Source organism: Brachybacterium sp. GPGPB12, assembly GCF_038396325.1.
GTDB classification, from domain to species: domain Bacteria; phylum Actinomycetota; class Actinomycetes; order Actinomycetales; family Dermabacteraceae; genus Brachybacterium; species Brachybacterium conglomeratum.
In genome coordinates, this window is record NZ_CP149573.1 from 3,763,689 (window position 1) to 3,875,140 (window position 111,452).

99 protein-coding genes, 1 tRNA gene, 35 pseudogenes and 1 other annotated feature (2 of these 136 cut by a window edge) are annotated in these 111,452 nt (G+C 72.1%); of the genes and pseudogenes, 74 read left to right on the forward strand and 61 right to left on the reverse strand.

Translation table 11 applies throughout. From position 1 onward, the window contains the following. Positions 1 to 882 carry the 3' portion of a tryptophan--tRNA ligase gene (gene trpS / locus WKH84_RS21890; protein ID WP_341855101.1) on the forward strand. Its footprint begins 213 nt before the window's first position, so 882 of the gene's 1,095 nt are visible here — the last part of the coding sequence; its start codon lies beyond the left edge, outside the window; its stop codon occupies positions 880 to 882. Positions 883 to 980: 98 nt separating this feature from the next. Here the strand turns inward: trpS and WKH84_RS21895 are convergent, their stop codons facing one another. After that, on the reverse strand, positions 981 to 1,451 hold the full coding sequence (locus tag WKH84_RS21895) for a hypothetical protein (protein ID WP_341855102.1): 471 nt from the start codon (positions 1,449 to 1,451) through the stop codon (positions 981 to 983). Continuing rightward, entirely contained in the window at positions 1,448 to 2,518 is a 1,071-nt protein-coding gene (locus tag WKH84_RS21900; protein ID WP_341855103.1) for a DUF5129 domain-containing protein, read from the reverse strand. The genes WKH84_RS21895 and WKH84_RS21900 overlap by 4 nt, the downstream gene beginning before the upstream one ends. 240 nt (positions 2,519 to 2,758) lie before the next feature. On the opposite strand from WKH84_RS21900, the gene cysK reads away from it, so the two are divergent. Further along, a complete protein-coding gene (gene cysK, locus WKH84_RS21905) occupies positions 2,759 to 3,688 on the forward strand; it encodes a cysteine synthase A (protein ID WP_341855104.1) in 930 nt (309 codons plus the stop codon). Positions 3,689 to 3,699: 11 nt separating this feature from the next. Beyond that, entirely contained in the window at positions 3,700 to 4,281 is a 582-nt protein-coding gene (epsC, locus tag WKH84_RS21910; protein ID WP_341855105.1) for a serine O-acetyltransferase EpsC, read from the forward strand. 67 nt (positions 4,282 to 4,348) lie between these two features. Here epsC and WKH84_RS21915 read toward each other — a convergent pair whose 3' ends face one another. The 3 genes and pseudogenes from WKH84_RS21915 to WKH84_RS21925 form a co-directional block, all read right to left on the reverse strand. Continuing rightward, positions 4,349 to 4,852, reverse strand: a complete 504-nt coding sequence (locus WKH84_RS21915) for a Sir2 family NAD-dependent protein deacetylase (protein WP_341855106.1) — start codon at positions 4,850 to 4,852, stop codon at positions 4,349 to 4,351. Between the two features lie 268 nt (positions 4,853 to 5,120). Next, a complete protein-coding gene (locus WKH84_RS21920; RefSeq protein ID WP_341857006.1) occupies positions 5,121 to 5,477 on the reverse strand; it encodes an aldo/keto reductase in 357 nt (118 codons plus the stop codon). Positions 5,478 to 5,559: 82 nt separating this feature from the next. Beyond that, positions 5,560 to 6,075, reverse strand: a pseudogene (locus tag WKH84_RS21925) (aldo/keto reductase); the annotation flags it as partial. Here WKH84_RS21925 and WKH84_RS21930 point away from each other — a divergent pair. Both WKH84_RS21930 and WKH84_RS21935 read left to right on the forward strand, forming a co-directional pair. After that, a pseudogene (locus WKH84_RS21930) lies at positions 5,974 to 6,327 on the forward strand (arginine deiminase family protein); the annotation flags it as partial. The pseudogenes WKH84_RS21925 and WKH84_RS21930 sit on opposite strands and share 102 nt — an antisense overlap. A 295-nt stretch (positions 6,328 to 6,622) precedes the next feature. Further along, entirely contained in the window at positions 6,623 to 7,336 is a 714-nt protein-coding gene (locus WKH84_RS21935) for an arginine deiminase family protein (RefSeq protein WP_341855107.1), read from the forward strand. Here the strand turns inward: WKH84_RS21935 and WKH84_RS21940 are convergent. Next, complete coding sequence (locus WKH84_RS21940) at positions 7,231 to 7,938, reverse strand: GNAT family N-acetyltransferase (protein ID WP_341855108.1); 708 nt, start codon at positions 7,936 to 7,938, stop codon at positions 7,231 to 7,233. The two genes, WKH84_RS21935 and WKH84_RS21940, sit on opposite strands and share 106 nt — an antisense overlap. A 217-nt stretch (positions 7,939 to 8,155) precedes the next feature. Here WKH84_RS21940 and gcvT point away from each other — a divergent pair, with 217 nt between their 5' ends. From gcvT to WKH84_RS21980, 8 genes and pseudogenes are all read left to right on the forward strand, one after another. Beyond that, positions 8,156 to 9,289, forward strand: coding sequence for a glycine cleavage system aminomethyltransferase GcvT (gene gcvT / locus WKH84_RS21945; protein ID WP_308740505.1), 1,134 nt, complete (start codon positions 8,156 to 8,158; stop codon positions 9,287 to 9,289). A 43-nt stretch (positions 9,290 to 9,332) separates the two neighbouring features. Then, positions 9,333 to 9,704 (forward strand): glycine cleavage system protein GcvH, encoded by a 372-nt coding sequence (gene gcvH, locus WKH84_RS21950; protein WP_341855109.1) that lies wholly within the window; start codon positions 9,333 to 9,335, stop codon positions 9,702 to 9,704. A gap of 86 nt (positions 9,705 to 9,790) precedes the next feature. Continuing rightward, positions 9,791 to 12,726: pseudogene (gene gcvP, locus WKH84_RS21955) on the forward strand (aminomethyl-transferring glycine dehydrogenase). A 120-nt stretch (positions 12,727 to 12,846) separates the two neighbouring features. Beyond that, a pseudogene (locus tag WKH84_RS21960) lies at positions 12,847 to 14,059 on the forward strand (cobalamin-independent methionine synthase II family protein). 154 nt (positions 14,060 to 14,213) lie between these two features. Next, positions 14,214 to 15,355: pseudogene (locus WKH84_RS21965) on the forward strand (glycosyltransferase family 1 protein). 114 nt (positions 15,356 to 15,469) lie between these two features. Beyond that, complete coding sequence (locus tag WKH84_RS21970) at positions 15,470 to 16,213, forward strand: gamma-glutamyl-gamma-aminobutyrate hydrolase family protein (RefSeq protein ID WP_341855110.1); 744 nt, start codon at positions 15,470 to 15,472, stop codon at positions 16,211 to 16,213. A gap of 89 nt (positions 16,214 to 16,302) precedes the next feature. Next, complete coding sequence (locus tag WKH84_RS21975) at positions 16,303 to 16,542, forward strand: hypothetical protein (protein WP_308740511.1); 240 nt, start codon at positions 16,303 to 16,305, stop codon at positions 16,540 to 16,542. Positions 16,543 to 16,696: 154 nt separating this feature from the next. Next, positions 16,697 to 17,245: an MFS transporter gene (locus WKH84_RS21980; RefSeq protein WP_341855111.1), complete on the forward strand. Its 549-nt coding sequence runs from the start codon at positions 16,697 to 16,699 to the stop codon at positions 17,243 to 17,245. A 28-nt stretch (positions 17,246 to 17,273) separates the two neighbouring features. Here the strand turns inward: WKH84_RS21980 and WKH84_RS21985 are convergent, their stop codons facing one another. The 3 genes and pseudogenes from WKH84_RS21985 to WKH84_RS21995 form a co-directional block, all read right to left on the reverse strand. Next, positions 17,274 to 17,873, reverse strand: coding sequence for a hypothetical protein (locus tag WKH84_RS21985; RefSeq protein WP_341855112.1), 600 nt, complete (start codon positions 17,871 to 17,873; stop codon positions 17,274 to 17,276). 172 nt (positions 17,874 to 18,045) lie between these two features. Further along, positions 18,046 to 18,682: pseudogene (locus tag WKH84_RS21990) on the reverse strand (L-threonylcarbamoyladenylate synthase). Positions 18,683 to 18,773: 91 nt separating this feature from the next. Further along, positions 18,774 to 19,139: a DUF952 domain-containing protein gene (locus WKH84_RS21995; protein ID WP_010551005.1), complete on the reverse strand. Its 366-nt coding sequence runs from the start codon at positions 19,137 to 19,139 to the stop codon at positions 18,774 to 18,776. 24 nt (positions 19,140 to 19,163) lie between these two features. On the opposite strand from WKH84_RS21995, the gene WKH84_RS22000 reads away from it, so the two are divergent. The 6 genes and pseudogenes from WKH84_RS22000 to WKH84_RS22025 all read left to right on the forward strand — a co-directional run bounded on the left by WKH84_RS22000 (position 19,164) and on the right by WKH84_RS22025 (position 21,992). Next, positions 19,164 to 19,493 (forward strand): GNAT family N-acetyltransferase, encoded by a 330-nt coding sequence (locus WKH84_RS22000; RefSeq protein WP_263311545.1) that lies wholly within the window; start codon positions 19,164 to 19,166, stop codon positions 19,491 to 19,493. 5 nt (positions 19,494 to 19,498) lie between these two features. Beyond that, positions 19,499 to 19,753 (forward strand): annotated as a pseudogene (locus WKH84_RS22005) (low molecular weight phosphotyrosine protein phosphatase); the annotation flags it as partial. A gap of 83 nt (positions 19,754 to 19,836) precedes the next feature. After that, positions 19,837 to 20,013: a hypothetical protein gene (locus WKH84_RS22010; RefSeq protein ID WP_341855113.1), complete on the forward strand. Its 177-nt coding sequence runs from the start codon at positions 19,837 to 19,839 to the stop codon at positions 20,011 to 20,013. Beyond that, positions 20,010 to 21,233, forward strand: a complete 1,224-nt coding sequence (locus WKH84_RS22015; protein WP_341855114.1) for an amidase family protein — start codon at positions 20,010 to 20,012, stop codon at positions 21,231 to 21,233. Before WKH84_RS22010 ends, WKH84_RS22015 begins: the two co-directional genes overlap by 4 nt. After that, positions 21,205 to 21,555, forward strand: a complete 351-nt coding sequence (locus WKH84_RS22020; protein WP_341855115.1) for a hypothetical protein — start codon at positions 21,205 to 21,207, stop codon at positions 21,553 to 21,555. Before WKH84_RS22015 ends, WKH84_RS22020 begins: the two co-directional genes overlap by 29 nt. Beyond that, positions 21,552 to 21,992 (forward strand): RNA-binding S4 domain-containing protein, encoded by a 441-nt coding sequence (locus WKH84_RS22025; RefSeq protein WP_341855116.1) that lies wholly within the window; start codon positions 21,552 to 21,554, stop codon positions 21,990 to 21,992. Before WKH84_RS22020 ends, WKH84_RS22025 begins: the two co-directional genes overlap by 4 nt. Before the next feature lie 90 nt (positions 21,993 to 22,082). Here the strand turns inward: WKH84_RS22025 and WKH84_RS22030 are convergent, their stop codons facing one another. Next, positions 22,083 to 22,964, reverse strand: coding sequence for a PrsW family intramembrane metalloprotease (locus tag WKH84_RS22030; protein WP_341857007.1), 882 nt, complete (start codon positions 22,962 to 22,964; stop codon positions 22,083 to 22,085). Beyond that, a complete protein-coding gene (locus WKH84_RS22035; protein ID WP_341855117.1) occupies positions 22,876 to 23,481 on the reverse strand; it encodes a hypothetical protein in 606 nt (201 codons plus the stop codon). Before WKH84_RS22035 ends, WKH84_RS22030 begins: the two co-directional genes overlap by 89 nt. 287 nt (positions 23,482 to 23,768) lie before the next feature. Between WKH84_RS22035 and WKH84_RS22040 the strand changes: the two are divergent. Beyond that, positions 23,769 to 26,427: pseudogene (locus WKH84_RS22040) on the forward strand (AAA family ATPase). A 487-nt stretch (positions 26,428 to 26,914) separates the two neighbouring features. Here WKH84_RS22040 and WKH84_RS22045 read toward each other — a convergent pair. From WKH84_RS22045 to panD, 5 genes and pseudogenes are all read right to left on the reverse strand, one after another. Then, complete coding sequence (locus tag WKH84_RS22045) at positions 26,915 to 27,697, reverse strand: hypothetical protein (protein ID WP_341855118.1); 783 nt, start codon at positions 27,695 to 27,697, stop codon at positions 26,915 to 26,917. A 199-nt stretch (positions 27,698 to 27,896) separates the two neighbouring features. Beyond that, a pseudogene (leuS, locus tag WKH84_RS22050) lies at positions 27,897 to 30,853 on the reverse strand (leucine--tRNA ligase). Positions 30,854 to 31,074: 221 nt separating this feature from the next. Continuing rightward, a complete protein-coding gene (locus WKH84_RS22055) occupies positions 31,075 to 31,512 on the reverse strand; it encodes an AEC family transporter (protein WP_341855119.1) in 438 nt (145 codons plus the stop codon). After that, a complete protein-coding gene (locus WKH84_RS22060) occupies positions 31,491 to 31,856 on the reverse strand; it encodes a hypothetical protein (RefSeq protein WP_341855120.1) in 366 nt (121 codons plus the stop codon). Before WKH84_RS22060 ends, WKH84_RS22055 begins: the two co-directional genes overlap by 22 nt. Positions 31,857 to 32,192: 336 nt before the next feature. Continuing rightward, positions 32,193 to 32,619: pseudogene (gene panD / locus WKH84_RS22065) on the reverse strand (aspartate 1-decarboxylase). A gap of 120 nt (positions 32,620 to 32,739) precedes the next feature. On the opposite strand from panD, the pseudogene WKH84_RS22070 reads away from it, so the two are divergent. The 3 pseudogenes from WKH84_RS22070 to WKH84_RS22080 all read left to right on the forward strand — a co-directional run. Beyond that, a pseudogene (locus WKH84_RS22070) lies at positions 32,740 to 33,243 on the forward strand (DEAD/DEAH box helicase); the annotation flags it as partial. 266 nt (positions 33,244 to 33,509) lie between these two features. Beyond that, a pseudogene (locus WKH84_RS22075) lies at positions 33,510 to 33,668 on the forward strand (helicase-related protein); the annotation flags it as partial. A 766-nt stretch (positions 33,669 to 34,434) separates the two neighbouring features. Then, positions 34,435 to 35,829 (forward strand): annotated as a pseudogene (locus tag WKH84_RS22080) (L-serine ammonia-lyase). Here the strand turns inward: WKH84_RS22080 and WKH84_RS22085 are convergent. The 5 genes and pseudogenes from WKH84_RS22085 to WKH84_RS22105 form a co-directional block, all read right to left on the reverse strand. Then, on the reverse strand, positions 35,810 to 36,094 hold the full coding sequence (locus WKH84_RS22085) for a hypothetical protein (RefSeq protein WP_341855121.1): 285 nt from the start codon (positions 36,092 to 36,094) through the stop codon (positions 35,810 to 35,812). The pseudogene WKH84_RS22080 and the gene WKH84_RS22085 overlap by 20 nt on opposite strands. A gap of 394 nt (positions 36,095 to 36,488) precedes the next feature. After that, complete coding sequence (locus WKH84_RS22090; protein WP_341857053.1) at positions 36,489 to 36,833, reverse strand: hypothetical protein; 345 nt, start codon at positions 36,831 to 36,833, stop codon at positions 36,489 to 36,491. Between the two features lie 287 nt (positions 36,834 to 37,120). Further along, complete coding sequence (locus tag WKH84_RS22095; protein ID WP_341857054.1) at positions 37,121 to 37,411, reverse strand: hypothetical protein; 291 nt, start codon at positions 37,409 to 37,411, stop codon at positions 37,121 to 37,123. Positions 37,412 to 37,491: 80 nt separating this feature from the next. Continuing rightward, positions 37,492 to 37,968 (reverse strand): annotated as a pseudogene (locus tag WKH84_RS22100) (SDR family oxidoreductase); the annotation flags it as partial. Positions 37,969 to 37,987: 19 nt separating this feature from the next. Next, positions 37,988 to 39,091, reverse strand: coding sequence for an NADH:flavin oxidoreductase/NADH oxidase (locus tag WKH84_RS22105; protein WP_341857008.1), 1,104 nt, complete (start codon positions 39,089 to 39,091; stop codon positions 37,988 to 37,990). 139 nt (positions 39,092 to 39,230) lie between these two features. Here WKH84_RS22105 and WKH84_RS22110 point away from each other — a divergent pair. Both WKH84_RS22110 and WKH84_RS22115 read left to right on the forward strand, forming a co-directional pair. Beyond that, positions 39,231 to 40,756 (forward strand): annotated as a pseudogene (locus WKH84_RS22110) (AMP-binding protein). Then, a complete protein-coding gene (locus tag WKH84_RS22115; RefSeq protein ID WP_341855122.1) occupies positions 40,659 to 41,207 on the forward strand; it encodes a hypothetical protein in 549 nt (182 codons plus the stop codon). The pseudogene WKH84_RS22110 and the gene WKH84_RS22115 overlap by 98 nt, the downstream one beginning before the upstream one ends. Before the next feature lie 22 nt (positions 41,208 to 41,229). Here WKH84_RS22115 and WKH84_RS22120 read toward each other — a convergent pair whose 3' ends face one another. The 3 genes from WKH84_RS22120 to WKH84_RS22130 all read right to left on the reverse strand — a co-directional run bounded on the left by WKH84_RS22120 (position 41,230) and on the right by WKH84_RS22130 (position 44,273). Further along, a complete protein-coding gene (locus WKH84_RS22120) occupies positions 41,230 to 42,015 on the reverse strand; it encodes a hypothetical protein (protein WP_341855123.1) in 786 nt (261 codons plus the stop codon). Between the two features lie 5 nt (positions 42,016 to 42,020). Next, a complete protein-coding gene (locus tag WKH84_RS22125; RefSeq protein ID WP_341855124.1) occupies positions 42,021 to 42,797 on the reverse strand; it encodes a response regulator transcription factor in 777 nt (258 codons plus the stop codon). A 93-nt stretch (positions 42,798 to 42,890) separates the two neighbouring features. Further along, on the reverse strand, positions 42,891 to 44,273 hold the full coding sequence (locus WKH84_RS22130) for a histidine kinase (protein ID WP_341855125.1): 1,383 nt from the start codon (positions 44,271 to 44,273) through the stop codon (positions 42,891 to 42,893). A 162-nt stretch (positions 44,274 to 44,435) separates the two neighbouring features. Here WKH84_RS22130 and WKH84_RS22135 point away from each other — a divergent pair, with 162 nt between their 5' ends. The 5 genes from WKH84_RS22135 to rlmB all read left to right on the forward strand — a co-directional run bounded on the left by WKH84_RS22135 (position 44,436) and on the right by rlmB (position 48,692). Further along, complete coding sequence (locus WKH84_RS22135) at positions 44,436 to 44,771, forward strand: hypothetical protein (protein ID WP_341855126.1); 336 nt, start codon at positions 44,436 to 44,438, stop codon at positions 44,769 to 44,771. Next, the gene (locus WKH84_RS22140; protein WP_341855127.1) at positions 44,672 to 45,622 is read left to right on the forward strand and encodes a substrate-binding domain-containing protein; all 951 of its coding nucleotides are present in this window, start codon (positions 44,672 to 44,674) and stop codon (positions 45,620 to 45,622) included. The genes WKH84_RS22135 and WKH84_RS22140 overlap by 100 nt, the downstream gene beginning before the upstream one ends. A 72-nt stretch (positions 45,623 to 45,694) precedes the next feature. After that, positions 45,695 to 46,177 carry a phage holin family protein gene (locus tag WKH84_RS22145; protein ID WP_341855128.1) on the forward strand — a complete coding sequence of 161 codons (483 nt, stop codon included), beginning with the start codon at positions 45,695 to 45,697 and terminating at the stop codon, positions 46,175 to 46,177. Between the two features lie 85 nt (positions 46,178 to 46,262). Then, the gene (cysS, locus tag WKH84_RS22150; protein WP_341855129.1) at positions 46,263 to 47,708 is read left to right on the forward strand and encodes a cysteine--tRNA ligase; all 1,446 of its coding nucleotides are present in this window, start codon (positions 46,263 to 46,265) and stop codon (positions 47,706 to 47,708) included. A gap of 21 nt (positions 47,709 to 47,729) precedes the next feature. Further along, positions 47,730 to 48,692 carry a 23S rRNA (guanosine(2251)-2'-O)-methyltransferase RlmB gene (rlmB, locus tag WKH84_RS22155; RefSeq protein ID WP_341855130.1) on the forward strand — a complete coding sequence of 321 codons (963 nt, stop codon included), beginning with the start codon at positions 47,730 to 47,732 and terminating at the stop codon, positions 48,690 to 48,692. A gap of 98 nt (positions 48,693 to 48,790) precedes the next feature. Here the strand turns inward: rlmB and WKH84_RS22160 are convergent, their stop codons facing one another. The 4 genes and pseudogenes from WKH84_RS22160 to ugpC form a co-directional block, all read right to left on the reverse strand. Beyond that, complete coding sequence (locus WKH84_RS22160) at positions 48,791 to 49,009, reverse strand: hypothetical protein (protein WP_341855131.1); 219 nt, start codon at positions 49,007 to 49,009, stop codon at positions 48,791 to 48,793. Then, positions 49,009 to 49,479, reverse strand: a complete 471-nt coding sequence (locus WKH84_RS22165; RefSeq protein WP_341855132.1) for a hypothetical protein — start codon at positions 49,477 to 49,479, stop codon at positions 49,009 to 49,011. The genes WKH84_RS22160 and WKH84_RS22165 overlap by 1 nt, the downstream gene beginning before the upstream one ends. 28 nt (positions 49,480 to 49,507) lie before the next feature. After that, a pseudogene (locus WKH84_RS22170) lies at positions 49,508 to 50,749 on the reverse strand (DUF4032 domain-containing protein). A gap of 281 nt (positions 50,750 to 51,030) precedes the next feature. Beyond that, positions 51,031 to 52,115: pseudogene (gene ugpC, locus WKH84_RS22175) on the reverse strand (sn-glycerol-3-phosphate ABC transporter ATP-binding protein UgpC). A 327-nt stretch (positions 52,116 to 52,442) separates the two neighbouring features. On the opposite strand from ugpC, the pseudogene WKH84_RS22180 reads away from it, so the two are divergent. The 3 genes and pseudogenes from WKH84_RS22180 to WKH84_RS22190 all read left to right on the forward strand — a co-directional run. Then, positions 52,443 to 52,580 (forward strand): annotated as a pseudogene (locus tag WKH84_RS22180) (peptide deformylase); the annotation flags it as partial. Between the two features lie 113 nt (positions 52,581 to 52,693). Continuing rightward, a complete protein-coding gene (locus WKH84_RS22185; RefSeq protein WP_341857009.1) occupies positions 52,694 to 53,059 on the forward strand; it encodes a peptide deformylase in 366 nt (121 codons plus the stop codon). 596 nt (positions 53,060 to 53,655) lie between these two features. Next, positions 53,656 to 54,006 (forward strand): hypothetical protein, encoded by a 351-nt coding sequence (locus WKH84_RS22190; protein WP_341855133.1) that lies wholly within the window; start codon positions 53,656 to 53,658, stop codon positions 54,004 to 54,006. A gap of 106 nt (positions 54,007 to 54,112) precedes the next feature. Here WKH84_RS22190 and WKH84_RS22195 read toward each other — a convergent pair whose 3' ends face one another. Continuing rightward, positions 54,113 to 54,625, reverse strand: coding sequence for an inorganic diphosphatase (locus tag WKH84_RS22195; protein ID WP_341855134.1), 513 nt, complete (start codon positions 54,623 to 54,625; stop codon positions 54,113 to 54,115). Between the two features lie 117 nt (positions 54,626 to 54,742). On the opposite strand from WKH84_RS22195, the gene WKH84_RS22200 reads away from it, so the two are divergent. The 16 genes and pseudogenes from WKH84_RS22200 to WKH84_RS22275 all read left to right on the forward strand — a co-directional run bounded on the left by WKH84_RS22200 (position 54,743) and on the right by WKH84_RS22275 (position 69,293). Beyond that, positions 54,743 to 55,150 (forward strand): D-alanyl-D-alanine carboxypeptidase, encoded by a 408-nt coding sequence (locus WKH84_RS22200; RefSeq protein WP_341855135.1) that lies wholly within the window; start codon positions 54,743 to 54,745, stop codon positions 55,148 to 55,150. A 1-nt stretch (position 55,151) separates the two neighbouring features. Then, positions 55,152 to 56,129 (forward strand): D-alanyl-D-alanine carboxypeptidase, encoded by a 978-nt coding sequence (locus WKH84_RS22205; RefSeq protein WP_341855136.1) that lies wholly within the window; start codon positions 55,152 to 55,154, stop codon positions 56,127 to 56,129. Positions 56,130 to 56,156: 27 nt separating this feature from the next. Further along, positions 56,157 to 56,879 carry a tRNA lysidine(34) synthetase TilS gene (tilS, locus tag WKH84_RS22210; RefSeq protein WP_341855137.1) on the forward strand — a complete coding sequence of 241 codons (723 nt, stop codon included), beginning with the start codon at positions 56,157 to 56,159 and terminating at the stop codon, positions 56,877 to 56,879. 415 nt (positions 56,880 to 57,294) lie between these two features. After that, complete coding sequence (hpt, locus tag WKH84_RS22215) at positions 57,295 to 57,825, forward strand: hypoxanthine phosphoribosyltransferase (RefSeq protein ID WP_341855138.1); 531 nt, start codon at positions 57,295 to 57,297, stop codon at positions 57,823 to 57,825. Between the two features lie 106 nt (positions 57,826 to 57,931). Further along, positions 57,932 to 59,971, forward strand: a pseudogene (gene ftsH, locus WKH84_RS22220) (ATP-dependent zinc metalloprotease FtsH). Position 59,972: 1 nt separating this feature from the next. After that, positions 59,973 to 60,540, forward strand: a pseudogene (gene folE / locus WKH84_RS22225) (GTP cyclohydrolase I FolE). A gap of 70 nt (positions 60,541 to 60,610) precedes the next feature. Further along, a pseudogene (locus tag WKH84_RS22230) lies at positions 60,611 to 61,012 on the forward strand (dihydropteroate synthase); the annotation flags it as partial. 107 nt (positions 61,013 to 61,119) lie between these two features. Next, the gene (locus WKH84_RS22235; RefSeq protein ID WP_341857010.1) at positions 61,120 to 61,653 is read left to right on the forward strand and encodes a dihydropteroate synthase; all 534 of its coding nucleotides are present in this window, start codon (positions 61,120 to 61,122) and stop codon (positions 61,651 to 61,653) included. Next, a pseudogene (locus WKH84_RS22240) lies at positions 61,563 to 61,802 on the forward strand (dihydroneopterin aldolase); the annotation flags it as partial. The gene WKH84_RS22235 and the pseudogene WKH84_RS22240, both read left to right, overlap by 91 nt. Then, positions 61,788 to 62,909 (forward strand): 2-amino-4-hydroxy-6-hydroxymethyldihydropteridine diphosphokinase, encoded by a 1,122-nt coding sequence (folK, locus tag WKH84_RS22245; protein ID WP_341857011.1) that lies wholly within the window; start codon positions 61,788 to 61,790, stop codon positions 62,907 to 62,909. The pseudogene WKH84_RS22240 and the gene folK, both read left to right, overlap by 15 nt. A gap of 192 nt (positions 62,910 to 63,101) precedes the next feature. Next, on the forward strand, positions 63,102 to 63,632 hold the full coding sequence (locus WKH84_RS22250) for a PH domain-containing protein (protein WP_341855139.1): 531 nt from the start codon (positions 63,102 to 63,104) through the stop codon (positions 63,630 to 63,632). Continuing rightward, complete coding sequence (locus tag WKH84_RS22255; RefSeq protein ID WP_341855140.1) at positions 63,629 to 65,317, forward strand: PH domain-containing protein; 1,689 nt, start codon at positions 63,629 to 63,631, stop codon at positions 65,315 to 65,317. Before WKH84_RS22250 ends, WKH84_RS22255 begins: the two co-directional genes overlap by 4 nt. Beyond that, positions 65,223 to 66,215 carry a DUF2520 domain-containing protein gene (locus tag WKH84_RS22260; RefSeq protein ID WP_341855141.1) on the forward strand — a complete coding sequence of 331 codons (993 nt, stop codon included), beginning with the start codon at positions 65,223 to 65,225 and terminating at the stop codon, positions 66,213 to 66,215. The genes WKH84_RS22255 and WKH84_RS22260 overlap by 95 nt, the downstream gene beginning before the upstream one ends. A gap of 14 nt (positions 66,216 to 66,229) precedes the next feature. After that, positions 66,230 to 67,084, forward strand: coding sequence for a pantoate--beta-alanine ligase (gene panC / locus WKH84_RS22265; protein ID WP_341855142.1), 855 nt, complete (start codon positions 66,230 to 66,232; stop codon positions 67,082 to 67,084). A gap of 69 nt (positions 67,085 to 67,153) precedes the next feature. Further along, positions 67,154 to 68,634 (forward strand): annotated as a pseudogene (gene lysS / locus WKH84_RS22270) (lysine--tRNA ligase). A 326-nt stretch (positions 68,635 to 68,960) separates the two neighbouring features. Next, positions 68,961 to 69,293, forward strand: a complete 333-nt coding sequence (locus WKH84_RS22275; protein ID WP_263311297.1) for an Lsr2 family protein — start codon at positions 68,961 to 68,963, stop codon at positions 69,291 to 69,293. A gap of 141 nt (positions 69,294 to 69,434) precedes the next feature. On the opposite strand, the gene WKH84_RS22280 is transcribed toward WKH84_RS22275, so the two are convergent. From WKH84_RS22280 to mqo, 9 genes and pseudogenes are all read right to left on the reverse strand, one after another. Beyond that, positions 69,435 to 69,971 (reverse strand): hypothetical protein, encoded by a 537-nt coding sequence (locus tag WKH84_RS22280; RefSeq protein ID WP_341857012.1) that lies wholly within the window; start codon positions 69,969 to 69,971, stop codon positions 69,435 to 69,437. Beyond that, positions 69,944 to 70,417 carry a hypothetical protein gene (locus WKH84_RS22285; RefSeq protein WP_341855143.1) on the reverse strand — a complete coding sequence of 158 codons (474 nt, stop codon included), beginning with the start codon at positions 70,415 to 70,417 and terminating at the stop codon, positions 69,944 to 69,946. Before WKH84_RS22285 ends, WKH84_RS22280 begins: the two co-directional genes overlap by 28 nt. Then, positions 70,414 to 70,779, reverse strand: coding sequence for an LUD domain-containing protein (locus tag WKH84_RS22290; RefSeq protein ID WP_341855144.1), 366 nt, complete (start codon positions 70,777 to 70,779; stop codon positions 70,414 to 70,416). Before WKH84_RS22290 ends, WKH84_RS22285 begins: the two co-directional genes overlap by 4 nt. 11 nt (positions 70,780 to 70,790) lie before the next feature. Further along, positions 70,791 to 71,228, reverse strand: coding sequence for a hypothetical protein (locus WKH84_RS22295; protein WP_341855145.1), 438 nt, complete (start codon positions 71,226 to 71,228; stop codon positions 70,791 to 70,793). A gap of 39 nt (positions 71,229 to 71,267) precedes the next feature. Beyond that, on the reverse strand, positions 71,268 to 72,290 hold the full coding sequence (locus WKH84_RS22300; protein WP_341855146.1) for an LUD domain-containing protein: 1,023 nt from the start codon (positions 72,288 to 72,290) through the stop codon (positions 71,268 to 71,270). Positions 72,291 to 72,349: 59 nt separating this feature from the next. Further along, a pseudogene (locus WKH84_RS22305) lies at positions 72,350 to 72,859 on the reverse strand (LUD domain-containing protein); the annotation flags it as partial. Then, positions 72,856 to 73,023 (reverse strand): hypothetical protein, encoded by a 168-nt coding sequence (locus WKH84_RS22310; RefSeq protein ID WP_341855147.1) that lies wholly within the window; start codon positions 73,021 to 73,023, stop codon positions 72,856 to 72,858. The gene WKH84_RS22310 and the pseudogene WKH84_RS22305, both read right to left, overlap by 4 nt. Further along, positions 73,020 to 73,805 (reverse strand): annotated as a pseudogene (locus tag WKH84_RS22315) ((Fe-S)-binding protein). The gene WKH84_RS22310 and the pseudogene WKH84_RS22315 overlap by 4 nt, the downstream one beginning before the upstream one ends. Positions 73,806 to 73,866: 61 nt before the next feature. Then, a pseudogene (mqo, locus tag WKH84_RS22320) lies at positions 73,867 to 75,347 on the reverse strand (malate dehydrogenase (quinone)). Between the two features lie 175 nt (positions 75,348 to 75,522). On the opposite strand from mqo, the gene WKH84_RS22325 reads away from it, so the two are divergent. The 4 genes from WKH84_RS22325 (at position 75,523) to WKH84_RS22340 (ending at position 80,115) form a co-directional block, all read left to right on the forward strand. Further along, complete coding sequence (locus WKH84_RS22325) at positions 75,523 to 75,816, forward strand: alpha-L-fucosidase (RefSeq protein ID WP_341855148.1); 294 nt, start codon at positions 75,523 to 75,525, stop codon at positions 75,814 to 75,816. 195 nt (positions 75,817 to 76,011) lie between these two features. After that, positions 76,012 to 78,600, forward strand: coding sequence for an ATP-dependent Clp protease ATP-binding subunit (locus WKH84_RS22330; RefSeq protein WP_341855149.1), 2,589 nt, complete (start codon positions 76,012 to 76,014; stop codon positions 78,598 to 78,600). Positions 78,601 to 78,772: 172 nt separating this feature from the next. Next, positions 78,773 to 79,597 carry a VTT domain-containing protein gene (locus tag WKH84_RS22335; protein WP_341855150.1) on the forward strand — a complete coding sequence of 275 codons (825 nt, stop codon included), beginning with the start codon at positions 78,773 to 78,775 and terminating at the stop codon, positions 79,595 to 79,597. After that, positions 79,594 to 80,115, forward strand: coding sequence for an amino-acid N-acetyltransferase (locus tag WKH84_RS22340; RefSeq protein ID WP_341855151.1), 522 nt, complete (start codon positions 79,594 to 79,596; stop codon positions 80,113 to 80,115). Before WKH84_RS22335 ends, WKH84_RS22340 begins: the two co-directional genes overlap by 4 nt. Positions 80,116 to 80,152: 37 nt before the next feature. On the opposite strand, the pseudogene WKH84_RS22345 reads toward WKH84_RS22340, so the two are convergent. From WKH84_RS22345 to WKH84_RS22365, 5 genes and pseudogenes are all read right to left on the reverse strand, one after another. Then, a pseudogene (locus WKH84_RS22345) lies at positions 80,153 to 81,052 on the reverse strand (A/G-specific adenine glycosylase). A 278-nt stretch (positions 81,053 to 81,330) separates the two neighbouring features. Beyond that, positions 81,331 to 81,753 carry a large conductance mechanosensitive channel protein MscL gene (mscL, locus tag WKH84_RS22350; RefSeq protein ID WP_341855152.1) on the reverse strand — a complete coding sequence of 141 codons (423 nt, stop codon included), beginning with the start codon at positions 81,751 to 81,753 and terminating at the stop codon, positions 81,331 to 81,333. 61 nt (positions 81,754 to 81,814) lie between these two features. Beyond that, entirely contained in the window at positions 81,815 to 82,447 is a 633-nt protein-coding gene (locus WKH84_RS22355; protein WP_341855153.1) for an SAF domain-containing protein, read from the reverse strand. Between the two features lie 80 nt (positions 82,448 to 82,527). Further along, complete coding sequence (locus tag WKH84_RS22360) at positions 82,528 to 82,863, reverse strand: FmdB family zinc ribbon protein (RefSeq protein ID WP_341855154.1); 336 nt, start codon at positions 82,861 to 82,863, stop codon at positions 82,528 to 82,530. Between the two features lie 72 nt (positions 82,864 to 82,935). Further along, positions 82,936 to 83,523 carry a 5-formyltetrahydrofolate cyclo-ligase gene (locus WKH84_RS22365; protein ID WP_341855155.1) on the reverse strand — a complete coding sequence of 196 codons (588 nt, stop codon included), beginning with the start codon at positions 83,521 to 83,523 and terminating at the stop codon, positions 82,936 to 82,938. A 258-nt stretch (positions 83,524 to 83,781) separates the two neighbouring features. Between WKH84_RS22365 and WKH84_RS22370 the strand changes: the two genes are divergently transcribed. The 10 genes and pseudogenes from WKH84_RS22370 (at position 83,782) to WKH84_RS22415 (ending at position 89,642) form a co-directional block, all read left to right on the forward strand. Further along, positions 83,782 to 84,459 carry a GNAT family protein gene (locus WKH84_RS22370; RefSeq protein ID WP_341855156.1) on the forward strand — a complete coding sequence of 226 codons (678 nt, stop codon included), beginning with the start codon at positions 83,782 to 83,784 and terminating at the stop codon, positions 84,457 to 84,459. Between the two features lie 55 nt (positions 84,460 to 84,514). Next, the gene (locus WKH84_RS22375; RefSeq protein ID WP_341855157.1) at positions 84,515 to 85,411 is read left to right on the forward strand and encodes a hypothetical protein; all 897 of its coding nucleotides are present in this window, start codon (positions 84,515 to 84,517) and stop codon (positions 85,409 to 85,411) included. A 10-nt stretch (positions 85,412 to 85,421) separates the two neighbouring features. Continuing rightward, positions 85,422 to 86,624 carry an alanine racemase gene (locus tag WKH84_RS22380; protein WP_341855158.1) on the forward strand — a complete coding sequence of 401 codons (1,203 nt, stop codon included), beginning with the start codon at positions 85,422 to 85,424 and terminating at the stop codon, positions 86,622 to 86,624. Positions 86,625 to 86,672: 48 nt separating this feature from the next. After that, positions 86,673 to 87,617, forward strand: a pseudogene (locus WKH84_RS22385) (FAD-binding protein); the annotation flags it as partial. An 8-nt stretch (positions 87,618 to 87,625) separates the two neighbouring features. Further along, positions 87,626 to 87,748: pseudogene (locus tag WKH84_RS22390) on the forward strand (hypothetical protein); the annotation flags it as partial. A 91-nt stretch (positions 87,749 to 87,839) separates the two neighbouring features. Continuing rightward, complete coding sequence (locus WKH84_RS22395) at positions 87,840 to 88,028, forward strand: D-arabinono-1,4-lactone oxidase (RefSeq protein WP_341857013.1); 189 nt, start codon at positions 87,840 to 87,842, stop codon at positions 88,026 to 88,028. 96 nt (positions 88,029 to 88,124) lie between these two features. Further along, a complete protein-coding gene (locus tag WKH84_RS22400; protein WP_341855159.1) occupies positions 88,125 to 88,985 on the forward strand; it encodes an inositol monophosphatase in 861 nt (286 codons plus the stop codon). 91 nt (positions 88,986 to 89,076) lie between these two features. Then, positions 89,077 to 89,149, forward strand: a tRNA-Ala gene (locus WKH84_RS22405). Between the two features lie 22 nt (positions 89,150 to 89,171). Further along, positions 89,172 to 89,330, forward strand: a complete 159-nt coding sequence (locus WKH84_RS22410; RefSeq protein ID WP_247424396.1) for a hypothetical protein — start codon at positions 89,172 to 89,174, stop codon at positions 89,328 to 89,330. A gap of 141 nt (positions 89,331 to 89,471) precedes the next feature. Then, a complete protein-coding gene (locus WKH84_RS22415; protein ID WP_341855160.1) occupies positions 89,472 to 89,642 on the forward strand; it encodes a hypothetical protein in 171 nt (56 codons plus the stop codon). Positions 89,643 to 89,657: 15 nt separating this feature from the next. Here the strand turns inward: WKH84_RS22415 and WKH84_RS22420 are convergent. From WKH84_RS22420 to WKH84_RS22450, 7 genes and pseudogenes are all read right to left on the reverse strand, one after another. Beyond that, positions 89,658 to 90,926, reverse strand: a pseudogene (locus WKH84_RS22420) (IS3 family transposase). Continuing rightward, positions 90,521 to 90,649 (reverse strand) — a sequence feature (AL1L pseudoknot). (Overlaps the previous pseudogene by 129 nt.) 144 nt (positions 90,927 to 91,070) lie before the next feature. Further along, positions 91,071 to 91,341: pseudogene (locus tag WKH84_RS22425) on the reverse strand (YHS domain-containing protein). A gap of 36 nt (positions 91,342 to 91,377) precedes the next feature. Continuing rightward, positions 91,378 to 93,711 (reverse strand): annotated as a pseudogene (locus WKH84_RS22430) (heavy metal translocating P-type ATPase). Then, on the reverse strand, positions 93,695 to 94,675 hold the full coding sequence (locus WKH84_RS22435; protein ID WP_341855161.1) for a heavy-metal-associated domain-containing protein: 981 nt from the start codon (positions 94,673 to 94,675) through the stop codon (positions 93,695 to 93,697). The pseudogene WKH84_RS22430 and the gene WKH84_RS22435 overlap by 17 nt, the downstream one beginning before the upstream one ends. Before the next feature lies 1 nt (position 94,676). Next, a complete protein-coding gene (locus WKH84_RS22440) occupies positions 94,677 to 94,889 on the reverse strand; it encodes a heavy-metal-associated domain-containing protein (RefSeq protein ID WP_341855162.1) in 213 nt (70 codons plus the stop codon). Positions 94,890 to 94,936: 47 nt separating this feature from the next. Then, positions 94,937 to 95,650 carry an MFS transporter gene (locus tag WKH84_RS22445; protein ID WP_341855163.1) on the reverse strand — a complete coding sequence of 238 codons (714 nt, stop codon included), beginning with the start codon at positions 95,648 to 95,650 and terminating at the stop codon, positions 94,937 to 94,939. 126 nt (positions 95,651 to 95,776) lie between these two features. Then, complete coding sequence (locus tag WKH84_RS22450) at positions 95,777 to 96,313, reverse strand: MFS transporter (RefSeq protein ID WP_341855164.1); 537 nt, start codon at positions 96,311 to 96,313, stop codon at positions 95,777 to 95,779. A gap of 329 nt (positions 96,314 to 96,642) precedes the next feature. Here WKH84_RS22450 and WKH84_RS22455 point away from each other — a divergent pair, with 329 nt between their 5' ends. Genes WKH84_RS22455 through WKH84_RS22465 form a run of 3 tightly spaced genes read left to right on the forward strand, consistent with a single transcriptional unit; the run spans position 96,643 to position 98,433 of the window. Beyond that, the gene (locus tag WKH84_RS22455) at positions 96,643 to 97,074 is read left to right on the forward strand and encodes a helix-turn-helix domain-containing protein (protein WP_341855165.1); all 432 of its coding nucleotides are present in this window, start codon (positions 96,643 to 96,645) and stop codon (positions 97,072 to 97,074) included. A gap of 7 nt (positions 97,075 to 97,081) precedes the next feature. Beyond that, positions 97,082 to 97,300 (forward strand): hypothetical protein, encoded by a 219-nt coding sequence (locus tag WKH84_RS22460; RefSeq protein ID WP_341855166.1) that lies wholly within the window; start codon positions 97,082 to 97,084, stop codon positions 97,298 to 97,300. Then, on the forward strand, positions 97,300 to 98,433 hold the full coding sequence (locus WKH84_RS22465) for an FAD-dependent oxidoreductase (RefSeq protein ID WP_341855167.1): 1,134 nt from the start codon (positions 97,300 to 97,302) through the stop codon (positions 98,431 to 98,433). The genes WKH84_RS22460 and WKH84_RS22465 overlap by 1 nt, the downstream gene beginning before the upstream one ends. A 94-nt stretch (positions 98,434 to 98,527) precedes the next feature. Here WKH84_RS22465 and WKH84_RS22470 read toward each other — a convergent pair whose 3' ends face one another. Further along, a complete protein-coding gene (locus WKH84_RS22470; RefSeq protein WP_341855168.1) occupies positions 98,528 to 99,097 on the reverse strand; it encodes an MFS transporter in 570 nt (189 codons plus the stop codon). Positions 99,098 to 99,269: 172 nt separating this feature from the next. After that, a pseudogene (locus WKH84_RS22475) lies at positions 99,270 to 99,854 on the reverse strand (MFS transporter); the annotation flags it as partial. 173 nt (positions 99,855 to 100,027) lie between these two features. Here WKH84_RS22475 and WKH84_RS22480 point away from each other — a divergent pair. The 3 genes from WKH84_RS22480 (at position 100,028) to WKH84_RS22490 (ending at position 101,901) form a co-directional block, all read left to right on the forward strand. After that, positions 100,028 to 100,498, forward strand: a complete 471-nt coding sequence (locus WKH84_RS22480) for a DUF6153 family protein (RefSeq protein WP_341855169.1) — start codon at positions 100,028 to 100,030, stop codon at positions 100,496 to 100,498. Between the two features lie 107 nt (positions 100,499 to 100,605). Next, complete coding sequence (locus WKH84_RS22485) at positions 100,606 to 101,208, forward strand: DUF305 domain-containing protein (protein ID WP_341855170.1); 603 nt, start codon at positions 100,606 to 100,608, stop codon at positions 101,206 to 101,208. 72 nt (positions 101,209 to 101,280) lie between these two features. Then, positions 101,281 to 101,901, forward strand: coding sequence for a CueP family metal-binding protein (locus WKH84_RS22490; protein WP_247424469.1), 621 nt, complete (start codon positions 101,281 to 101,283; stop codon positions 101,899 to 101,901). Positions 101,902 to 102,216: 315 nt separating this feature from the next. Here WKH84_RS22490 and WKH84_RS22495 read toward each other — a convergent pair whose 3' ends face one another. The 7 genes and pseudogenes from WKH84_RS22495 to WKH84_RS22525 form a co-directional block, all read right to left on the reverse strand. After that, complete coding sequence (locus tag WKH84_RS22495) at positions 102,217 to 102,717, reverse strand: hypothetical protein (protein WP_341857055.1); 501 nt, start codon at positions 102,715 to 102,717, stop codon at positions 102,217 to 102,219. Between the two features lie 85 nt (positions 102,718 to 102,802). Further along, positions 102,803 to 102,907 (reverse strand): annotated as a pseudogene (locus WKH84_RS22500) (hypothetical protein); the annotation flags it as partial. Positions 102,908 to 102,956: 49 nt separating this feature from the next. Continuing rightward, a pseudogene (locus WKH84_RS22505) lies at positions 102,957 to 103,142 on the reverse strand (DNA cytosine methyltransferase); the annotation flags it as partial. A gap of 433 nt (positions 103,143 to 103,575) precedes the next feature. Then, positions 103,576 to 103,773, reverse strand: coding sequence for a helix-turn-helix domain-containing protein (locus WKH84_RS22510; protein WP_341857014.1), 198 nt, complete (start codon positions 103,771 to 103,773; stop codon positions 103,576 to 103,578). Positions 103,774 to 103,785: 12 nt separating this feature from the next. After that, positions 103,786 to 104,445, reverse strand: coding sequence for an AraC family transcriptional regulator (locus tag WKH84_RS22515; protein ID WP_341855171.1), 660 nt, complete (start codon positions 104,443 to 104,445; stop codon positions 103,786 to 103,788). Positions 104,446 to 104,540: 95 nt separating this feature from the next. Continuing rightward, positions 104,541 to 104,948, reverse strand: coding sequence for a Rid family hydrolase (locus tag WKH84_RS22520; RefSeq protein WP_341855172.1), 408 nt, complete (start codon positions 104,946 to 104,948; stop codon positions 104,541 to 104,543). Between the two features lie 71 nt (positions 104,949 to 105,019). Next, a protein-coding gene (locus WKH84_RS22525) for an IS5 family transposase (protein WP_341855173.1) occupies positions 105,020 to 105,908 on the reverse strand; the annotation gives its coding sequence in 2 pieces (ribosomal slippage) (positions 105,020 to 105,544 and positions 105,546 to 105,908; 888 coding nt in all). A gap of 69 nt (positions 105,909 to 105,977) precedes the next feature. Between WKH84_RS22525 and WKH84_RS22530 the strand changes: the two genes are divergently transcribed. The 3 genes from WKH84_RS22530 (at position 105,978) to WKH84_RS22540 (ending at position 108,030) form a co-directional block, all read left to right on the forward strand. Next, positions 105,978 to 106,304 carry a recombinase family protein gene (locus WKH84_RS22530; protein ID WP_341855174.1) on the forward strand — a complete coding sequence of 109 codons (327 nt, stop codon included), beginning with the start codon at positions 105,978 to 105,980 and terminating at the stop codon, positions 106,302 to 106,304. Between the two features lie 212 nt (positions 106,305 to 106,516). Continuing rightward, complete coding sequence (locus WKH84_RS22535; protein WP_341855175.1) at positions 106,517 to 107,701, forward strand: hypothetical protein; 1,185 nt, start codon at positions 106,517 to 106,519, stop codon at positions 107,699 to 107,701. Next, on the forward strand, positions 107,701 to 108,030 hold the full coding sequence (locus WKH84_RS22540) for a hypothetical protein (RefSeq protein ID WP_341855176.1): 330 nt from the start codon (positions 107,701 to 107,703) through the stop codon (positions 108,028 to 108,030). The genes WKH84_RS22535 and WKH84_RS22540 overlap by 1 nt, the downstream gene beginning before the upstream one ends. A 917-nt stretch (positions 108,031 to 108,947) precedes the next feature. Here WKH84_RS22540 and WKH84_RS22545 read toward each other — a convergent pair. Then, positions 108,948 to 109,256 carry a hypothetical protein gene (locus WKH84_RS22545; RefSeq protein WP_341855177.1) on the reverse strand — a complete coding sequence of 103 codons (309 nt, stop codon included), beginning with the start codon at positions 109,254 to 109,256 and terminating at the stop codon, positions 108,948 to 108,950. 451 nt (positions 109,257 to 109,707) lie between these two features. Beyond that, entirely contained in the window at positions 109,708 to 110,058 is a 351-nt protein-coding gene (locus WKH84_RS22550; RefSeq protein WP_341855178.1) for a hypothetical protein, read from the reverse strand. A gap of 80 nt (positions 110,059 to 110,138) precedes the next feature. Here WKH84_RS22550 and WKH84_RS22555 point away from each other — a divergent pair, with 80 nt between their 5' ends. Further along, positions 110,139 to 110,483, forward strand: coding sequence for an alpha/beta hydrolase (locus WKH84_RS22555; RefSeq protein ID WP_341855179.1), 345 nt, complete (start codon positions 110,139 to 110,141; stop codon positions 110,481 to 110,483). 360 nt (positions 110,484 to 110,843) lie between these two features. Next, a protein-coding gene (locus tag WKH84_RS22560) for an alpha/beta fold hydrolase (RefSeq protein ID WP_341855180.1) crosses the window boundary here: on the forward strand, positions 110,844 to 111,452 show its 5' portion. 393 nt of this gene lie beyond the right edge of the window; the window shows 609 of its 1,002 coding nt (coding positions 1-609); it begins with the start codon at positions 110,844 to 110,846; its stop codon lies off the right edge, out of view.

The window sequence follows — 111,452 nt, forward strand, 5'->3', positions numbered from 1 at the left end:
ACCTGGGTGATCGTCGCCGACTACCAGGTGATCACCGACCGCGAGATCCTCGGCGACATCCAGGGCTCCGTGCGCGAGCCGCTCACCGACTACCTCGCCGTCGGCATCGACCCCGAGCGCGCCACGATCTTCACCCACTCGGCGGTGCCCGCCCTGAACCAGCTCATGCCGCCGTTCCTCTCGCTGGTCACCCAGCCGGAGCTGGAGCGGAACCCCACCGTCAAGGCCGAGCTGGCCGCCGCCGGGAAGTCCGCGATGGGCGGGCTCATGCTCACCTATCCCGTGCACCAGGCCGCGGACATCCTCTTCTGCCACGGCAACCTCGTGCCCGTCGGCAAGGACCAGCCGCCCCACATCGAGCAGACCCGCGTCATCGCCCGGCGCTTCAACGAGCGCTATGCGGGCGGCGAGGAGTACTTCCCCGAGCCCGATGCGCCGCTCTCCGAGTCGCCGACGATCCTGGGGCTGGACGGCGAGAACAAGATGAGCAAGTCGCTGGGCAACACCGTCATGTCGCGGATGGGCGAGGCCGAGACGATCAAGAAGATCAAGAAGGCCAAGACCGACGCCGACCGGCAGATCACCTACGACCCCGAGAACCGCCCCGAGGTCGCGAACCTGCTCACGATCGCCGCGCAGTCCACCGGCCGCACCCCCGAGGACATCGCCGAGGAGATCGGCGACCGCGGCGCGGGGACCCTGAAGATCTTCACCGCCGAGGCCCTGAACGCCCACCTCGCCCCGCCGCGCGCCCGCCGCGCCGAGCTCGAGCAGGATCCCGGTTACCTGATGCAGGTGTCGCGCGCCGGCAACGAGCGCGCGAACGCCGCGGCCGACGAGACCCTCCAGCGCGTGCGCGAGTTCATGGGGATGGTCTACTGACCGCTCCTGCCCAGGGACGGGCCCGTGACCTGCGCAGGCGGGCCACGGGCCCGTCCTCGTCCGCGGCCCGCGCCCGGGCGGGCGCGCCCGGTGCCGGCTCAGAAACGGCTCGAGCCGCCCGCCCCGGAGAACCCGCCGCCGGAGTAGCCCGTCACGCCGCCGCCTCCCGAGGAGGGCGAGCGGTGCGTCTCGAGCGCGGAGCCGGACTCCTGGTGCCAGCTCGAATACCACAGCACGGGGCTGAGTCGCCAGAGGCCCGGTGACGTCCCGGGGGCCAGCGCGTGACGTCGGGCGCGCAGGGAGCGGTACTCCCCGCCGTCCGCGTCCTCGAAGGCGTCGCGCAAGACCTCGCGCTCGTCATCGTCCTCGGCGAGCACGTCGATGCGGTGCTCGGCAAGCTCCTCGACCGCGGCCGAGAGCTCCCGGGTGAGGGTGTCGAGCTCCTCGAGGGCCGAGTCGGGATCGATCGCGTCGTCCTCGAGTCGAGCGGTGAGCCGATCCAGCTCGCGGGCGATCCCGTCGCCGAGCGTCAGCAGACGGTCCGCGGATGCCTGCTCGGCAGTGCTCATCTCCCCGCGGTCCTCCTCGACCTCCCCGAGGGCGGCGAGGAGTCGCGCAGCGGTTCGAGCTCCCGGTCCCAGACTGCTCGCCATTCCCCGCTGCGATGGAGCAGATCGGCGGCGGCGAGGATGTCGTCGTCGGCGTCGTCGAGCCGTTCCACCACGCGCTCGAAGTCCGCGGCCGTCGCCCGCTCGCGGCCGCGCAGGCCCCACGCCCAGCGGCGCTTGGCAGGCTCTGGGAGGGCGGCGCGGAGCCGGGCCGCCTCCTCGAGGTCCTGGGAGAACCGCACGTGGGCGAGAACCGCGACCTGCGCGTAGGCGGAGTGCTCGGGCAGAGTGCGCGCCGCGGCGTCGGTGATCGCGCGCTTGGTCAGGACGTCCCGGTGTCGAGGCAGGGCACGATCCACCCGGCGCCGTGCTGCGAGACGCGGCCCGAGGGTCGAGACCGCCGCGACGACGGCTCCGACCACGACGGCCGCCGCGGCGACGAGCGCGGCGGGATGACGCCACCAGGGACGGTGCAGGAGTGAGGCGTACTTCTTCGCACCCGCCTCGAGCGATCCGTCCCAGTCCGCGTCCCGGGCGGGATCGCGCATCGCGTCCTGGACCGCCTCGAAGTCGCTGTCCGAGAGCTTCACGTCCTCGCCGGCATAGGAGCCCAGGAAGCGGTTGTTCGGATCCAGGGCGAGGATCACCGTCCCGTCGGCCCAGTGCGAGCCGTCGGCGGAGAGCAGCGAGGGGTCGGAGCCGCGGGCGTGGTCGAGCACCGCGTCGTTCAGCGCCCTGTCGTCCGCCGGGTCCAGGCCGTGCTCGGTGACGTCCAGGACGAGCACGACCAGGCGCACCTCGGTGCGGAAGTCGATCTCCGCGAGGCGGTGCTCGAGGATCTCCGGGTCCACGGAGCGGGTGGTGTCGGTGACCTCGACGGAGGCCGGCGGCTCGGCACGCGCGGGTGCGGTGGCGAGCGCCGCCGGCAGGAGGACGGCCAGGAGCGCGAGCAGCAGCAGGACGGTCCTCGAGGGACGGCGGGTGCGGGGTGCGCCGAGAGCGGCGGAGGACGGACGCGACGTGGACATGGGGCGACCGTAACGGCTCGACCGGCGGGAAGGGGGACGACCTCCGTCGGTGTCGGGCCCTCCTCCCGTCGACCTGCGGAAGAACCCTGGGAGTCTCCGCGGCCGCTCCCGTCAGCCGCTCCCGTCGGCGTCCCGTGGGTCGCCCGTCGAACTCCCGAACCCTTCACGCCCCGCCCCGTTATGATCGACGCAAGAAACCCTTGGCCCCGCACCGTGCGGGGCCCGACGAGGAGGTACCGCATGCCCGTCTACGAGAACGTCTCCGATCTGGTGGGTCGCACCCCGCTGGTGAAGCTCAACCGCCTGGGCGACGACGTACGCGCGACCGTCCTGGCCAAGCTCGAGTTCTACAACCCCGCCAACTCCGTCAAGGACCGCATCGGCGTGGCCATGATCGATGCCGCGGAGAAGTCCGGCGAGCTGAAGCCCGGCGGGACCATCGTCGAGGCGACCTCCGGCAACACCGGCATCGCGCTGGCCATGATCGGAGGCTCCCGCGGCTACAAGGTCGTCCTCACCATGCCCGAGTCGATGTCCAAGGAGCGGCGGATGTCGCTGCGCGCCTACGGCGCCGAGCTGGTCCTCACCGAGGCCGCCAAGGGCATGAAGGGCGCGGTCGAGAAGGCCGAGGAGATCGCGGCGGAGACCGGCGCCGTGCAGGTCAAGCAGTTCGACAACCCCGCGAACCTCGACATCCACCGCCGCACCACCGCCGAGGAGATCTGGGCGGACACCGAGGGCGAGGTCGACGCGGTCGTCGCCGGCATCGGCACCGGCGGCACCATCTCCGGCATCGGCCAGGTGCTCAAGGAGCGCAAGGGCGAGGTGAAGGTCTTCGCCGTCGAGCCCGAGGAGTCCGCGATCCTCAACGGCGGCCAGCCCGGCCCCCACAAGATCCAGGGCATCGGCGCGAACTTCGTGCCCTCGATCCTGGACCGCGAGGTCTACGACGAGGTGCTCGACATCGACGCCGAGACCGCGATGGAGCGGGCCCGCTCCGTGGCCCGCGGCGAGGGCCTGCTGGTGGGCATCTCCTCCGGCGCCGCGATCGAGGCCGCCGCCCGCGTCGGCGCCCGCGAGGAGTTCGCCGGGAAGACCATCGTGGTGATCGTGCCCTCCTTCGGCGAGCGTTACCTCTCCACGCCGCTGTTCGCGCAGTACGCGGACTGAGGAAGGACGCCATGGCCGCCCTGGACCGGGTGATGGGCGTCGTCGCGAGCGTCCGGGAGGACCTCGCGGCGGCGCACCGCCGCGACCCTGCGGCGACCGACGACCTCGCGATCCTGCTGACCTCCCCGGGGCCGCACGCGATCTGGACCCACCGCGTGGCGCATCGGCTCTGGGCGCGCGGTGCGAAGTCGCCCGCCCTCGTCCTCGCCCAGGGCTCGCGCTCGGTGACCGGCATCGAGATCCATCCCGGCGCCATGATCGGCCGGCGCTTCTTCATCGACCACGGCATGGGCGTCGTGATCGGCGAGACCGCCGAGGTGGGCGACGACGTGATGCTCTACCACGGCGTGACCCTGGGCGGCCGGTCGATGGAGCGGGTCAAGCGCCATCCCACGGTCGGCGACGGCGTGGTGATCGGGGCCGGTGCCCGGGTGCTCGGCCCGATCACCCTCGGCGAGGGCTCCCAGGTCGGGGCCAACGCCGTGGTCGTCAAGGACGTCCCGGCCCGGGCGACCGCCGTCGGCATCCCGGCGACGATCCGCCCCGAGGCCGCGCATCCCGAGGAGCACACCGACCCGGCGATCTGGATCTGATCCGGAGCCGACGACCCGCGGGGCCCCTGGCCTCGCGGGTCGCGCGCGCCCGCCGGGACCGCTGCGCTCAGGCGCCGAAGGGATCGAGGAACGAGGTCCCGCCGACGCGGTGGAGGCGACGCTCCCAGGCGGGCAAAGACCTCGTGCGCGTCCTCGGCCAGGACGTGGTCGAACAGCTCCGAGGAGCCGTGCGGAGGAGCGATGTCCACCAGCACCGTCGTCGCCCCGTGCTCCCGGGCCAGCGGCGCGAGCCGCGCCGCGGGGAAGACGACCCCGCTGGTGCCGACGACGACGAGGAGATCCGCACGCGCGCGAGGCGCATGGCGAGCTCGAGCGCGCGGAGGGCAGCCGCTCGTCGAAGAGCACCACGTCCGGGCGGGTCGGCTCCCCGCGCGCGGGCAGTGACCGGGCACGCCGTGGTCCTCGGGGAGGATCCCTCGCCCGGTGCGAGCACCGCCCGCCAGTCGCAGCGCCGCCCCAGGCACACCGCGTGCAGGGCGGCGCCGTGGAGCTCGGCGACGACCTCGCTGCCCGCGGCCTGGTGCGGCCCGTCGACGTTCTGGGTGATCACCGGTGCACCGAGGCGGGCGATCGCCCGGTGCCCCGGAGTGGGGCCGTGCGCGAGCGCGATCGAGGCCATCCGCCCCCACACGGCCCACAGCGCGGCAGGGAGCCCGGCGGCAGCGAGGCGTGCATCGCCTGCTCGGTCTCCGGCTCGAGGGCCCACAGGCCCTCCGGGCCGCGGAAGGTGCCCAGTCCCGTGCGGGCGCTGAGCCCGGAGCCCGTGAGGAAGACGACCTCACGGTGCTCCGGTCCCGGGACGAAGGGAGCGGCCGTGCTCACCACTCCTCGTGCTCGCGGGAGTCCCAGGCGGCGTCCTCCCCGAGGTCGAGGGTGGCCAGCAGCGCACGGTCCTCGTCGTCCAGGGAGATCCCCTCGAGCGTCGCGTTGGTGCGCTGACGGGTCGGGTCCTGCGACTTCGGGATCACGACGATGTCCTGGTCCGCAGCCCAGCGCAGCGAGATCTGCGAGGTGCTCACGCCGTGCTTCTCGGCGACGCGGCGCGGCGCGAACTGCTCGCCGAGGCCCTCGCGGCCGCCGAGCGGGCCCCAGGCCTGGGTGACGATGCCGTGCTCGCGATGGAAGGCGACGGCTTCCCGCCGCCGCAGGGCGGGGGAGAGCTGGATCTGGTTCACCTCGGGCGCGACGCCGGTCTCGTCGATCAGCGCGCTGCAGCCGCTCGGGGCGGAAGTTCGAGACGCCGATGTGCTGGGTCAGGCCCTGCTCCTTCAGCTCGACGAGGGTGCGCCAGGTGTCCAGGGCGAGGCCCCGCGACGGGTTCGGCCAGTGGATGAGGGTCAGGGCCACGCGGGGCAGGCCCAGGCGGCGCAGCGAGCCGAGCAGGCCCTCGCGGGCCTCCTCCCGGCCCTGGTCGCCGCCGGCGATCTTGGTGGTGATCAGCGCCTCGTCGGGGTCCAGGCCGCTGTCGCGCAGACCCTGGCCGACGGCGGCCTCGTTGCCGTACTGGGCGGCGGTGTCGACGAGCCGGTAGCCGGCGCGCGGCGCCGCCGCGACCGCGTCGGCGCCGCCGGTGCCCTTCATGCCGGAGGTGCCGAAGCCGATCAGCGGGAAGACGGTGCCGTCGGCGAGGGCGGTGGTGGGGATGGACAGCTCGGACACGGATCCTCCTGGATGACGGTAGCGGGTGCTCCCAGCGTATCGATCATCCCGCCCCGGTGCTCTGCTAGCGTCCGGCAGGACGAGGACGTCGACCCGCGAGGAGAGCGCAAGCATGAGCGGCACCGGCACGGCCCCGACCCCGGAGGCGGCCCCCGCCGCGGGCGTACACGGGGTGCACGACGAGATCTCGCCGCGCGCACCGTCCTCGTCCACCGGCCCGGCCGCGAGCTCGAGCGTCTCACCCCGGACACCCGCGAGGAGCCGCTCTTCGACGAGGTGCTGTGGCGGGACCGCGCCGAGGCTCAGCACGACGAGTTCACCCGCCTCCTGGGCGGCCAGGGGGTCGAGGTCCTCCAGCCGCGGGACCTGCTCGTCGACATCCTGCGGGACGTGGGGCCGCGGGAGCACCTGCTCGCCCGCGCCCTCGACCCCGCCGTGCTCGGCGACATCGCCGTCCAGGACCTGCGCGGAGGGCTCGCCGACCTCGACGCCGAGGCGCTCGCGGACGTGCTGATCGGCGGGATCACCGTCGGCGAGCTGAGGACGCTCGGGGCGGAGCCGCGCTCGATCGCGCGCCGCAGCGGGTGGGGGAGGAGCACCTCGTGCTCGACCCGCGCCCAACCACCTGTTCACCCGCGACACCTCCGCCTGGATCGGCGACGTGGTCTCGGTCGGCGCCATGCGACGCTCGGCCCGGCGACGGGAGAGCCTCCACCTGGAGATGGTCTACCGCCACCATCCGCGCTTCGCCCGGCCCGGCGGTCCGCGGCGCCTGCTCGGCCGCGACGGCGCCGGGGCGGCGAGCGTCGAGGGAGGCGACGTGATGATGCTGTCCCCGCGCACGGTCGCGATCGGGATGTCGGAGCGCACCAGCGCCGTCGGCGTCGAGCGCCTCGCCGCCGCCCTCCTCGCCGACGACGCGGTGGACCGGGTGATCGCGATCGCGCCGCCCCACCGCCGCGCGATGATGCACCTGGACACCGTCACGACCGTCGTCGACGAGGAGTCGATGCTCCGCTTCGGCCCCCTGCCGGCGCTGGAGACCTTCGAGATCGAGCGGCTCGGCGACCGGCTGGTCTCCCGGGCGCGGTCGGCCGACGAGATGGACGCCGTGCTCGCCCGCGGGCTCGGGGTCCCCTCCCTGCGGGTGCTCACCCCTCCGCTGGACGCCTACGCCGCCGCGCGCGAGCAGTGGGACGACGGGTGCAACGTGCTCGCCCTCGCACCGGGCAGGGTCATCGCCTACGAGCGGGCCGCGGCGACCAACGACTACCTCCGCGCCCAGGGTGTGGAGGTGCTCGAGTTCGCGGGCGACGAGCTGGGGCGCGGTCGGGGCGGTCCGCGCCGCATGAGTCGCCCCGTCGCACGCGGCTGAGCGTCGCCGTCGCTGAGCGCGGCGCCCTCAGCGGCGCGTCGGGGGCGGCGGGTCCTCCGCGGTCTGCAGGGTCGTCTCCTGGGCGGGCGGCGGCTCGCGCAGCGAGCGCTCCAGCAGCGAGCCGCTGGGTGCCGAACTCCTCGAGCCCCTTGCGCACCGTGAACCCGAGCTTGCGCAAGAGGGCGACGCCGCGCTTGTTGCGGGTCTGGCTGATCGCGATGACGACCTCGTCCGCGAGCTCGCGGCGCGCCCAGTCCAGCGGCCGCGATGCAGGACTCCGCGGCGTAGCCCAGACCGGTCCATTCGGGCAGCAGCGCGTAGGACAGCTCCAGCTCCCCGCGGTCGTAGTCCAGCGTGATCGAGCCGATCATCGTGTCGTCCTCGGCCAGGGCGAGCACCCAGCGCCCCCAGGTGATGCCCAGCGGGGAGAGCTCGAGCGCCTGGCGGGAGGCGTAGTCCACGGCGCCGCCGAGGTACTCGCGGGTGACCGGGTCGGTCATCAGCCGGATCAGCGCGGTGCGGTCGGCGTCGCCCGGCGGCCGGATCACGAGTCGGGGACTGCGGATCCGGACGGGCCACTCGGCGGTGCCTTCCTTCGTCACGACCACCACGGTACAAGCACCGGGCCGGTCGCGCCCGTCGGGGTCCGCGTCTCCGTGGCGACGGGGTGCGACGAGGACCGCGAGGCGTGTCCGGGTTCGGTATGGTGACTCTGCGGCACATCGGTGTGCCGCCGAGCGTCGGTGCCCGGTCCCGCACCGGGCCTCGCGAGTCGGTCGTGACGAACATTCACGCAGTCCCCGGACGAGTAGGAGCACCATGGTCGACCAGGACCTTCGCAGCACGGCACTGGAGGCGGTCCACGAGTCGCTCGGAGCGACGTTCACGGATTTCGCGGGATGGCGGATGCCGGTCCGATACGACTCGGACCTCGCCGAGCACAGGGCGGTGCGCGAGAGCGCAGGCCTCTTCGACCTCAGCCACATGGGCGAGATCCACCTGCGCGGGCCGCAGGCGGGCGAGGCCCTCGACCACGCCATGGCCGGCAAGCTCTCCGCCGTGGCCGTCGGCCGGGCGAAGTACACCCTGCTCCTGACGGAGCAGGGCGGGGTGATCGACGACGTGATCGTCTACCGGCTCGCCGAGGACCACTTCCTCGTCGTCGCCAACGCCTCCAATGCCGTCGTCGACGCCGAGGAGATCCGTGCCCGCGTCGCGGGCTTCGACGTCGAGGTCGACGACGCCTCGGACCGCACCTCCCTGATCGCGGTGCAGGGCCCCGCCAGTGAGCAGATCCTGCTGGACCTGCTGGACGCCGAGGACTCCGGCGTCGAGGGCGTCACCGCCGAGGACATCACCTCGATGAAGTACTACCGCTTCGCCGAGGGCACCTACCGCGGCGGCGACCTGCTCGTGGCCCGCACCGGCTACACCGGCGAGGACGGCTTCGAGCTGTACGTCGGCGACGACTCCGCCGAGGAGCTCTGGAAGGCCCTCACCGCCGTCGGCGGGGACCGGATCGTGCCCTGCGGCCTCGCCTGCCGCGACACCCTCCGCCTCGAGGCCGGCATGCCGCTGTACGGCAACGAGCTGAGCCGGGACCTGCTGCCCGCCCAGGCTGGCATGGGCCGCGTCGTCGCGCTCTCCTCCAAGGGCGACTTCGTCGGCCGGGAAGCCACCGAGGCGGCGCAGACCGAGGGACTGCCCGTCCTGGTGGGCCTCGCGGCCGAGGGCCGCCGGGCCGCCCGCGCCGGCTCCGCCGTCCGCGACGGGGAGGGGAACGAGATCGGCGCCGTCACCTCCGGCGTGCTCTCGCCGACCCTCGGCCATCCCATCGCGCTGGCCTACATCGACCCCTCCCACCGCGAGGTCGGCACCGAGCTGGTGGTCGACGTGCGTGGCAAGGACCTGCCGGTCCGCGTCGTCGAGACGCCCTTCTACCGCCGCGGCTGAGCGGCTCCGAGTTCCCCGACCGTCCCCAGGAAGGACCACAGCAATGTCCGCAGAACTCCTCTACAGCAAGGACCACGAGTGGGTCCGCGTCGAGTCCGACGGCGTCGCCGTCATCGGCGTGACCGACTTCGCCGCCGAGCGGCTCGGCGACGTCGTCTACGTCGACCTGCCCGAGGTCGGTTCCGAGATCACCTCCGGCACCGAGATGGGCGAGATCGAGTCGACCAAGTCCGTCTCCGATCTCTTCTCGCCGATCAGCGGCACCGTCTCCGAGACCAATCAGGCCGTCGTCGACGAGCCCGAGCTCGTGAACTCCTCACCCTTCGAGGAGGGATGGCTGATCAAGGCCACCTTCGAGGCGTCGCCCGACGACCTGCTCAGCGCCGAGGAGTACAAGGCCCTCACCCAGTCCTGAGCATGCAGGGGCGGCCCGGCGCCGGGCCGCCCCGCGCCCAGGCCACGACCCCGCACCTCCACGTAGAACCCCAGGGACACGCCTTCATGACCGCAACGCCTGCGCTCGATCACGACTCCTTCGTCCGCCGCCACGTCGGCACCGACCCCGGCGCCCAGCGCCACATGCTCGAGGTCCTGGGCTACGAGTCCCTGGACGAGATCTTCGCGGGCCGCGGTGCCCTCCACGATCCTGCTGGACGAGGAGGCGCTCGACGCGACCTCCGTCCCCGACGGGATCACCGAGCCCGCCGCGCTCGAAGAGCTCCGCGCCCTCGCGGACCGCAACACCGTGCACCGCTCCCTGATCGGCCTCGGCTACCACGGCACCCACACCCCCGCCGTCATCCAGCGCAATGTGCTGGAGAACCCCGCCTGGTACACCGCCTACACCCCGTACCAGCCCGAGATCTCGCAGGGCCGACTCGAGGCGCCGCTGACCTTCCAGACCATGGTCTGCGACCTCACCGGGATGGACGTCTCGGGCGCCTCCACCCTCGACGAGGCGACCTCCGCGGCGGAGGCGCTGATGCTCGCCCGCCGCACCGCCAAGCGCAACGGGAACGTCTTCCTCGTCGACGCCGACGCGCGCCGGCCACCAAGGCGGTGCTCGCAGGGCCGCGCCGACGGGCTCGGCATCGAGTCGCGCGAGGTCGACTTCCGCACGGGCGGCGCCCCCGAGGGCGACTACTTCGGCGCCCTGATCCAGTACCCCGGCGCCTCCGGCCGCATCTGGGACCCGCGCGACGTCATCGCCGAGGTCAGGTCCACCAAGGCCGTCGCGATCGTCGCCGCGGACCTGCTCTCCCTGACCATGCTCGCCTCCCCGGGCTCGCTCGGCGCCGACGTCACCGTCGGCACCACCCAGCGCTTCGGCATCCCGCTCGGATTCGGCGGCCCGCACGCCGGCTTCGTCGCCGTGCGCAAGGGCCTCGAGCGGCGGCTGCCCGGCCGCCTGGTCGGCGTCTCCCGCGACGCCGACGGCAACCCCGCCTACCGCCTCTCCCTGCAGACCCGCGAGCAAGACATCCGCCGCGACAAGGCCACCAGCTCCATCACCACCGCGCAGGGTCTCGCTGGCCGTGATGGCCGCGATGTACGCCGTCTACCACGGCCCGGAGGGGCTGACCCGGATCGGTCGCGCGGTCGCCGACCGCACCGCCTCCCTCGCCGACCTCCTGCGCCGCGGCGGCTTCGAGCTGGTCGCGGAGTCCTTCTTCGACACCCTCGAGGTGCGGGCCACCGGCACCGCCTCCGACATCGCCGCCTCCCTGCGCGAGGCCGGGTTCGTGGTCCGCGTCCTCGGCGACGACGTGGTCCACCTGTCGCTGGACGAGACGATCACCGCCGCGGACCTGCAGGCGATCGCCGCGGCCTTCGCCCCGCATGCCCCGACCCCCGGCCAGGAGCTCGCCGAGGTCGGCTCCGGGGCCGGCTGGGAGGGCCTGGTGCGCGAGGACCCCTTCCTGCGCCACCCGGTGTTCTCCTCCTTCCGCTCCGAGACCGCGATGATGCGCTACCTGCGCCGCCTCTCCGACCGGGACTTCGCGCTGGACCGCGGCATGATCCCGCTGGGCTCGTGCACGATGAAGCTCAACGCCGCCACCGAGATGGCCGGCATCACCTGGGCCGAGTTCAACGGGATCCACCCCTTCGCCCCGGCCGAGGACGTGACGGGCTATCTCGACCTCATCACCCAGCTCGAGACCTGGCTGACGGACCTGACCGGCTACGACACGGTCTCCCTGCGACCCAACGCGGGCTCGCAGGGCGAGTTCGCGGGCCTGCTGGCGATCCGCGCGTATCACGCCTCCCGCGGCGAGTCCTCCCGCGACGTGTGCCTCGTGCCGAGCTCCGCCCACGGCACCAACGCCGCCAGCGCCGTGAACGCGGGCCTGCGCGTCGTGGTCGTCGCCTCGGACGCGAAGGGCAACATCGACCTCGAGGACCTGGGGCAGAAGATCAAGGACCACGGCGACGAGCTCGCCGCCATCATGATCACCTACCCCTCCACGCACGGCGTGTACGAGGAGCAGGTGCGCACCGTGTGCGAGCTGGTGCACGACGCGGGCGGCCAGGTCTACGTCGACGGCGCGAACCTCAACGCGCTGCTGCAGGTGGCGCGCCCCGGCGAGTTCGGCGGCGACGTCTCCCACCTGAACCTCCACAAGACCTTCTGCATCCCGCACGGCGGCGGCGGCCCGGGCGTCGGCCCGGTCGCGGCGAAGGCGCACCTGGCGCCGTTCCTGCCCGGTCACCCCGAGATCCAGCGCGAGTCGCACCCGGTCGCCGGGGCGGGGGAGCAGGTCCACGGCGGGGCGCCCGTCTCGCAGGCACCCTACGGCTCGCCGTCGATCCTGCCGATCACCTGGACCTACATCCGCCTGATGGGGCCGGACGGGTCGCGCCACGCCACCGCCTCGGCGGTGCTCGCGGCGAACTACATGGCCCGCCGCCTCTCCGAGTCCTACGAGATCCTGTACACCGGTGAGAACGGGCTGGTCGCCCACGAGTGCATCGTGGACCTGCGCCCCTTCACCGAGCGCACCGGGATCACCGTCGACGACGTCGCCAAGCGCCTCATCGACTTCGGCTTCCACGCCCCGACCATGTCCTTCCCCGTCGCGGGGACGCTCATGGTCGAGCCCACCGAGTCCGAGGACCTCGCCGAGATCGACCGCTTCGTCGAGGCGATGCTGATGATCGCGAAGGAGGCCGACGAGGTGATCGCCGGCACCTGGCCCGCCGAGGACAACCCGCTGGTGAACGCGCCGCACACGGCCTCGTCGATCGCGACGGGGGAGTGGACCCACCCCTACTCCCGCGAGATCGCCGTCTACCCCGGCTCCTGGACCGCGCCCGAGGACGACTCCGTCCACGACAGCGCCCAGATGCGGATCCAGTCGAAGTACTGGCCGCCGGTGCGTCGCATCGACCAGGCCTGGGGCGACCGCAACCTGGTGCCCACCTGGCCGCTGGACTGACCGCGGCAAATCCCGCCCCTCGCCCGCCCGGACCGCTCCCGCGGCCCGGGCGGGCGAGTTCGTGAACTGCTGTGACGGCCCGGCTCGCGTCCGGGCCGCCCCTGCTCATAGGCTCGGCCCATGACCGAGATCCTCACCACCCACGCCGGCTCCCTGCCTCGCACCCCGGAGCTCATCGCCGCCAACGCCGCCCGCCCCGTCGGCGAGGACGGGCTGACCCCCGCCCCCACCGACGAGTTCCGCGAGGTGTCGCGCCAGGCCGTCGTCGACGTCGTCGCGAAGCGAGCGCGAGATCGGGATCTCGATCCCCAACGACGGCGAGTACGGGCACCTGATGGGCTCGGCCGTGAACTACGGCTCCTGGTGGTCCTACATCTTCGACCGGGTCAGCGGCCTGGAGATCACAGGCAGCGACTACTTCTCCTCCGAGCCGGTGCGCTCCACCCCCGGGAACGTGCGCCTGACCACCTTCCCCGATCGCCGGGACTGGACGCTCTTCGCGGAGGCGTACCAGGACCCGACCTCGGGCATCACCGTCGGCTCCCAGCCCACCTTTCCCGCCGCGACCTCCGCGATCGCCTACTCCGACACCGGTCGCGAGCTGGTCGCGCAGGACGTGGCGAACTTCCGCGCCGCGCTCGACTCCGCCGGCTACGCGAACGGCTACCTCGCCGCGCTGTCCCCGGGCTCCGGCTCCCGCATCACCGACGACCACTACGGCGACGAGGACGCCTTCCTCGACGCCTGGGTCGAGGTGATGCGTCCCGAGTACGAGGCGATCGCCGCCGCGGGCCTGACCGTGCAGATCGACGACCCGTCGATCGCCGAGAACTGGGACCAGATCAACCCCGAGCCCTCCGTCGCCGACTACCTCGAGTTCACCCGCAAGCGCGTCGACGCCGTCAACCGGGCGCTGGTCAACGTACCGACCGAGCAGACCCGCTTCCACCTGTGCTGGGGCTCCTGGCACGGCCCGCACACCACCGACATCGAGTTCCGCCACATCGCGCCGCTGCTGCTCGAGATCGACGCGAAGTACTACTCCTTCGAGGCCGCCAACGTGCGCCACGAGCACGAGTGGACCGTGTGGCAGGACCTCGAGCCGCCGGAGGACAAGGTGATCGTCCCCGGCATCGTCTCCCACGCCACCAACGTCGTCGAGCACCCCGAGCTGGTCGCCCAGCGACTGGAGCGCTTCGCGCGGATCGTCGGCCCCGAGCGCGTGATCGGCTCGACCGACTGCGGGCTCGGCGGGCGCATCCACCCGCAGATCGCCTGGGCGAAGCTCGCCTCGCTCGTGGAGGGCGCGGCCCTCGCCTCCTCCCGGCTGTGAACCCGGCGCGCCGCTGAGCCCCACTGGGTCCTGATCGGAGGCGGTCGGGACCCCGCGCCCGGGCTCGCGGGCGGGGCGAGAGTTCACCGCCTGGTCGACGACACGTCACGCCCCGGTGGGGCCGCGGAGACCTGGGCGGCGGAGCATCGGGGGCGTGAGGATCCTCGTCGTCGCCGAATCGTTCCTGCCGCACATGAACGGGGTCACCAACTCGGTGCTCCGCGTCGTCGACCACTTCGCCGCCTCGGGCGATGATCTCGGGATCATCGCCCCGAAGTGGCCCGGGGCCGACAAGCACCTGCGCACCTCCTGCGGACGCAGGGTCCGGGTGCGCCGCATCGCCTCCGCCCCCATGCCGGGCTACACCGAGGTGCGCATCGCCACCGCCAGCGCCGCCACCCTGCGCCGTCGCATCGACGAGTTCGCGCCCGATGTCATCCACCTCGCCTCGCCGATGATCCTCGGCGGCCGCGCCGTGGTCGCGGCGCAGAAGGCCGGGGTGCCGACGGTCGCCGTGTACCAGACCGACATCCCCGGCTACACGGCCCGCTACGGCATGCCCTTCCTCGAGAACGCCTCCTGGCGCTCGCGCGCGACGTGCACAACCGCGCCACCCTCAACCTCGCCCCCTCCACCGCGACCCGCGACCAGATGCTCGAGCACGGCATCGAGCGGGTCCACCTGTGGCGACGCGGCGTGGACACCTCGCTGTTCTCCCGCTCGCTGCGCAGTGCGAGGTCGCGGGCCCGCTACGCCGAGCCGGAGGAGAAGCTCGTGGTCTACGTGGGCCGGCTCGCCCCCGAGAAGCAGGTCGCCGATCTGCGCGTCGCGCACGACATGCCCGGGGTGCGCCTGCTGATCGTCGGCGACGGCCCCGAGCGGGACGCCCTGCGTCGCGACATGCCCCGGGCGCGCTTCGCCGGCTTCCGCTCCGGCACGGACCTCGCCGCGCACCTCGCCAGCGCCGACCTCTTCGTCCACCCCGGCGAGCTCGAGACCTTCGGGCAGACGATCCAGGAGGCCATGGCCTCCGGACTGCCCGTCATCGCACCGCGCCGGGGAGGACCGGTGGATCTGGTCACCCCGAGCCGCACCGGCTGGCTGTACACCCCGGGGATGCTCGACGAGCTCCGCGACCGCGCCGCGGACCTGCTCTTCGACGACGCTAAGCGCGAGGCCTTCGGCACGGCGGCGCTGGAGTCCGTGCGCAAGCGCACCTGGCCGGTGCTCAGCGAGCGGCTGCGCGGCTACTACCGCCGGGCGATCGAGGAGCACGCCCAAGTGCCCGCTCGCTGAGCCGCCGTCACATTCCGCCACACAGCTCGCGGGGAGGGGTCGCTGCGGGGTGGACTGAGTCCTGTCGCCGATCGGCGGCACGTGACCCGGCTCCACTGCGGAAAGGACAACATCATGGCGCGGCGCACTCGTCGCCCGCTCATCGGCGTGACCGCGGGGACCCGCACCATGATGTCCGGCGCCTGGGAGGGTCACGACGCCGTCGTCGTCAACGAGCACTACGTCCGCGCACTGCGCGAGGCCGGCGCCCGGCCCGTGATCCTCTCCCCGCAGGACCCCTGGACCGAGGAGGAGCTCGCCGAGCTCGACGGCCTCGTCCTCACCGGCGGCACCGACCTCGACCCCGCGGCCTTGGGCGAGGACGCGCTCGGGACCGACATGACCCCGGACCCCGCCCGCGACGCCTTCGAGACCACGCTCTACCGCACCGCCCGACGCGTCGGCGTGCCCGTGCTCGGGATCTGCCGCGGCCTGCAGATCATCACGATCGCCGAGGGCGGCCGGTCGCACCGCCACCTGCCGGAGGACGTCCCCGCCCACCCGACCACCGGGCTCGCCCCCACTGCGGTCGACGTCGAGATCGACGCGGCCAGCGACCTCGCCCTCGCCCTCGGCACCTCGGCCCGGGTCACCGCCTTCCACCACCAGGGCGTGCGCGAGGTCCGCGGCGACCTGCGCATCGTCGCGCGGCACGCGAGCGGTCTCCCGCTCGCGGTCGAGGCCGCCTCGGGCAGCGGCGTGATCGGGGTGCAGTGGCATCCCGAGATCGACGGCGAGAGCGGCGCTGCGGTGTTCGAGAGCCTGCTCACCGCGATCCGGCACCGGGACGTGGCGGCGAGCGACCGCGCACTGGTCTAGGATGGACCCGGTCGCCCGCGCCTGATGACGGGCGCCGTGGACGCCGCACCACCGGTCGCGGACCGGCAGAGTCAGGAAAGAAGGCGGCGATGAGCAACGAGCACGTCGCGGACACGAGCCGCGCGCGGGTGCACCAGGACGAGAACATGACCTCGAAGGGCAACAACGTCGTCCTGTCGGTGGTGCTGTTCCTCGTGCTGTTCGGCCTGTTCGTCGCCGGCCTCTACGTGATGGCGATGTTCACCGCCGTGACCTTCATCGCGGGCCTGGCCATGTGCCTGGTGGCGCTGTTCGTCACCTTCGACCTGGTGCCGCGCTTCCTCACCTGAGCCCTCGCTCCTCATCCTCCACCGTGCCCGGCGGCCCTCGCGGCGGCCGGGCACGGTCATGTCCGGGACGCTCCTGCCCGGCCCGACCGCCCGGGAGAGCCCCTGCGAGGGCCCGGCGTGACGCGACCCCCGTCGTGACGGACAATGGTGCATCGTGAACGCTCACTCACCGTCGGCCGACGACGCCCTCCGCCCCGCCGTGCCGCGTGACGCGATGCTCGCGCGCCGGGCGGTCTCGCTGATCTTCTTCCTCAACGGCGCCTCATTCTGCGCGATCCTGCCGCGGTATCCCGAGCTGGTGGAGTCGATCGGGCTGAGCAACACCGCCTTCGGCCTCGCGGTCGGGCTGGGGCCGCTCGGCGGACTGCTCGCGGGGCTGTTCGCCGCCCGGCTGATGTCCCGCTTCGGCTCGGCCCGCACCTCCGTGGCCTTCCAGCCGCTCGCCTCGACCTCTCACCTGGCGATCTACGTCTCCGGCTCCTGGCTGTGGCTGACGGCCGCGCCGCTGCTGGCCCAGGCCGCCGACGCACTCACCGACATCTCCATGAACGCGCACGGCATGCGGGTCGAGCGCCGCTACCGGCGCTCCATCATGAACAGCTACCACGGCTGGTGGTCGCTCGGCGCGGTCCTCGGCGGGTCGCTGGCGCGGCCGCCGCGCAGGTCGGACTGCCGCTGTGGGCGCAGGGCGTGGCGGGCCTGATCGTCTTCGGCGCGCTCGTGCTGGGCTCCTACCGGTTCCTCGCGCCGGGCGACGACTCGACCGAGCGCGCGCCGGTCGCCGCGACGGACGGTGCCGGTGGGACGTCGAGCGACTCCCCGGCGGGTCCGTCCGCCTCCTCCGCCGCCGAGGTGCCGCCGGTCGCGCCCGCGGGACGGCGCATCGCGGGGATGGGCCTGCGCGCGCTGGGGCTCGTGGCGGCGCTGGGCATGGTGCTCGTGTTCGCGGGGTCGACCGAGGACGCCGGCAACACCTGGGGCGCGCTGTTCATGCGCTCCACCTTCGAGGCGACCCCGTTCCTGGCCGGCATGGCCTTCGTCGCCCTCCAGGGCGCCCAGACGATCGGCCGCTTCACCGGCGACGCGATCGTGGACCGGCTCGGCGACCGCGTCACCGCCCGCGTCGGCGCCCTCATCGCCCTGGTCGGGATGAGCATCGCCCTGGTGTCGCCCAGACCGGCGACCGCCTTGCTCGGCTTCGCGGCGGCGGGCTGGGGGATCGCCACCCTGTTCCCGGCGGCCTTCCGCACGGCCGACAACCTCCCGGGCGTGCCCTCCGGCGTCGGCATCACGGTGGTGGGCTGGTTCGCGCGGCTCGGCTTCTTCCTCACCCCGCCGCTCGTCGGCGCGCTCGCGGACGCGCTGACGCGCGCTACGCGCTGTGGCTGGTGCCGATCTACGCGTTGGGGATCCTCGCGTTCTCCGGGGCCCTCTCCACCCGCCGGAGCGCGCAGCAGGGCTGAGAACCGCGGGATCGGACGGAGGGGGCGAGGATCGCGCGGCTCAGATCCGGTCGACGTCCCCCGCGCCCTCACGGGCGATCACGGGCTCGGACCCGGTGAGGTCCACGACAGTGGTCGGCTCGATCCCCACCTCGCCGGAGTCGATGATCACGTCGACCTGCTCGCCCAGCAGGTCCTGCACCACCCAGCCCTCCGAGGGCGGGTCCTCCTGCCCGGGCGAGCAGCGGCGTCGAGGACAGGATCGGCTCGCCGAGCGCCTCGACCAGCGCATGGGCCACCCGATGATCGGGGATCCGCACCCCGACGGTGTGCTTCTTGGGATGGGCCATCTTGCGCGGCACCTCCCGGGTCGCGGGGAGGATGAAGGTGTACGGCCCCGGGGTCGCGTTCTTGACCAGGCGGAAGGTCGGGTTGGAGACCAGCACGTACTGCCCCAGCTGGGCGAAGTCCGCGCAGACGAGCGTGAAGTGGTGGTCCTTGCCGACCTGTCGGATGCGACGGATCCGCTCGAGGCCGTCCGCGTCCCCGAGACGGCGACCCAGCGCGTAGCAGGAGTCCGTCGGATAGGCGATCAGGCCGCCCTCCTCGAGCGCGGCGACCGCCTGCGCGATGAGGCGGGGTCGCGGATCCTCCGGATGGATGTCGAGATACTTCGCGGAGCGACGTGATCTGGCCATGCCCGATGGTACGCCCGCACGGGGCGGGCGGGGCGGTCCCGCGCGGACAGGGCGCGCGTCGAGGCCGGTGCTGGGGCGGGCACGGGCCGGGTCAGGCGACGACCACGAACTCCCGCCCGATCCACTTGGTGCGCCGCAGGCGCACCACCGCGCTGACCGGGAGCGGCCCCATGATGTGAGGGTAGCCGCGGCCCTTCCCGTCGACGTCGGCCTCGATGTCCACGGCGATGCCGGCCGCCTCGACCCGGCCCACATCGATCTCGAGGATCACGAGGTCCGAGGGGCGGTCGGGGTAGATGCGCTTGGCGACCTTAGAGACCTGCTCGGGCCAGGAGGCGTGGAGGAAGCCCTCCTCGGCGAGGTCCCTGCCGCGGGTCGCGCGGGTGTAGACGCCCTCCGGGACCGCCGCCTCCCAGGCGGCCGACTCGGTGATGTGCCAGATCAGGGGCGAGGGCATGAGCGGCAGTGTACCGTGACCGGCATGGATGAGACCTCCGCCGACCGGGGCGCGGTGCGCCTGGTCCACGACGACGATCGCGACCGCTTCGCCGCCCTCGAGGGCGAGACCGTCGTGGCCGTCCTCGCCTTCGAGGACGAGGACGAGGTGCGCGACCTGCGCTCGACCGTCGTCGCCCCGGACCGCTCGGGGCGCGGGATCGGGACGGCTATCGTCCGCTTCGCCCTCGAGGACACCCGCGCCCGAGGGTTGAAGGTTCGCCCCACCTGCTGGTTCGTCCGCGGCTTCATCGAGCGTCATCCCGAGTACGCGGATCTGCTGGAGGACCCCGGGACGACCCCTTCGACCACCTGACAGGAGTGACGTTGACCTACCGCATCCTCACCGTCTGCACCGGCAACATCTGCCGCTCGCCCCTGGTCGAGTACGCGGCGCGCGAGGCCGTCGAGGCGGAGGGCCTCGCCGGGGAGGTGGAGATCGCCTCCGCCGGCACCACCGGCTGGGAGAGCGGCAACCCGATCGATCCGCGCGCCGGGGCAGCGCTGCGCGAGCACGGGATCGACCCCTCCGCCCACCGGGCCCGACGGATGGATCCCGAGGAGCTGAAGGGCGCGGATCTCGTGCTCGCCCTGGACCACGACCACGTCGACCCGATCCGTTCGGTGCTCGGCGCCGACCGGGCCGCGGAGACGCGCGCATGGTCCGCGACTTCGCCCCCGAGCCCGTGGAGGACACCGGCATCCGCGATCCCTGGTACGGCGACGAGAGCGACTTCGAGCTCACCTGGGAGCAGATCACCGAGGCCGTCGACGGGATCCTCGACCACGTGCGGGCCGGACTCGAGCAGGGCGCCCAGGACGGGGTCAGGCGGTGACCGCCGCGACCCCGCGACCCGGCGACCCGTCAGGCGCGGCCCCGGGGGCCGACGGGGGAGTGGGAGCGCCTCGGCGCGCCTCCGGGCCGACGGATGCGCCGCTCGGCGCCCTCGCCACCGCCGCGGCCCTGCGCTCCGGCGAGCTCGATCCCGTCTCCCTCGCCGAGACCGCGCTCGATCGCGCCCGCACCGTCGGCGCCGAGGTCGGGGCCTTCGCCCACGTCCTCGAGGAGCTCACCCTCGCCCAGGCCCGCGAGGCGGGGAGCACCTGGAAGCGGCCCGCACCGACGGCGCCCTCGAGGAGCTCTCCCGCGCCACCCCCTGCTCGGGGTGCCGATGCCGATCAAGGACCTCACCCAGCTCGCCGGCGCCCCCTTCGAGGCCGGCGGCGCGGCGGCTGCGCGGGAACATCGCCACGCGCACCGACGGGGTCGCGCGGCCGTCTGCTCGACGGCGGCACCCTCACCGTCGGCAAGACCACGACCCCCGAGTTCGGGATGCCCTGCTACACCGAGCCCGCGACCGGCGCGCCGGCCCGCACCCCCTGGGACCTGCGCCGCACCGCCGGAGGCTCCAGCGGCGGCGCCGCCGCCGCGGTCGCCAGCGGCATCGTGCCGATCGCCCACGGCTCCGACGGCGGAGGCTCGGTGCGGATCCCCGCCGCCTGCTGCGGGATCGCGGGGCTGAAGCCGTCCCGCGGCCTCGTCTCGCCCGGCCCGCACGGCGGCGAGGGGATGGGGCTGGTCACCGACGGGGTCCTCGCCCGTGAGGTACGCGATCTCGCGGCGGGCCTCGACCTGATCGCCGGGCCGCGCCCCGGCGACTTCATGCCGGCCCCCGCCCACGAGGGGAGCTATCTCGCGCGGCTCGAGCAGGGCGCGGCGCCGCAGAGGGCGCGCATCGGCGTCTTGCGCGAGCCGCTGGCCGCGGACACCGAGGTGCACCCGGCCGCGCTCGCCGGCCTCGAGCGGGCCGTGCACCTGCTGGAGGACCTCGGGCACAGCACGCAGGAGATCCCCGCCCCGTTCACCCCGGAGCAGTGGACCGCCTTCATGCCGCTGTGGACCGTCGGCGCGGCGAGCATCCCGCTCGAGCCCGCGCAGGAGGGGGCGACTGCTGGAGCTGACCCGCTGGGCGCGCGAACAGGGCAGGGCGTCCACGGGCGTCGACCTCGCCGCCGCGTTCAGCGGCGTGCAGGCCCTCGCCCGCGGCACCCTTGAGGACTTCGCCTCCTTCGACGTGGTGCTCACTCCGTCCCTCGCGGCCCCGCCCGCGTTCCCGGAGACGCTCCAGCTCAACGACGGCGCCGAGGACTTCGCCGCCCAGTGCGCCTTCACCCCGTGGACCAGCACCTGGAACATGCTCGGCACCGCCGCGCTCTCGGTGCCGCTGCATCGCGAGACGGTGGACGGCGTGGAGGCGCCCTTCGGCGTCCAGCTCGGCGCCACGCGGCCCGGCGACGAGCCGCTCCTGCTCGCCCTCGCCGCCCAGCTCGAGGCGCACGATCCGTGGCCGCTCGTGCGGACGCCGCAGTCCGCATGAGCGACGGGGGAGCGGGTCAGGCCTCCGGGACCGGGGCGTCGTCGGGCCCGACGTCGGTGCGTCTGGACGTGTGGCTGTGGAGCGCCCGGCTGATGCCCACGCGCTCGGCCGCGACGGCCGCCTGCCGTGGCGGCCATGTGCGCCGCAACGGCGAGCCGGTCAAGGCCGCCCAGCGGATCTCCGTCGGCGACGAGCCGCGGGTGCGCTCCCCGGGCCGGGAGAAGATCGTGGTCGTCACGAAGATCCTCCCCAAACGCGTCGGCGCCCCCATCGCACGTGAGGCCTACGAGGACCACAGCCCGGAGCCGGTCCCGCGGCTCGCCGCGGCGCCGCCCCGCCGCGAGCGGGGGACCGGACGGCCCACGAAGCGCGAGCGGCGCCAGTTCGAGCGCCTGCGAGGCCGCGACCAGCACCCCTGGAGCGAGGACGAGCGCTGACCTGTGGTCCTTCACGGCACAGGCCCCGCACCCGGTCACCGGGGGCGGAGCCTGTGCGCGAGGGCTGTGCCCTGTTCGTGTCGGCGCCGCTCAGCGGGCGTGGGAGAGCGGCTCCTGGCGGTTGCTGGTCAGACGCCGCAGCAGGTTCCGCTCGATCTGGACGACCTTCGGGTTCGCGCCGTCGGCCAGGAGGCGCTGACGGATCGAGGCGAGGTCCGCGCTCTCGCGGATGAACCTCTTCATCACGGGCTTCGCGCCGATCTGGGCGGCCCAGCGCATGCCCTCGCGGCGCCCCTTCCAGGTCGCGAGCATGTCGACCTCCTCGTGGGTCAGCCAGCCCTGGTTCGCGTAGTCGCCCAGGCGCACGCGGGTCAGCCGGGACTCGTCCCAGATCAGCGCGATGATGACCAGCAGGAAGATGAAGGAGACGACCATCTTGGTGCCGTACATCAGGACCGTCATCGCCATCCCGCCGCCGAGGCCCGCGGTGAAGTTCCAGGCGGCGTGCAGCGGCATGCCCGGGATCAGCGCGGGGATGAACACCAGGAAGCCCATGATCGTGCCCCACTTGCGGGTCACGAAGCCGACGATGACGCCGGTGCAGGCGGTGTAGATGGCGTGGCCGAAGATGTTCAGCACGCCGCGCATGATGAACAGGATGAGCACGCCGGCGCCGCCGGCTTCCTCGAGGATCCGGGTGTAGTAGATGATGTTCTCGGTGAAGGCGAAGCCGCCGCCGATCAGGGAGCCGTAGATCAGCCCGTCCAGCGGCCCGTTGAAGTAGCGGCGCGCCAGCAGCATCAGCACGAGCAGGCCCGCGCCCTTGGTCGTCTCCTCCACCAGCGGCGCGCTGATCACCGGGCCTGCGAAGCTCACGGCCGCCTCACTGCCGGTGACCATGTAGACCAACAGGCTGTTGAGGGTGTTGATCCAGTAGGCGCCGAAGGCGGCGATCGCCGCGCCCCAGAACACCGCGATCAGCAGCAGCGGGAAGGGTCGCGGGTCCCACCTGTCGGCCAGGAACATCACCAGCGCGATCACCAGCAGCGAGATCCCAGCGAGGAATGCGGTCACCGGCCACCACACCGGGCTCGAGCTCGCGGTGAGCACGAACTCGAGGAAGAAGTAGCCCAGCACCAGCAAGCAGGGCGAATCCGAGCACGATCGCCGAGATCCACACCAGGATGCTCACCGCGGGAAGTCGCGTGGGGTTCTGCGAGACCTCCTGCACCCGGCGGGTCTGGGTGGACCAGGCCGACTGCGGCTGAGCCTGGTCGGGACGCTGGATCTGTGCCGGGGCGAAGCGCGCGGCGGTGAGCCCAGAGGCCGGACGCACCGAGGTGTCGTAGGCTCGGGGATTGCCGTAGTCGATGTAGCGCGGCCGCTGCTGGAAGGACGGGGCCCCGGGCGCGGAGTGGGGCGCTCCCGGCCGCGGGCGACCGTTCGGCATGTACTGGCCGCCCTGCGGCGGGTACGGGGACTGGGACATGGAGGCCTCGGTCTCTGGAGGAGGTGCGGGGGTGCGGGCGGGGCCGACGACCCCGTCGGTGTCGGTTCCCCTGGACGGACGGTGCGCGGCTCCGGGACGATGCTACAGGGGAGGTTCGCCGCGCACCGGGGGGCCGGAGCGCCTGTGGACGGACCCGTCGCCCGCACAGCTCGAGATCGACAAGGTTGAGCGGAATAGACTCAACCCTGTCGACGTTGACCCCATCGAGCAGGGATGATCATCCCGAGACCACCGCCCGGAAGGGCTCGCACAGCGGAAGGAGCACCGTGGAGTTCCAGTTCACCACTCGCTCGCAGGAGGCCGTCACCGCGGCGGCGGAGAAGGCCGTCGAGCTCGGCAACCCCCAGATCACCTCGATGCACCTGCTGTGGGCGCTCGCCGGGCAGGTCGACGGGATCGCCCGCGCCGCGCTCGAGGCCGTCGGCGTCGATCCCCTGGACGTGATCCGCCGCGCGGAGCAGGCGATCGACTCCCTGCCCCGCGTCTCCGGCGAGGGCGCGGAGTCCTCGCCCACCTTCGTCGGCACCGGCTACGACGCCCTCGAGGCGGCGCGCCAGGAGGCCGACGCCGCCCACCGCACCTACCTGTCCACCGAGCATCTGCTGATCGGCATCGCACTCGGCAAGGACGCGGCTTCGAGGTCGCTCAGCGGCGTCGGCGCCACCCCACGAGCTCTCCGCGATGCCGTCCGCACACTGACCTCAGGAGATGACCGCATGAATCAGATGGACTCCCAGAACCCCGAGGGCACCTTCCAAAGCCTCGAGAAGTTCGGCATCGACCTCACCGAGCAGGCCCGCGAGGGACGCCTGGACCCGGTGATCGGACGCGACGCCGAGATCCGCCGCGTCGTGCAGGTGCTCAGCCGCCGTACGAAGAACAACCCCGTCCTGATCGGCGAGCCCGGCGTGGGCAAGACCGCCGTGGTCGAGGGTCTCGCCCAGCGCATCGTCGCCGGCGACGTCCCCGACTCCCTGCGCGGCAAGCGCCTGATCTCCCTGGACCTCTCGTCGATGGTCGCCGGCTCCAAGTACCGCGGCGAGTTCGAGGAGCGGATGAAGGCGGTCCTGGACGAGATCCGCACCAGCAACGGCCAGATCATCACCTTCATCGACGAGTCGCACACCGTGGTCGGCGCGGGCGGCTCCGGCGACGGCTCGATGGACGCCGGAAACATGCTCAAGCCCATGCTCGCCCGCGGCGAGCGCGCATGGTCGGCGCGACCACGCTCGACGAGTACCGCGAGAACATCGAGAAGGACCCCGCGCTCGAGCGCCGATTCCAGCAGGTGCTGGTGGGGGAGCCGAGCGTCGAGGACACCGTGACGATCCTGCGCGGTCTGAAGGACAAGTACGAGGCGCACCACAAGGTCACCATCACCGACTCCGCACTGGTCGCCGCGGCCTCCCTCTCCGACCGGTTCATCGCGGGGCGTCAGCCGCCGGACAAGGCGATCGACCTGGTGGACGAGGCCGCCTCGCGCCAGCGCATGGAGCTGGACTCCTCCCCCGAGGAGCTGGACATCCTGCGGCGCCAGGTGGACCGGCTGAAGATGGAGGAGCTCGCGCTCGCCGGGAGCGACGACCCGGGCTCGCTGGCCCGCCTGGAGTCCGTCCGCTCCCAGCTCGCCGACCGCACCGAGGCGATGCAGGAGCTCTCCGCCCGCTGGGAGCGCGAGAAGGCCGGGCTGAACCTGGTCGGCGATCTCAAGGCGCGGCTCGAGCAGCCTGCGGATGCAGGCCGACCGAGCGCGCGCGAGGGCGACCTCACTGCGGCTTCGAAGATCCTCTACGGCGACATCCCCTCGCTCAAGCAGCAGCCGCGCGAGGCCGAGGAGCAGGAGGGCCGCGCAGAGGGCGAGGACGAGCGGCCGATGGTCGCCGACCATGTCGGCCCCGATGACATCGCCGAGGTGGTCGCCGCCTGGACGGGCATCCCCGCCGGGCGTCTGATGCAGGGGGAGACGGAGAAGTCGCTGCAGATGGAGCGGCTGATCGGCAAGCGGCTGATCGGGCAGGAGCGTGCGGTCTCCGAGGTCTCCGACGCGGTGCGACGGGCCCGGGCCGGGATCTCCGACCCCAACCGCCCCACCGGCTCGTTCCTGTTCCTGGGCCCGACGGGCGTGGGCAAGACCGAGCTGGCTAAGGCGCTGGCCGAGTTCCTCTTCGACGACGAGCGGGCGATGATCCGCATCGACATGTCGGAGTACTCCGAGAAGCACACCGTCGCACGGCTGGTCGGAGCGCCCCCGGGCTATGTCGGCTACGACGAGGGCGGCCAGCTCACCGAGGCGGTGCGGCGACGCCCCTACTCGGTGGTGCCGCTGGACGAGATCGAGAAGGCGCATCCGGACGTGTTCGACGTCTTGCTGCAGGTGCTCGACGACGGCCGGCTCACCGACGGACAGGGCCGGACCGTGGACTTCCGCTCCACGATCCTGATCCTCACCTCGAATCTCGGCGCCCATGCTCTGCAGGATCCGGCGCTGACCGAGCAGGAGAAGCACGACCGTGTGATGCAGGTGGTGCGTGCCTCCTTCAAGCCCGAGTTCCTCAACCGGCTCGACGACATCGTGCTGTTCGACGCGCTCTCCCCGAGCGACTCGGCCGCATCGTCACCCTGCAGATCCAGGAGGTCGCGGAGCGTCTGGCCGAACGGCGCATCGAGTCGCAGGTCGACGAGTCGGCCACGCGCTGGCTCGCCGAGGAGGGCTTCGACCCGATGTACGGGGCGCGGCCGCTCAAGCGCCTGGTCCAGAAGGAGATCGGGGACGGCCTCGCTCGTCTCATCCTGCGCGGTCAGGTGCAGGACGGCCAGACGGTCACGGTGACCACTGCGGCCGACGGCGACGGGCTCGTGCTCGGCATTGCGGAGGAGCTGGAGCACCCCGCGGACGAGGCGGACGAGGAGCGACCGTCCGACTGAGCGGGCTTGCAGCCGGCCACGCCGGACAGACCCCGCCGCCCCTCCCTCAGGACTGGGCCGCACGGCTCAGCCCTGAGGGTCCCAGGGCATCGGCGCGTAGCGACGTCGTGCGTCGTACCAGGTCTCCCCGTCGGTGAGGGTCTCGCGGAAGTCCGTGAGGCCCTCGACGTCCTCCCGGACCGTGGCCTCGGCGCTCTCCAGAGCGGCGCCGCCTCCGGGCTGATCCCCCGGACCGCGTCGGCCCCCTCGCCGAGGAGATCCGCGCCCGTCTCCGCATAGGCCGGGATCGGCGTGATCGTGAGCAGGTCCGCGGAGTTCTCTGCGCTGCGGTACAACCCGCGCTCGCCGGCGCGCGCGGCCGCTGCGAGGTCGCCCTCGCCGACGGCGGCGGTCACCTCGGAACCGGTCTGGAGGACGTTCGCCCAGCTCCGATCGAGGACTCCCGCCAGCTGGCCTGCGGTGGAGCCCTCGCCCAGCACCGGTTCGGTCACGGTATGGGGAACTCGCGCGACGCGGGCCAGGGGCTCGAAGACGGTGCCGCCGGCCGCCTCGTCGAGGCGATCGTTGAGGTGCCCGAGCTCCTCGTGCGGCCCGAGCGCGGTCTGGATGTGACCGGCGACCGGGACGGAGCCGAGGGCGAGCTCGCGGTCCCCGCGCGCCTCGGCGACGATCCCCGGATCCAGCGCGAACTGCTCACCCTCGGGCGCGGCCCCGACACTGCGGGCGGCGGAGGGGACGGCATGAAGGGCCCGCCGCTCCACGGACCCCAGCCTCCGGGCGGGGTCGGCAGCGAAGGCAGCGGGGAAGTCGGGTCTGCCGGAGCCATCGGCCCCCCGATCCACGGACCCCAGCCGCCGGGCGTCGTCGGCAGGCCGCGGAGGCCCGGGGCGGGATCGCGCGGGTCCGCGGGCGCCATCGGGCCGCCGATCCAGCGGCCGGGTTCCTCGAAGATCTCCTTGCCGCCCCTGTCCCCGGGAAGCTCGGCCCGCACCGCGGCTCCGGGGTCGAGCTCCGAGGCCCGCTCCTGCTCCCACGCATGGCGTCTCAGCTCCAGCGCCTTCGCGCGCAGGTCGGCGCCGGCGGCGAGGCCGTGGTCGGCCATCGTCGCGGTGCGATGACGGTGGGCATCGGCGTCGGGACCGGTCCAGTCGACCGACTCGGCGGCCTCGCGCAGCGGCTCGATCAGCTGGATCAGGCGCGGCGCGCCCTCGCGCACCCGCTCGGCCAAATCGTCCAGGGTCTCGGTGTCGCATCCGCAGAAGGTGTCCATGGCGCGAGGCTAGGGATCGCTCGGTCCGTGCCGCCCGGGTCCGGGCCCCGATGTGGACGATGGCCGGATGTGGAGGAACGGTCGCAGGCCCTCGGCCCGAATCCGAATCCGAGTCCGAGTCCGAGTCCGACACGACCACGGCAGGACATGCGACGGCCCCGCCGCTCCAGGGAGCGACGGGGCCGTCGGTCGCCCGGTCTCAGACCACGATGTTCACGATCTTCGGGGCGCGGACGATCACTTTGCGCACCGTCTGCCCCTCGAGCGGCTCCTTGACCCGGTCCTCGGCCATGACGGCGGCCTCGAGGTCCTCGGCGGAGATCTCGGGGTCGACCTCGATCCGGTGACGGACCTTGCCCTTGACCTGGACGACGCAGGTGACCTGATCGGCCTTCAGCGGCTCCGGGTCCGCGACCGGGTACGCCACGCGGGAGACCCCGCCGGAGCGGCCCAGGCGCACCCACAGCTCCTCGGCCAGGTGCGGGGCGAGCGGGGAGACCATCAGCACCAGCGGCTCCACGGCCTCGCGCGGCACGGAGCCGGTCGAGGTGAGCCGCTTGGTGAGGTGGTTGACCAGCTCGATGAGCTTCGCGATGGCAGTGTTGAACTGCATCCGGTCCATGTCGCGGCGCACGCCGTCGATCGTCCGGTGCACCGCCTGCTTCGTGGGCAGGTCGGCCGGCTCGTCGGAGACGGTCAGCTTCCCGGTCTCCTCGTCGATCACGAGGCGCCACAGGCGCCGCAGGAAGCGCTGCGAGCCGACCACGGCGCGGGTCTCCCACGGGCGGGAGAGGTCCAGCGGCCCCATCGACATCTCGTACACGCGCAGGGTGTCCGCGCCGTACTCCTCGTACATGTCGTCGGGCGCGACCGCGTTCTTCAGCGACTTGCCCATCTTCCCGTACTCCTGGGTGACCGGCTCGCCCTGGTAGGTGAAGGTGCCGTCGGCCTCCGCGACGACCTCCTCGGCCGGCACGTGCACGCCGCGGGAGTCGGTAAAGGCGTAGGCCTGGATGTAGCCCTGGTTGAACAGGCGGTGGAAGGGCTCCTGGCTGGTCACGTCGCCGCGGTCGAAGAGCACCTTGTGCCAGAACCGCGCGTACAGCAGGTGCAAGACCGCGTGCTCCACGCCGCCGACATAGAGGTCCACGCCGCCGACGCCGCCCTCCTCACGGGCGCCCAGCCAGTACTTCTCGTTCTCGGGCCGCACCAGGACCTCGTCCTCGGTGGGGTCGATGTAGCGCAGGTGGTACCAGGACGAGCCCGCCCACTGCGGCATCGTGTTGGTCTCGCGCAGGTAGGTCTTCGGCCCCTCGCCGAGGTCCAGCTCCACCTCGACCCAGTCCTCGGCGCGCGAGAGCGGGGTCTGCGGCTCGGTATCGGCGTCCATCGGGTCGAAGGTCTTCGGGGAGAAGTCCGCGACCTCCGGCAGGTCCACCGGCGGCATCGACTCCGGCGGCGCGATCGGGGTCTCGGGATCCGCGGGGTCGTAGACGATCGGGAAGGGCTCGCCCCAGTAGCGCTGGCGGGAGAACAGCCAGTCCCGCAGGCGGTAGGTGGTGCGGGCCCGGCCGAAGCCCTTCTCCTCGGCGTAGGCGGTGGCGCGCGCCTTCGCCTCGTCCTTGTCCAGGCCGTTCAGATCCAGGTCCGCGGAGGCGGAGTTGATCTTCTCGCCCTCGCCGGTCCAGGCCCCGCCGGTGAAGTCCTCCGGCGGGCGAACGGTGCGGATCACGGGCGACTCGAAGCGGTCCGCGAACGCGAAGTCGCGCTCGTCCTCGGCGGGCACGGCCATGATCGCGCCGGTGCCGTATCCCATCAGCACGTAGTCGGCGGTGAACACGGGCGACTCGCGGCCGTCCATCGGGTTGGTCGCGAACAGCCCGGTGAACACGCCGGTCTTCTCGCGGCCCTCCTCGGTGCGCTCGTCCTCGTCCAGCGAGGCGGCGCGCGCCTGGTAGGCGGCGACGGCCTCGCGGGGGCTCGCGGCGCCGCCGGTCCAGGCCTCGTGCGTGCCCTCGGGCCACGCCTCCGGCAGGGCGGAGACGTCCGTCAGCAGGGAGTGCTCGGGGGAGAGGACGCAGAAGGTCGCACCGAACAGGGTGTCGGCGCGCGTGGTGAACACGTCGAAGCCGGCACCCTCGCGGCCCGCGAGGCCCGTGACGGGGAAGCTGATCTGGGCGCCGTGGGCGCGGCCGATCCAGTTGCGCCGCATGGAGCGGATCGACTCGGGCCAATCCACCCGGTCCAGGTCGTCGATCAGGCGGTCGCCGTAGGCGGTGATGCGCATGTTCCACTGGCGCAGGCGCCGGGTGAAGACGGGGAAGTTGCCGCGCTCGGAGCGGCCCTCGGCAGTGACCTCCTCGTTGGCCAGCACCGTGCCGAGTCCGGGGCACCAGTTCACGGGGGTCTCGGAGATGTAGGCCAGGCGGAAGCCGTCGGCGAGCCGCGCGATCTCCCCGTCGGAGGCGCCGGGGATGTCGGCGGCGCGCGGCCCTGCCAGGAGGCGGGGATCTCCAGACCCTGCCGGTCGGCGAGGGCGAAGGGATCGATCGTGCCGGCGCGCGGCTCCTCGCGCAGCTCGGCGATCGGGCGGGCGCGCCCGGTGACGCCGTCGGCGTTCGGGGCGTCCGGGTCGTACCAGGAGTCGAAGATGCGCAGAAAGATCCACTGCGTCCACTTCACGAACTCGGGGTCCGTGGTCGCGAGCGAGCGGCGCGCGTCATGGGACAGGCCCAGTCGGTGCGGCTGGCGGCGCATGTTCGCGACGTTCGCCTCGGTGGTGGTGCGCGGATGGGTGCCGGTCTGGACCGCGTACTGCTCGGCGGGCAGGCCGAAGGCGTCGTAGCCCATCGTGTACAGCACGTTCTTGCCGAGCATCCGCTGGTGGCGCGCGACCACGTCGGTCGCGATGTAGCCCAGCGGGTGGCCCACGTGCGACCCCGACCCCGAGGGGTAGGGGAACATGTCCATGATGTACATCTTCTCGGACGAGGAGGTGGCGGCGGCGGTGGCCTCCTCGAGCGAGGGGGCGGTGCCGCGCGGCTCGCCGACGGGGTTGTCGGCGTGGAAGGTCCCCTCCTCGTCCCAGCGCCGCTGCCAGCGCAGCTCGATCTCGTCCGCCATCGCGGCCGTGTACCGGTGGGGTGCCTCGCTCATGGGTGGATCGTCCTCCGAAGGATCAGTGCGGCTGTGGCCGCCAGGCAGTGGGTCAGGAAGTGGGGTGATGGTCACGTGACATGAAAAAACCCTCGCGCAGGCGAGGGGAGCCGCGTCGGTGCCTCGTCGTGGCCGGGCGCTCGCTCAGGAGCGCGACACGGTCGCGGGCCTTGTCCGACGCGGTCGCGCATAAGCAGCGACCGTTCCGTCACCGGGCCATCCTAGCGCGTCCGTTGCGGAGGGCCCCGCCCGGTCAGACCTCGAGCGGCGCGGAGATGAGCAGCGAGCACGAGCACGGTGCCGATCGTGGTGATGAGCACCGTGTCGCGGGCGAGATTCTCCGAGGCGCGGTAGCGGGCGGCGGCGACGTACACGTTCTGCGCGGTGGGCGGCGCCGCCATGACGACGACCTCGTACAGATGGGCGCCCCGCATCCCCAGCAGCGGCCCGATCCCGAGCGCGATCAGCGGCATGGCGAGGAGCTTCGCACCGGAGGCGACGGCGATCAGCCCGCGATATCCGTCGTCCTTCGCGAGCGGGCGCGAGCCGTGCAGGGACAGCCCGTAGGCCAGCAGCATCGCCGGGATCGCCATGTCGGCCAGGGACTGGACCGGTTCGAGCACCACGCCCGGGACCTTCACCCCGAGCAGTACGAGCACCAGCCCGATGGCCGAGGCGATGATGACGGGGTTCGCGACGATGCGCGCGCGACCCCGGCCGCGCCCTGGGCGTCCTTCTCCGTGACCCGGTGCAGGACGAAGAGGTAGAGAGGCGTGTAGACCGCCTGCTGGAAGAGGATCACCGGCAGGGCGTGGGAGATGTCCCCGAGCACGTAGGCGGCGATCGGGAAGCCCATGTTCGCGCCGTTGACGACGGAGCCGCTGATCGCGGTGACCACCAGATCCGCGCCGCGACGCTTCGTGAACAGGGCCACCCCGGCGATGAGCGGCGCGCCGGTGCCGAGCCCGGACAGCCCGGCCACCAGCATCGGCAGGGAGAACACGGAGCGCACATCGGAGCCGAGCGCCCCACCAGGACCAGCGCGGGGGAGGCGACGAAGAAGGTGGTGCGGTTCAGGACGTAGCGGCCGTGGGCGCCGAGCACGCCGGTGCGTCCCACTACCCAGCCCACGCCGATCATGGACCAGACGATGAAGAAGCCCGCGAGGACGCCGCTCACAGGGGAGGACGGGGCGAGGAGGAGGTCACCGCACCGATCCTATAGGGAGGGGCGGAAAGGGGCTTCCTGCGTTCGCGGGTCGGACGCCGGCCGGTGGGAGGGGCGCGGGCCCGTGCCCCGCCTCCGGGACCCTGCGGCCGGACGTCGCGGAGACGAGGGGTCAGCGGATGCCGTGGGAGGTGCGGCCGTCGATCTGATCGGGCATGCCGGGGACCGGCGCGCGCGCCGTCCTCGCCGATCGCGACGATGCGGTTGTCCTCGTCGACGTGGACCACGCGCGGGTGATGGGAGGCGATCTCGGCCGCGTCCAGCTGTCCGTAGGCCATGATGATCACGAGGTCGCCGGGGGAGACCAGGTGCGCCGCCGCGCCGTTGATGCCGATCACGCCGCCGCCGCGCTCGCCCTCGATCACGTAGGTGGTCAGGCGGTGGCCGTTGGCGATGTCCACGATCGTGACCTGCTCGTGCTCGACGAGACCCGCGGCCTCGGTGAGGACGGGGTCGATCGTCACCGAGCCCACGTAGTGCAGGTCCGCCTGCGTGACCGTGGCCCGGTGGATCTTCGAGGTCATGAGAGTGCGCAACATCGCTCGCATTATCCCATGAGTGCGAGATGCTGGATGATGGGAGTGCACGTCGTCGTCAGGAGGATCACCATGCCCAAGGCTCGCCGCCGCTCCGCCCATCTCTCGGAGCGGTTCGAGGACATGGCGTCGCCCGACGAGTCGCTCGGCGTCCTTGCCTCGCAGGGGCTCGAGCGCGCCTTCGAGATCCAGTCCGCGATCCTCCCCGACGCCCTCGCGGGCCGTGACGTGCTCGCCCGCGCGGAGACAGGCTCCGGCAAGACCCTCGCCTTCACCCTCGCGATGACCTCGCGCTTCCGCGGCCGCAAGGTGCATCGCCGTCGGCCGCTCGGCGTGGTGCTCGTGCCCACCCGCGAGCTCGCGGTGCAGGTCGTCGACACGATCCACCCCTTCGCCCGCGCGGTCGGGATCTCCGCCCAGCTGGTCTCCGGCGGCATGAACATCGAGAAGCAGGCCGAAGCGGTCGCCCGCGGCGTCGGCATCGTGGTGGCGACCCCGGGACGCCTGATCGACCTCGCCGAGCGCGGCGCGCCGCAGCTGGACCTGGTGGAGTCGACCGTGATCGACGAGGCCGACCACATGTCCGACCTCGGGTTCCTGCCCGATGTGCGCGACATCCTCGCCGCCGTCCCGATGGGCACTCAGAAGATGCTCTTCTCCGCGACGCTCGACGGGCAGGTCGAGGACATCGTCGACAACTTCCTCGTCGACCCGATCAGCCACGAGACCACCCCGGTCACCGCGGCGGTGAAGACCATGGACCACACCGTCCTGGCGATCGCCCCGGCCGCGAAGCGCGCCGTGACCGCCCAGCTCGGCGCCCGCGAGGGACGCACCCTGATGTTCACCCGCACGCGCTCGGCGCGGAGCGCGTCGCCCAGGAGCTCGTCGAGGTGGGGATCGGCGCCGCGGCCCTGCACGGCAACAAGCGGCAGGGGCCGCGCACGAACGTGCTCGCAGGCTTCCGCCAGGGCGCCTTCCCGGTGCTGGTCGCGACCGACGTCGCCGCCCGCGGCCTCCACATCGACGACGTGACGATGGTGGTGCACGTGGACCCCTCGGACGACGTCAAGGAGTACGTCCACCGCTCCGGCCGCACGGCCCGCGCCGGCGCCGCCGGCGGCGTGGTCACCCTCGCCCTGCCCCATCAGACCCGGCAGGCTCGTCGGATCCTGGGCGAGGCGGAGGTCGAGCCGCGCTGGGCGGAGGACGTCGAGGACGCCGAGCACCCCGTGCTCGAGGAGCTGGGCGGCCGCACCCCGGCCGGGGAGCCCGTCGAGGACCCCGCCCGTGTGAAGTACAAGGGCGCGCCCCGCAAGCTCGACCTCTCCCGCTCCCGCGGCGCCGACGAGCGCAAGGCCGAGGCGCGACGCACGAACGAGGAGCGCCGCGCCTCCTGGGAGGAGGAGCCGCAGGAGCGCCGCGGGGGACCGCGGCGCGGCGGCGCTCCCGGCCGGGGCAAGAGCGCGGGCGCCGGACGAGGCGGGGCGAAGGGGGCTCGCGGCGGCGGGCGCGGTGCGGGCAAGGGCTCCGCGGCCGGAAAGGGGTCCGGCGGCAAGGGCTCCGGCGGCACCGGCCGCGGCGGCAGGGACTCCGGCGGCACGGGGCGCGGCCAGGACTCCGGCCAGGGCCGGGGCACCGGACGCGCGGGCGGCCGCGGCCGCTCCGGCGCGCCGAGCCGCGCCCGCGACGGCACGGGGGACGATGATCGTCGTGCCGTGACGCGTCGGGGGGAGCACCCCCGGTCACGGCGCGCAGTGCCCGCCTGCACGCGCGGCGGGCACGATCGACACGACGAGGACGTCGAGGAGGACTGCGGTGAGCATCAGCACGTTCGACATGTTCAAGATCGGCATCGGCCCGTCGAGCTCCCACACGGTGGGACCCATGCGGGCGGCGGCGCAGTTCGCGCACGAGGTGCTCTCGGACCCGGAGACGGGTCCCCAGGTCGCCGAGGTGGAGGTCCACCTGTACGGCTCGCTCGCCGCGACCGGCGAGGGGCACGGCACCCTCTCCGCGATCGTGATGGGCCTGGAGGGCTCGGATCCGGAGACCGTGGACCCGGTCGCGGGCAGGGAGCGCGTCGAGCGGATCGAGGCCGAGGGCAGGTCGCTGCTCGACGGCCGGCACGAGGTGTCGCTGCGACCCTCCTCGATCGTCCGCACCCGCTGACCTTCCTGCCCCAGCACTCCAACGGGATGACCTTCATCGCCGAGGACGCGAGCGGCTCCGAGCTCGTGCGCCGACCGATGTTCTCCGTCGGCGGAGGCTTCGTCGTCGACGAAGCGGACATGGACCGCTCGATCGCGGAGGTCGCCGCGGAGGACGAGGGCCGCACCATCTTCACCACCGGGGCCGAGCCGCTGCGGGTGTGCGAGGACCGGGGGATCTCGATCTCCGACGCGATGCTCGCTGCGCGAGAGGCAGTGGCGGGACGACGAGGAGATCCGCGAGGGCCTGCTGAGGATCTGGCGCACCATGGACGACTGCATCCAGCGCGGCATCCGCACCCCGGGCACCCTCCCCGGCGGGCTCGAGGTCAAGCGCCGCGCCGCCTCCTGGTACGACTCGCTCTCCGCCGAGGACCCGGCGCGCCTGCCCATGAACTCCTTCGAATGGGTCTCCCTCGCCGCGCTCGCCGTGAACGAGGAGAACGCCGCCGGCGGCCGCGTCGTCACCGCGCCGACCAACGGGGCCGCCGGGATCATCCCGGCCGTGCTCTTCTTCGCGACCAACTACATCGAGGGCGTGGACCCCGACGAGATCGCGGTGCGCTTCCTGCTGACCGCCGGGGCGATCGGCTCGCTCTACAAGGAGCACGCCTCGATCTCCGGCGCCGAGGTGGGTCGCCAGGGCGAGGTGGGCTCGGCCTGCTCGATGGCGGCCGCGGCGCTGTGCGAGGTGATGGGTGGCAAGCCCGCCCAGGTCGAGAACGCCGCCGAGATCGCGATGGAGCACAACCTGGGCCTGACCTGCGACCCCGTCGGCGGTCTGGTGCAGGTGCCCTGCATCGAGCGCAATGCGATGGCGGCGGTCAAGGCGATCACCGCGGCGCGCTTCGCGCTGCGCGGCACCGGCGAGCACTTCGTCTCCCTCGACACCGTCATCGAGACGATGCGGCTGACGGGCAAGGACATGTCCGAGCGGTACAAGGAGACCGCCATGGGCGGGCTCGCGGTCACCGCGGTGCCGGTCAGCGTCCCGGACTGCTGAGCGGACCGTCCATCGGCCCGCCGAGGCCCCAGGGTCCCGAGGGGCCCTCTCCCGACGGAGCGGGCCCCTCGCCGTCGGGTCCCGACGGCGCCGCGCTCGCCGCGCCCGGCGGCAGGAACCGCACCTCGCGGGGCACCGCCGCGGCGCCCAGCCGGTCCCGCACCAGGCTCCGGAGCTCCTCGGCGCTCGGCGGCACCGCGTCGGTCGCGACCGGGGCGAGGACCACCTCGGCGAGGGTCCGCACGTCGAAGCGCGCATCGGGCACCACCTGCGCCCGCGCCGAGGCGACGCCGGGAGCGGAGCGCGCGCGACGCGCACCGTCGCGGCGGGGTCGTGGAGCATCCCGCCGGAGGAGACCGAGCCGTCCGCCCGGCCCAGCACACGCACCCTCCCATCGGCCGTGATCTCCCCGCGATCGGTGACCAGCTCCCGACCGCCCGTGAACGGGGTGCGGGCGCACAGCGCAGCCCCGTCGAGTTCCCGCAGGTGCACGCCGTGCAGAGGGCGACCGTCCACGCACAGCGAGCCGGTCTCGGTGGTGCCGTAGACGTCGTGGACCCGGGCCCGGAAGTGGCGCGCGAGGTCCGCGCGCAAGACGGGGAGAGCACGTCGGAGCCCGCGACGACGCGGTCGATCGCGAGCGGACGCCCGCCGCCGAGCTACCGGTCCGCGCGCAGCAGGTCCGCGAGGTGCACCGGCACCCCGGTGGAGCGCCGCGGGCGAGGTGCGGTGCGCAGCAGGGCGATGCGCTCCGCGGCGGGCAGATGCGTGAGGTCAACGAGCGGGGCGCCGAGGGTGAGGGCGCCCAGCGTCGCGACCAGTCCGTGGCCGTGCACCCCCGGCGCGGCGCAGGCCGTGACCCGGCCCGGCCGCGACCCGATCCGACGGGCGAGGTCCGCCAGGGAGAGCAGCCTGCGCGGGGGAGAGGGGGCCGCGCCGCGCGGCCGGGGAGCACCGGTGGAGCCGCTCGAGCGCGGCTCCAGCACGTCGGGGCCGGCGAGCACCGCGGCGAGCACCTGGCGCGCGGGGCCTCGGCCGGCAGGGCGGCGAGGCCGGCGCGGTCCGCCGTGGCGGTGCCGCTGCGGTGCAGACGCACGAGGTCCAGCGGCTCCCCTCCGGTGAGGGTGCCGTGTCGGTCCACGAGCACCACCGCGCGGGGCCTCGCCCCGACCCGCGCGCGCAGGGCGGCGCCGACGTCCAGGGCGGGCAGGGCCAGGGGAGCGCGGGGGCGGGAAGCGCGGGCCCGGGCCGCCCTCCCCGCCGCCCCGGAGCCCGGCCGGCGTCCGGTGCCTCATCGCCGTCGCTCCTGCTCGGCGCGGCCCTGCCCGCCGTAGCCCCGGCCCTGCCCGTCGCGGCCGCACGGCGCGGAGCCGCGGGCGGCGAGCCTCCGTGCGACCTCCGCCCCGGCGCCCGCACCACGGGCCGCGAGGGCGGGTGCGGCCTGCGAGAGCACCGCGGCGAGCCGTGCCCAGGGCGGGGAGACCAGCGCCGGGGCGCGGTCCAGCCCCCGCGGCACCCGGGCGGCGGCCTGCGCGGGCGTGAGCGCTCCCCGGGGCCGGTCGCCGTAGGTCGGGGCGGCCATCGCGGTCGCCACCAGCGGCGCTCGACCACGGTGATCCGCACCCCGGCCTGCTCCGCCTCGGGCCGGATCGCCCGCAGCCAGGCGTCCAGCCCAGCCTTCGAGGCGCCGTAGGCGGCCCAGCCCGGGGTCGGGATCCGGGCGGAGGCGCTGGTCGCCACGAGGAGGAGTCCCCCGCCGGCGCGGCTCATCGGCGCGAGCAGGGCGAGCAGCAGCGCGGCCGGGCCGAGCATGTTCGTGCCCGTGAGACGCACGAGGTCGTGCGGGCGCCCGATCGTGTCGGCGAGGGAGCGGCGCAGCGAGTGGCCCGCGAGGGAGACGACCGCGGAGGGCGCCCCGTGCGCCGCGAGCACCTCCGCGGCGAGCTCCGCGACCGCCTCCTGGTCCCGCAGATCGCAGGGGTGCACCGTGGCGGTGCCGCCCGCCGCGCGCACCCGCTCGGCCAGCGCCTCGAGCCTGCCCCGATCCCGGGCCGTGAGCGCGAGGTCCTCGCCGCGCGTGGCCAGCTCCAGGCACAGCGCGGTGCCGACGCCGCCGCTCGCCCCGGTCACCAGGATCATCGTCGGCCTTCCGTGCCGCTCACCAGGAGCCGCGGTGGTAGGCGCCGGGGTAGAGCGCAGGATCGCGCACCCCAAGCTCGTGCGCGGCGCGCTGGGGCCAGCCCGGCTCGCGCAGGGCCGCCCGACCCACGGCCACGAAGTCGGCGTCCCCGCGCTCGAGCACCTCCTGGGCGCCGTGCGGATCGGTGATCAGGCCGACGGCCGCGACCGGCATCGAGACGGCGTCGCGCGCCGTCCGGGCGAAGCCGACCTGGTACTCGGGCCCCACCGCGATATCCGCGATGACGGCACCGCCGGTGGAGACGTGCAGGGCGTCGACGCCGACCTCCTCGAGCTCGCGGGCGAGCTCGACGGACTGCGTGATGTCCCAGCCCCCGTCGATCCAGTCGGTCGCGCTGATGCGCACGATCAGCGGGCGGTCGGCCGGCCAGGCCTCGCGCACCGCCGCGGCGATCTCCCGGGCCAGGCGGCGCCGTCCCGGCCCGTCGCCCCCGTACTCGTCGGTGCGCGTGTTCACCAGCGGCGAGAGGAACTCGTGGACGAGATAGCCGTGGGCGAAGTGAAGCTCGACCGCGTCGAAGCCCGCCTCCTCGGCCCGGCCGGTCGCGGCGACGAAGTCGGCGACCACCCCGGCGATCTCCTCCTTCCCCAGCGCATCCGGCGCATCCAGCCCCGGGAAGGGCTCCGGGGTGGGGCCGACGGTGCGCCAGCCCGCGGCGAACTCCGGCACCGTGCCGCGCCGCGCGCGGTAGCGGGGCAGGGCCGGCCAGGTGGAGGCCTTGCGGCCGGCATGGGCGAGTCGCACGGCGATGCGGGCGCCCTGGCCCTGGCAGAAGGAGGTGATCCGCCGCCACGCGTCGGTCTGCTCGCGGTTCCACAGCCCGGTGTCCTGCGGGCTGATGCGTCCCTCGGGGGAGATCGCCGTCGCCTCCGTGACGATCATCCCGAAGCCGCCCGCGGCCCGCGCGCCGAGGTGCACCAGGTGCCAGTCGGTGGGCACCCCGTCCCGCTCCTCGACCATGTACTGGCACATCGGGGCGAGCCAGATGCGGTTGCGCAGCTCGAGACGACGCAGCTGCGCCGGGGCGAGCAGGGCGGGGGTGACGGCGGGGTCGGGGGCCATGGTCCCCCACGGTAGTCGGCCCGGCCCGGAGGGCGTCGGTCCGCCCATGACCGTCGTGAGCGTGACGTGCATCTCCTGCGATACGGTGTTCGCGTCCATCCGCCCCGGTCGCCCCGGGGCCCGTGAAGCAGGAGTGTTCATGACTGACGAGGCCGTCACCGGGATCGAGAACCTCTCCCAGGAGACCCGCACCTTCTCCCCACCCACCGATTTCGTGCAGGACGCGGTCGCCCGCCCCTCGCTCTACGAGGAGGCCGAGCGGGACCGCCTCGCGTTCTGGCGCTCGCGCGCAAGCCTGCTGAGCTGGGAGACGCCCTTCACCGAGACGCTGGACTGGTCGAACCCGCCCTTCGCGCGCTGGTTCGCCGACGGCACCCTCAACGTCGCCTACAACTGCGTGGACCGCCACGTCGAGTCCGGCCACGGAGACCAGGTCGCGCCGCTGGCCGAGTACGAGGACGGCTCCGACGCCACGTTCACCTATGCGGACGTCAAGGACGAGATCTCCCGCATGGCGAACGTGCTCGTGGACCTCGGCGTGAGGACCGGCGACCGCGTCGCGATCTACCTGCCGATGATCCCCGAGGCCGTCTTCGCGATGCTCGCCTGCGCCCGTCTCGGCGCGCCCCACTCGGTCGTCTTCGGCGGCTTCAGCGCCGACGCGCGCGCTCCCGGATCGAGGACGCCGAGGCGCGCGTGGTGATCACCGCCGACGGGCAGAACCGTCGCGGCAAGCGGCTCCCGCTCAAGCCCGCGGTCGACGAGGCGCTCGCCGGCGGCGCGGACTCCGTCGAGAAGGTGCTCGTGGTGCGCCGCACCGGCGAGGACGTGGAGTGGACCGAGGGCCGTGACGTGTGGTGGCACGAGGCGAGGGAGACCGCCTCGACCGAGCACGCGCCGGTGCCGGTGGAGGCCGAGCACCCGCTGTTCATCCTCTACACCTCCGGCACCACCGGGAAGCCCAAGGGCATCGTCCACACCACCGGCGGATATCTCACCCAGGCCGCGTACACCCACCGCAACGTCTTCGACCTCAAGCCGAGGTCCGACGTGTACTGGTGCACCGCCGACGTCGGCTGGATCACCGGGCACACCTACGTCGTCTACGGCCCGATGGCCAACCGCGCCACGCAGGTGATCTACGAGGGCACCCCGGACACCCCGCACCAGGGCCGCTGGTGGGAGATCGTCGAGAAGCACGGGGTCACCCTGTTCTACTCCTCGCCCACCGCGATCCGCACCGCCATGAAGTGGGGCGAGGACATCCCCGCGAAGCACGACCTCTCCTCCCTGCGCCTGCTCGGCGGCGTCGGCGAGGCGGTCAATCCCGAGGCATGGATGTGGTACCGCCGCGTCATCGGCGGGGACCGCTGCCCGATCGTGGACACCTGGTGGCAGACCGAGACCGGCGGCATCATGATCTCGCCGCGCCCGGCATCACCGCCACCAAGCCCGGCTCCGCGCAGGTGCCGCGCCCGGGATCGGCGCGGACGTCGTGGACGAGAACGGGACGTCGGTCGCGAACGGCGAGGGCGGCTATCTCGTGCTCGACAAGCCCTGGCCCGGCATGCTCCGCGGCATCTGGGGCGACCCGGAGCGGTTCAAGGAGACCTACTGGTCCCGTTTCGAGGGTCTCTACTTCGCCGGCGACGGCGCCAAGCGTGACGAGGACGGCGACATCTGGTCGCTGGGCCGCGTGGACGACGTCATGAACGTCTCCGGCCACCGCCTCTCGACCATGGAGATCGAGTCCGCGCTGGTCGGCCACGACTGGGTCGCCGAGGCCGCCGTGGTCGGCGCGAACGACGAGACCACGGGCCAGGCGCCCGTCGCCTTCGTGATCCTGCGCGGCGGGAGCGCGGAGGAGATCGCGGCCGCCGGCGGCGAGGAGAAGGTCCCGGAGTCGCTGCGGGCCCATGTGGGCAAGGAGATCGGCCCGATCGCGAAGCCGAAGCGGGTGCTGGTGGTCACCGAGCCGCCCAAGACCCGCTCGGGCAAGATCATGCGCCGCCTGCTGCGCGACGTCGCCGAGAACCGTCAGGTGGGGGACACCCAGACCCTTGCCGACGCCTCGGTGATGGACCTGATCCAGCAGGGGATGTCCGGGAAGTCCTGAGGGACGCCGGGCCCGGGGACGTTCAGCGGGTGAGCGTGACGTCCCCGGTCTCGGTGACGGCGGTCAGCGTGCCCGCGGACTCCGCCTCGGAGCCGCGGAGCGCGGGGTCCACGGTGACCTCGCCCAGCGAGTCGCGCGTCTCGACCTGCCACGTCGAGGTGCCCCCGACCGCGATCCGCACGTCGCCGAGCTCGGTCACGGCCCCGACCGCTCCGCTCGCCTCCGCGGGGAGCCGCACGGAGATGTCCCCGAGGGTCGAGGAGAGGTCCACGGCCGTGGGTCCGGGGGCGGCGAGGTCGGCCTCGATCCCCCCGACCCCGGTCGAGACGGTGACGTCCTGCGCGATGCTCGTGGTGCCCAGGTGCACGTCGCCCACGTCGGAGCGCACCGCGAGGGAGCCGAAGTCGCCCTCGGCCACCACGTCCCCCACATCGGTGCGGAGGTCGAGGTCCAGCTCGTGCCCGACCGGGACCAGCACGAGCACGTCACGCGTGTCGTCGAGGCCGGGCCAGGTGGAGTAGCTCTCGGGCTGGCTCACGGCGATGGACGCGGCGGAGCCCGTGCCGCTGCGCTCGAGACGGGCGCGGACCTGCTCCCCGGCCGGCGACGGGACCGTGGTGCCCGGGGTGACGAGCGAGAGCGTCACCTCATCGACCTCCTCGGAGGGTCGCACCCGCACATCGCCGAGGGTGCTGGTCAGCCGCAGCGAGGAGGGGGTCCCGAGACCCGCGGTCGCGGGGACGTCCTGGTAGGCGCGGCCGTTCCACCAGGTGAAGGCCGTCGAGGCGGCCAGGAGCAGGATCACCACCAGCATCACGGCGCCGCCGGCGAGGACGACGCCCCGCCGCCAGGGGAGGTCGCGCTCGCGGGAGGGCGTGAGCCGGCGCGGCGGGTCGTACCGACGCTCCGAGGGCAGGCCGCGCCCCGCCCGCGAGGTGCCGTCGCCCACCACGGCGGCGTCCACCTCCCGCGCGCCGCGCCGCCGTCCGACGCGGCAACGCCGCGCGCGGCGGGCCCGCGGTCCACGGTGCTCACGTCCGGTCCTCCGACTCCAGATAGCGCAAGCACCGCCATGACCCGTCGGTTCTCGCCGTCCACGGGCGGCAGGTCCAGCTTCGTGAGCAGGGAGGAGATGTGCTTCTCGACGCTTCCGGCGGAGACGAACAGCGCATCGGCGATCGCCTGGTTCGAACGCCCCTGCGCCATCAGGGAGAGCACCTCGCGCTCCCGCGGGGTGAGCGCCTCGAGGGTGCGGCGCCGGCGGGAGCGGACGAAGATCTGCTGGACCACCTCAGGATCCAGCCAGGTCCCGCCCTCGCCGACGTCGGTGACCACGCCGAGGAACTCCTCGACGTCCGCGACCCGGTCCTTGAGCACGTAGCCCAGGCCGTGCGAGGAGTCGGCGATGAGATCGGAGGCGTAGCGCTCCTCGACGTACTGGGAGAGCACCAGCGGCGCCACCTCGGGATCCTGTCGCCGGATCAGCACCGCGGCCCGCACGCCCTCGTCGGTGAACGTCGGCGGCATCCGCACGTCGATCACCGCGAGGTCGGGCCCGTGGTAGGAGACGGCGGCGAGCGGCCCCCGCATCGCCCACCGCGGCGACCACCTCGTGGCCGGCGTCGGTCAGGAGCCTCTCGAGCCCGGCGCGCAGCAGCACGGCGTCGTCGGCGATCACGATCCTCATCGGGGGACCTCCAGGGTCTGGTCTCGGGGCCCGTTCCCGTCGGCCGGGCGCGGGAGGGGGACGGCGGTCAGGTCGGCGGACAGGGCCGGTCGCAGGGGAGCGGCGTCGGAGGCCGGCGCGCCGGTGGGCAGTACGGCCTCGAGCACGGTGCCGCCGCCGGCGGGGCCGCTGATCCCGAGCACGCCGCCGGTGGCTCGGACCCGGTCGGTGAGCCCGGCGAGGCCGGTGGAGAGCCCGTCGCGGCGCACCCGCGCCCCGCCGCGCCCGTCGTCCTCGATCCGCACCCGCGGCGCGTGCGGGTCCTGGCGCACGCTCACGGAGACCTGCTCGGCCTCCGCGTGCTTGGCGATGTTGGTCAGCGCCTCGGCGACCACGAAGTAGGCCACGCCCTCCCGCTCCCGGTCCAGCCCGGCGTGCGCCGGCCCCAGCAGGGAGACGTCGAGGTCGACGGGGATGCGGGAGCGGGCGGCGAGGGCGGAGAGCGCCGCATCCAGGCCCCGGTCGGTGAGCACCGCCGGGTGGATCCCGCGGGCGAGCTGGCGCAGGTCGGTCATCACGGCCTTCGCCTCCGCATGCGCCTCGCCGACGAGCCGCTCGGCCCGGTCCGGGTCGGTGCGGATCGCGGTGCGGGCGAGGCCCAGGGTCATGGCGAGGTTCACCAGGCGCGGCCGCACCCCGTCGTGGAGATCCCGCTCGATGCGCGCCGCTCCTGGGCGGCGGCGTCGACCGCGCCCTGACGCCGTTCGGCGAGGTCCGCCACCTGCTCGCGGCTCCTCCTCGGAGCCGGAGATCAGGCCGCGGGCGAGACCGCGGTCGGCGAGCGCGCCGAGGGCGAGCGAGACCGCGCAGAGCGCCAGGGCCGCGGTGCCGAGCACGGCGAGGGCCCAGCGGGACAGCTCCAGGCTCGCGATCCGGACGGGGCCGTGCAGCGGCGCGAGCTCCCAGCCGGACCAGCCCAGCCACAGCATCGCGAGGGCGACGAGCAGGAACGCCCCGGCCACGATCATCGCGAGGTGGTGGTGGAGGACCCCGCGCCAGAACCCGCCGGTGCCGAGCTCGAACCAGCGGTCCTGGAGCCAGCCGGTCGCACCGCGACGCAGCGAGCGGCGCCGAGCGGGGATGTTCACCCCGATGCCGTGCACCGCGACCGCGCGGCGCCGCTCGATCCGCACCGCGACCTGCATCAGCAGCAGCCAGGGGACCAGCAGCAGCGACCCCGCGCCCAGCGCGGGCAGGGCGCTCAGCCCCGTCACGAGCATGACGATGCTCGCCACGCACCAGGTGAGGCTCAGCACCCCGCCGACGACCACCGAGGCCAGCGCGGCGGGGGAGATCCGGGACCGGGCGGGCGCCCCGGTCCTCTCGCTCGTCTCGTCCATGGCTCGACCCTAGAGGGGCCCTCGCGACCGGTCCCACCGGGTCCGCCGTCGGCATGCGCGGGGGATATCCCCCGCGCCGCCGGCGCCGGGTGAGCCATCCCGCACCGATCGCACCCGCGGACCTGCCGCCGCCGCCGCCGCCGATGCGGTTCAATGGAGGCCATGAGCAGTGACGCCACCTCCTCCGACAGCTCCCTCGACCCCCACAACGACGCGGCCGCCGCCGAGGCCGACGACGGCTCGACCGGCCAGATGGTCGAGGACGTGGAGTCGACCGCCGCCGAGATCGACGCCGACGGCGCCTCCCGCGGCACCCTCCGCGACGTCGCGAACTCGCTGGGGATCTCCAGCGCGGTCGCGCGCGCGCCCTGCGCGGCGCCGACGAGATCAAGCCCCGGATGGTGGAGCGCGTGCGCGAGGCCGCCGAGCGCCTCAACTTCCCGCTCGAGGAGCTCAGCGGGGAGACGGAGCACCGCGGCGTCGTCGCCGTGCTCGTGAACACCATGCGCAACACCTGGATCTCCGACCTCGTCCGCTCGATCCGCATCGAGCTCGCCGCCACCGGCCGCACCGCCGTCGTCGTGCCCACCCGTCGGCGCCTGCCGGAGTACCCGGTCGCCGTGGACACCGACGCGATCGAGAACCTCGTCCACCTCGGCGTGGACGGCTTCCTGATGGTCTCCGACCTCGCCGACATGGACGAGGTCTTCGAGGCCACCGGCAACCGCCCCTTGGTCGGGATCGGTCGCTCGAAGGAGCTCGTCGGCCGGATCGACACGGTCCGCATCGACGACGAGGTCGGGCAGGGCCTCCTGGTCGACCACCTGGTGAGCCTCGGCCACCGCGAGATCGCTCACGTCGGCGGGGTCGGCGCGGCCGTCGCCCGCGAGCGCGCCGACGCCTTCCGCGCCGCGATGGCGCGCCACGGGCTGGCGGACTCCGCCCGGGTCGAGCCGGGCGACTTCACCGAGCAGGTCGGCCAGACCGCCGGGTCGATGCTGCTGCGCGGGAGCCAGGTCCCCACCGCGGTGACCTGCTCCAACGACGTCACCGCCGTCGGCGTGCTCTCCGCGGCCCGCGAGGCCGGCTACGACGTGCCGGAGGCCTTCGCGGTCGCCGGCTACGGCAACACCTCGCTCGCCTCCTCCGGCGTCGCGGAGCTGACGAGCGTGGACCCGAACTCGGAGCGGCTCGGCGCCCTGGCGGCCCAGATGCTGGTGGACCGCGTCTCCGGCCACGAGGAACCCTTCCGGGACGTCGCGGTCGCTCCCTCCCTGGTGGCGCGCCGCACCACCGCCGCCGGCCCCCGCGCCGAGACCACCCGCCGCAAGCGGATCTCGGTGGACTGAGCCCTCGGCCCGCTCCCTCGATCCGGCACGATCCGACACAGAAACGCCCGCACCCTGCGATAGGCTCCGATCATGATCAACACCACGAACGACCCGAGCACGCCGCCCACCCAGCGGTCCATCGGCGAGCTCGTCCAGTCCATCCGCGATGAGCTCCTGGGCGTCGTCCATCACGAGATCGACATCGCCAAGAAGGAGATCACGGCCCTCGGCATCAAGGTCGGCATCATCGCCGCGATGGCCGCCGTCTCGCTGTTCCTCCTCCTGTCGGCCTGGGTCATCTCGCTGTTCGCGGCCGCGACCGGCCTGCAGGCGCTCGGGTCGCCGGCCTGGGGCTCCTTCCTCATCGTCGCCGGGGTGTTCGTCCTCCTCGGTGCGATCGCCGGGCTGGTCGCCTTCCTGGTCTCCAGGAAGCTGAAGGCCCCCGAGACCACGATCGAGACCGCCCAGTCCGCGGTTCAGGCCGTCCAGGGCAAGCGCCGCAGCAACGCCGTCTCCTACGACGACACCTTCGAGGAGCTCTACGGCAAGCAGGTCAGCGCCCGCGCCGAGTGACCGCCCGGGGAGCGATCGGCCCGACCGAGCGCGTCGGACGAGCGCTCTGAGCTGAGACGGCCCCACCAGGCAGTACCCTGGGGACGTGACTCTCCACCTGCACGACACCGCCACCCGCACCACTGCACCGTTCACCCCGGTGCGCGAGGGGGCGGTGTCGCTGTACGTCTGCGGTCCCACCACGCAGGGCGCGCCCCACCTCGGGCACCTGCGCACCTTCCTCTCCTTCGACGTGCTGGTGCGCTGGCTCGAGCGCAGCGGCTACGAGGTCGCGCACATCCGCAACGTCACCGACATCGACGACAAGATCCTCGTGAAGTCCGCCGAGGCGGGCGCCGAGTGGTTCGCCTGGTCGCTGCGCTTCGAGCGCGAGTTCCAGGACGTGCTGGACCGGATCGGGAACCGCCGCCCCACCTACGAGCCGCGCGCCACCGGGCACGTGCCCGAGATGATCGAGCTCATGCGCCGCCTGATCGAGCGGGGCCACGCCTACGCCGACGGCGCGGGATCCGTCTACTTCGACGTCGCCTCCCTGCCCACCTACGGCGCGCTGACCCGCCAGTCCCTCGAGGACATGCAGGACGCCGGCGAGGAGATGGAGCCCGGCAAGCGCGACCGCCGCGACTTCGCCCTGTGGAAGTCGGCGAAGGCGACCGAGCCGGAGACCGCCTCCTGGGACACGCCCTTCGGCCGCGGCCGGCCCGGCTGGCACCTCGAGTGCTCCGCCATGAGCCGCAAGTACCTCGGCGAGACCTTCGACATCCACGCCGGCGGGCTCGACCTGCGCTTCCCGCACCACGAGAACGAGCAGGCGCAGTCCCACGCCGCCGGCTACGGCTTCGCCCAGCGCTGGATGCACTCCGGCATGGTCACGGTCGACGGGCTGAAGATGGGCAAGAGCCTGGACAACTTCGTCACCGCCGCCGATGCGCTCGGGGAGCACCCCGCCGCGGCGGTGCGCCTCGCCCTCGTCGGCGGCCACTACCGCGCGACGATCGAGTACAACACCACCGCGATGCGGGAGGCGGAGACGGTGTGGGAGCGGTTCTCCGCGACCGCACGCCGCGCCGCCGAGCGGCTCGAAGGGGCCCCGATCGCCGCGGCCGACGCCGACCTGCGCGCCGTGGAGCCGCCGCAGGAGTTCGTCGCGGCGATGGACGACGACCTCTCCGTCCCCGAGGCGCTCGCGGTGATCCACCGCGAGCAGGCGGCGCTGAACACGCTCCTGGCCGCGCGCGGCGGGGCGGGCGGCGCCCAGGTCGCCGAGGGCCTCGGCCGTCTGCGGGCCATGCTCGACGTGCTGGGGCTGGATCCGCTGGGCGAGCAGTGGGGCGGGGAGGCAGGCGCCTCCGGGGCGGAGCACGCGGCGCTCGACGCGCTGATCTCCGCGCGGCTCACCGCCCGCGAGGCGGCGCGCGCCGAGAAGGACTGGGCCCGGGCCGACGCGGCGCGTGATGCGCTGACCGCCGCCGGGATCCGCATCGAGGACGGCCAGGGCGGCGCCCGCTGGACCCTCGAGACCCGAGACTGAGCAGGACTGAGGAGACCATCCATGGCAGGCAACAGCTCGCGCCGCGGCGCGGTGCGCAAGGGCAAGAAGGGCGCGACCGTCGGCTCCGGCGGCGTGCGCCGACGGGGGCTGGAGGGCAAGGGCCCGACCCCGAAGGCCGAGGAGCGCCCGAACCACAAGAAGTACTCCGGCGGCTCGGGTTCCGGCGCCGCGGGACGACGCGGCGGGCCCAAGGCCAAGGGCAAGGCGCCCGGCAGCGACCAGGTCGCCGGCCGCAATGCGGTGCTGGAAGCGCCGCGGGAGGAGATCCCCGCCACCCAGCTGACCCTCATGGTGCGGATCGACGCCGACGAGCGGGTGCGGGAGATCATGCGCCTGGCCGCGGCGCGGGCGGCGCCGGTCGTCGAGGCGACCCGCACCGACCTCGACCGCATGACCGACCACTCGGTGCACCAGGGTGTGGCGCTGACGATCCCGCCCTACGAGTACGCCGAGGTCGATGAGTCGCTCGAGATCGCCGCGGACCGCTTCGAGCCGCCGCCGCTGGTCGCGCTAGACGGCATCACCGACCCCCGCAACCTCGGCGCGATCCTCCGCTCGGCCGACGCCTTCGGCGCGCACGGCGTGATCCTGCCGGAGCGGCGCGGCGTGTCGATGACCGCGAGCGTGTGGAAGGTCGCCGCGGGCGCCGCCGGCCGCGTCCGCGTCGCCCAGGTCACGAACCTCAACCGCACCCTCGCCTCGCTCAAGGAGCAGGACGTGTTCGTGCTCGGCCTCGACGCGGACGGCGACGTCACCTCGCGCGAGCTCGAGCTCGGCACCCAGCCGGCGGTGCTCGTCGTCGGCGCCGAGGGCAAGGGCCTCTCCCGCCTCGCGCGGGAGACCAGCGACCAGGTGGTCTCGATCCCGATGGCGGGGCGCTCCGAGTCGCTGAACGCCTCGGTCGCCGCCGCGATCGCGCTCTACGAGATCTCCGGGGTCCGGGACCAGCACGGACTGGCCTGACCCTCCTGGCCCGGCCTGAGCCTCCGGGCCCGGCCTGCCCCCTGGCCCTGCCTGCCGCGAGAGCCCGGGCCCGGCCCGAGAGCCCCGGCCTGCGCGCCTCAGCGCGCGGCGCCGGGCTCCCTGCCCCGCACCGAGCGGACCGGGATCAGCACGTGGGGCGGCGCCAGCTGGATGACGGGGCCGAGCGCGATCGCGTAGACGACGGTGCCGAGCCCGAGCGGTCCGCCCAGCGACCATCCGGTCACCAGCACGATCACCTCGAGCACGATCCGCACCGGCCCGACGGGCCGGGAGAGCACCCGGCTGAGCGCCGTCATCAGCCCGTCGCGGGCGCCCGCACCGAGCGCGCGCCGATGTAGACGGCGCCGCTGATCCCGTTGACCACCACGCCGAGCGCGATGAGGGCGATCGCGACGGGCAGCGAGCTCGCCTGCGGCAGGACCAGCATCCCGAGGTCGATGCTGACCCCCACCCAGATCGCGTTCGCGACCGTGCCGATCCCGAGCCGCTCGCGCGCCGGGATCCACAGCAGGAGGGCGACACGAAGCTCACCGCAATGCTCATCGCCCCCACGGTCGCGCCGAGCCGCTCGGCGAGCGCCGCGTGGAAGACGTCCCAGGGCGCGCCGCCCAGCCCCGAGCGCAGCAAGCATCGCCAGCGACAGCCCGAAGCCGGTCAGCCCGATCATCATCTGCGCGAGCCGACGCCCCAGCCGGTCCACGCCCAGCTGATCGCGCAGGGACAGGTTGTCGAGCCGGGGATGCCAGCGCCGCTGCGACGCGCCCACGTCTTGTCTCGGTCTTCTCGCGACCCGCTCAGGCCTCGACGATCGGCAGGGCCGAGGTCTCGGTGGTCACCAGCGACTTCTCGTCGGGCCGGTGGATGAGCTCGTTGAGGATGTAGTGCCGCACGGTGTCATCGAGGCTCAAGTCGACGCCGGCCTGCTCGGAGAGGAACCACTTGTGCTCGAGCACCTCGTGGAAGAACTCCGGCGGCTCGAGCTTCGAGCGCATCGACCGGGGGATCGCCCGGACCACGGGCTCGTACTGATCCTTGAGCCACTCGTGGGCGACGAACTCCTCCTCCTCGGCCTGCTTGCTCCGTGTCCGCGCGGAACTGGTCGAGGTCGTTCAGGAGTCGACGTGCCTGGTTCTCCTGGGCGTCGATGCCGGTCAGGCGCAGCAGGCGCCTCGAGTGGTGACCGGCGTCGACGACCTTGGGGCGGATCGAGAGGGTGGTGCCGTCGAGGTCGGTGGTGATCTCGAGCTCGCCCACGTCGAAGCCGAGCTTGTTCAGCCGCTCGATCCGGGCGGAGACCCGCCAGCGCTCGTCGGCGGAGAAGCGCTCCGAGGAGGTCAGCGCCTCCCACAGCTCCTCGTAGCGGGCCACGAGGTCGTCGCCGATCTCGACAGGGTCGACCTCGGGGTCGATCATGTCGCCTGCCTGAAGGTCCATCAGCTCGCCGATGATGTTGGTGCGGGCGAGGTCGAGATCGTAGTGGCGCCGCCCGGCCGTGAGCGTCTCGTACAGGGAACCGGTCTCGACGTCGACGATGTAGGCGGCGAAGGCCCCCGCGTCACGGCGGAACAGCGTGTTCGACAGCGACACATCGCCCCAGTAGAAGCCCTCCAGATGCGCCGCACCAGCAAGACGGCGAGCGCGTCGAGCAGGCGCTGGGCGGTGTCCTGGCGCGAGACCTGACTGAACACGGCCCGATAGGGGAGGGAGAACTGCAGATGACGGGTGATCAGCACGGCGTCCAGCGCCTCGCCGGAGCGGCCCGTGCGACCGGAGACCACGGCGAAGGGCTCGACCGAGGGGATGCCGATCCGGCCGAGCACCTTGAGCGTGTCGTACTCGCGCTGGGCGAGGTGGTGGTTGATCTCCTTGAGCGCGAGCACCCGCCCCGAGACCCGCACGAAGCGGACCACATGGCGGGAGATGCCGCGGGGGAGCGCGGCCAGGATCTCGTCGGGCCACTGCTCCAGCGGCGTCTCCCAGGGCAGATCCAGCAGTGCAGGGTCTGCACGGGACGCGGTGATCTCCAGGGGTGCCATGGGTCCATTCTCTCCCGAGCGCGAGGGCCAGGCCCATACGCTTCCACATTTCACGTCGGTCCGACGGGAAGATCACGGCCCGGGACGTCGTGTCGTCGCGGCCCCGAGGCCGCCGGGAACCATCCCGGGGCCGACGGGGCGGCGCCGAGCCCGCCGGGGACGGACGACGGAGCCGCCCGGGACGGACGACGGAGCCGCCCGGGACGGACGACGGAGCCGCCCGGGACGGACGACGGGCGCCCGGCTGGAGCCGGACGCCCGTCATGCGGAGCGGGGGGTGCTCAGTCGCCCAGGCGCTTGCCCGACTTCGCGTCGAAGAGGTGCAGGTGGCCCTCCTTGGGACGGAAGTAGACGGTCTCGCCCTTGGCCGGGGGACGGCGGCCGTCGACGCGCGCGATGAACGGCTTGGCGGTCTCGTCGCGCCGGCGCGGCGGCCGTAGATGAACGCGTCCGCGCCGAGCTCCTCGACCACGTCGACCTCGACCGCGATGCCCTGTTCGTCGCCGACGAGCTCGAGGTCCTCGGGACGCACGCCCACGGTGACGGTGGACTGGTCGGTGTCCGAGAGGGTCGCACGGTCCACGGGCGACACGGCGCCGCCGAACTGGACACCCTGGTCGGTGAGCTTCTCCTCGAGCAGGTTCATGGCGGGGGAGCCGATGAAGCCGGCCACGAACACGTTGTTCGGGTGGTCGTACATGCGGCGCGGGGAGTCGATCTGCTGGAGCACACCGCGGTCGAGGACGGCCACGCGGTCGCCCATCGTCATCGCCTCGGTCTGGTCGTGCGTGACGTACACGGTGGTGACGCCGAGACGACGCCGCAGCGAGGCGATCTGGGTGCGGGTCGAGACACGCGGCTTCGCGTCGAGGTTCGACAGCGGCTCGTCCATCAGGAACACCTGCGGGGAGCGCACGATCGCACGGCCCATGGCCACACGCTGGCGCTGACCGCCGGAAAGCGCCTTCGGCTTGCGGTCGAGGTACTCGGTGAGGTCCAGGATCGCCGCGGCGTCCTCGACGCGCTTGCGGATCTCCGCCTTCGGGGTGCCGGCGATCTTCAGGGCGAAGCCCATGTTGTCGGCGACCGTCATGTGCGGGTACAGCGCGTAGTTCTGGAACACCATGGCGATGTCGCGGTCCTTCGGCGGGACGTCGGTGACGTCACGATCGCCGATGAGGATGCGGCCCGCGTCGATCTCCTCGAGACCGGCGAGCATGCGCAGGGAGGTCGACTTGCCGCGGCCCGAGGGGCCGACAAGGACGAGGAACTCGCCGTCGCCGATCTCGATGTTGAGGTTGTCGACCGCGGGGCGCTCCTGGCCCGGGTAGATCCGGGAGGCGTTGTCGAACGTGACTGTTGCCATGGTGGTTCTCCTTCACCGGCAGGTACGTGCCGGACGATCCGTTATGAAGTGACTGTGACACCGGTTCGGGGGAGCTCCTCGAGGGTGCTCCATCGCACCGGCACGGCAGAGTGTATCCCACGTCTCACCCTCCTGGTGCGCCCTGCCGCCGACGGCGCGCCGTCGTCCCGGCGGCGCCCTGCCCGGCCCGTGGGCGGACCGCGGCGACACCGGACCCGGCGTTCTCCCGTGCACGGCGCGGGCACGGGATACTGGGGCGGTGGACACTGCTGAGCTGACCCGGAAGATCCTGGACCGACGCCCCCGCGAGGGCGCCCCGCGCGCATCGTGCAGGCAGGGCACCCCGCCCTCCGCCGCACCGCCGTCGCCGCCCGCGACCGCCTCGAGCCCGCGCTCCTGGCGGAGCTCGCGGATGCCATGACCGTGACGATGAGGGACGCGCCCGGCGTCGGTCTCGCCGCCCCGCAGATCGGGTCGCCGCTGAGCTTCTACGTCGTCGAGGACCCCTTCGCCGCCGAGGAGGGGGAGGACCCCGAGGACGAGCCGCTCGAGCGCCGACCGCTCGCGCGCGCGCCCTGCTGGACCCCGTCGTCGAGCCGGTCGGGGACGAGACCGTCTTCGCCTTCGAGGGTCGCCTCTCGGTTGACGGCTGGCAGTCGATCGTGCCCCGCTCGCGCCGGGTGCGCCTGCGCGCCCAGGAGCTTCTGCCCGGCGGCTCCCTGCGCGAGGTCGACGAGGAGCACGTGGGCTGGACCGCGCGGATCCTCCAGCACGAGACGGACCACCTGGGCGGGATCCTCTGCCACGACCGGATGGTGCCCCGCTCCTTCGTGGAGGCCGGCTACGTCCACCACTACGCCGACCTCGGCGAGGCCGTGCGCCGACTGGGCCTGAGCGGCGACATCGCCGAGCTCGGCGAGGGCGAGGTCGTGCCGCGCCGCTGAGGCGCCGCGCGCCCGGTCCGCACTGCCCGGTCCGCGCCGGGGCTGTGCGGCATCCGCGGCGTCGCCATGTCCCCGTCGGGCGCGGAGCCGACCGCGGACCGGGCGTCCGCCGTGCGCACCCGCCGTCCAGGAGCGCGGCCCCGTGCGCGATACCGTTGCCCTGTTCAGGACCCCGACGAATGGAGGCCCAGGTGGCCACGAACTCCCCCGCAGCCCCGTCCCGCGCGACCACGGAGCCCCCGCGACGCGACCCGACGACCTCCCCCTCGAGGAGGGCTCCCTCGACGAGCGACTCGACGAGCGCTGGCTCTCGCTGATCGACGCCGCGCTCAAGGTCCAGGCGCCGCTGGCCCGCACCTACGTCGAGCACCTGCGCGCCAAGCACCCGGAGGCGACGGACCGTCAGTCGCTGGAGAAGGTCACCTCGCGCTTCACCGCGCTGACCACCGCGACCGGCGCCGGCATCGGCGGCGTCGCGGCGCCGCCGGGCCTCGGCACCGCCGCCGCGATCGGCCTCACCGTGTGGGGAGGGGCTCTCCTTCGCGGAGTCCTGCGCCTTCCTCACCCTTGCCGCCGCCGACATCCACGGCGTCGACATGACCGACCGCGAGACCCGACGCCTCGTGTCGCTGGGCGTGCTCGGCGGCGAGCGCGGCGCCGAGATCATCGGCAAGGCGCTCGGCCGGCAGGGCATGCGCTGGAACTCGGTCCTCGGCGGCGGGGGCCTCCTGCCCGGCTTCGTCACCAAGCAGGTCAACAAGTACGTGCGGCGCCGGGTCGTGGCCCGCACCGGCGGTCTGTGGCTCGCACGCCTGGTGCCCTTCGGGATCGGCGCGGTCCTCGGCGGACTCGGCGCCCGCGTCGTGGCACGCTCCGTGGTCGAGGCGATGCTCGAGATCTTCGGGCAGGGGACGCAGGGCCCGGAGGGCGAGCTCACCCGGTGCTGAGCGGGAGGTCCGGGCGTCGCGCCCGCAGTCACGCCCGCACATGATGACGGGGCCGGTCCCTCAGGAGCGGCCCCGTCATCGTGCGTCCTGCGCGGACGGACCGCGCTCAGACCTCCTGCGTGAACTCGTTGGCGTGCTCGGTGCCGACAGCACGCTGGTAGGAGCGGCGGATCTCCGCCTCCGCGTCGCTGCGGCCCTCCCAGTGCGCGCCCTCGACGCTCTTGCCCGGCTCGAGATCCTTGTAGACCTCGAAGAAGTGCTGGATCTCCAGACGGTGGAACTCCGAGACGTCGGTCAGCTCCTGGCGGCGCACCTGACGGCGATCGCCCACGGGCACCGCGACGATCTTGTCGTCGCCGCCGGCCTCGTCGCGCATGCGGAACATGCCCAGCGCGCGGCGGCCGATCAGGCGACCCGGGAAGGTCGGCTCCTCGAGCAGGACCAGGCAGTCCAGCGGGTCGCCGTCCTCGCCGAGGGTCCCCTCGATGAAGCCGTAGTCGTCCGGATAGCGCGTCGCGGTGAAGAGCATCCGGTCCAGGCGGATCCGCCCGTTGTGGTGGTCCACCTCGTACTTGTTCCGGTTCCCGCGAGGGATCTCGATGGTCACGTCGAATTCCACGACAGCCGCTCCATTGCTCCGGCCCCGTGGGCCACTTCATTGCTCCGGCCCCAGGGGCCGCTTCCGATGACCGGGACACCATATCGTGGTGGCATGGCCCTTCGAGCAACCGAGCGCATGTGGCGCACCGTCGCCGTCGTGATGTGCGCGGCACTGCCCGTGAGCTTCTACGTCCTCGGCGACCTGATGGACGCCTTCCCCGGCGTGCTCACCGTGCGCGGCGCCGAGGAGGGCCCCGGCTCCGGCCCCCGCGCCGTCGCGGAGGACTGGGAGCGGGTCGATCCGGCCGAGGCCGTGGCCCCCGTCGGCTCCTCGCCGTCCCCGGTCGACCCCGCCGACCTGCAGCGGCGCATGGCCGCGAAGGCGGAGGCGCCCGTCGTGGGCGGGGGCCTGGCCTTCAGCGTCGTCGCGGCCGAGGACGGCCAGGTGCTCGCCGAGCGGGACTCATCCAGCGCCCTCGTGCCCGCCTCGACCCTCAAGCCGCTCACCGCCGCGGCCGTCGCCGCGGCAGTACACGGGGGATGAGGTGCTGGTCACCCGAGCGACCGTCCAGGACGGCGTGGTGACCCTGGCGGGAGAGGGTGACATGACCCTCACCGAGGAGGATCTGCGCGAGCTCGCCGCGCAGACGGCGGCGCTGGCGGCCGAGCAGGGGACCTCCTCCGTCTCCCTCGCCCTGGACGACTCGTATCTCGTGGGCGGGGCGAACCCGGCCTGGGGTGACAACGGCACGGCGGGCGGCTGGGTCACGCCCACCGCCTCCCTCGCGCTCGAGGAGGGATGGCTCGACGGGGAGCAGTACGGCCCGAAGTCCACCGATCCAGCCGGCGACGCGGCCCAGCGCTTCGCCGAGTCGCTCGGCGAGGAGGGTCTCGAGGTGGCCGGCGGGATCACCGCGGCCGTCGCCCCGGAGGGCGCTCCCGCCGCGGAGATCTCCTCCGAGCCGCTCTCGGAGATCGTGCGCCACACCCTGCTCATCTCCGACAACACCACCGCCGAGTCGCTCGCGCACCTGGTGGCGCTCTCCCGCGGCGAGGAGACCACCCCCGCCGGCGCCGCCGCCGCCGTCGAGGCGGAGATCCGCGAGCTCGGCGCCGAGATGGGGTCGCCCGAGGAGGACCTCGCCGGGCTCGACCTCCGCGACGGCTCCGGCCTCTCGCGGGAGAACCGGGTCCCGCCGGCGGCGCTCGCCGCGGTGCTCGCCCAGGTCGCCTCCGGCGAGGTGCCCGCTCTCGAGCAGATCCTCTACGACGTGCCCGTCGCGGCGCTCTCGGGCACTCTCGCGGACCGCTTCGGCCACGGCGACGACACGGCCGCCGCCGGGCAGGTGCGCGGCAAGACCGGCTATCTCGGCGGCGCCGCGACGCTCGCCGGCGTGACCGTGCTCCCCGACGGTCGCACCGTCGGCTACTCGATCGTGGTCCACGACTTCGACGGCGCCGACGCGGACGCCGCCCGCGCCGCGGTCGACGATGTCGCCGCCGAGATGGTGCAGGTCGACTGATGGCCGGCCCTCCTCCCGTGGTCGCCCGTGCCCGCCGGGCCGTCCGCGCCGCCCTCGCCGAGCGGCTCGAGCGGCTCGCCGACGACACCGGCTCCGGCCACCTCGCCCCGCGCCTGCTGGTCGGCGTCTCCGGGGGCGCCGACTCGCTCGCGGCCGCTGGCGACCACCTGCTGGGTGGGGGAGCGGATGGGGCTCGCGACCGAGGCCGCGATCGTCGACCACGGGCTCCAGGACGGCTCCGCCTCCGTCGCCGCGCGCGCCGCCGCGCAGGCGGAGCGGCTGGGCGCCGAGGCGCACGTGCTCACGCCGTCCGTCGACCTCGCCGCCCCCGGCGGTCTGGAGAATGCCGCCCGCACCGCCCGACACGACGCCCTCGAGCACCTCGCCCGGGAGCGCGGTGCGCTCGCCGTGCCGCTGGGCCACACCCTCGACGACCAGGCGGAGCAGGTCCTGATGGCCCTCGCCCGCGGCGCCGGGCCCCGGGCGCTCGCCGGGATCCGCCGCGCCCGCGGCCACCTGTCGCGCCCCTTCCTCGGCACCGGCCGCGACGAGACCACGGCCCTGCGACGCGCCGACACCGAGGAGATCTGCACCCTCCACGACCTCGAGTGGTGGGAGGACCCGATGAACGCGGATCCCGAGTCGCTGCGCTCGCGGGTGCGCCACCGGGCCCTGCCGCTCGCTGCGCGAGATCCTCGGGGACCAGATCGACGAGAACCTCGCCCGCGGCGCCGACCTGGTCCGCCCTGATGTGGACCATCTCGACGAGGAGGCTCGGGCGTCGCTGCCCGCCCTGCGCCGCGACGCCGGGGAGCTCGCCGAGGTGGGAGACCTGCTCGCACCTGGACGTCCATGCCCTCGCCGCCGTCCCCGCCCCCGTGCGCACCCGCGTCGCGCGCGACGCCTCCCGTTCCGCTCAGCGCGCAATCGATGCAGGTGACGCAGGTGGATCCACGAAATCGCTGCTGCGCAGGCAGGTGCTCGCGCTGGATGCGCTGGTCGTCTCATGGCACGGTCAGGCAGCGGTGCCCGTTCCGGGTAGGATCGAGGTCGCTCGCCGTGACGGCCTGTTGGTGTGGCGCCGTCCCGCTCCGTGAGCCGCGGCGGACGCACCCACCACATCACCTGGAGGAGATCCGCGTGCCCCAGACGCACCCCCACCCCGATGTCGACCGCGTCGCCGCTGGACGAACAGCAGATCCGTGACCGGCTCGCCGAGATCGGCGCGCAGATCGCCGCGGACTACGCCGAGGAGCCCCCGATCCTGGTGGGCGTCCTCAAGGGGGCGGTGATGGTGATGGCGGACCTCGCCCGTTCCATCGACCTCAAGGTCGAGATGGACTGGATGGCGGTCTCCTCCTACGGCTCGGGCACGAAGTCCTCGGGCGTGGTGCGGATCCTCAAGGACCTCTCCGGCGACATCACCGGGCGCAACGTCCTGATCGTCGAGGACATCATCGACTCGGGCCTGACCCTGAAGTGGTCGCTGGCCAACCTCCGCTCGCGCGGGCCGAAGTCCGTGGAGATCGCGACGTCGCTGCGCAAGCCCGAGGCCGCGCGCGTCGAGATCGACGTGAAGTACGTCGGCTTCGACATCCCCAACGAGTTCGTCATCGGGTACGGGCTCGACCATGCGGAGAACTACCGCAACCTTCCCTACGTGGGCGTCCTCGCACGCTCGGTCTACGAGGACTGAACCGGTGGCAGATTCCCCCAAGAGCACGGGCCGCGGCTCGGGCGGCAGGAAGCGCCGCCCCTTCACCTCCGTCGCCCTCTGGATCGTCGTCGCGCCGCTGCTGGGCATGGCGCTGTTCTCCCTGCTGGGCCGTGACGGCTACCAGCAGATCGACACCGAGCAGGGCCTCGAGTCGCTGCAGGGCGACACAGTCGAGCAGGCGAAGATCATCGGCGGCAACCAGCGGCGCGTCGACCTGGTCTTGACCGAGGACTTCAGCGACGGCGAGGAGAACAAGGGCACCCGGGTGCGCTTCGCCTACGTCGACGCGCGCAGCGAGTCGATCGTCTCCGCGGTCGAGGAGTCCGCCCCCTCCGGCGGCTACACCGACGAGATCGCCACCAGCTCGTGGTGGTCCACGCCGCTGCTGTCCTTCCTGCCGCCGCTGATCTTCATCGGCCTGTTCTGGTTCCTCATCATGAACGCCCAGGGCGGCGGCCGGGCGATGCAGTTCGGCAAGTCCAAGGCGAAGCTGTTCAACAAGGAGGCCCCGAAGGTCACCTTCGCCGACGTCGCCGGCGCCGAGGAGGCCGTCGAGGAGCTCGACGAGATCAAGCAGTTCCTCGTGGACCCGGGCCGCTACCAGGCTGTCGGCGCGAAGATCCCCAAGGGCGTCGCCGCTCTACGGCCCGCCCGGCACCGGCAAGACGTCGCTGGCCAAGGCCGTCGCCGGCGAGGCGAACGTGCCCTTCTACTCGATCTCCGGCTCGGACTTCGTGGAGATGTTCGTGGGCGTCGGCGCGAGCCGCGTGCGCGACCTGTTCAACACCGCGAAGGAGAACTCCCCGGCGATCATCTTCATCGACGAGATCGACGCCGTCGGCCGCCACCGCGGCGCCGGCATGGGCGGCGGCCACGACGAGCGCGAGCAGACACTGAACCAGATGCTCGTGGAGATGGACGGGTTCGACGAGAACCAGAACGTCATCCTCATCGCCGCCACCAACCGCGTGGACATCCTCGACCCGGCGCTCGCTGCGCCCGGGCCGCTTCGACCGCCAGATCGCGGTGACCGCCCCGGACCTCAAGGGCCGCCTGCACATCCTCGGCGTGCACGCCAAGGGCAAGCCGCTGGCCCACGACGTGGACCTCGAGGCCGTCGCCAAGCGCACCATCGGCATGTCCGGTGCGGATCTCGCCAACGTGCTCAACGAGGCGGCGCTCGCTCACCGCCCGCTCGGGCAACCAGATCATCGACAACCGCGCCCTGGACGAGGCGATCGACCGCGTCTCCATGGGCCCGCAGCGGTACTCCAAGGTGATGACCGAGCGCGAGCGCCAGATGACCGCGTACCACGAGGGCGGTCACGCCCTGGTCGCCGCGGCGATGAACAACTCCGCCCCGGTCACCAAGGTGACGATCCTGCCGCGCGGTCAGGCCGGCGGCTACACGATGGTGGTCCCCACCCAGGACCGCAACTACCAGTCCCGCAACGAGTCGCTGGACCGCCTCGCCTACGCGATGGGCGGCTACGCGGTGGAGGAGTCGATCTTCCACGACGTCACCACCGGACCCAGCTCCGACCTCCAGAACGCCACCAAGATCGCCCGCACCATGGTGATGCGGCTGGGCATGAGCGCGGCCGTCGGCCAGGTCGCCCTCTCCGGCGACCAGGACGAGGTGTTCGTGGGCATGCAGCAGGGGCAGGGCCCCCGCTTCTCCGACGAGACCGCGAGCGTCGTGGACCAGGAGGTGCGCACGCTCCTGGACAACGCCCTGGACGAGGCCTGGTCCGTGATCGTGCAGAACCGTCACGTGCTGGACCGCCTGGTCGAGGAGTCGCTGGAGAAGGAGACGCTGAACGAGCACGAGCTCGCCGCGATCTTCGCGGACGTCACCAAGCCGCCGCCGCGCGAGGTGTGGGTCTCCAGCGAGGAGCGCCCCTCCCTCGAGGCGCCGTCGGTCGGCTCGACCACGACCGGCACCGGCACCGAGGAGCACGACGCGGGCGAGCCGCTGCAGCCCGGCGCCCCCGAGCCGCCCCATCCGGGCGGCGACGGGCCCGGCATCCCCGGCGCCCCGCCCGGAGGTGCCCCCGGCGGCTCCGGTCCGGCCGGTCCCGGTCAGGGCTACGGCTACAGCGACCACGACGAGACGGAGCGCTGAGATGGCGGTGGACCGGCCCCGGGTCGAGGCGGCGGTGCGGGAGCTCCTCGCCGGGATCGGCGAGGACCCCGACCGCGACGGCCTCCTGGAGACCCCCGCGCGGGTGGCGCGGATGTACGCCGAGGTCTTCGAGGGGCTGGAGCAGGACGCGCACGAGCCGCTGTCGACGACCTTCGACATCGAGCACCAGGAGCTGGTGCTCGTGCGCGACATCGCCTTCCACTCGATGTGCGAGCACCACCTCTTTGCCCTTCCACGGGATGGCGCATGTGGGGTACATCCCCGGCGGCGGTGCCGTCACGGGGCTGAGCAAGCTCGCCCGCCTGGTCCACGTCTACGCCCGACGCCCGCAGGTGCAGGAGCGGCTCACCTTCCAGATCGTCGATGCGCTGATGGACGAGCTCGGTGCGGCCGGCGCGATCGTCGTGATCGAGGCGGAGCACATGTGCATGTCGATGCGCGGCGTGCGCGCCGCCGGGGCCCGCACCATCACCAGCGCCGTGCGCGGCATGCTCCGGGACAGCTCGAGCACCCGCAGCGAGGCCATGGCCCTGATCAACGGACGGTGAGGTCGTGCCCATCCCCGTGCGCCGCCCCGAGGGCCTGCCGGACCGCCTCGGCGGGGACGACACCCTCGTCATGGGGGTCCTGAACGTCACCCCCGACTCCTTCTCCGACGGCGGGAAGCACGACAGCGCCCCCGACGCGATCGCCCACGGCCGCCGCCTGGTCGCCGAGGGCGCCGCGATCATCGACATCGGCGGGGAGTCCACCCGCCCCGGTGCCCCGCGCGTCCCCGAGGAGGAGGAACTGTGCCGGGTGATCCCCGTGGTCGAGGCCCTCGCCGCCGAGGACGTCGTGCTCAGCGTGGACACCATGCGCGCCTCCGTCGCCGCCTCGAGCATCGCGGCCGGGGCCCTCATCGTCAACGACGTCTCCGCCGGCCAGGCCGACGTGCGGATGGGGGCGCAGGTCGCCGAGTCGCGCACGCGCCTGGGCACCCCGCCGGTGTTCATCGCGATGCACTGGCGCGGCCACAGCGACGTCATGAACGACCTCGCGCGCTACGAGGACGTCGCCCACGACAGCACCGCCGAGCTCGGCGACCGCCTCACCACGCGCGCGAGGCCGGGATCGAGGACCGCTTCCTGGTCGCCGATCCGGGCCTCGGCTTCTCCAAGACGGGGGAGCAGAACTGGGACCTGCTGGCCGACTGGGACGCGATCGCCTCCCACGGCCTTCCCGTCCTCATCGGCGCCTCGCGCAAGCGCTTCGTCAGCGCCCTCGACGTGGACCGCGACGCGGCGACCGCCGCGATCAGCGCCTACAGCGCCGAGCACGGCGCCTGGGCGGTGCGCGTCCACGAGGTCCCTCCAACCTCGCCGCGGTGCGGGTCGGGGACCGGTCGCGTCGGAGCAGGCGCCGATGAGCCCGCACGACGGCGAAGACGCACGACGACAGCGCGCACCACGGCGGAGCGGGCCACGGCGGCGCGCATCACGGCTCCGCGACGGCGTCGATCGGACGCCTGGACCGCATCGAGGTCACCGGCATCCGCGCCTGGGGCCATCACGGCGTCCTCGCCGCGGAGAAGGAGATCGGCCAGGAGTTCGCGGTCGACGTCGTCCTGCACCTCTCGACCGCTGCGGCCGGCCGCAGCGACGTCCTCTCCCGCACCGTGAACTACGCCGAGGTCGTCACGGCCGTGCACGAGGAGATCGGCGCCGGCCCCCACGACCTCGTCGAGACCCTCGCCGAGCGGATCGCCGAGAGGATCCTCGAGGAGACCGGTCATCCGCTGGTGCGCCGCGTCGGCGTGCGCGTGCACAAGCCCGCCGCCCCGGTCGGACTGCCCGTCGGCGGGGTGTCCGTCGCGATCGAGCGCGACGCGCGCCCCGTCCCCGCCGTGCTCGCGCTCGGCAGCAACCTCGGCGACCGCGAGACACATCTGCGCGGGGCGCTCGATGTGCTCGCCTCCCACCCGGGCACCGAGATCTCCTGGACCTCGCCCGTGCTCGAGACCGCCCCCGTCGGCGGGCCGGACGGCCAGGGCGCCTATCTCAACGCCGTGGTCGGCGTGACCACCGAGCTCGGCCCCCACGACCTCCTCGCCCTTGCCCACCGCGCCGAGCGGGCCGCCGGACGGCAGCGACTGGTGCGCTGGGGCGAGCGGACCCTCGACGTGGACGTGATCGCCTACGGCGACTGGCGCAGCGAGGACCCCGACCTCACCGTGCCCCACCCCCGCGCCCACGAGCGCGCCTTCGTGCTCGGCCCCTGGCATGCCGCGGACCCCGCCGCCGAGTCGCCCGGCCGCGGACCGGTCGAGGCGCTCCTCGCCCGCGCCGCGGACCGCGAGGACCTGCGCCCGGGCCCGGTGCTCGAGGGCTTCGACACCCCGGCCTCCCGGACGGGGAGGGAGCGGCGGAGTCGTGAGGCCCCTGAACATCCCGGTGCTCGTGCTGATCCTCGTGATCGGTGCGGGCTTCGGGGCCCAGATGCTCGAGACCCTCGCCGCCCGCGGCCACTCCTCCCGATCGCGGGTTGGCTGACCACCCTGGTGTCGCTGGCTCTGGCCGCGGTGTCGCTCGCCTACGGCCTCCCGATGCGCCGCTACCTCCAGGAGAGCGAGGAGCGCCGCAACAGGCCGTCCTACACGCCTCGACGGCACCAGATCGACCTGCCCACCGCCTATCGCACGGTCCTGCTGGCCCGGGCCTGCGCCTACACCGGCGCGATCATGGGCGGGATCTTCACCGGCCAGGCGCTGTTCCTGCTGATCACCGGCACCGGCGACCTGCTCGGCGCGATCCTGCCGACCGCCGCCGCCGCGGTCTCCGGCATCGTGCTCGGCGTGCTCGGGGTGATCGTGGAGCGGTGGGGCAAGCTCCCGCCCGACGGCGACGGCTCCGCCGAGGGTGCGGAAGCCGGGTCCTGACCGAGAGCTTCGAGCCCTCCGACCCCGCAGCGAGGCGGGCCTGCGAGCCGCCGGTCGGCGGAGCGGGGCGCGGGCGAGGACCGACCTTCGGCGGAGCGAGCGGCGCCGAGCGTCGCACAGCGCCTCCGGCCCGGGATGACACGATGTCCCCATGACCTCCTCCGCGCCCGATGCCCGACCGCCGCGCCCACGGTGACGCCCCACGACGCCCTGCCGACCGAGGTCTCGGACGCCCCCGGGGCGCGACTCGGCGAGCAGGGTCTGCGACCGGTCTCGCCGAAGCTCGTCCCGGCCCGCTATCTCGCGGGGATCCCCGGCTACGTGATCGGGGTGTCGCTGACCATCGGCGCGATCGTCGCGGCGGTCCTGACCGGATGGTGGTGGCTGGGGCTGACGGCCATCGTGCCGCTGGTGCTGGTGGTGCAGGGCCTCGCGCTCACCCCGCGACGGGTGCGGGCGATCGGCTATCGCGAGGGGGAGGAGGACCTCACCGTCGCCCTCGGGATCATGTTCCGCTCCGTGCACACGATCCCCTACGGCCGCGTGCAGTCGGTGAAGATCGACGAGGGGCCGGTGGACCGCCGCTACGGCCTCGCGAAGCTCACGCTCAGCACCGCCCATGACGGCGCCGGCGTCACCCTGCCCGGCCTGCCGAAGGACGAGGCCGAGCGCCTGCGCGCCCTGCTCACCGCGCGCGGCGTCGAGCTGATGGCGGCGCTGTGACCGCCCCCGGCCCCGAACCCGCCCCCGACCCCGTGCCCGGAGCGCCCCGCCACCGCACCCATCCGATCACGCCGCTGGTGACCGGCTGGAAGGTCGTCGTGGGCGTCATCGCGGTGCTCACCGCCCAGAACATCGCCCAGCTGGCGAACGAGTTCACGATCCGGCGCGCGCTGATCGGACTGGGCATCCTGCTCCTCGTCGTCCTCGTGGCGATCGTCCTGTCGGCCCTCAGCTGGTGGTTCACCACCTACGCGGTGGACGAGGACGGCGTCTCCGTGCACAGCGGCATGATCAGCCGCTCTCGCGAGTACGCGCCGCGGGCACGCATCGAGTCCGTCTCGATCGAGCGCCCGCCGCTGGCCCGCCTGCTGGGGCTGGCGAAGGTGCGCGTCGAGGTCGCCGGCGGCGGCGAGTCGTATCTCGACATCGAGTACGTCTCCTCCGCCCGCGCCGAGGAGCCGCGCCTGGGCATCCTCGAGGTCGCGGCCGGGACGCCGGCCCCGCCCACCGACGCCGCTCCCGTCGAGGCGGCTCCGGCCGACGGTACGAGCGCGGAGGCCTCCACGGCCCACGCTGGCGGCCCGACCGAGGGCTTCTCCGCCCCAGGCCGCCAGGACGCCCGCGGCGCCGCTCACGAGCACGGCGGTCGCCTCGAGGAGGTCCTGTACGACGGGGTGACCGACGGCGAGCTCATCGCGAGGATCCCCACCGAGCGGCTCGTCCGCTCCCTCGTGCGGGACCTCGGCTTCCTCACCGGGCTCGTCATGGGCGTCGTCGGCGTGGTCGTCGCGGTGCTCCTCGCCCTGTGGCAGGAGGGCTTCTCGATCGCGATCCTGGCCGCGCTGGCGCCCACCGCGATCGCGGTGCCGAAGTACGTCTTCGGCCGGATCGACTCCGGCTGGGGCTTCGTCTCCCGCTTCAGCGAGCGCGGGTCGCGGATGCGTCGGGGCCTGGCCAACACGCGCACCGACAACATCGCCGCCGGTCGCATCCAGCGCTTCGACCTGCGCCGCCCCTTCCTCTGGCGCGGCCCCGGCTGGACCGCGGTCTCCGCGACCGTGGCCGGCATCGATGACGACGACGGAAACGGCGCGACCAGCGTGCTCCCGGTCGGCACCCGCGAGGAGTCGCGGCAGACCCTCGGCCGGCTCAGCGCGCCGCTGGGCACCGACGACGACCTCGCGACGATCGAGCACCTCCTCACCGCCCGGGCCCGCGACCTGCCCGGCCTGCGCACCCCGGTGCGCTGGTACTGGATCGCCCGCCGCACCGAGGTGAGCATCCTGTCGCCGGGAGCGCTCGTGCACCGCAGCGGCCTCGTGTCCCGCAAGCTCAGCATCGTGCCCCGCGAGAGGATCCAGGAGCTGAGGCTCGAGGACGGCCCGCTCGCCCGCCGTCTCGGCGTGCTGGACCTCCATGTCGAGGGCGCGGGGGACTCGCTCCTGCTGGAGAACCTGCGCCGCGAGGACGCCCTCGCCGTGCACGCCGTGCTCGCCGCGGACGCCCGCACCCTGCGCCGCTACCGGGATCGCGAGAGCTGGCCCCGTCCCGCGCTCGCGCCCGTCGGCGCCGCCGCGCCGGCGCCCGGCAGTGACCCCGCCAGCGTCCCCGGGAGCGACCCCGAGCACGAGTCGCCCGCCGCACCCGCCCCCGGCCCGTGCCCCGGCGGGCAGGAGACCCGATGACCCCGCCCCGCCTCGGCATCGGCGTGATCGGCGCAGGACGCGTCGGCGCCGTGCTCGGCGCCGCGCGCGCACCGAGGGACACGCGCTCACCGGCGCCTACGCCGTCTCCGACGCCTCCCGGGAGCGGGCCGCGGAGCTCCTGCCCGGTGTGCCGCCGCTGGACGTCCCCGCCCTCGTCGAGCGCAGCGAGATGTCGCTGCTCGCCGTGCCCGACGACCAGCTCGGACCGCTCGCGAGCGGGATCGCCGCGACCGGCCTCGCCCCCGGCGGGCGGCTCGTCGTCCACACGTCCGGCCGCTACGGCACCGAGGTGCTCGCCCCGCTCGCCCGCGCCGGCGCCGCGACCCTCGCGATCCACCCGGCGATGACCTTCACCGGCACCCGCACCGACCTGCCCCGGCTCGTCGGTCGCCCGATGGGGATCACCGCCAGCGAGGAGTTCCTGCCCGTCGCCGCCGCGCTCGTGGAGGAGATGGGCGGCGAGGCCGTCGTCATCGCCGAGGGCGACCGCCCGCTCTACCACGCCTCCCTCGCCCACGCCGCGAACCATCTCGTGGTCCTCGTGGACCAGTCCCGCAGGGCGCTGGCCCGGCTCGGCATCGAGGACCCCGGCGCCTACCTCCGCCCGCTGCTCGAGGCGGCGCTCGAGGAGTCGCTGCAGCGGGGGAGCGGGGCGCTGACCGGCCCGGTGGTCCGCGGGGACGCCGGCACCGTCGCCGCCCACCTCGACGCCCTCGCCGACCTCGACGCCACCGCCGCCCCGCTCGAGCCCGGCGACGTGAGCGACACCTACCGCGCCCTCGCCCTCGCCGCGCTCGCGCGTGCGAGACTCCCCGAGGGCGACCGGGAGACGATCCGGACGCCGCTGGAGGCGGCCCCGCCCCCGGAGGAGAGCTGAGGAAGGACCCCGCCGTGCCCGAGAGCACCCCGCGCACCACGCTCGTCACCACCAAGTCCGCGGCGCGCGAGCACCGTGCCGCGATGGACGGGACGGTCGCGGCGGTGCTCACCATGGGCTCCCTCCATGCCGGGCACCTGGCCCTGGTCGAGAGGGCCCGCGAGCTCGCCGACCACGTGATCCTCACCGACTTCGTCAACCCCCTCCAGTTCGGGCCCGGGGAGGACTACGAGGCCTATCCCCGCGACCTCGAGGCGGACCTCGCCCTCGTCGACGGGCTCGTGGACCTCGTCTTCGCCCCGGGCGTGGAGGAGATGTACCCCGTCATGCCGCCGACGATCTCCGTGAGCGCCGGTCGCGCCGGCACGGTCCTCGAGGGCGCCGCCCGGCCCGGCCACTTCGACGGCGTCGTCACCGTCGTCGCGAAGTCGCTGCGCCTGACGGACCCGCACCTGAGCGTGTTCGGGCGCAAGGACGCCCAGCAGCTCGCGATCATCCAGCGCCTGGTCGCCGACCTCGACCTGCCCGTGCGGATCGAGCCTGTGGAGATCCAGAGGGAGGAGACGGGCCTCGCCCGCTCCAGCCGCAACGCCTATCTCTCCGCGGACGGGAAGGAGCAGGCTCTGGCCCTGTCCCGCACGATCGCCGCGGCGCTCGCGGCCGCCCCCTCCCTCTCCGGCATCCAGGACGCGCTGGAGGCCGCGCGGGAGCGGGCCGAGATCGACTGGGACTACGCGCTCGCCCTGGACCCCGCGACCCTCGAGCCCGCCGCTCCCGACCACCGCGGCGAGGTGCTCGTCGTGCTCGCCGGACGCGTCGAGGGCACCCGGTCGCTGGACGCCGCTGTGGCGGTGGCGACAGCACCCTGATCCCGGAGGCCGTCACGCGCGCGGTGATGAGACAATCGCAGCCATGAGCGAGAACCCCCTGCCTCCGAGGTGACCGACAGCTCCGACCAGATCGCGGTCCGACGGTCCAAGCGGGAGCGCCTGCTGGCGCGCGGGGAGGAGCCCTATCCCGTCTCCGTCCCCGTCACCGCCACGATCGCCGAGGTCCGCGCGGAGTACGGCCACCTCGAGGCCGGGGTGGAGACGGACGACGAGGTCGGCGTCTCCGGCCGCGTCGTCTTCCAGCGCAACACGGGCAAGCTCGCCTTCGTCACCCTCCAGGACGGCGCCGGGGAGCGTCTGCAGATCATGGCCTCGCAGGCCGTGATCGGCGAGGAGCGCCTCGCCGCTCTCAAGGCCGACGTCGATCTCGGCGACCACGTCTTCTTCCACGGCCGGGTCGGTGCGTCCCGGCGCGGCGAGCTGAGCATCTTCGCCGACTCCTGGCAGATGGCCGCGAAGGCGGTGCGCCCCTCCCGGTGCTCCACGCGGACCTCTCCGAGGAGTCGCGGGTGCGCCGCCGCTACGTCGACCTGATCGTGCGCCAGGAGGCGCGGGACGCGGTGCGCCTGCGCTCCGAGGTCATGCACTCCCTGCGCGAGTCCTTCCGCGGTCGCGACTTCGTCGAGGTCGAGACCCCGATGCCGCAGGTGATCCCCTCGGGTGCGGCGGCACGGCCGTTCGTCACCCACATGAACGCCTTCGACCTGGACCTGTACCTGCGGATCGCGCCGGAGCTCTTCCTCAAGCGCGCCGCGGTGGGCGGGCTCGAGAAGGTCTACGAGATCAACCGCAATTTCCGGAACGAGGGCGCCGATTCCACGCATTCGCCCGAGTTCGCGATGCTCGAGTCCTACCAGGCCTACGGGGACTACGACTCGATCGGCGAGCTCACGCAGTCGCTGATCCAGGAGGCCGCCGAGGCCGCCACCGGCTCCCAGGTCGTCACCCTCGCCGACGGCACCGAATACGACTTCTCCGGGGAATGGGCGAAGATCACCGTCTACGGCTCGCTCTCCGAATCCCTCGGCGAGGAGATCACCCCCGAGACCACCCCGGCGCGCCTGCGGGAGATCGCCCGCTCGCTCGAGCTGGACCTCGACCACCCGAAGTACGGCCACGGCAAGCTCGTCGAGGAGCTCTTCGAGCATCGCGTGGGCGACCACCTGCACGAGCCGACCTTCGTGCGCGACTTCCCGGTGGAGACCAGCCCGCTGGTGCGCGCCCATCGCAGCACGCCCGGCGTGGTCGAGAAGTGGGACCTGTACGTGCGCGGCTTCGAGCTCGCCACCGGCTACTCCGAGCTGGTCGATCCCGTCATCCAGCGCGAGCGCTTCGCCCAGCAGGCGGAGCTCGCCGCCCAGGGCGACGACGAGGCGATGCGCCTGGACGAGGACTTCCTCGAGGCGATGGAGTACGCGCCGCCGCCGACGGGAGGCATGGGCATGGGCGTGGACCGCCTGCTCATGGCCCTGACGGGGCTCGGCATCCGCGAGACGATCCTGTTCCCGCTCGTGAAGCCGGGGGCCTGAGATGGACTCCGGGTTCTGGTTCGAGGCCGGTGCGCCGCTGCCCTCGATCGGCGTGGGGTCGCTGTTCTGGTTCGTGATCCGCTCGCTGCGCGGGCCGACCGCCGCGAGCGGGAGGCCGAGCGCCAGGCGGAGCAGGAGCCGCTCGAGCGGAAGCGACCCCGGAAAGATCCCTGAGACGGCGGCGCGAGTGACGAGGAATGCCCCTTCGTCCACACGCCCCGTAATCAGATTGAAATGACCGGCCTCGTAATGGATACTGGGCGATATCGTGAACACCCCATGTGTTCATGATGAAGTCCGGAAACCACCAGCGAGGGAGAACCCCTATGGCACGGAAGACCTACGTGGAGCTCATCGACGACATCAACGGTGACAAGGCCGAGGAGACGGTGAGCTTCGCCCTGGACGGCGTCGCCTACGAGATCGACCTGACGGCCGAGAACGCGGAGAAGCTCCGCGAGGAGCTGAGCGGGTGGGTCGGCAAGGCGCGCCGCGTCGGGGGTCGCCGCACCCGCGGCACCGCCTCCGGCTCCCGTGCGAGCTCGAACGACTCCTCGCGCATCCGCGAGTGGGCGCGTGAGGCGGGCTACGAGGTCCCCGACCGCGGCCGGATCTCCAGCGCGATCCGCAAGGCGTACGAGGAGGCCCACGGGGAGTGATCCCCGCACGGCGGCCGTGAGCCGCCGACGCCTTCGACGAGGGCCCGTGACCGTCATGGTCACGGGCCCTCGTCCTGTCCTGGGCCGCGCTTCGGGCGGCGTCCCCCGCCCGCCGTCGGGCCCGCCGCGCCGTTCAGCTGGTCACCAGCCGCGGATGCTCCAGGAGGCGGCATGCTCGTCGCCCGGGGCAAGGCGCACCACGTCGGTGCCGCTGCGGAAGGCGTCCGGCGGGCAGGTCATCGGCTCGACCGCGAGGCCGCGGCGGTGGTGGTCCGGCTCCGGGCGGTCCCCGGTGTGGATCTGGAGCCACGGGCACTCGGGACCGGCGGTGAGCTCCACCCCGGTGCCGCCGGGAGCGGTGACGGCGACATCCAGGCGCCCCTCCGCGTCCCGGGCGAGGTCGGTGAAGGCGTGGTCGATGAACAGGTCGCCGAGAACGCGCGGAGCGGAGAAGTCGAAGGGATCACCGGGCGGGACCGGTGCGGTGCCGGTGGGCAGCGGCCGGTCCTCGGTCACCGTCAGCACCGTGCCCGCCGTGACCTGCAGCGACCACTCGTCCAGCGGCTCGGGGCCGGCGACGAGATAGGGATGGGGGCACACCCCGTAGGGGGCGTCGCGCCGGCCGAGGTTCCGGGCGGTGACCGTGGTGGTCAGCCCGTCCTCAGGGAGAGCGCGCAGCGGACCGTGAGCAGCAGGTGGAAGGGATAGCCGGGGGTGGGGAACAGCTCGGTGCGCAAGACCACCTCGTCCTCGCCCACCGACGCGGGGGTGAAGGACTGGAAGGAGACGAGCCCGTGGAGGGCGTTGCCGCGCTCGGGCTCGCTGAGCGGGGTGCGCGACTCCTCACCGTCCCACACGTAGGTGCCGTCCCCGATCCGGTTCGGCCAGGGCGCCACGATCGCGCCCCGGTAGAACAGCATCGGCCCCTCCTCGGGGCCGCGGAGCACGAGATCCCGACCGCCGACGGTGAGGGACTCGAGCGTCGCGCCGACGGTGGAGATCTCGGCGCGGTAGTCCCCGGCGACGATGACAAGCAGGTCGCCGCGATCGCGGGCGGCACGGCCCGCGTCCCCGGGAGCGTCGGCGGGGGCGTCGAGGTCGGCGGGCGTGAGGGGAGTGGTCATCGGTCGCTCTCCTGGGAGGTGGGGGTGGTGGGGCCGCTGTCGGCCGGAGGGCGGGCGGGGGCGTCGGGGCCGGGCTCCGGTGCGGGTGACGTCTCCGGCTCGGGTGTCGGCGTCGGCTCGGGCTCGACGAGCACGACCTCGAGACGGCGCGGCCCGTGCACGCCCTCGACCCGGTCGAGCTCGATGTCGCTGGTCGCGCTCGGCCCGGAGATCATCGTCCACGCGGCACGGGGATCCTCGGCCATGCGCTCGATGCCGCGCGGCACCCCGAGCACCACCTGCTCGGCCTCGACGACCACGACGTGCCGGTCCGGGACCAGCGAGATCGCGCGCCGGCCGCCGAGAGCGTCGCCCCGCAGCACGATCGTGCCGGTCAGCGCGATGGCGGTGTGGCGCCGGTGAGCACGGCGTCGATCCCGTCGAGCTCGCGGGGCGAGGCGGTGCCGTCGTCGACGGTGACAGCGACGCCGGGCGGCGGCATCCACTCGGGCGGCAGACCGGCGGGGACCACCGCCGAGGCGGCGTCGCCGAGCGCCGCGGCGATCGCGGCCGGGAGCTCCGACGCCGTGGTGCGGTGCACCACCGCGGTGTAGTCCTCGAGCCGCTGGACGAGCACGTCGCGCACCTTCTCCGGGGCGGTGCCGAGCTCCTGCCTGTCGTCGGAGCGCTGGTAGTCGCGGGGCACGTCCTCGGCGTCCGTCACCGCATCGCGGCGCGGGGCCGCGAGCGCGGTGCGCACGCGCGCGAGGATCTCCTCCTTCGCGCTCATCCCGGGCGTGCGGGCGGGGCGGGCGTCGGTCCAGTCGTTCACGGTCGCTCCTCCCCGTCGGGGGTGCCGACGGGCGATGCATCACCGTCCGGGGCGGGGCCGTCGACCGACCGCGCGCGGCCCCTCTCGCCGGGCCCGTCGGACGCCGGTCGCTCCGGGCCCCGAGCGACGCGCTCCTTCTCGCGCTCGTCCCACCAGGACCGGAAGGACTGCGAGGGACTGGGCAGATCGCGGTGGTCGGTCCAGCCCGGGATGATCGGCGCGCCCCGGGAGCCGTCCGATGTTCGCGCCGGGCAGCAGCGAGGACAGCGGCTTCGCCGAGCGGACGGCGAGGTCGTAGGCGCGAGGGGAGGACATCAGGCGGCTCGCGCCCTTCAGCGCCAGGTCCCAGCCGCCGTGGAACTCGCCGCGCGCCTCGCGGCGCCGGTCCACGTCCTTCGCACGCAGGTGCACGAGGATCTCGGGGATGTCGATCTTCACCGGGCACACGTCGTAGCAGGCGCCGCACAGGCTCGAAGCGTAGGGGAGTGTCGAGTTCGGGTCGTCGGTGCCGCTCATGCCCGTCATCTGCGGGGAGAGGATCGCGCCGATCGGGCCGGGATAGGTCGAGCCGTAGGCGTGGCCGCCCGTGCGCGCATAGACCGGGCACACGTTCAGGCAGGCCGAGCAGCGGATGCAGTGCAGGGCGCCGCGCCCCTCGGGGTCCTCCAGCACCGACGATCGCCCGTTGTCCAGCAGCACCAGATGGAACTCCTCGGGGCCGTCGCCCTCGTGCACACCCGTGAAAAGAGTCGTGTACGGGTTCATCCGCTCCCCGGTCGAGGAGCGGGGCAGCGAGCGCAGGAACACCTCGAGGTCCTGGAAGGTGGGGACGATCTTCTCGATCCCGACCACGGAGATCAGGGTCCGCGGCAGGGTCAGGCACATCCTCCCGTTGCCCTCGGACTCCACGACCACCAGCGTGCCCGTCTCGGCGACCGCGAAGTTCGCCCCGCAGATCGCGACCGAGCCGGGCATGTCCAGGAACTTCTCGCGCAGGAAGCGGCGCGCCGCCTCCGCGAGCTCGGCCGGGTCGTCGGTGATCGACGGATCGAGATCCGGCATCGCCGCCAGGAAGATCTCGCGGATCTCCGCGCGGTTGCGGTGGATCGCGGGGACCAGGATGTGGGAGGGGTGTCGTCCGCGAGCTGGACGATGAGCTCGGCGAGATCGGACTCGATCGCCCGGATGCCCGCATGCGCGAGCGCCTCGTTCAGGCCGATCTCCTGGGTCGCCATCGACTTGACCTTCAGCACCTCCCGGGCATCGCGCTCGAGGGTGAGGCGGGTGACGATCTCGGAGGCCTCCTCGGCATCGCGGGCCCAGTGCACGACGCCCCCGGCGGTCGCCACCGACTCCTCGAGCCGCTCGAGCGGCTCCGGGAGATGATCGGTGACCTGCCACTTCAGGGCGCCGCCCGCGCTGCGGAGCTTCTGCCAGTCGCGCACCTCGCGCACCGCCCCGGCGCGCTTGCCCTGGATCGTCGAGGTCGCGTGGCGCATGTTCGCGCTCAGGGTCGCATCGCCCAGCGCCTCCCGCGCCGCCTCCGGGAACCCGCGCTCGCCCCGCAGGGTCGAGACGGGCGAGGCGTGCTGGGGGCGGACGGTCGGCATGCCCAGCTGGACGGTGCTCATGCGACCATCTCCTCCCGCTCGTTCCTCGCAGTTCGTCGACCGGCGGAGCGGCTCTCGACCATCTCCTCCCGCTCGTTCCTCGCAGTTCGTCGACCGGCGGAGCGGCTCTCGACCATCTCCTCCCGCTCGTTCCTCGCAGTTCGTCGACCGGTCCTGGTGCTCATGAGGCCCTCCCGAGGATCGTCTCCGACGGGACGAAGGGGTCCTCCTTCGTCGAGGCGAGGATCTGCGCGAGATGCACCGACCTCGGCGCCGCCCCGGTGCGGTGCGCCTTCCCGCCGATGTTCATCAGGCACGAGGCATCGCCCGCGACCACGAACTCCGCACCGGAGGCGACGACGTTCGCGGCCTTGTCGGTGACCATCGCGTCGCTGGTGGCATCGTTCTTCACCGAGAAGGTGCCGCCGAAGCCGCAAGCAGGTGTCGGACTCGGGCAGGTTCTTCACCTCGATGCCCTCGACCGCGCGCAGCGGCTTCAGCGGGCGCGGCCCCACCTTCAGGAAGCGCATCGAGTGGCAGGTGGGGTGGTAGGTGACCGAGTGGGGGAAGTACGCGCCCACGTCGGTCACCTTCAGCACGTCCACCAGCGGCTCGGAGAGCTCGTAGGTCTTCGCGGCGACCGCGGCGGCGCGCTCCTCCAGCGCCGTGTCGCCCTCGTGCCGGGCGACCAGCGCGTGCTGGTCGCGGACGCGCCGGTGCAGGAGCCCGAGGGCATCACGATCGCGTCCACCTCCTCGAGCGCCGGCTCGAAGGTGTCCACGAAGGAGCGCACGATCGGTGCGGCCTCGGTGTAGTAGCCGGAGTTGGTGTGCATCTGGCCGCAGCAGGTCTGCCGCCTGTCGAACACCACCTCGTGGCCCAGCCGCTCCAGGAGGGTGACGGTGGCCCGGGCGACGTCCGGGGCCATCACGTCCACGAGACAGGTGGTCATCAGCGAGATCCGCATGAGCTCTCCTGGGGCGGCGAGGCGTCGTCGTCGACGCGCAGTGGGCGAGGCCGGGTGGCTCTCAGTGGGCGAGGTCGAGGACGGCGGCGGTCCGCTCGAGGGTGCGATGCGCGAGCTCCGCATCCTCCGAGAGGTGGGTGCCCCAGCTGGGGATCATCTGCTGCAGCGCGGGTCGCCACGCCTCGATGCGCTGGGGGAACATCTTCTCGAGCATCGTGAGCATGATGCTCGTCGCGGTCGACGCGCCCGGGGAGGCGCCGAGCATGCCGCCGATCGAGCCGTCGGCCGCGGTGATCAGCTGGGTGCCGAACTGCGAGACGCCATGCTTCTTCTTGTCGGGGGCGATCACCTGGACGCGCGCCCGGCGGTGACCTCCTCCCAGTCGGACATGTCGGCGGCGGGCATGTACTCCAGCGGCGCCTCGAAGCGCTTGTGGGTGGTCGCGGCGAGCTGCGAGCCGAGGTAGACCATGAGGTCGAGGTTCGGCGGCGCGACCGCCATCATCTGGGTGAGGTTCGAGGGCTTGATCGACTCGAAGAGGTCCGTGTAGGAGCCGGACTTGAGGAACTTCGGCGACCAGCCCGCGTACGGGCCGAACATCAGCGAGCGCTTCCCGCCGACGTACCGGGTGTCCAGGTGCGGGACGCTCATCGGCGGGGCGCCGACGGCGGCCTTTCCGTACACCTTCGCGTCGTGCCGCGCGATGACGGCCGGGTCGGTGCGGCCGCGCCCACTGGCCCGAGATCGGGAAGCCGCCGAAGCCGCGGATCTCCTCGATCCCGGACTTCTGCAGCAGCGGCAGGGCGTAGCCGCCCGCGCCGACGAACACGAACGGCGCGCGCACCACGCGCAGGGAGTCGTCGGCCGTCCGCGCACCATGACGCCCCAGTCGTTGCCCATGCGGCGCAGGTCCACGACCTCGGAGCCGGTGGCGACGGTGGTCCCGGCGCGGGAGGCGAAGTCGAGCATCTCTCGGGTCAGGGCCCCGAAGTCGACGTCCGTGCCGTCGGGCGACCAGGTCGCGGCGATGGTCTCGGTGACCGGTCGGCCCTCGGAGACCAGCGGCGCCCACTCGGCGAGCCGGGCGTGCTCGGTGGTGAACTCCATGCGGTCGAAGAGCGGGTTGGCGACCAGAGCCTCGTGGCGGCGTCGCAGGTAGTCAGCGTTCTCCATCCCGTGCACGAAGCTCATGTGCGGGACGGTGTGAATGAATCGGGAGGGGTCGCCGATCCGGTCGTTCTCCACGAGATGGGCCCAGAACTGGCGCGAGACCTGGAACTGCTCGTTGATCGCGATGGCCTTCGCGGGGCTGACGGAGCCGTCCACGTCCTGCGGGGTGTAGTTCAGCTCGCACAGCGCGCTGTGCCCGGTCCCCGCGTTGTTCCATGCGTCGCTGGACTCCGCGCCGAGGGAGTCCAGGCGCTCGAGGACCACGATGTCCCAGTCCGGCTCGAGCTCGGTGAGCATCGCGGCGAGGGTCGCGCTGGCGATGCCGCCGCCGATCAGCACCGCATCCGCGCGGGTCACGTCCAGGTCTGCCATGTCTCTCCGTTCGAAAAGCTTACTCGCGCCGGTGCGGGCGCCGCACGGGGCGAGGCTCGGGTGCCGCTTCGGGGGATGACTGCGTCGGCCGCGGCCACCCTCCGGGCGATCTCTCGCGTCAGACTATCGCCCTCAGCGGGGTGCGGCGGCTCCTCGGCCCGCGGCCGGCGTCGTCGTGCTGGGCGCGGAGCTCGGCGCGCGCTACGTGGTGCCCACCGCGAAGCACCACGACGGGTTCTGCCTGTGGCCGACGTCGACGACCGACGACTCCGTCTCCTCCTCCCCGTGGCGCGGCGGGGACGGCGACCTCGTCGCCGAGGTCGCGGCCGCCCGCCGCCGCCACGGCATGGGGCTCGGCCTCTACCTCTCCCCGTGGGACCCCCACGCGCCGGAGTACGAGGACCCCGCCGCCTACGACGCGCTCTACCTCGCCACCTCCGCCTCGAGACCGAGGGCGAGGGCGTCGTGATCGAGGCGGTGCGCGTGCATCGTCCGAGCTCCGCACCGGCACCGGATCTCACCGGCGCGCGCCGAGCCCCGACGACGCCGTCGAGCCTCTGATCGCCCCGGGCGAACAGACGTCACGCCAGCGGCGAACACACGGGGAATCCCCGCCCGATCCGCGTACTCTCGATCCATCACCACCACCGAATGGGGGAGGAACATGTTCGAACGGTTCACCGACCGGGCGCGTCGCGTCGTCGTCCTGGCGCAGGACGAGGCCCGCCTGCTCAACCACAACTACATCGGCACCGAGCACATCCTGCTCGGCCTGATCCACGAGAACGAGGGCGTCGGCGCGAAGGCGCTCGAGGCCCTCGGCGTGACGCTCGACGCTGTGCGCGAGCAGGTCCGCGACATCATCGGCGAGGGCAACCAGACCCCCTCGGGCCACATCCCCTTCACCCCGCGCGCCAAGAAGGTGCTCGAGCTGAGCCTCCGCGAGGCGCTCCAGCTCGGCCACAACTACATCGGCACCGAGCACATCCTGCTCGGCCTGCTGCGCGAGGGCGAGGGCACCGCCGTCAAGGTGCTCTCCCGCCTCAAGGCCGAGCCGTCGGCCGTGCGCCAGGAGGTCATCGAGCGCCTCTCCGGCTACCAGGGCAAGGAGCCGGCCAACGCCGGTGGCCCCTCCGAGGGCCAGCCCTCGGGCTCTCTCGTGCTGGACCAGTTCGGCCGTAACCTCACCCAGGCCGCCCGCGACGGCAAGCTCGACCCGGTCATCGGGCGCGATGGCGAGGCCGAGCGGGTCATGCAGGTGCTCAGCCGCCGCACGAAGAACAACCCCGTCCTGATCGGCGAGCCCGGCGTCGGCAAGAGCGCCGTCGTGGAGGGCCTCGCCCAGTCGATCGTCGCCGGGGACGTCCCGGAGACGCTCAAGGACAAGCTGCTCTACACCCTCGACCTCGGCTCCCTGGTCGCGGGCTCCCGCTACCGCGGTGACTTCGAGGAGCGCCTGAAGAAGGTGCTCAAGGAGATCCGCACCCGCGGCGACATCATCCTGTTCATCGACGAGATCCACACCCTCGTCGGGGCCGGTGCCGCCGAGGGCGCGATCGACGCCGCCAGCATCCTCAAGCCCATGCTGGCCCGCGGCGAGTCGCAGACGATCGGTGCGACCACTCTCGAGGAGTACCGCAAGCACATCGAGAAGGACGCCGCGCTCGAGCGCCGCTTCCAGCCGATCCAGGTCGACGAGCCCTCGGTCGCGCACACGGTCGAGATCCTCAAGGGCCTGCGGGACCGCTACGAGGCGCACCACAAGGTGACCATCACCGACTCCGCCCTCGTCGCCGCGGCGAACCTCGCCGACCGCTACGTCAACGACCGCTTCCTGCCGGACAAGGCGATCGACCTGATCGACGAGGCCGGCGCCCGCCTGCGCATCCGTCGCCTCACCGCCCCGCCGGAGCTCAAGGAGTTCGACTCCCGCATCGAGGAGGCGCGGAAGAAGAAGGAGGAGGCGATCGACGGGCAGGACTTCGAGCTCGCCGCGAACCTCCGCGACGAGGAGCAGAAGCTCAAGTCCGAGCGGGACGAGAAGGAGAAGGCCTGGCGCCACGGCGAGTCCGACGCGGTGACCACGGTCTCCGAGGAGGTCATCGCCGAGGTCCTCGCCGCCTCCACCGGCATCCCGATCGTGAAGCTGACCGAGGAGGAGTCCTCGCGCCTGCCGCACATGGAGGAGGAGCCGCACAAGCGCGTCATCGGCCAGGACGAGGCCATCAAGGCCGTCTCCCGGGCGATCCGCCGCACCCGTGCGGGCCTGAAGGATCCCAAGCGCCCCGGCGGATCGTTCATCTTCGCCGGGCCCACCGGCGTCGGCAAGACGGAGCTGGCCAAGGCCCTGGCCGAGTTCCTCTTCGGCGACGAGGAGGCGCTCATCCAGCTGGACATGTCGGAGTTCGGCGAGAAGCACACCGCCTCGCGCCTGTTCGGCTCGCCCCCCGGCTACGTCGGCTACGACGAGGGCGGCCAGCTCACCGAGAAGGTGCGCCGCAAGCCGTTCTCCGTCGTGCTGTTCGACGAGGTGGAGAAGGCCCACGTGGACATCTTCAACTCGCTGCTGCAGATCCTGGAGGACGGCCGCCTGACCGACTCCCAGGGCCGCGTGGTGGACTTCAAGAACACCATCATCATCATGACCACCAACCTCGGCACCCGCGACATCGCCAAGGGCGTCTCCATGGGCTTCACCGCGGGCGGCGACCTCTCCAACGACTACGAGCGGATGAAGTCGAAGGTCCACGAGGAGCTCAAGCAAGACTTCAAGCCCGAGTTCCTCAACCGCGTCGACGACGTGGTGGTCTTCCCGCGACTGTCCAGGACCGAGATCGTCCAGATCGTCGATCTCGAGGTCGCGAAGCTCTCGCGTCGCCTGCAGGACCGCGACATGACGCTCGAGCTAACGCGACCGGCCAAGGACCTCCTGGCCGAGAAGGGGTACGACCCCGTGCTGGGCGCGCGGCCGCCGCGCCGCACCATCCAGCGCGACATCGAGGACTCGCTCTCCGAGCGGATCCTGTTCGGCCAGGTCCAGGTCGGCGACCAGATCGTGGTCGACGCCGAGGGCGAGGGACTGCTGGGCGATCTCACCTTCGCCCGTCGCGCCGAGGACGGCTCCCTCGAGCCGATCTCCGATGTGGTCGACGTGGAGTCGATGACCCAGGCCCGCGCCGAGGACGTCACCCACGCCGACGGCGCGGACGGCGCCGACAGCACGCCTGACAGCGCGGAGGCCAGCGCCTCCTGAGCGCGGGTCACGGCCCGGCCCCCGACAGAGGGAGCCGGGCCGTGACCGATCCCGCCTCCGGTCGCTCGCCGGAGCGCGGAGCACCCCCGGACCGGGATCACCGGCCACGGGATCACGTCCCGGAGCGCAGCGGCCCCCACGGGGGCCGCGGGACCCCTGACCGGAAGGACCCATGGGAGAGCCGCTCGATCGTCTCCTCTCGCTGACCGGCGTCCTGGAGGACTGGATCCTCCAGATCGGCGACGCCTGGTGGGTCCACCTCGTCGTCTACGCCTTCGCCGCCCTGGACGGCTTCTTCCCGACCGTGCCCAGCGAGTCGACGATCGTGTCCCTGTCCTCGCTGTGGTCCAGCTCCGGAAGACCCTCGATCATCCTGATCGGGCTGGCGGCCTGGGCCGGCGCCTTCACCGGCGACAACCTCGGGTACCTCCTGGGCAACAAGATCGGCTGGGAGCGCTTCCGCTTCCTGCGCGAGGGCAAGGGTCGACGCGCGGTCGAGGCCGCGGAGAACGGGCCGCGCAAGCGGGCCCTGGTCTTCCTCATGACGGCCCGCTACATCCCCTTCGGCCGCACCGCCGTGAACCTCGTCGCGGGCGCCGTGCACTACCCGCATCGCCTGTTCTGGCCCCGCTCGGTGCTGTCCACCTTCGTGTGGGCGGTGTACTCCTGCGCGATCGGCGCGGTCGCCGGCGCCTGGTTCGAGAACAACCACCTGCTCGCGATCACCGTGGCGCTCGTCGCCGCGATCGTGATGGCGCTGGTGGTCGAGCGGATCATCGCGGCCGTGCACCGCTGGCTCGACCGTCGCGCCGAGCGCCGCGATGCCGAGCGCGACGATGCCGTGGCCGACGCGGCGGCCGGCTCCGCCGTCGAGACCGGCACAGGCATCGGCACCGGTTCCGCCGTCGGCGCCGGTTCCGCCGGCGGCCCCGGCCCCGGCGCGGACGCCGAGGCCGACGCCGCCACCACCGTCCACGGAGAGGACAGCCCCGCATGACCTCAGGCACCGCCGCACAGATCCGTCCCGCGCTCCCGGCCGACGTCCGCGCCATCAACGCGATCGTCGAGCCGATGACCCACACCGGGATCCTGCTGGGCAAGGACCTCGTCTCCTACTACGAGGCCGTCCAGGAGTTCCTCGTCGCGGTCGACGAGGACGGCACGGTGGTGGGATGCGGTGCCCTGCACGTGATGTGGGAGGACCTCGCGGAGGTGCGCACCCTCGCTGTGTCCGACACGGTGCGCGGCACGGGCCTCGGCCACCGGATGCTCGAGGCGCCGCTGGACCGGGCCGTGCGGCTCGGCCTCGAGCGCGTGTTCTGCCTGACCTTCGAGGTCGAGTTCTTCGCACGGCACGGCTTCGAGGAGATGGCCGAGACGGTCGCCCCGGAGATCTACAGCCAGTCGCTGCGCTCCCCGGACGAGGGGATCGCGGAGTTCCTGGACCTCGCCCGGGTCAAGCCCAACACGCTGGGCAACACCCGCATGATCAAGCGGCTCGACCGGAGCGCCTGAGCCCGTCGGCGCCGTGCTTCAGGGCATGCGCGGTGCCTCAGGGCAGACGCAGGCCGGGGAGCCCGCTGGCGTCGCCCGCCGTGGCGGCCCCTCCCGCCTCGTCCGCCACCGCTGCGAGCCCGTCGGCCAGCAGGGAGCGCACGCAGCGCTCCACCCGCGCCGGGTCCTCGGGATCCAGCGCTGCGAGCATCGCAGGAGCGGCCGCGCCCTGCTCGCGCAGCAAGCGCCATGATCCGCCCGCGCATCTGCCGGTCCGTCCCCTCGAAGGACTGACGGCGTCGTGTGTCCTCCTCGGGCTCGGGGCGGCCCGCGGCGACCCACGCGCGGCCGATCCCCGCGAGGGGGCACTGGGCGCAGCGGGGCGTGCGCGCGGTGCACACCAGCGCGCCGAGCTCCATCACGGCCTGGTTCCACGCCACCGACCGCTCACGCTCCGCGGGCGCGTGTGCGTGGCGAGCGCCCGTTCGGCGGCGGAGTAGGAGCGGTCCGGCGGCGCCCTGCCGCGGACGGCGCGGGCGAGGACGCGCCGGATATTGGTGTCCACGACCACGGCGCGGTTGTGGTGGGCGAAGGCGGTGACCGCGGCGGCGGTGTACTCGCCGATCCCGGGCAGCGATCGCAGCCGCTCCTCGCCGCGGGGGACCACGCCCCCGTGCGCGCGCACGATCTCGCGCGCGCACTCCTGCAGACGCGCCGCGCGCCGCGGATAGCCGAGCCGATCCCAGGCGCGCAAGACCTCGGAGGTCGGGGCGTCGGCGAGGCCGGCAGGCTCGGGCCAGCGCTGCATCCACTCCAGCCAGCGAGGCAAGACCCGCACCACGGGGGTCTGCTGCAGCATCACCTCGGAGACGAGGATCCCCCAGGCCGTCGTGTCGGGAGAGCGCCAGGGGAGGTCGCGGGCGGTCTCCGCGTACCAGGCGACCGTCGCGTCGATCATCGTCCCGAGATCGGGACCGGCCGCAGCGGCCTCGTCCTCCGTGCCCGGGACGGCGGGCGCCGCGGGGCGGGTCGTGCCCTTCGGGGCGGTGGGGGAGCGGGTCACCCGGGGGACGGTATCGCATCCCGCCTCGGCGCCGCGGCGGGCACCGGCCTCGCGCGCGGGGTCCGCCCGGGGAACGACGTCCACCCCGGGAACGACGACGGGGGCGGCACCAGGTGGTGCCGCCCCCGTCGGGGTGCGCGGGCGATGCCGCGCCGGGGTGGATCGGACCAGGATCAGACCTGGGGGTTGCCGCCCTGGGGGTTCTGGGTCTTGAGCAGGTCGCGGATCTCGGAGAGGAGCACGATGTCCTCCGGAGCCGCCTCGATCTCGTCCTCGACGCCCTTGCGACGGTTGGCCGCCTCGCGGGCCTTGGTCATCGGCATCACGAAGACGAAGTAGACGACGGCCGCGGTGATCAGGAAGGTGATGACCGCGGAAATCACCGCACCGAAGTTGATGAAGGTCGCCTCGTTGTTCTCGAAGATCTTGAAGCCGAAGCCCTCGACGCTGTCAGCGCCGCCCGCGGCGGCGACGACCGGGTTGATGAGGTTGTCGACGAAGGCGGTGACCAGCGCGGTGAACGCGCCGCCGATCACGACACCGACCGCGAGGTCGATGACGTTGCCCTGCATGACGAAGTCCTTGAAGCCCTTCATGGGGAGTTCCTTCTCAAGATGGGGGGATGAGGGAGAACCGCAGTCACGGCCCGCTCGGACTCTAGCGGATCACGGACACCGTCACATTCGACGTGCCGAGAGCGTGAGCGACTTCTCCGGACCGGTGCCGGTCCACGAGCACGAGCGCCTGGACGCCGGTGTCGGACCCCGTGCCGAGCGCTCCCGTGCCCGTCGCGGCGGCGGAGAGGGAGCGGATCTGGGCGGGGATGCGGGTCGCGGACCCGTCGACGGGGTCGTTCATCAGCGACTCGATGCGGGTCCCCGATCGGAGATGCGGCAGCGAGCACCTCCGGCACAGGAACGGCCAGCGCCGCCGTCCCCTCAGGGAGGGGGCCTCGCCGGTGCCGAGGAGGTCCCCGGCGAGGATCGGGCCGTCCGCGGCGACCGGGGCGGCGAGGCGCTCGCCCACGAGATCTTCCACCGCGGTCGCGGCGCCGGAGGGCACCAGCGAGCTCGCGACTTCGACGGTGCGCATCTGCCCCGCCTCCAGGGCGGTGCCGGTCGGCAGGTCCTCGGCGGCGACCACCACCTCCGTCCCCGCCACCGAGGCCCGCACGAGCGAGGGCATCAGCGACACCGCGGCGGCGGCCACGACGAGCACGGCGAGGGTGCGGCGTCGCCTGCGCAGGGCGCGCCGCCATGTCGGCAGGTGGGGGAGCAGTCGCTGGAGCATGCCCCGAAGCTAGCGCCGCCGCCTCGGCGCGGCGACGCCACGCGCCCCGCTGTGGACGGCGGGGCGGTGTGGAGGAGAGGTCAGGAGGCCGCGGCGGCGGGCTGCGAGGCGGTTCCCGTCGAGGAGCCGCTCGCGGAGGAGTCGGCCGAGGAGGAGCCGCCGGAGCCCTCGGAGGGCGAGGAGGAGCCGCTCGCGCCGTCGGAGGAGGAGCCGCCGCCCATCGTGGAGGCGCCCGAGGTCGCCGAGTCCGTCGAGTAGAAGCCGGAGCCCTTGAAGACGATGCCGACCGAGTCGAAGACCTTCCGCAGGGTCTCCTGCGTGCACTCGGGGCAGGTGGTCAGCGAGTCCTCGCTGAAGCTCTGGTACTGCTCGAAACGATGTCCGCAGTTCTTGCAGGCATAGACGTACGTGGGCACGCGGGTCCTCCGGGATGGTCGATGTGCGGGCCGCGCACGGGCGGCCGCAGAAAGTCTACGACCGCGCGGCGCTCAGACGGGATCGGAGGTGACCAGCGAGACGATCCCGTCGGCTGTCAGCACCTCGCGGATCGGCACGTCGTGCTCCTCGCGAGGGAGGGTCCCGGCGACGAGCGGCTCGTGCGGATGGGTCACGACCACCACCCGCGCCTCGGCCGGAAGCGTGGTCAGCGCCCTGTCGTAGTAGCCGGCGCCGTGCCCGATCCGGGTGCCGGAGCGGTCCACGGAGAGAGCGGGGGCGAGCACGAGCACGGCCTCGGAGAGCGCATCGGACCCGAGCCGCTCGCCCCGGGGCTCCTTCCCGAAGCCGCGGCCGGGGGAGTCGGTGAAGTCGGAGACCCCGTCCCAGCGGATCCACTCGAGCTCCGCCCCGGCGGCGGCGGGGAACACGAGCTCCGCGCCCCGCGCGGCGAGGGCGGAGGCCAGCGGCATCACGTCGGCCTCCGTCGGGGTGGGATGGAAGGCGGCGACACGAGGGGCCGGTTCCCCGGCCTCCTCCCGACGAGCGGCCAGCGCCTCGATGTCCGCGACGATCCCCGCGGCATGCGCGAGGATCGCCTCCGCCTCGCGGGAGCGCCGGGCGGGGTCCTCGCCGTACACGGCACGCCGGTCCGCGCGCGCGTCGTGCGCGCGCCTTCTTCACCGACTGCTTGTCCACGAGCCGCTCGTCCACGCGTGCCTCCTTCTCCAGCGCGCGCTCTGCGCCTGCGCATGCGCCGGCTCTCCGCCCGGCGAGCCGACCCGGGGGCGGGAGGCCCCGGGCGGCGGCGCATCGGCTGGGGCCGGGCGTCCGGGGCCCAGAGTCGCACAGGGCGGGAGAACGCGCAGGCGAGTCCGTCGGACGTCTACGATGACGCGATGGTTCACGTGTGGCCCCTGGTCCTGCGCGACGGGGAGCTGACGCCGCGCCCGCTGCGACGGCGCGACCGCGGAGACTTCGAGCGGCCGCGCGCCCGCGCCGCCGACTGGTCGCGGCCGTGGGACGCGACGGACCCGCTGAGCGAGCGCGGGCCCGCGGACTTCCGCACCCTGCGCCGCTGGGCCGACGAGCAGGCGCGGCTGGGGACCTCCCTCCCGCTCGCCATGGTCGTGGGAGGACGGGTGATCGGGCAGATCACCGCGGGCCCCATCCAGTACGGGGCGGTGCGCTCGGCGGTGCTGGGCTACTGGGTGGACCGGGAGATGGCCGGCCGCGGGCTGGCGCCCCGCGCGGCGGCGCTGGTGATCGACCATCTCTTCGCCGAGCTCGGCCTGCACCGGGTCGAGGTGACCGTGCGGCCCGAGAACGCGCCGAGCCTGCGCGTGGTCCAGAAGCTGAACCTGCGCCCCGAGGTCGCGCCGCGCGGCGATCTACGTCGACGGAGGCTGGCGCGACCACCTCGTCTTCGCGCTGACCGTCGAGGAGGTCGCGACCGACCACGCCGGCTACGGGGTCCTGCGCCGCCTGCATCGCGAGCATCCGAGCCCCGCACGGACCGGCTGAGCCCCGCCGTGGCGCGGCGCACGGAATTGCTCGCCGACACGCCCGCTCCGTGACCAGGCGAATCACATAGGTGTCATTACTGTGGTGGTGTGGAGTCGATCAATCTCGGTGCCGTCCTCTTCGGCGGTCTGCTCGCTGCTGTGGCTGGTGTACGCGCCGCCGCGCACCGCCGCCCGTCGCGAGGTGATGGGCCGCGCCCGCGCCGCGGACGAGGCCGGGATGACGCCGCAGGCCCGGGATCTCTCCGAGGCCGTCCACGCCCGCCGCTCGTCTGCCGAGGTGACCACCCCCATGCCCCAGGACCGCCTGCTCATGCGTCCCGCCGATCCGACCCGTCGGCCCCGCTTCGACACCGACCCCGGCACCCGCGTCGACCTCGGCGAGGAGCGCGGCCGTTCGCGCCGCCTCATCCGCGGCGTGCTGATCGGGCTGGTCGCCCTCACCGCCGCGCTGGTCGTCGGCGCGGTCGCGAACGTCGCGCCCTGGTGGCCGCCGGTCCTCGGCGCGGTCGTGCTCGGCGTGTTCCTGGTGGGGCCGCGTCGTGCCGAGCTGGAGCGTCGGGCCCGCCGCACCCGCGCCGCGATCCGCGTCCGTCAGGAGCAGGCCGAGGCCGAGACGGCGCGTCGACGCGCCGAGCAGGCGCCCGCGAGCACCGGCCGCGAGTCGCCCGCCCCGTCGGCCGTCTCGGCCGCGCAAAGATCCCGCCGCGTCCTCGGAGGCCGAGGCTCGCTCCGCGTCCGCGCTCGAGACCGCCTCGGAGCGCGCGGCCGAGCAGGTCACGCGCCCGGGGAGTGGACGCCCCGGCCTGTGCCGCGGCCCACCTACGCCCTGCGCGGCGAGGTCGACGACCTCGCCAGCCGTCACGCCGCCCACCGCCGCAAGATGCTCCCGGAGTCCGTGCCGCTGGAGCGCGCGCACGTCGAGGAGGCGGAGGCGGTCGAGGAGAGCTTCGCCCCCGCGCAGGACCTCCACCTCGACGAGATCCTCGCCCGCCGCCGCGCCTGAGGCGGACCCGGTGCGCGACCTCGCGGGACTCGACGGACTGCTGGCCGGGGCAGGGTGGTCCGAGCGCCCCCTCGCGGTCCTCGACCTCGACGCCGTCGACGCCAACGCCGACGACCTCCTCCGCCGCGCCGGCGGCACCCCGGTGCGCATCGCCTCGAAGTCGCTGCGGGTGCGGGGGCTGATGGACCGGGTCCTCGCCCGCCCCGGCATCTCCGGGATCCTCGCCTTCACCCTCCCCGAGGCGCTGTGGCTCGTCGCCCACGGGGCACGGGACGTGCTGGTCGCCTATCCGACCGCGGAGCGTGCGGCACTGCGCCGCCTCGCCGCCTCCCCGGAGGCGCTGGACGCGATCACGCTCATGGTCGACGAGGCCGCGCGCCTGGATCTGGTCCTCGACGCCACCGCCGACCTCCCTCCCCGCGCCGGCGGGCGCAGGATCCACGTGGCGCTCGAGCTCGACGTCTCCTACGCCCCGCCGCCCGGGATCCGCTTCGGCGCCCTGCGCTCCCCGGTGCGCACGGCGGGCCAGGCTGTCCGCCTGGCCCGCGCGGTGCTCGCCCGGCCCCGTCTCCAGCTGGTGGGCCTGATGGCCTACGAGGGGCACATCGCCGGGGTCACCGACGCCGCGCACACCCCCTACGGCGCCGCGGTCCGCGCGATGAAGCGCCTCTCCCGCCCCGAGATCGCCGCACGCCGCGCCGAGGTGGTCGCCGCCGTCCAGGAGCTCGCCCCTCTCGAGTTCGTCAACGCCGGCGGCACCGGCTCGCTCGAGTCCAGCGCCGCCGAGGCGGCCGTCACCGAGGTCGCCGCCGGCTCGGGGCTGATCGGGCCGGGCCTGTTCGACCGTTACCGCGGCTTCTCCCCGCGACCCGCGCTGTGGCTGGGCACCTCCGTCGTGCGCCGCCCCGCCCCGGGCGTCGCGACCGTGCTCGGCGGCGGGTGGATCGCCTCCGGCCCGCCCGGCACGGACCGCCTCCCCACCATCGCCCATCCGCCCGGACTCGCCCTCGCCCCGCAGGAGGCGGCCGGCGAGGTGCAGACCCCCGTGATCGGCCCCGCCGCCGAGGATCTGCGCATCGGTGACACGGTGTGGTCGCGGCACGCCAAGGCCGGCGAGCCCGCCGAGCACTTCTCCCACTACCTGCCCGTCCAGGGCGAGCAGGTCCTGGACCCGATGCCCACCTACCGCGGCGAGGGCGGGACCTTCCTCTGAACCCCGGCCCGCGCCGCCCCGCCGCCCCTGTCCCGGAAGGAGCCGTCGATGACGACGAGCCCGAGCCGCCGCCCGCGATCAGGCCGCCCCCGGCCGCACCGCAACTGGTCCGGCGCGGTCCGCTTCACCCCGCACGAGGTCCTCGCCCCCACCAGCGAGGACGAGGTCACCGCCGCGCTTCGGGAGGCGCGCTCCCGTGGTCTCCCGTCGCGCGTGATCGGCGGCGGCCACTCCTTCTCCCCGCTGGTGGCGACCGACGGGTCGCTCCTCACCCTCGACCGCTATCAGGGGCTGGTCCGCGCCGATCCGGCGACCGGCCTGGTGACCCTGCGCGGCGGCACCCGGCTCTGGTCGGTCGCCGAGCTCCTCGCCCCGCACGGCCTGGCGCTGGAGACGATGGGAGACATCGACCGGCAGTCGATCGCCGGGGCGATCCAGACCGGCACCCACGGCACCGGCGCGCGCTTCACCGGCTTCGCGGGCACGGTGCGCGCACTGCGGATCGCCCTGCCCGACGGCTCCGTCCTCGACACCTCGCCGACCCAGGACCGGGACCTCTTCGAGGCGGCACGGCTCGGCCTCGGCACGATCGGGGTGGTCCTCGAGGTGACTCTGCAGTGCGTGCCCGCCTACCGGCTCGAGCTGGTCGAGACCACCCGGCCCCTCGACGAGGCGGCCGGCGAGTTCCTCGCGACCTGCGAGATCGCGGACCACCACGAGATCTTCTGGTTCCCCCGCACCGATCGCGCGACCGTGCGCACCATGACCCGTCTCCCGGCCGACGCGCCCCGGCGGCGGCCCCCGCGCGCCGCCGAGCCGCTGCGGCGCGAGGTGCTCGGCAACGGCGCTTGGGAGATGCTGTGCCGCGCCGCAGCGGTCGCTCCGCCGCTGTCGAGGCCCGTCGCCGAGCTCGCCTCCCACGTCTTCGCCGGGCCGCGCACGGTCGACGACTCCGCCGCGGTGTACGCCGCGCCGCGCCGGGTGCGCTTCCACGAGTCGGAGTGGGCGCGGCGCCTGCCGAGCACCTCGAGGCGGCGCTCGCGGCGCCGCGCGCCCGCTTCACGGCCGAGGACGTGCGCGTCACCTTCCCGCTCGAGATCCGCCGGGCCGCGGCCGACGACGTCTGGCTCTCCACCGCGTTCGAGCGGGAGACCGTGTACATCGCCGCGCACCGGTACCACCGGGCGGTACCACCGGGAGGAGGCCGGGCCCTACCTGTTGCTCGTCCAGCGCACCCTCGCCGGGTTCGGGGCGAGGCCCCACTGGGGCAAGATGCACTGGCTGGGCGCCCGCGAGCTCTCCTGGCTCTGCCCGCGCTTCGAGGACTTCCGCGCCGTGCGCCGCACCGCGGACCCGGAGGGACAGCTCATGACGCCGGCGCTCCGCCATCTGCTCGGGACGTGACCGGTCGGCGTCACGGAGGTCAGGTCGGGGGAGGGGAGAGGTCCGTGCTCCGGGCCGTCGCCCCGATCCTGACCAGGGCGGACTAGCCTGGCGGTGATGAACACCACCGATTCCTCCGCCCCGTCCCCGGCCCAGTCGCTCGAGCACGCCCTCACCGCCGCGCATGCCGCCGCCGAGTACCTCCGCGGTCTCGACCGCGACGACCTCTCCCGCGAGTACAAGACCTCCAGCCACGACATCGTCACCGAGCACGACCGCCGCAGCGAGGAGATCATCGTCTCCGAGCCGCGCCGCCTGCTGCCCAGCGCGCGCATCGTCGGCGAGGAGGGCGGGGAGCGCCCCGCCGCGGAGCCCTCCGGTCCCGAGCAGGTCAGCTTCTACGTCGACCCGATCGACGGCACCAGCAACTTCGCCGCCGGCCTGCCGCTGTTCTGCATCTCGATCGGCGTCACCATCGGCGACGAGCTGGTCGCCGGCGTGATCGACGCGCCGGTGCTCGGCCAGGTCTTCGCCGCGGCCGACGGCCCCGCGACCCTGAACGGCCGGGAGATCACCCCGCGCGAGACCCGCCCGGCCCCCGACGCCCTCGTGCTCTCCGGCTACCCCGGCCAGCGCACGGGCTCCCGCTTCCCGGAGTTCGCCGCGAGCGCCGTCCGCACCCTCGAGGACTCGGTCTCCGCGGTGCGCCACCTGGGCTCCGCCGCGCTCGAGCTCGCCTACGTCGCCGCGGGATGGGCGGACGCCACCGCGCTGACCGCGATCAACTCCTGGGACGTCGCGGCCGGCTTCCACATCGTCCGCCGCGCCGGCGGCTCCCTGCGCACCTGGCCCGGGGAGGAGGTCGCCGAGCGGCCCGACCACCTCCAGCCCGCCTACGTCGCCTGCTCCGGCCAGGGGCGGCTCGAGGTGCTCGATGCGCCGCAGGACGAGCCGCAGGCTCTGCGGGTCGGGAGCTGAGCATCCGCTCTGTGACCTTCGTCAAGAGGCCCGCCTCGATGCGACAGCATCCCTGGTGGGGTGCTAATCTGATGCGGTCGCCGAGCGACATGGGGCTATGGCGCAGTTGGTAGCGCGTCTCGTTCGCAATGAGAAGGTCGGGGGTTCGAATCCCCCTAGCTCCACGTAAAGTTGAACGTTCGAACCTTGCCCCGCATCATCGCGGGGCAAGGTTCTTTCGTTGTGTGGCCTGGGGCTGGTCGCCAGGATCGTCTGGATGGCCTCGGCTGGTTCGAGGGTGACCTGGTCCTCGTCATCGATGACGATGCGGTCGAACAGCGCCCGGTTGAGCATCCGCCGCTCTGAGGGTTCAGCCTTCGCGTAGACCTCGCCGATGTCGGTGAGGAGCCCGAGGATCGCGTCAAGCCCGACCTTCGCCTTGCCGTATGTCGTCTCCAACGTGTCGAGCCGACCCGTGATCGCTTGCAGGCTGGCGCGGATGCGGTCTTGCTCGGTCTTGAGCAGGTCGAGGGGGATCGCGTCGGCGTAGTGGGCTTGGAGGAGCTTGACCTGCTCGGCTTCGAGCTTGGCCTTCTGCCCGGCCAGCGGCTTCTTCTCGTCGCTGGTGGATTCGGAGAGGGTGTCGAACACCTGCCCGAGCACGCCCTGAACCTGTGAATCGCCCCGGGTTTGTTAGAGGCTCGCAAGTGCCGTGTCGGCGGTCGCCGGCACGGTCTGGTGGTGATGGTAGATGTCCTCCAGCTCGACGGGTGGGATCATGCCGATCTCCCCGTGGAGACGTCGGTGGTTGAACCAGTCGATGTACTCAGCGGTCGCGATCTCAAGCTCGTCGATGCCCTTCCAGGGCCCGTGGTTACGGATCAGCTCGGCCTTGAACAGCGAGTTGAAGGCCTCGGCCAGGGCGTTGTCGTAAGAATCGCCGGTCGAGCCGACCGAGGCCACGGCCCCAGCCTCGGCGAGGCGCTGGGTGTAGCGGACGGCGACGTACTGGACCCCCTTGTCGCTGTGATGCGTGAGCCCGGAAACGTCGTGACCAGCGTGCTCACGAGTCCAGATCCCCATCTCCAGCGCGTCCAGGGCGAGGTCGGTCCGCAGCGACTTCGATAGCCGCCAGCCAACCACACGGCGGGAGAACACGTCGATGATGAACGCGGCATACACCCATCCCGCGAACGTGCGGCAGTAGGAGGGGGCACCACCCGCTTGCGGGGGAATGTCGGCGACCCAGAGCTGGTTCGGGGCCGTCGCGGTGAAGTTGCGTTCGGCCAGGTCAGGACGTGTGTCTGGGCCGTCGCCTGGGCGCGTGGCTCGAGGGCCTTTCTCTCGGCTGATGCCGCGCAGACCTTGGGCTCTCATCAGCCGTTCCACGGTGCGGCGCGCGACTGAGACGCCTTCCCGGCGCAGCTGAGGGTGGAGCTTCTTCGCGCCGTAGACGCCGAAGTTCTTCGCGTGCACGCGCCGGATCTGCACGAGCGGCTCCTCGTCCCGCGCGTCCGCTTCGAGGGCAGGCGGGTCTTGAATGCGTAGTAGGTGCTCGGCGCGATCTGGGTGCCCGCTGCGGTGAGCGTGCGGCAGATCGGCTCGACGCCGAACTCGTGCTTGTGCTGGTCGATGAACGTCACGATCATCGCGGTGGGCGGTCGAGCTCCGCTGCGAAAAAAGCCGAGGCCGACTTCAGGATCGCGTTCGCCCGGCGCGCTCGCGCACTTCTTTCTCCAGTTCAGCGAGCCGCTCGGCGTCGCTGGTCGTGGTTCCGGGCCGGTTGCCCTCGTCGATCTCGGCCTGCACGACCCAGTTCCTCAGAGTCTCGGGATTGATCCCGAGTCGCTCGCCCACACGGCGGAACGTTCCCGACCTCGTCGCTGGATCCCGCCGCGCGTCCACGGCCATCCTCGTGGCCCTCTCCCGAAGTTCATCGGGGTACTTCCTCGGTGCCGCCATGCTCCTCATCCTCCCGTGGGATCAGAGCCTCCACCAGACCCGGGGCGATTCATATTCATCCGAAAGCTCCTTCACCGGATTCGGTGGTTCCGCGCCTCCCACCGAAGGCGGGAGGCACGGAACCCGGGTCGTTCTGGTCGCCTGTCAGGCGGCGTTGGCGTAGCGGTCGGGGTCGGCGTCGAACAGCGGGCCGCAGGCGGCGCAAGCAGAACCAGTACCGCTGGCCCTGGTAGTCGCGGTAGAGGCCGGCTTCCTCCGCCTGCGCCTTGACGACCGGGGTGCCGGCCATCACCCGGCATTCGGTCATCTCCTCGGCGGGGGTCTGTGCGATCGCTTCGGCGCTCGGCGTGTGGCCGCAGCGGCTCCCACCGCTGGAGGAGGTGTCGGTCAGGTTCAGGTTCTCGTATGCAGTCATCGTGTTTCCTTTCGTGTTGTGTCGATGACGGATGGGTCAGGCATTCACCGGCTCGCGAACCGGCGCCGCTCCGGCCGGTGCCGGAGTGGAGGCGTCGTCCGCACGGGCCTTGAAGGTCCGTAGCCGCAGGCTGTTGGAGACGACGAACACCGACGAGAGCGCCATGGGCTGCGCCGGCGAGCATCGGGTTGAGCAGTCCGAACGCCGCCAGCGGGATCGCGGCGGTGTTGTAGGCGAAGGCCCAGAACAGGTTCGTCTTGATCGTGCCCAGTGTCTTCCGGGACAGGCGGATCGCGTCCGCCGCGGCGCGCAGGTCGCCGCGGACGAGGGTGATGTCGGCGGCTTCGATCGCGACGTCGGTGCCGGTGCCCATCGCCAATCCGAGGTCGGCTTGAGCGAGGGCGGGAGCGTCGTTGACGCCGTCACCGACCATCGCCACCGTCTTTCCCTCGCCTTGGAGGCGGGTGACGACATCGACCTTGTCCTTGGGCAGGACCTCAGCGATGACCTGCGTGATGCCGACCTCGGAGGCAACCTGCTCGGCCACCGCCTGGTTGTCACCGGTCAGCAAGCACCGGGGTCAGACCCAGCTCCCTGAACTGGTGGATCGCCTCAGCCGAGGTGGGCTTGATCTGGTCGGAGACGACCAACACGCCGCGCGCGGCGCCATCCCAGCCAACTGCGATCGCGGTCTTGCCCTGCGATTCGGCCTCCTGCTTCGCTGCCCGGAGAGTGGCGTCGAGGTGGATCGACCAGTCCGCCAGCAGCGACTCGCGGCCGGCGAGGACGGCGTGGCCGTCGACGACGCCTTGCACGCCCTTGCCCTCGATGTTCTCGAACGACTCCGGGGCAGGCGGCTCGCCGACCTCGCTGGTGGCACCGGCGGCGATGGCCTGTGCGATCGGGTGCTCGGAGTAGTCCTCCAGGCCGCCGGCGATGCGCAGCAGCTCGCCCCGATCCACACCCTCGGCGGGAATCGCCTCGGTGAGGGTCATCTTGCCGGTGGTGACGGTGCCAGTCTTGTCCAGCACGATGGTGTCGACCTTCTTGGTGGACTCCAGCACCTCGGGCCCCTTGATGAGCACGCCCATCTGCGCGCCCCGACCGGTACCGACCAGCAGTGCGGTGGGGGTGGCGAGGCCGAGGGCACAGGGGCAGGCGATGATCAGCACCGCGACCGCGGCGGTGAACCCGGCCGAGAGCGGGAACCCGGCCCCGATCCAGGCGCCGAGCGCGGCCACGGCGACGGCGATCGCGATGGGAACGAACACCCCGGACACCTTGTCGGCGAGGCGCTGGATCTCGGCCTTGCCGGACTGTGCGTCTTCGACGAGCTTGGCCATCTGCGCCAGCGCGCGTATCAGCACCGACCCGGGTGGCCTTCACGACCAGGCGCCCGCCGGCGTTCACGGTCGCACCGGTCACGGTGTCGCCTTCGCGGACCTCGACGGGCACGGATTCGCCGGTGAGCATGGATGCGTCGATCGCGGAGTCGCCGGAGGTGATGACGCCGTCGGTGGCGATCTTCTCGCCCGGCCGGACGACGAACTCATCACCCACGCTCAGCTCGTCGATGGAGACGCGTTCTTCCTTCCCGTTCCGGAGGACGGAGACTTCCTTCGCACCGAGTTCCAGGAGGGCACGCAGGGCGACTCCGGCGCGGCGCTTGGAGCGCTTCTCGAAGTAACGGCCGAGCAGGATGAACGTGATCACCCCGGCGGCGACCTCCAGGTAGATGTGCCCGAGCCCGTCGGAGCGGGAGATGGTGAACTCGAAGGGGTGGACAACGCCGCGATCGCCCGCGGTGCCGAAGAACAGCGCCACCAGGGACCAGATCATCGCCGCGGTCGTGCCTACGGAGATGAGGGTGTCCATCGTCGCGGCACCGTGCTTGAGGTTCATCCAGGCGGCCTTGTGGAACGGCCAGCCCGCCCACACCACCACGGGGGCCGCCAGCGCTAGGGAGGCGAAGCCCCAGTAGTCGAACTGCGGCGCCGGAATCATCGCCATCGCGATGACCGGCACCGCCAGGACCGCCGAGCCGATGAGGCGCCGCCGCAGGCCGCGCGGCTCGGCATCCTCACGCGACTCGCCCTCGCCGTCACCACCGGGCGCGGCCGCTGTTCCCTTCGGGGTGGGCGACTCAGCGCTGTAGCCGGTCTTCTCCACCTCGGCGATGAGCGGCTGCGGGTCATAGTCCGCAGGGGCGGTGACGCTGGCCTTCTCGGTCGCGTAGTTCACGGACGCGGTGACACCGTCGAGCTTGTTGAGCTTCTTCTCGATCCGGTTTGCGCAGGAGGCGCAGGTCATCCCGCCGATCTGCGGCTCGACACTGTTCGTGCTGATGATCGGATCACTCGCCGTGGTCATGGTCTCCTCCTTCCTCATGCCCGCCGCCGTGCTCGCCCTCGGCCCCACCGGTGGTCGTGTCGATGACCAGCGGCGCGGTGTGCACCTGCCCGTCGACCTGGAAGTCGAGGTAGAGCAGGTACCGGCCGGGCGTGGGAGCGGTCGCCTCGAACACGATCTGAGGCCCGGAGGTCTCACCGGCCTTCGGTGCATCCCCGTGGGGATGGACGTGCAGGTAGGCCAGGTCGCCGTCGCGCAGGGCGACCAGATGGCCGAACGCCCCCAGGTACGGCTCCAGCGCGGTGACCGGCTCCCCGTCACGGGTGACGGTCATGGTCAGCTCCGACGCGGAACCGGCGACCAGATCGCCCTCGACCGTGACGTCGAACCCCTCGACCGTGGTCTCGGTGACCGGTTCGGCCGCGGCCGGGTCGTAGTCGCCGGGCACCTGCACCGCAGTTGACAGGGTGATGCCCTCGCCGTGCTCGGCGGGCACGAAGTCGGCGAACACCCGGTAGGTGCCGGCCGCCTCCCACTGCCACGGGATCGACCAGGCGCCATCGGCGCCTCGTTCGGGGTGGATGTGACGGAAATGCGTGCCGTCGGCGCGCACGACGATCAGGTGCGGCTCTTTCTCGTGCTCCAGCTCGTAGTCGGTGACCGGCTTGCCGTCCGGGCCGGTGACCGTCAGCGACAGCTCACCGTCGGCGCCGAGGGCGTCCGGGGCGGTGACGGCGGTGAGCTGGTAGCCGTCCTGCGCGATGCCCAGGCCGAGCGACCCGGCCCCGGCGTCGTGGCCCTCGTGCCCGGTGCTGTCCATGTCTTCTCCTCCTTCTTCGTGTCCTTGGTGGGTGGTGCTCTCGGTGTCTTCCGCCCAGGCCTGCACCGTGCTCTCCGGGACGACCGTGTTCGCCGTGAACGCGGCCACGGCGAACACGGCCACCAGCACCAGCCCGTACAGGCCCAGCCGTGCAGGTGCCTTCATGTCAGCTCCTCACGGCCGTGTAGCCGGCCTCGTCGACCGCCGCGATCACCGCGGCGTCATCGACCGGTCGCTCACTGGTCACGGCCAGCCGCCCGGTCTGAGCGCTGACCTCGATGCCGGTCACCCCGGCGATCTCGGACACCTCGGCGCGGATCGCGCTCTCGCAGTGCCCGCGGCTCATCCCGGTCACCTGGTACTCGGTCGTGGTCGCCATCTCTAACTCCTTCACTCGTGTACGACTTACGTTGAGACTAATACCCCTTAGGGGTATGGATCAAGACGTGGCCCGCTCCTCGGCGGCCTGCTGTGCTTCACCAGTCGGGCGGACGTGGCGCGCCTCGTGGCGGCGATGATCGCCGCGAGACCGGCGATGACCGCCGAGACGATGGCCGCAGTGTTGAGCCCGCCGGTGAACGCGGTCTGCGCGGCGGCCACCACCTGCTCTCCGAGCGCACCGTGCGCCTGGGCCGCCGCGGCCATGGCGCCGTCGACGCTGTCCGATGCCGCCGCGGCGGCATCTGCGGGCAGGCCGCCGGGCGCGAGATCGCCGATCTGGGCGCGGTAGGCGGCGATCCCGACGTCGCCGATCACCGCGACACCGAGCGAGATGCCCAGGTCGTTAGCGGTGGTGGCGAGGCCGGAGGCCCCGCCGGTCTTCTCCGGCGGCACGGAGCCGACGACGAGGTCGGTGGTCAGCGCCATCGAGGGGGCCACGCCGGGGTAGGTGATGACGAAGCTCGCGATCACCAGCGCCAGACCCGTGCCGGCGTCGAGCTGGGTGAACAGGATGTAGCCGACGACCTGGGTGAGCAGGCCGACCGCGATCACGTTGCCGGGCCGGAACCTGCGCGCGAGCACCGGGGAGAGCGTCGAGACGACGATCAGCACCGCCGCGGCCGGCAGGATCGACAGGCCCGCCTGCAACGGCGAGAGCTCCTGGACCTGCTGGAGGTACTGGGTGAACAGCGAGTACACCCCGCCGAGCGCGCGGCCGAGAGCAGGAACACTGCCAGTGCCCCGGACACGGTGCGGTTGGCGAACAGTCGAACATCCAGCGCTGGTCGCTGGCGCGCAGTCGCCGGATCACGAACCACAGCCCGATCAGCGCGCCCGCGACCAGCGCCCGATCGAGGGGCCGGCCGGCTCCTGGGCGGCGAAGCGCTTGATGCCGTAGATGATCGCCAGCAGACCCGCGACCAGCAAGAGGGCGCTGAACAGGTCGATCCGCGCCGACGGGTCACGATGCTCGGGCACCAGCAGTGGTGCGGCGATCGCGACGAGCGCCATGATCGGCACCGCGACCAGGAACGTCGCCTGCCAGCCGAAGGCCTCCAGCAGCAAGCCGGACAGCAGCGGGCCCAGCGCCACACCAGCGGAGATGCCGCCGGCCCACACGCCGATCGCGACACCGCGCCGCTTCGCATCGGCGAAAAGCACGAAGATCAGCCCGATCGTCGCCGGCACCATCATCGCCGCGGCCAGTCCGAGGATGGCCCGCCAGACGATCATCAGTTCGGGGATCGTCGTCAGCGCCGCGGCGATCGAGACAGCGGCGAACAGGATCGCGCCGATCACCATGAGCAGGCGCTTGCCGATCCGATCGCCGAGCACGCCCATCGCGACGAGGAACCCGGCCATGACGAAGCCGTAGATGTCGAGAATCCACAGCAGCGCGTGCTCGACGGATTCAGGTCCGCGGCCAGATTCGGGGCGGCGAGAAACAGGATCGTGAGCATCATGAACAGCGCGTCGAGGGGATCACCAGAACGGCAAGCCCCCACCACTGCTTGGCGCCGGCACGCGGCGCGGCGGTGTCGCTCATCGCGCACCCCCAGGGATGTGTGTCGTGGACATGGTAGTCATCTCCTCTCTGTCGGTCCCGCCTCGCCCTCCGAGCCGGAACTCGATCATCGGTGTACGAGTTGTAACAGCTACACTATCTCATACATTCCAGTACGACTTGTGAGGTGGATCATGATGGCGAAGAAGGCGACGCCCCGCGGCACGACGACCGGTGCGTCAGGCGGCGGTGGGCGGGCGGCCAATCAGCGGGCGGATGCGCGCGCAACCGGGCAAGGATTCTGGCCGCGACGGCGACGGCGATCCGCAAGAACCCCGACGCTTCGGTCGGCGACATCGCCGCCGAGGCCGGGATGGGTAGAGTGACCGTCTACGGGCACTTCCCGACCCGCGCGGAGCTGATCGAGGCCGCCCTGGTCGACAGCCTCGAACGCGGCGAAGACGTGCTCAGCGGGGTGCCCCTGGATGGTGATCCGGGCGAGGCGTTCCGGCGACTGGTGGCCTCCAGCTGGGTGCTGGTCGACCAGTCGCGGGCCGCTGGCGACCGCACTGAAAGAACTGCCCGCGGCACGCATCCGCGAGCCGCACGAGAAGGCTGAGGGACGGATGCGGGCTCTGCTGCTGCGCGGCCAGCGCGAGGGCGTCTTCCGGGTTGACCTGCCGGTGTCCTGGTCGCTGACCACCACGCACGTGGTCATGAACGGCGCCGCCGAAGAAGTGCGCGCCGGGCGCCTCGACGCCGACGACGCGCCGTGGTTCATCGAGGCGATCCTCTCGCCCGCCTTCACCGCCACCACCAGCACCACCATTGAGGAAGGAGCCTGATGAGGACGCCCAGCATCGCGATCATCGGGGCCGGTTCCGCCGGCACCGCGGCCGCGAGAACCCTGCATGCCTCCGGCGTCGACATCGACCTCTACGCCCGAAACGGCGAGGTGCCGTTCAACCGGACGTTGGTCAACAAGGGCATCGCGGTCGGGCCGCTCGAACCGGCCCAGGCGGCCCTGCCCGATACCGGAGCGACCCTCCGTTCGGAGACAGTGCGCGGCCTCGACCCGAGGTCGCGGCGGTTGCGCCTGGACTCCGGCGAGAGCCGCGCCTATGACGCGCTCCTGATTGCCACCGGTAGCCGGCCGCGCACGCTGGATGAGGAGGTGATCGGCCGAGACCAAGCGATCAGCGCAAGCAGATTGACCACCCTGCACTCGGCCGCCGACGCCGTCCGCGTCCGCGATCTACTCGCGACCACTCAGCCTGCCCGGGTGCTCATGCTCGGTGGCGGCCTCGTCGCCTCCGAGACCGCCTCGCTGCTCACCGACGCCGGCCACGACGTCGCCCTCATCGCCCGCGCCGCGATCCCAGGAGCGAACGCCATCGGCGAACACGTCGCCTGGCGGCTACGCGACCTGCACCGCCCCCAGCACGCCGCCTACCTGGAACGCACCGTGCGCTCGATCCGCACCCACACCGACCGCATCAGCATCACCCTCAACGACGGCGACCGAGTCGAGGGCGACCTCGCGATCGTCGCGCACGGCACTCTGCCCGCCGCCCCCGCACCATGGACCGGGCCCGACGGCATCCCCGTAGATTCCCGCCTGCGCTCCATGCACGCCCCGCGGCAACGGATCTACGCCGCCGGCGGCGTCGCGGTCCATCACTATCCCGGCCACGGCTCCTACCGGATCGATCACTGGGACGACTCCGCCGCCCAGGGCATCCACGCTGCGAACGCGCGGCCGCTGCACGACCTCGACATGGCCGACGATCCCGGCCAGTACCTGCCGAGCTCGACGTTCTCCGCACGCATCCACGGCCACACCCTCACCGGTGTTGGACACCCCGCCCTGGGCACACGCACCCGCGTCCTGTCCGAAGAGCCATTGATCACAGCCCACTACCTCGGCGACGTGCTTGTCGCCCTCACCGGGGTCGACAGTCGCCAGCCACCTGCGTGAGCTGATGCCCCGCCTGCACCACTCCGACCCCGTCACAGAGTCGACTGTGCCGGTGACGCGACAGCACGTATGAGCCCCTCGCGTCAAACGGAGTTCAGACGGTGCGCACGCAGGCGCACTGGCACGCCGCGAGGGTGCCTTCGGCGGCTTCGGTCTCCTCGCGCACCGCCCGATCACTGATCACCGGTTCTGCGGCGGCGACACCGGTCGGGGCGGCCTCGCTGTCCTTCTGCTCGCGCGGCCAGAGCAGGTGCGCCGCGATCGCCCCCGCGATTGCCAGGGCGGCGAGGACGGACCAGGCGAGCGTGAACCCGGACGCGGTGCCGATCCAGCCCGCGATCGGGTAGGTGACGAGCCAGGCGAGGTGCGAGAGGGAGAACTGTGCGGCGAATCCCGCGGGGAGGTCCTGCTTCGCCACCGAGCCGCGGATGACGCGCCCGGTCGGGGTGACGATCATCGCCATGCCGCCGCCGATGATCACCCAGATCGGTGCGGTGACCATCCAGGATGCGACTTGGGTGGCGGTCATCGCGACGGCGGCGAGCACTCCGGCCAAAAGCACCAGGGCGCCGGTCATCATCACAATCCGCTCGGCGATCCGGTCGAGCACGCGTGGCAGGAACAGCGCGACCAGCGGCGTGCCGCCGCCCGAGGCGGCCAGCATCCACGCGACGTCGGCCTGCGAGCCGCCCAGGTGGTCGCGGACGTAGTTGACCGTGTTGACGACGACGATCGATCCCAGCCGCCGCGACGACCAGGTTCAAGGCCACCACACCGCGCGCCCGGGGCGTGGCGAAGAAGACCCTGACTCCCGATGTGACCCGCGCCCAGGCGCCGACGTGCCCGCTCGGGGTGGCATTGGGAATGTGGGTCGAGAGCACCAGCACGGCGGAGAGCGCGAACCCGATCGAGGTGCCGATGAACAGCCAGTTGAACGCCATGAACGTCAACGCGACGGCCGCCAGGACCGGGCTGAGCAGGCTCTCCATCGTGTACGCGACCTGCGACGCGGACAGTGCTCGGGTGTAGTCGGACTCCTTGGTGACGATATCGGGGATCACGGCCTGGAATGTCGGCGTGAAGGCCGCCGACGCCGCTTGCAGGACGCCGATGAGCACGTAGATGTGCCAGACCTCCGTGACGAACGGGAGCACCAGCACCACCCCGGCGCGCACCACATCGAGCAGTGTCAGGAACATCCGCCTCGGAAGCCGGTCAGCATACGCCGCCGCCAGCGGCGCGATCAGAACGTACATGACCATTTTGATCGTCAGAGCGGTGGCAAGCACCGACCCTGCGCTCGGGCCGGCCAGGTCGTAGGCGAGGAGGCCCAGCGCCACTGTCGCCAGCCCAGTGCCGAACAGCGCGATGATCTGCGCACCGAACAGGTGGCGGAAGTCGCGGATCGCGAACAGGCGCATCAATCTTCTCCTCAAACCCTCTCAAGAACACGTAACCCCTCCAACCTTATACCCTCCTGGGGTATTTCCGACGGTGCTCCACGAGGAACGGAGTGCGCCCACGGTGTGCGCCGTACGGGGCGATCCGGCGCGGCGCTCAGGCGGCCGTCGGCGGGATCAGTAAACTGGGGTGCATGGCGTCCACCGCAGCAACGCGTACCCGGAGAGGTCATCTCGGCCTTCTCCGAGGCGTGTTGCTCGGCGGCCTGTTGGTCGCCGCGGTCATCACCGGTCTGCTCGCCATGCACACGCTGAACCTGCACGGCACACCCGCCGCCCACGCGGCCACCGCCGCGGTCTCCGTCACCGATTCTGGTGAGGCGCGCCAGGGCGCGGCGCATCACGACACAGCGAGCGCTCACGCGACCAGCGGCACAACGCACGATCCCGGCGGTTCCTGCACCGACTGCGGGAGCGATGGACACCTGGGCATGGCGATGGCGTGCGTGCTCGCACTGCTGCTCGCCCTGCTCGTCCTCGTGGCGCCGCGGATTCTGCCGGGATGGCCGCGCACCGCACCTCGATCTCTCCCGATCGCCCGCTTCTTCGACAGGGGGCGGTCGAGGGCTCCTTCATTACAGGTTCTCTGCATCAGTCGCACGTGACAGAGCGGTGAACCCGGCGCAGCGAGCGCCGACGGTTCCCCCTGCACTCACGCGGTGCCCCTGAGGTCCCGCGCCACTGACACGACTGCTGACACTGGAGAACACTCATGAAGTTTCGTACCGCGGCGACCGCCGCACTCGCACTGACCGCTGCACTCGCCCTGGCCGGTCGCTCCGCCGGAGACGACGATGCGATGTCGGGCATGGATCACGGCTCGTCCGAGCACACGCCGGACGCCACCGGCGGGGACGTCAATGACGCGGACAAGATGTTCGCCTCGATGATGGTCGTCCACCACGAGCAGGCCATCGAGATGAGCGACATCGTCCTCGCCAAGGACGGCGTCGACCCGCGGGTCGTCGAATTGGCCGAGACGATCAAGACCGCCCAGGGGCCCGAGATCAAACAGCTTCAGGGCTGGCTGGAGGACTGGGGCGTCGACCCCGACGATCACCAGATGGGTGGGATGGACCACGGCGACGGGATGATGAGCGAGGACGACCTGGCCGCACTCGAAGCCGCCGACGGCGCCGAGGTGTCACGCCTGTTCCTGGAACAGATGATCCTCCACCACGAGGGAGCGGTCGAAATGGCCCAGACACAGGTCGATGACGGTAGCAACCCCGATGCCGTCGAGCTCGCGCAGACCATCATCGACGCGCAGACCACTGAGATCCAGGAGATGCAGGACCTCCTGGCCACCCTCTGATCGACTACTCGGGTCGGTGCCGGGGCGAGAGCGCCCGGCACCGACCCACTCAAACCCTTGAAGGATCACGCCATGAATCACCCCACCATGCCGCGGCGCCGAAATCTGATCGTCACTGCCACCGCAACGCTTGCCGCGGCCCTCGTTCTCACTGGATGCGCCACAACGTCGCCCGAACCCGAATCCATCTCCATCGGCAGTCAAGCCGTCGACACTGAATTCCTGACAGACCACAACCTGGACGGACTCGACGCCACGCAGGTCATCGGGCGGCTCGACACTATGCCCGTAGCCGACCGTCCCGCCGATCTGATCGCATCCGTGCAACCCGACGCCCTCGTCCTCACCGACGATCAAGACCGCGAGACACGACTGCCGATGCCCGATGATGAGGTGTACATCTCGGTCGCCCCCTATCGGGAGCAAACGCACGATTGCTACTTCCACAGCCTGACCACCTGCCTCGGCGAACTCGCCAACACCGAGGTCCAGGTCACGCTCACCAGCAAGGGCGGCGACGTGCTCGTCGACGAGGTACAGCAGACCTACGACAATGGGTTCGTCGGCGTCTGGGTGCCCCGCGGCATCGAGGCAACCCTCACGATCGAGCACGAAGGTCAGACGGGAACCGCGATCATCTCCACGATGAACGAAGACGACCCGACTTGCATCACTACCCTGCAACTCACCTGACCTCGGGCATCAGCCGCTCGTGCCCCGGGAAATCGTTCTGTTCTAGATCGGCACAACTCCGAGGACGTGGCGTGTGGCCGATCACCAGCGCCGCGGCTGTCACGCAAGGTGAGGAATTCCGCGCTCATCATGGCTCGGTCGCCGCCCGTAGTGCGTCAAGCGCGACGACTGCTTGGAGGTGCAGGACGCCATTGCCGAGGGCAGTGTTCTGTTGGTTCGCGGTCAGGCCGTGTTCGGGGTCGGTGACCCACCCCGTCGGGAGGCCCATGAGCCATTCCACGAACTCGGGCGCCGGGCGTGGTCCTTTCTCCTCGTTCAGGATCGCGGGGTCAGGGGCGGTTCGTTCGGTGATGTGTTCCCATCGGGCGATGGCGTGGGCGTATCGCCCCCAGCGGTGAAGATGTCCTCGATCAGGGCGAACAGGGTCTCCGACTCGTTCCAGCTGGCGGGCGAGCCATGCGGCCCGTGCAGGGCCAGGTCGATCACTTGATGGCTCAGGGCGATCGTGCCCCGCCGTGCCCGTACCTGGTCCAGGGTCTCGCCGCCGCGCGAGGAGTCCGAGGCCAAAGGCGTCCGGAACAGCGCTTTCGCGGTAGGCGGTGATGAAGACCCGGAACCGGTGATGCGGTGCGCCGGCCAGTGACGCCGGTAAGCCGATCCATCGTGCACTTCTCCGGAGGTCGGCCAGATCCCCGAGTACGGCTCCGTGCGCCCGAAGAGGTCGCGTTGGCTCGTCTCCCAGCGACCACGGGTCGGGTTCCAGGTTGCGAACGGCGGTTGCATGCTCGTTGGTTGCATCGTCGGGGTTGCGTGCATCGGGGGTTGCTCCTTCCAGAGCGCGGATTGCGGGTGCGGAGAGTAGGCCGCGGACGTTCTCGATGACGACGAGCTCGGGTTGCAGTGCGTCGATCGCGGCCGCCATGTGCGACCAGAGCCCGGAGCGGGTGCCGGGTGCGAGGCCGGCGCCCTTGCCGACGGTCGAGACGTCTTGGCAGGGGGAACCCACCGATCAGTATGTCGACCGGTGGCACCGCCGCCCAGTCGACGGATGTGATGTCGCCGAGGTTCGGGATGCCTGGCCAGTGGCGGGCGAAGACGCGGATGGAGGGGGCGTTGATCTCGGAGAACCAGATCGTCTCCCCGCCGGTGGCATACTCGACGGCGAGATCAAGGCCGCCATAGCCGGAGAACAGCGACCCGACCCGGAGAGGGTGGCCGCGATGGGAATGGTGGTCGTGCATGAGGGCTCCGCAGGCTTCGTAATCCCCGGACCTCGACGCGACTGAACGGGCGCCGACCTGCCGGGCTGAACACCTGCCAGGTGCGCCACCGACGAACCGGTACGCATCGAACAGCCGGACCTCAGAACCGCTTGCGATCTCAGTTCCTCGACTCCGCAGCGCCGCTCCTGCTGACCGCCGCGACTCTCGCTCTCGCCGCTCCACGAGCCGCCACACGTCTTTCAAACGTGGCCCGCTTCGTCAACTTACATTGACAACTGGGAGGATCAGTAGCATCAGGTCGATGGACTGCGCAAGGCAAGCGATCGCCGCTCGACGCTGGTGCGGCAGGTCAATCCGGTCACGCTGAGCGGCGTGACGAGTATCGAGAAATCGCGTGCATCGTCCGACGGTCTACGGTCTGAAGTCGCTCCGTCTCGCCCCCAAGTACTTGTCACATGCGGTGATCGGTGCCGATGGGGCGCATGGCGCGGTAGCGGCTCGGGCTGATCCCGGTGTGTTCGATGAACGCTTCGGTCGCCCGCGATCGGCTGGACCACCCGACCTGCCGGCCCGTGGCGGCGACGGGCAGGTCGGTCTCGCGCAGTAGCCGGGCCATCTCCTGCACGCGCAACATCGTGAGATACGCGATGGGCGTCTTGCCCTACGCGTCGGCGAACACCCGGCTCAGTTGCTGCGGGGAAAGCCGCACGGTCTCGGCAAGCTCACGCGGCGTCCACGGATGCGCGACGTTCTCGTGGAGCGCCTCGCGCGCAAGAAGCGCTTCACGACGCAACGGCGCGAACCGGCGAGTACGCGGCGGCACCGGGCGGGAGCGTGCCCGCTGCAACGGCGTCAACCGCGCCGGGGAGATGCGGACATAGGGGGTGACCACGTCCATGATCGCGAACCAGAGCGCTTGCGACCGATGGAATCGGCGCTGGAACTGCCCGTCGAGGCTGAGCGCGACCATCTCGTCCAGCCACGCCATCATCATGCCCGTCCGGTGCTCACCGAGGCGCAGGATCTGCGCTGGATCGGAGTAGACCTTCTCCGTGAATCCCCGTGCATCGAGCCGGTCGTGCAGGATGCCGGCGTGTCGCCAGAACGCCTGATCGATCACGTAGTCGGTATCGGCATAGATCGTGGTAACGGTGATGTGCCCTTCGGGTTCCGACCCGCACAGCACGTTCGGGCCGAGCAGGACCACATCCCCCGGGCGCACGGGCTTCTGCCCGAACTCGCTGAACAGGATCGTCGAACCGTCCCGGACGATAATGAGTTTGACGCAGTCGTACGCCAACGGGCCGACGGGTCGGTGCACGGTTTGGGTGCGAGCAAGCAAAGATCTGATAGTCGTGCAAAGCATTGCTTCGTTCACCTAGGGCGTGTCTCCAAAGGTGCTCCAGCCGATGGTCGTCAGTCGATCACGGCGGCTGTGGCTTCGACTTCCACGAGCTGGTGGTCGTATCCGAGAGCGGCAACACCGATCAGCGTGCTTGGCACGTCATGGTCGCCGAACGCGTCGCGGACGACCTCCCATGCCGCCACGAGATCAGCCTGGTCGGAAGAGGCGACGAGCACACGGGTGGCGATGACGTCTTCTAGTGAGGCGTCAGCCTCTCCGAGGGCGACCTTCATGTTCTCGATGCACTTGGCGGCTTGTGCTGCGAAGTCGCCTTCACCGCAGGTCGATCCGTCGCTGTTCAGCGGGCACGATCCTGCCAGGAAGATCAGGCGTGCTTCCGCGGGTGCGGTTGCAGCGTAGGCGTACTCCGGCGCGTCCGACAGCGCGTTGGAACGAATCAGGGTCACGGCCTTGGGCATTGCTAACCTCCGGGTCGAGTGCGTCTCCGGACACCTTCGCATCTCCGCCTGAGCGAGATCTCGGAAGCTCGTCAAACGAGGTGTTTGAGCCACTGGACGATCGCGCGGAGGACGGCTCCGGCGCGGTAGGTCAAGCCGAGTTTGTCGTAGCGGGTGGCCAGGCCGCGCCATTGCTTCACGTCGCTGTAGCCGCGCTCGATGACGTTGCGGCCGCGGTAGGCCTCCATGTCGAAGCCCACGGGGCGTCCGCCGCGTGAACCGCGGTTGCGGCGGTGTTGCTGCTGGTCGCGGGGCTCAGGGATCACGGCCTTGGTCCCTCGACGGCGCAGAGTCTGGCGGGTGGCGCGGGAGGAGTAGGCCTTGTCGCCGCGCGCGATGTTCGGTCTCGTGCGTGGCCGACCGGGTCCCTTGCGAGCGACGGAGAGGGCATCGAGCAGTGGGGCGAGCATCGGTGAGTCCCCGCCCTGCCCGGGCCCGCACAGGATCACCAGCGGCAGGCCGTGGCCGTCGACGAGCTGATGGATCTTCGTCGAGAGCCCGCCACGGGAACGGCCCAGCGCGTGATCAGCCGGCTCGACGCGGAGATTCTTGTGGTTCCACAGCGCCCCCTGTGGTGCGCTCGAGGTTGGTGCCGTGCTGGTGAGCGCGGCAGATCGTGGAGTCGACCGCGACCGACCAGTCCAGCTCACCCTCCGCGTCGGCACGGACCAGGAGCGCGTCGAGGACCTGATCCCAAATGCCGTCGGCGGCCCAGGCACGGTGGCGCTTCCACACCGTCTGCCAGGGCCCGAAGTCGGCCGGGAGGTCCCGCCAGGCGATCCCGCACCGGTAGCGGTAGATGATTCCCTCGACCACCTGCCGATGATCCCGCCTCGGCCTCCCCGACCAGGGGCGCTGAGCGGGGAGCAAGGGCTGGATCGTCTCCCATTGGATATCGGACAACACGCTTCGTCGGCTCATGCACCTACCGTCACCCCCGAGTCCTCGCGAACTTAGGAGACACGCCCTAGCACTGACGGGAGGCGCATCATGACCACCCTGATCTACCGACGCGCCGCGGTCCACAATCTGCAATGGCTGGACGATCAGGAGATCCACTGCCGCCAGTACGCACGCGAGCTCGGGCTGACCGTTGATGGGTCCTACTACGACATCGGACGCATCGGCGACGGCCTTGCCACCGTGCTCGACCTCGCCCAGCAGGAAGAGGTCAGCGCGGTCATCGTCAATGACCTCGCACGTCTCGGGGAGAAGGTGGACGATCACCTCGCCACGGTGCGGCGCCTCCACGAGGCCGGAGTGACGATCCACGTCGCGAACGAGAAGACCACTGACATGCGGGGTGGGCTCGACTGAACAGTCCTCAGTCCCCGGCGTCTGGCCCCGCTCCCGACCCGCAGGGAGCGGGGCTCGCTCTGTCTACCGCACCTGCGGCACGGCTGGGCAAGGGCGTTGTGCCAGTAACTCGCACCGTGGCCACGGCCTGTGGGATGATGTGGTGGAGACCTCCAGGAGGAGAACTGACGTGCCGGTAGCGGGTCAAGACTAGTAGGAAAGGGACGAAGTGCATGGCTGATTCGTCATCTAAGAAGCCCATGCGACCGCCTTTTCCAGTTGAGGACATATCCCTTGATCTGATTGACCTTGATCTACGGAACTCTCGTTTCCCGCGAGACGCTCAATCGCAGACCGATGCATTCGAGTTGATGTTGAACACCGCTGGTGATGACTGCCTCGACATGCTCAGGGATTTGACCCGGTCTGGGCGTATGAATAGTTCTGACACCCCGATCGTTGTAGCTCGCGATGGACGTTACGTGATGATGGAAGGCAATCGACGTCTAACGTGTCTCCGGCTATGGGCTAAACCTGCGCTGCTAAGCCAGGATGAATCGCTGGAGAAACAGTACCTTTCTCGTATAGAACGACTGATCGAAGATAGCGCTTACGCTCCGCCAGCAGTGTTGCGGGTGGCTGTAGCGCCGGATGAGGCGGACGCGGACGTCTGGATCGAGAGAAAGCACACGGGTGGCGCGGGCGGTGCAGGCACCGTTGAATGGGGCGTCGCTATGAAGGACCGTCGACGAGCGCGAAACGATCCGGCTAAGGCTTCTCGCGCTATGGCATTCGTTGAGCTGGTGTCCGGCGAGTATGCCGAGGAGCCGGACGTGCTTGTAGCTCTCGAGACGGTCCGTAGTGCCCGCTACACGTTCATCCAAAGATTTGTGGATCGCGGCGTTGTTCGGGACATGATCGGTCTTGAGTTTTCGGAAGGGAAGATGACGTTCCGTCACGGCGCCGAGCTTTCCCTGCCAATCATCCGACAGGTACTCACAGATTTTGCGCAACCGAAGGCTGAATCTGGTAAGACATGGGCGCGGGAACTGGATACAGTCGACGACTTCCGCGAGTACCTCAACAAGTATTCACATCTCCTTCCAGGCATGGGAGATGCGGGTACCAAGGCCGCTGACGATGCCGGCCAGGACACACCGGGGCCAGCCGGATCGACGAGTGCTGGTTCAAGCGGAGATAGAGGCTCACCAACGAATGGCGAGGGCTCAGGAGGCGGCAGTCAGAGCCGTGGGAACGGCCAGGCTGAGGCCAATGATCCACGACCTCCGCGGCCGGCGCGGGGCCGGGAGCACATCCTTCGGGGGGTCGTCCTAGACAAGTTCACGCCGCGTATTCAGGAGATGGTGCGCCAGACATCATTGCTTAGCGTGCGCGCCAAAACGAGACAGTCTCGGTGATGTCGCGAGTCATCCTTGACCTCACTGCCTATCAGTTCCTCATGTCGCATGGTCAGCAAAATGTGCCCAAGGACCTTGATAAGAGAATCAAGAGCGCCATCAAGATAATTGACCCACAGGCATCTGATGCGCTCGGCACCGCCGAGTCTACGCCGCCGCTTCGTAAGGCGTTTCACGACACGACTCCCGACAGCATTAGGCTTGCTCAGTACGCAGTGCACGACATTCACAGCGGCAGGACCCCTGCGGAAGTTCTGACTTTGGCAGATCGCTACGCTCCGGTCCTCGTTGAAATGAATGCCCATATGGGGAGCACGCCGATCCAATGAGGTATCTGTCACCACTTCGATACCCAGGGGGGAAAGCCAGACTCGCGCCCTATCTCGCAAGGCTCATTACTGCCCAAGACCCTGAGCCGCGTCAGTATGCGGAACCGTTTGCCGGAGGAGCGGGCGCGGCTCTGCATCTCTTGCATGACGGGGTCGTAGATAGAATCCACCTGAACGACCTGAACCCCGGAATAGCAAGCATTTTGGCGGGCCTCATTAGATTTCCCGAACCAGTTTTGCCGGGAGATTCAGTCCGTTCCTTTAACTATCGACGAATGGCGTCGGCAGGCTGAAATATATGCCTCTCCCGCAGGCCGTGAGGATTTTGAGCTTGGCTTCGCTACCTTCTACCTGAACCGAACGAACCGTTCGGGAATCCTCGATGCGGGGCCGATCGGCGGATTTGAACAGCTTGGCAAGTGGAAGATTGATGCGCGATTCAATCGAGAATCACTCTCGTCAAGAGTCCAGGCTATTGCAGATATGCGTCATCGTATCTACGTCACCGAATATGATGCACTAGATTTTCTAGGCTCGATTCAAGACGTCTCGACTGACGTTTTCGTCTACGCAGATCCTCCGTACCTCGTTCAGGGTGAAGGTCTTTACCTGCACGCATTCGATGCGGAAGCGCACCTAGAACTTGCGAGGGTTCTAGCGAGCGCCCGATTCCCTTGGATTCTCACTTACGACGATGACCCACGTATTACGAATCTGCTCTACAGCGGTGGCAGGTGCGCCACTTTCGATATCGCCCATACTGCTCATCGCCAACACGTGGGAACGGAAGCCGTGATCTACTCCGAGAGCTTGGTCGTTCCGGACCTAGAAATCACCGCAGGTAGAGTCGCCCGATGGACCGCTTAGCGCCATCGTGTGCCGTCCTGGGGTAGGTCCGTTGGTTCTACGACGGATCTTCATCCGAAGTGCCCGGCTAAACTCTCCCGGCCGTGGCTATCCCTAAGCGAGACACCAGCACGCAATAGATGCGTGCGCACAGTGCCCGCGTTGAAGCCAAGCCGCGCACCGACCCTCGCTAGCGACTCGCCCTGCTCGTAGTGGCGGGCCATCTCAAGCGCCTGTTCCGGCGAAGGAGCCTGGCGACGGATCACGACCCCATGCTCGCGCAAACGATCCGCAAGACGCGACCTGCTCACGCCCAGTTCGTGCGCGACCTGGCGCAACGTCTCGCCGTTGCCGTACCTGCGCCCTGCCTCGTCCAGCATCTCCGCTGTCAACCGCGGCACAGGGACAGGCAGTCGCTCCGCGAACTCCTGAGAGACCACCGCTGGTCTGCGCCGCCGCCGGATCGCGCGATGCGCCGAGATCACCAACTGTAAGGATGGGGCGAGGTTAGAGCACTGTCGCGCTACCTCCACAAAATCACCCCGCTGGTCTCCGGACCGGCGGGGTTCTTCGTGCTCGCGAGCTGGATGGCCGCGGTGATGTCGCCATCGATTCCCTTGCGTCTCGTCGTGTGACGGGGGTCACTCGGTCATGCATCGGTCCGACCGCACCGAGGGCGACATCATCAGTGACGCTCGCTCCACCTACGATCCCGATGGCGGGCGCGACCCGGACGGCGGCCCGAGCTGAGTCGACCGCGGTGCGCACGGACGGCGCACCGTGCTCATCCCACCACGCGACCAGGGCCCGTCCCAGGCCCGGGACCCGTCGTCAGGCCCAGGGGCGGGACGGCGGGATCGGACGGAAACGTCCGCCTGCACCGCGGCACAGCACCACGGCGCTCGCCGGAGCGACCTCGCACATCGTCTCTTCGAGATGCCGGGCCACCGCCGCGAGAGCCCGCCGTGCCGACTCGTCCTCCTCCGCCCGGGAGCTCGGATCCACGCCGAAGCGCAAGACCACTCGGCCGACGCGCCGGCCCGCGACGAGCGGCGCCTCGACGTCCTTCCGCTCCACGGCATGGAGGGAGCCGAGCGCGAGCGCGGCCTGCTCGAGCACGTCGGCGGGGGAGGAGCCGGCGCGCGGCGCACCGATCGGCAGGTGGAGGCGGTAGCTCGGCATCGTCCCAGGCTAGTCCCGCTCCGAGAGCTCCGGTACGCTCCGTGCGGGACGGGCCGCAGAGGACCGGGGGAGGGGACGCCGTGACTCGGAGCATCGTGCTGATCCATGCCGTGCGCTCCTCGCGCACCATGTGGAAGGGCCAGGTGCGCCGTCTGCGCGACCGCGGCTACGAGGTGATCGCCCCGGACCTGCCCGGCCACGGCGCCCGCCGCGGCGAGCCCTTCACCCTGAAGTCAGCGCTCGCCACGATCGACGAGGCCGTCTCCCGCGCCAGCGACCGCCGCTGCTCGTCGGCCTCTCGCTCGGCGGCTATCTCACCCTCCACTTCGCCGGCACGAACCCCGGCCGGCTCGCGGGCGTCGTCGCCGCGGACTGCACGATCGTGCCCGGACCCGCGATGGCGCGGGTGTACGGGCTGTGGATGACGATGAAGGACTGGGCGCCCGGCGACTCCGACGCCCGCGTCGCCCGCTCCTTCGCCCGGCGACACACCCGCAAGGCCGCGAAGCGGTACTACGGCGGCGGCCGAGCCCACGGCGTGATCCGCACCGTGGTGCGCACGATCGGCGCCCTCGACCTGCTCGCCGACGTCGCCGCGATCGACGTGCCGATCACCTTCGTCAACGGCGAGCACGACCCCTTCCGCCGCCACGAGGCGCTCTTCGTCGAGGCCGCCCGCGACGGCGAGCTCGTGATCCTCCAGGACGCCGGGCACATCGCGAACCTCTCCCGCCCCAAGCGCTTCGCGAAGGTGCGCACCGCTGCGCGGCGGCAACGGTGCCGGCGTGAGCGACCCCGCGGTTCTCGTCGGTTCCGGCCCTGCCGGGCACGTGCGCCCCTGGCCCGTCGTGCTCGTGCACGGCACCCGCACCTCGCACAGCCAGTGGGACCCGCAGGTGCCCGCGCTCCGCGCCGCCGGCCACCACGTCCTCACGCCGGACCTGCCCGGGCACGGCGCTCGCCGCGGCGAGCCCTTCACCCTCGAGGCCGCGCAGGCCGTCATCGAGGGCGCGGCGCGCACCGCGCACGAGGCGACCGCTCTGCCCGTCCACCTCGTCGGCGGCTCGCTCGGCGGGATGCTCGCGATCCGCTCCGCGGCGCGGCTCGGCGCAGCGGACCGGGCCGACGCCGGCACCGACAGGGCCGGCGCATCGCCCGTCCTGGGCTCACTCGTCGCCTGCGGCGCCGCGGTGCGACCCACCCCGCTCACCGCCCGGCTCTACGCCCGCCTGATCACCGCCACCGACCTGCTGCCCGCGATGCGGAGGGGCTCCGAGGACTTCCCCTTCACCTGGGCGCTGGGCCGGGAAGGGGCCCGCGCCTATCTGCGCGGCGGCCGGGCCGACAACGACGTGGTGGCCCCCGCCTTCGCCGCCGTCGCCTCCCTGGACCTG

Bases quoted from the DNA above. Each gene is read 5' to 3' on its own strand.
- WKH84_RS21895 (WP_341855102.1), bottom strand. From the start codon at position 1,451: ATGAGCACTGCCGAGCAGGCATCCGCGGACCGTCTGCTGACGCTCGGC.
- WKH84_RS21900 (WP_341855103.1), bottom strand. From the start codon at position 2,518: ATGTCCACGTCGCGTCCGTCCTCCGCCGCTCTCGGCGCACCCCGCACC.
- cysK (WP_341855104.1), top strand. From the start codon at position 2,759: ATGCCCGTCTACGAGAACGTCTCCGATCTGGTGGGTCGCACCCCGCTG.
- epsC (WP_341855105.1), top strand. From the start codon at position 3,700: ATGGCCGCCCTGGACCGGGTGATGGGCGTCGTCGCGAGCGTCCGGGAG.
- gcvT (WP_308740505.1), top strand. From the start codon at position 8,156: ATGGTCGACCAGGACCTTCGCAGCACGGCACTGGAGGCGGTCCACGAG.
- gcvH (WP_341855109.1), top strand. From the start codon at position 9,333: ATGTCCGCAGAACTCCTCTACAGCAAGGACCACGAGTGGGTCCGCGTC.
- WKH84_RS21970 (WP_341855110.1), top strand. From the start codon at position 15,470: ATGGCGCGGCGCACTCGTCGCCCGCTCATCGGCGTGACCGCGGGGACC.
- WKH84_RS21975 (WP_308740511.1), top strand. From the start codon at position 16,303: ATGAGCAACGAGCACGTCGCGGACACGAGCCGCGCGCGGGTGCACCAG.
- WKH84_RS21995 (WP_010551005.1), bottom strand. From the start codon at position 19,139: ATGCCCTCGCCCCTGATCTGGCACATCACCGAGTCGGCCGCCTGGGAG.
- WKH84_RS22000 (WP_263311545.1), top strand. From the start codon at position 19,164: ATGGATGAGACCTCCGCCGACCGGGGCGCGGTGCGCCTGGTCCACGAC.
- WKH84_RS22010 (WP_341855113.1), top strand. From the start codon at position 19,837: ATGGTCCGCGACTTCGCCCCCGAGCCCGTGGAGGACACCGGCATCCGC.
- WKH84_RS22025 (WP_341855116.1), top strand. From the start codon at position 21,552: ATGAGCGACGGGGGAGCGGGTCAGGCCTCCGGGACCGGGGCGTCGTCG.
- WKH84_RS22035 (WP_341855117.1), bottom strand. From the start codon at position 23,481: ATGTCCCAGTCCCCGTACCCGCCGCAGGGCGGCCAGTACATGCCGAAC.
- WKH84_RS22045 (WP_341855118.1), bottom strand. From the start codon at position 27,697: ATGGACACCTTCTGCGGATGCGACACCGAGACCCTGGACGATTTGGCC.
- WKH84_RS22095 (WP_341857054.1), bottom strand. From the start codon at position 37,411: ATGGCCGCCCCGACCTACGGCGACCGGCCCCGGGGAGCGCTCACGCCC.
- WKH84_RS22105 (WP_341857008.1), bottom strand. From the start codon at position 39,091: ATGGCCCCCGACCCCGCCGTCACCCCCGCCCTGCTCGCCCCGGCGCAG.
- WKH84_RS22115 (WP_341855122.1), top strand. From the start codon at position 40,659: ATGCTCCGCGGCATCTGGGGCGACCCGGAGCGGTTCAAGGAGACCTAC.
- WKH84_RS22125 (WP_341855124.1), bottom strand. From the start codon at position 42,797: ATGCGGGGGCCGCTCGCCGCCGTCTCCTACCACGGGCCCGACCTCGCG.
- WKH84_RS22130 (WP_341855125.1), bottom strand. From the start codon at position 44,273: ATGGACGAGACGAGCGAGAGGACCGGGGCGCCCGCCCGGTCCCGGATC.
- WKH84_RS22135 (WP_341855126.1), top strand. From the start codon at position 44,436: ATGAGCAGTGACGCCACCTCCTCCGACAGCTCCCTCGACCCCCACAAC.
- WKH84_RS22140 (WP_341855127.1), top strand. From the start codon at position 44,672: ATGGTGGAGCGCGTGCGCGAGGCCGCCGAGCGCCTCAACTTCCCGCTC.
- WKH84_RS22145 (WP_341855128.1), top strand. From the start codon at position 45,695: ATGATCAACACCACGAACGACCCGAGCACGCCGCCCACCCAGCGGTCC.
- rlmB (WP_341855130.1), top strand. From the start codon at position 47,730: ATGGCAGGCAACAGCTCGCGCCGCGGCGCGGTGCGCAAGGGCAAGAAG.
- WKH84_RS22160 (WP_341855131.1), bottom strand. From the start codon at position 49,009: ATGACGGCGCTCAGCCGGGTGCTCTCCCGGCCCGTCGGGCCGGTGCGG.
- WKH84_RS22190 (WP_341855133.1), top strand. From the start codon at position 53,656: ATGACCGACCGCGAGACCCGACGCCTCGTGTCGCTGGGCGTGCTCGGC.
- WKH84_RS22200 (WP_341855135.1), top strand. From the start codon at position 54,743: ATGTGGCGCACCGTCGCCGTCGTGATGTGCGCGGCACTGCCCGTGAGC.
- hpt (WP_341855138.1), top strand. From the start codon at position 57,295: ATGTCGACCGCGTCGCCGCTGGACGAACAGCAGATCCGTGACCGGCTC.
- WKH84_RS22275 (WP_263311297.1), top strand. From the start codon at position 68,961: ATGGCACGGAAGACCTACGTGGAGCTCATCGACGACATCAACGGTGAC.
- WKH84_RS22285 (WP_341855143.1), bottom strand. From the start codon at position 70,417: ATGACCACTCCCCTCACGCCCGCCGACCTCGACGCCCCCGCCGACGCT.
- WKH84_RS22300 (WP_341855146.1), bottom strand. From the start codon at position 72,290: ATGCCGGATCTCGATCCGTCGATCACCGACGACCCGGCCGAGCTCGCG.
- WKH84_RS22310 (WP_341855147.1), bottom strand. From the start codon at position 73,023: ATGAGCACCAGGACCGGTCGACGAACTGCGAGGAACGAGCGGGAGGAG.
- WKH84_RS22330 (WP_341855149.1), top strand. From the start codon at position 76,012: ATGTTCGAACGGTTCACCGACCGGGCGCGTCGCGTCGTCGTCCTGGCG.
- WKH84_RS22335 (WP_341855150.1), top strand. From the start codon at position 78,773: ATGGGAGAGCCGCTCGATCGTCTCCTCTCGCTGACCGGCGTCCTGGAG.
- WKH84_RS22340 (WP_341855151.1), top strand. From the start codon at position 79,594: ATGACCTCAGGCACCGCCGCACAGATCCGTCCCGCGCTCCCGGCCGAC.
- mscL (WP_341855152.1), bottom strand. From the start codon at position 81,753: ATGAAGGGCTTCAAGGACTTCGTCATGCAGGGCAACGTCATCGACCTC.
- WKH84_RS22355 (WP_341855153.1), bottom strand. From the start codon at position 82,447: ATGCTCCAGCGACTGCTCCCCCACCTGCCGACATGGCGGCGCGCCCTG.
- WKH84_RS22370 (WP_341855156.1), top strand. From the start codon at position 83,782: ATGGTTCACGTGTGGCCCCTGGTCCTGCGCGACGGGGAGCTGACGCCG.
- WKH84_RS22400 (WP_341855159.1), top strand. From the start codon at position 88,125: ATGAACACCACCGATTCCTCCGCCCCGTCCCCGGCCCAGTCGCTCGAG.
- WKH84_RS22435 (WP_341855161.1), bottom strand. From the start codon at position 94,675: ATGAAGGCACCTGCACGGCTGGGCCTGTACGGGCTGGTGCTGGTGGCC.
- WKH84_RS22440 (WP_341855162.1), bottom strand. From the start codon at position 94,889: ATGGCGACCACGACCGAGTACCAGGTGACCGGGATGAGCCGCGGGCAC.
- WKH84_RS22450 (WP_341855164.1), bottom strand. From the start codon at position 96,313: ATGGCCGGGTTCCTCGTCGCGATGGGCGTGCTCGGCGATCGGATCGGC.
- WKH84_RS22460 (WP_341855166.1), top strand. From the start codon at position 97,082: ATGCGGGCTCTGCTGCTGCGCGGCCAGCGCGAGGGCGTCTTCCGGGTT.
- WKH84_RS22465 (WP_341855167.1), top strand. From the start codon at position 97,300: ATGAGGACGCCCAGCATCGCGATCATCGGGGCCGGTTCCGCCGGCACC.
- WKH84_RS22470 (WP_341855168.1), bottom strand. From the start codon at position 99,097: ATGCTGGCCGCCTCGGGCGGCGGCACGCCGCTGGTCGCGCTGTTCCTG.
- WKH84_RS22480 (WP_341855169.1), top strand. From the start codon at position 100,028: ATGGCGTCCACCGCAGCAACGCGTACCCGGAGAGGTCATCTCGGCCTT.
- WKH84_RS22485 (WP_341855170.1), top strand. From the start codon at position 100,606: ATGAAGTTTCGTACCGCGGCGACCGCCGCACTCGCACTGACCGCTGCA.
- WKH84_RS22490 (WP_247424469.1), top strand. From the start codon at position 101,281: ATGAATCACCCCACCATGCCGCGGCGCCGAAATCTGATCGTCACTGCC.
- WKH84_RS22495 (WP_341857055.1), bottom strand. From the start codon at position 102,717: ATGCACGCAACCCCGACGATGCAACCAACGAGCATGCAACCGCCGTTC.
- WKH84_RS22520 (WP_341855172.1), bottom strand. From the start codon at position 104,948: ATGCCCAAGGCCGTGACCCTGATTCGTTCCAACGCGCTGTCGGACGCG.
- WKH84_RS22530 (WP_341855174.1), top strand. From the start codon at position 105,978: ATGACCACCCTGATCTACCGACGCGCCGCGGTCCACAATCTGCAATGG.
- WKH84_RS22535 (WP_341855175.1), top strand. From the start codon at position 106,517: ATGGCTGATTCGTCATCTAAGAAGCCCATGCGACCGCCTTTTCCAGTT.
- WKH84_RS22540 (WP_341855176.1), top strand. From the start codon at position 107,701: ATGTCGCGAGTCATCCTTGACCTCACTGCCTATCAGTTCCTCATGTCG.
- WKH84_RS22545 (WP_341855177.1), bottom strand. From the start codon at position 109,256: ATGCTGGACGAGGCAGGGCGCAGGTACGGCAACGGCGAGACGTTGCGC.
- WKH84_RS22550 (WP_341855178.1), bottom strand. From the start codon at position 110,058: ATGCCGAGCTACCGCCTCCACCTGCCGATCGGTGCGCCGCGCGCCGGC.